127 protein-coding genes and 1 riboswitch (2 of these 128 cut by a window edge) are annotated in these 114,353 nt (G+C 42.0%); of the genes, 106 read left to right on the top strand and 21 right to left on the bottom strand.

Annotation, left to right across the window (positions count from 1 at the left end; translation table 11 throughout):
* The 8 genes from MP387_RS08605 to mnmG all read left to right on the top strand — a co-directional run.
* Nucleotides 1-688 carry the 3' portion of an ABC transporter substrate-binding protein gene (locus tag MP387_RS08605; protein ID WP_242746383.1) on the top strand. Its footprint begins 119 nt before the window's first position, so 688 of the gene's 807 nt are visible here — the last part of the coding sequence; the start codon falls outside the window, past its left edge; the stop codon is at nt 686-688.
* A 15-nt stretch (nt 689-703) separates the two neighbouring features.
* Entirely contained in the window at nt 704-1,900 is a 1,197-nt protein-coding gene (locus MP387_RS08600; RefSeq protein WP_242746381.1) for an argininosuccinate synthase, read from the top strand.
* A 27-nt stretch (nt 1,901-1,927) separates the two neighbouring features.
* Nucleotides 1,928-3,319 (top strand): argininosuccinate lyase, encoded by a 1,392-nt coding sequence (argH, locus tag MP387_RS08595; RefSeq protein WP_242746379.1) that lies wholly within the window; start codon nt 1,928-1,930, stop codon nt 3,317-3,319.
* A gap of 427 nt (nt 3,320-3,746) precedes the next feature.
* Complete coding sequence (gene mnmA, locus MP387_RS08590) at nt 3,747-4,868, top strand: tRNA 2-thiouridine(34) synthase MnmA (protein ID WP_001282939.1); 1,122 nt, start codon at nt 3,747-3,749, stop codon at nt 4,866-4,868.
* Nucleotides 4,869-4,889: 21 nt separating this feature from the next.
* Entirely contained in the window at nt 4,890-5,321 is a 432-nt protein-coding gene (locus tag MP387_RS08585) for an SseB family protein (protein WP_242746376.1), read from the top strand.
* A gap of 148 nt (nt 5,322-5,469) precedes the next feature.
* Nucleotides 5,470-5,925 carry an NUDIX hydrolase gene (locus MP387_RS08580; protein ID WP_242746373.1) on the top strand — a complete coding sequence of 152 codons (456 nt, stop codon included), beginning with the start codon at nt 5,470-5,472 and terminating at the stop codon, nt 5,923-5,925.
* A gap of 8 nt (nt 5,926-5,933) precedes the next feature.
* Nucleotides 5,934-6,365 carry an NUDIX hydrolase gene (locus MP387_RS08575; protein ID WP_000989471.1) on the top strand — a complete coding sequence of 144 codons (432 nt, stop codon included), beginning with the start codon at nt 5,934-5,936 and terminating at the stop codon, nt 6,363-6,365.
* Nucleotides 6,355-8,268, top strand: coding sequence for a tRNA uridine-5-carboxymethylaminomethyl(34) synthesis enzyme MnmG (gene mnmG / locus MP387_RS08570; protein ID WP_242746361.1), 1,914 nt, complete (start codon nt 6,355-6,357; stop codon nt 8,266-8,268). Before MP387_RS08575 ends, mnmG begins: the two co-directional genes overlap by 11 nt.
* A 138-nt stretch (nt 8,269-8,406) precedes the next feature.
* Here mnmG and rnjA read toward each other — a convergent pair whose 3' ends face one another.
* Nucleotides 8,407-10,089 (bottom strand): ribonuclease J1, encoded by a 1,683-nt coding sequence (rnjA, locus tag MP387_RS08565; protein ID WP_061428200.1) that lies wholly within the window; start codon nt 10,087-10,089, stop codon nt 8,407-8,409.
* A 1-nt stretch (nt 10,090) separates the two neighbouring features.
* Nucleotides 10,091-10,324: a DNA-dependent RNA polymerase subunit epsilon gene (locus MP387_RS08560; RefSeq protein WP_000639581.1), complete on the bottom strand. Its 234-nt coding sequence runs from the start codon at nt 10,322-10,324 to the stop codon at nt 10,091-10,093.
* Nucleotides 10,325-10,879: 555 nt separating this feature from the next.
* Here MP387_RS08560 and MP387_RS08555 point away from each other — a divergent pair.
* From MP387_RS08555 to MP387_RS08480, 16 genes are all read left to right on the top strand, one after another.
* Nucleotides 10,880-11,302: a hypothetical protein gene (locus MP387_RS08555; RefSeq protein ID WP_242746357.1), complete on the top strand. Its 423-nt coding sequence runs from the start codon at nt 10,880-10,882 to the stop codon at nt 11,300-11,302.
* A gap of 254 nt (nt 11,303-11,556) precedes the next feature.
* Entirely contained in the window at nt 11,557-11,772 is a 216-nt protein-coding gene (locus MP387_RS08550; protein WP_000492029.1) for a hypothetical protein, read from the top strand.
* Between the two features lie 340 nt (nt 11,773-12,112).
* Nucleotides 12,113-12,796: a tRNA (adenosine(37)-N6)-threonylcarbamoyltransferase complex dimerization subunit type 1 TsaB gene (gene tsaB, locus MP387_RS08545; protein WP_242746355.1), complete on the top strand. Its 684-nt coding sequence runs from the start codon at nt 12,113-12,115 to the stop codon at nt 12,794-12,796.
* Nucleotides 12,793-13,230 (top strand): ribosomal protein S18-alanine N-acetyltransferase, encoded by a 438-nt coding sequence (rimI, locus tag MP387_RS08540; protein WP_242746346.1) that lies wholly within the window; start codon nt 12,793-12,795, stop codon nt 13,228-13,230. Before tsaB ends, rimI begins: the two co-directional genes overlap by 4 nt.
* Nucleotides 13,220-14,230 (top strand): tRNA (adenosine(37)-N6)-threonylcarbamoyltransferase complex transferase subunit TsaD, encoded by a 1,011-nt coding sequence (gene tsaD, locus MP387_RS08535; RefSeq protein ID WP_242746343.1) that lies wholly within the window; start codon nt 13,220-13,222, stop codon nt 14,228-14,230. The genes rimI and tsaD overlap by 11 nt, the downstream gene beginning before the upstream one ends.
* Before the next feature lie 103 nt (nt 14,231-14,333).
* On the top strand, nt 14,334-15,197 hold the full coding sequence (locus MP387_RS08530) for an XRE/MutR family transcriptional regulator (protein WP_242746341.1): 864 nt from the start codon (nt 14,334-14,336) through the stop codon (nt 15,195-15,197).
* A gap of 115 nt (nt 15,198-15,312) precedes the next feature.
* Nucleotides 15,313-15,978, top strand: coding sequence for a CPBP family intramembrane glutamic endopeptidase (locus tag MP387_RS08525; RefSeq protein ID WP_242746339.1), 666 nt, complete (start codon nt 15,313-15,315; stop codon nt 15,976-15,978).
* A gap of 70 nt (nt 15,979-16,048) precedes the next feature.
* Entirely contained in the window at nt 16,049-17,275 is a 1,227-nt protein-coding gene (locus MP387_RS08520) for an MFS transporter (protein WP_242746337.1), read from the top strand.
* Nucleotides 17,276-17,457: 182 nt separating this feature from the next.
* Nucleotides 17,458-18,066 (top strand): hypothetical protein, encoded by a 609-nt coding sequence (locus MP387_RS08515; RefSeq protein WP_242746334.1) that lies wholly within the window; start codon nt 17,458-17,460, stop codon nt 18,064-18,066.
* Between the two features lie 140 nt (nt 18,067-18,206).
* Complete coding sequence (locus MP387_RS08510) at nt 18,207-18,902, top strand: AzlC family ABC transporter permease (RefSeq protein WP_242746332.1); 696 nt, start codon at nt 18,207-18,209, stop codon at nt 18,900-18,902.
* On the top strand, nt 18,892-19,215 hold the full coding sequence (locus tag MP387_RS08505; RefSeq protein WP_242746330.1) for an AzlD domain-containing protein: 324 nt from the start codon (nt 18,892-18,894) through the stop codon (nt 19,213-19,215). Before MP387_RS08510 ends, MP387_RS08505 begins: the two co-directional genes overlap by 11 nt.
* A 102-nt stretch (nt 19,216-19,317) precedes the next feature.
* Nucleotides 19,318-20,160 carry an amino acid ABC transporter substrate-binding protein gene (locus MP387_RS08500; protein ID WP_000724967.1) on the top strand — a complete coding sequence of 281 codons (843 nt, stop codon included), beginning with the start codon at nt 19,318-19,320 and terminating at the stop codon, nt 20,158-20,160.
* 154 nt (nt 20,161-20,314) lie between these two features.
* A complete protein-coding gene (locus tag MP387_RS08495; RefSeq protein WP_000694533.1) occupies nt 20,315-21,169 on the top strand; it encodes a MetQ/NlpA family ABC transporter substrate-binding protein in 855 nt (284 codons plus the stop codon).
* A 117-nt stretch (nt 21,170-21,286) separates the two neighbouring features.
* The gene (locus tag MP387_RS08490) at nt 21,287-22,660 is read left to right on the top strand and encodes a M20 family metallopeptidase (RefSeq protein ID WP_242746328.1); all 1,374 of its coding nucleotides are present in this window, start codon (nt 21,287-21,289) and stop codon (nt 22,658-22,660) included.
* Entirely contained in the window at nt 22,653-23,714 is a 1,062-nt protein-coding gene (locus MP387_RS08485) for a methionine ABC transporter ATP-binding protein (RefSeq protein WP_242746326.1), read from the top strand. Before MP387_RS08490 ends, MP387_RS08485 begins: the two co-directional genes overlap by 8 nt.
* Nucleotide 23,715: 1 nt before the next feature.
* Complete coding sequence (locus MP387_RS08480; protein WP_000444640.1) at nt 23,716-24,408, top strand: methionine ABC transporter permease; 693 nt, start codon at nt 23,716-23,718, stop codon at nt 24,406-24,408.
* Nucleotides 24,409-24,436: 28 nt separating this feature from the next.
* Here the strand turns inward: MP387_RS08480 and MP387_RS08475 are convergent, their stop codons facing one another.
* On the bottom strand, nt 24,437-25,006 hold the full coding sequence (locus MP387_RS08475; RefSeq protein WP_242746324.1) for an MptD family putative ECF transporter S component: 570 nt from the start codon (nt 25,004-25,006) through the stop codon (nt 24,437-24,439).
* Nucleotides 25,007-25,139: 133 nt separating this feature from the next.
* On the opposite strand from MP387_RS08475, the gene MP387_RS08470 reads away from it, so the two are divergent.
* From MP387_RS08470 to nrdI, 5 genes are all read left to right on the top strand, one after another.
* Complete coding sequence (locus MP387_RS08470) at nt 25,140-25,754, top strand: YesL family protein (RefSeq protein ID WP_049500068.1); 615 nt, start codon at nt 25,140-25,142, stop codon at nt 25,752-25,754.
* Nucleotides 25,732-27,402 (top strand): sensor histidine kinase, encoded by a 1,671-nt coding sequence (locus tag MP387_RS08465; protein WP_242746321.1) that lies wholly within the window; start codon nt 25,732-25,734, stop codon nt 27,400-27,402. Before MP387_RS08470 ends, MP387_RS08465 begins: the two co-directional genes overlap by 23 nt.
* 11 nt (nt 27,403-27,413) lie before the next feature.
* Nucleotides 27,414-28,700, top strand: coding sequence for a response regulator transcription factor (locus MP387_RS08460; protein ID WP_242746317.1), 1,287 nt, complete (start codon nt 27,414-27,416; stop codon nt 28,698-28,700).
* A 58-nt stretch (nt 28,701-28,758) separates the two neighbouring features.
* Nucleotides 28,759-29,292, top strand: a complete 534-nt coding sequence (locus tag MP387_RS08455; protein ID WP_000740041.1) for an ABC transporter permease — start codon at nt 28,759-28,761, stop codon at nt 29,290-29,292.
* A 77-nt stretch (nt 29,293-29,369) separates the two neighbouring features.
* Nucleotides 29,370-29,840 carry a class Ib ribonucleoside-diphosphate reductase assembly flavoprotein NrdI gene (gene nrdI / locus MP387_RS08450; RefSeq protein ID WP_242746314.1) on the top strand — a complete coding sequence of 157 codons (471 nt, stop codon included), beginning with the start codon at nt 29,370-29,372 and terminating at the stop codon, nt 29,838-29,840.
* Nucleotides 29,841-29,921: 81 nt separating this feature from the next.
* Here the strand turns inward: nrdI and MP387_RS08445 are convergent, their stop codons facing one another.
* From MP387_RS08445 to argS, 3 genes are all read right to left on the bottom strand, one after another.
* Complete coding sequence (locus tag MP387_RS08445; RefSeq protein ID WP_242746312.1) at nt 29,922-31,184, bottom strand: NRAMP family divalent metal transporter; 1,263 nt, start codon at nt 31,182-31,184, stop codon at nt 29,922-29,924.
* Between the two features lie 199 nt (nt 31,185-31,383).
* Complete coding sequence (locus MP387_RS08440) at nt 31,384-31,629, bottom strand: hypothetical protein (RefSeq protein WP_000084865.1); 246 nt, start codon at nt 31,627-31,629, stop codon at nt 31,384-31,386.
* A 337-nt stretch (nt 31,630-31,966) separates the two neighbouring features.
* Complete coding sequence (argS, locus tag MP387_RS08435; protein WP_242746310.1) at nt 31,967-33,658, bottom strand: arginine--tRNA ligase; 1,692 nt, start codon at nt 33,656-33,658, stop codon at nt 31,967-31,969.
* A 154-nt stretch (nt 33,659-33,812) separates the two neighbouring features.
* Between argS and argR the strand changes: the two genes are divergently transcribed.
* Together argR and mutS are read left to right on the top strand one after the other, a co-directional pair.
* The gene (gene argR, locus MP387_RS08430; protein ID WP_242746308.1) at nt 33,813-34,259 is read left to right on the top strand and encodes an arginine repressor; all 447 of its coding nucleotides are present in this window, start codon (nt 33,813-33,815) and stop codon (nt 34,257-34,259) included.
* Between the two features lie 50 nt (nt 34,260-34,309).
* Nucleotides 34,310-36,844 carry a DNA mismatch repair protein MutS gene (mutS, locus tag MP387_RS08425; protein ID WP_242746306.1) on the top strand — a complete coding sequence of 845 codons (2,535 nt, stop codon included), beginning with the start codon at nt 34,310-34,312 and terminating at the stop codon, nt 36,842-36,844.
* 40 nt (nt 36,845-36,884) lie between these two features.
* Here mutS and MP387_RS08420 read toward each other — a convergent pair whose 3' ends face one another.
* Together MP387_RS08420 and MP387_RS08415 are read right to left on the bottom strand one after the other, a co-directional pair.
* On the bottom strand, nt 36,885-37,343 hold the full coding sequence (locus MP387_RS08420; protein ID WP_242746304.1) for a DUF3021 domain-containing protein: 459 nt from the start codon (nt 37,341-37,343) through the stop codon (nt 36,885-36,887).
* Nucleotides 37,340-37,780: a LytTR family DNA-binding domain-containing protein gene (locus tag MP387_RS08415; RefSeq protein ID WP_242746292.1), complete on the bottom strand. Its 441-nt coding sequence runs from the start codon at nt 37,778-37,780 to the stop codon at nt 37,340-37,342. The genes MP387_RS08420 and MP387_RS08415 overlap by 4 nt, the downstream gene beginning before the upstream one ends.
* 313 nt (nt 37,781-38,093) lie before the next feature.
* On the opposite strand from MP387_RS08415, the gene mutL reads away from it, so the two are divergent.
* Nucleotides 38,094-40,043 carry a DNA mismatch repair endonuclease MutL gene (gene mutL, locus MP387_RS08410; RefSeq protein WP_242746288.1) on the top strand — a complete coding sequence of 650 codons (1,950 nt, stop codon included), beginning with the start codon at nt 38,094-38,096 and terminating at the stop codon, nt 40,041-40,043.
* Between the two features lie 140 nt (nt 40,044-40,183).
* On the opposite strand, the gene MP387_RS08405 is transcribed toward mutL, so the two are convergent.
* Entirely contained in the window at nt 40,184-40,681 is a 498-nt protein-coding gene (locus MP387_RS08405) for a helix-turn-helix domain-containing protein (protein WP_242748064.1), read from the bottom strand.
* Nucleotides 40,682-40,840: 159 nt separating this feature from the next.
* Here MP387_RS08405 and ruvA point away from each other — a divergent pair, with 159 nt between their 5' ends.
* The 3 genes from ruvA to MP387_RS08390 are packed head-to-tail and all read left to right on the top strand — an operon-like array spanning nt 40,841 to nt 42,679.
* Nucleotides 40,841-41,434, top strand: a complete 594-nt coding sequence (gene ruvA, locus MP387_RS08400) for a Holliday junction branch migration protein RuvA (protein ID WP_242746285.1) — start codon at nt 40,841-40,843, stop codon at nt 41,432-41,434.
* A 9-nt stretch (nt 41,435-41,443) separates the two neighbouring features.
* Entirely contained in the window at nt 41,444-42,004 is a 561-nt protein-coding gene (locus tag MP387_RS08395) for a DNA-3-methyladenine glycosylase I (RefSeq protein ID WP_242746283.1), read from the top strand.
* Nucleotides 42,005-42,679, top strand: a complete 675-nt coding sequence (locus tag MP387_RS08390) for a CPBP family intramembrane glutamic endopeptidase (protein ID WP_242746281.1) — start codon at nt 42,005-42,007, stop codon at nt 42,677-42,679.
* A 71-nt stretch (nt 42,680-42,750) separates the two neighbouring features.
* Here the strand turns inward: MP387_RS08390 and MP387_RS08385 are convergent, their stop codons facing one another.
* The 5 genes from MP387_RS08385 to MP387_RS08365 form a co-directional block, all read right to left on the bottom strand.
* Nucleotides 42,751-43,014, bottom strand: coding sequence for a SemiSWEET family transporter (locus MP387_RS08385; protein ID WP_000166112.1), 264 nt, complete (start codon nt 43,012-43,014; stop codon nt 42,751-42,753).
* A gap of 105 nt (nt 43,015-43,119) precedes the next feature.
* Nucleotides 43,120-44,154, bottom strand: a complete 1,035-nt coding sequence (locus MP387_RS08380; protein WP_242748062.1) for a S66 family peptidase — start codon at nt 44,152-44,154, stop codon at nt 43,120-43,122.
* Between the two features lie 267 nt (nt 44,155-44,421).
* Entirely contained in the window at nt 44,422-44,769 is a 348-nt protein-coding gene (locus MP387_RS08375; protein WP_007520826.1) for a TfoX/Sxy family protein, read from the bottom strand.
* A 15-nt stretch (nt 44,770-44,784) separates the two neighbouring features.
* A complete protein-coding gene (locus tag MP387_RS08370) occupies nt 44,785-45,462 on the bottom strand; it encodes a DUF1129 domain-containing protein (RefSeq protein ID WP_176553066.1) in 678 nt (225 codons plus the stop codon).
* Between the two features lie 11 nt (nt 45,463-45,473).
* The gene (locus MP387_RS08365) at nt 45,474-46,418 is read right to left on the bottom strand and encodes a magnesium transporter CorA family protein (RefSeq protein ID WP_000815620.1); all 945 of its coding nucleotides are present in this window, start codon (nt 46,416-46,418) and stop codon (nt 45,474-45,476) included.
* Nucleotides 46,419-46,554: 136 nt separating this feature from the next.
* Here MP387_RS08365 and uvrA point away from each other — a divergent pair, with 136 nt between their 5' ends.
* From uvrA to MP387_RS08110, 51 genes are all read left to right on the top strand, one after another.
* The gene (gene uvrA / locus MP387_RS08360) at nt 46,555-49,386 is read left to right on the top strand and encodes an excinuclease ABC subunit UvrA (RefSeq protein ID WP_242746279.1); all 2,832 of its coding nucleotides are present in this window, start codon (nt 46,555-46,557) and stop codon (nt 49,384-49,386) included.
* Nucleotides 49,379-50,440, top strand: coding sequence for a M24 family metallopeptidase (locus MP387_RS08355; protein ID WP_242746276.1), 1,062 nt, complete (start codon nt 49,379-49,381; stop codon nt 50,438-50,440). The genes uvrA and MP387_RS08355 overlap by 8 nt, the downstream gene beginning before the upstream one ends.
* 55 nt (nt 50,441-50,495) lie before the next feature.
* A riboswitch (M-box (ykoK) riboswitch) is annotated at nt 50,496-50,647 on the top strand.
* Between the two features lie 196 nt (nt 50,648-50,843).
* Nucleotides 50,844-53,504 carry a magnesium-translocating P-type ATPase gene (gene mgtA / locus MP387_RS08350; protein ID WP_242746273.1) on the top strand — a complete coding sequence of 887 codons (2,661 nt, stop codon included), beginning with the start codon at nt 50,844-50,846 and terminating at the stop codon, nt 53,502-53,504.
* Nucleotides 53,505-53,638: 134 nt separating this feature from the next.
* Nucleotides 53,639-54,037, top strand: coding sequence for a transcriptional regulator Spx (gene spx, locus MP387_RS08345; RefSeq protein WP_000591165.1), 399 nt, complete (start codon nt 53,639-53,641; stop codon nt 54,035-54,037).
* A 66-nt stretch (nt 54,038-54,103) separates the two neighbouring features.
* Nucleotides 54,104-54,673, top strand: a complete 570-nt coding sequence (locus MP387_RS08340; RefSeq protein ID WP_242746270.1) for an SP0191 family lipoprotein — start codon at nt 54,104-54,106, stop codon at nt 54,671-54,673.
* Between the two features lie 86 nt (nt 54,674-54,759).
* Nucleotides 54,760-55,026, top strand: coding sequence for an IreB family regulatory phosphoprotein (locus tag MP387_RS08335; protein ID WP_000507059.1), 267 nt, complete (start codon nt 54,760-54,762; stop codon nt 55,024-55,026).
* Between the two features lie 3 nt (nt 55,027-55,029).
* Entirely contained in the window at nt 55,030-55,449 is a 420-nt protein-coding gene (ruvX, locus tag MP387_RS08330) for a Holliday junction resolvase RuvX (protein ID WP_002876031.1), read from the top strand.
* A 15-nt stretch (nt 55,450-55,464) separates the two neighbouring features.
* The gene (locus tag MP387_RS08325; protein WP_000017624.1) at nt 55,465-55,770 is read left to right on the top strand and encodes a DUF1292 domain-containing protein; all 306 of its coding nucleotides are present in this window, start codon (nt 55,465-55,467) and stop codon (nt 55,768-55,770) included.
* A gap of 261 nt (nt 55,771-56,031) precedes the next feature.
* Nucleotides 56,032-57,282 carry a bifunctional folylpolyglutamate synthase/dihydrofolate synthase gene (locus tag MP387_RS08320; protein ID WP_242746268.1) on the top strand — a complete coding sequence of 417 codons (1,251 nt, stop codon included), beginning with the start codon at nt 56,032-56,034 and terminating at the stop codon, nt 57,280-57,282.
* A 90-nt stretch (nt 57,283-57,372) separates the two neighbouring features.
* Nucleotides 57,373-57,828, top strand: a complete 456-nt coding sequence (locus MP387_RS08315; RefSeq protein ID WP_242746265.1) for an SP_0198 family lipoprotein — start codon at nt 57,373-57,375, stop codon at nt 57,826-57,828.
* Nucleotides 57,829-58,014: 186 nt separating this feature from the next.
* The gene (locus MP387_RS08310; RefSeq protein WP_242746262.1) at nt 58,015-59,166 is read left to right on the top strand and encodes an iron-containing alcohol dehydrogenase; all 1,152 of its coding nucleotides are present in this window, start codon (nt 58,015-58,017) and stop codon (nt 59,164-59,166) included.
* A gap of 283 nt (nt 59,167-59,449) precedes the next feature.
* The gene (cls, locus tag MP387_RS08305; RefSeq protein WP_242746260.1) at nt 59,450-60,982 is read left to right on the top strand and encodes a cardiolipin synthase; all 1,533 of its coding nucleotides are present in this window, start codon (nt 59,450-59,452) and stop codon (nt 60,980-60,982) included.
* Between the two features lie 73 nt (nt 60,983-61,055).
* Nucleotides 61,056-61,199: a hypothetical protein gene (locus tag MP387_RS08300; protein ID WP_242746257.1), complete on the top strand. Its 144-nt coding sequence runs from the start codon at nt 61,056-61,058 to the stop codon at nt 61,197-61,199.
* Between the two features lie 35 nt (nt 61,200-61,234).
* Nucleotides 61,235-62,749: a damage-inducible protein CinA gene (locus tag MP387_RS08295; RefSeq protein WP_242746254.1), complete on the top strand. Its 1,515-nt coding sequence runs from the start codon at nt 61,235-61,237 to the stop codon at nt 62,747-62,749.
* A gap of 128 nt (nt 62,750-62,877) precedes the next feature.
* On the top strand, nt 62,878-65,085 hold the full coding sequence (gene nrdD / locus MP387_RS08290) for an anaerobic ribonucleoside-triphosphate reductase (protein ID WP_242746251.1): 2,208 nt from the start codon (nt 62,878-62,880) through the stop codon (nt 65,083-65,085).
* An 11-nt stretch (nt 65,086-65,096) separates the two neighbouring features.
* Nucleotides 65,097-65,237 carry a hypothetical protein gene (locus tag MP387_RS08285; protein ID WP_000521625.1) on the top strand — a complete coding sequence of 47 codons (141 nt, stop codon included), beginning with the start codon at nt 65,097-65,099 and terminating at the stop codon, nt 65,235-65,237.
* Between the two features lie 43 nt (nt 65,238-65,280).
* On the top strand, nt 65,281-65,781 hold the full coding sequence (locus MP387_RS08280) for a GNAT family N-acetyltransferase (protein WP_242746248.1): 501 nt from the start codon (nt 65,281-65,283) through the stop codon (nt 65,779-65,781).
* 4 nt (nt 65,782-65,785) lie between these two features.
* Complete coding sequence (gene nrdG / locus MP387_RS08275; RefSeq protein ID WP_000220159.1) at nt 65,786-66,382, top strand: anaerobic ribonucleoside-triphosphate reductase activating protein; 597 nt, start codon at nt 65,786-65,788, stop codon at nt 66,380-66,382.
* Nucleotides 66,379-67,005 (top strand): uridine kinase family protein, encoded by a 627-nt coding sequence (locus MP387_RS08270; protein ID WP_242746245.1) that lies wholly within the window; start codon nt 66,379-66,381, stop codon nt 67,003-67,005. Before nrdG ends, MP387_RS08270 begins: the two co-directional genes overlap by 4 nt.
* 265 nt (nt 67,006-67,270) lie before the next feature.
* A complete protein-coding gene (gene rpsJ / locus MP387_RS08265; protein ID WP_001284513.1) occupies nt 67,271-67,579 on the top strand; it encodes a 30S ribosomal protein S10 in 309 nt (102 codons plus the stop codon).
* An 82-nt stretch (nt 67,580-67,661) separates the two neighbouring features.
* Entirely contained in the window at nt 67,662-68,288 is a 627-nt protein-coding gene (gene rplC, locus MP387_RS08260) for a 50S ribosomal protein L3 (protein WP_000160197.1), read from the top strand.
* Nucleotides 68,289-68,312: 24 nt separating this feature from the next.
* Complete coding sequence (rplD, locus tag MP387_RS08255) at nt 68,313-68,936, top strand: 50S ribosomal protein L4 (protein ID WP_000024537.1); 624 nt, start codon at nt 68,313-68,315, stop codon at nt 68,934-68,936.
* Nucleotides 68,936-69,232 carry a 50S ribosomal protein L23 gene (locus MP387_RS08250; RefSeq protein WP_001055347.1) on the top strand — a complete coding sequence of 99 codons (297 nt, stop codon included), beginning with the start codon at nt 68,936-68,938 and terminating at the stop codon, nt 69,230-69,232. The genes rplD and MP387_RS08250 overlap by 1 nt, the downstream gene beginning before the upstream one ends.
* A 17-nt stretch (nt 69,233-69,249) precedes the next feature.
* Entirely contained in the window at nt 69,250-70,083 is an 834-nt protein-coding gene (rplB, locus tag MP387_RS08245) for a 50S ribosomal protein L2 (RefSeq protein ID WP_000512910.1), read from the top strand.
* A gap of 103 nt (nt 70,084-70,186) precedes the next feature.
* Nucleotides 70,187-70,468, top strand: coding sequence for a 30S ribosomal protein S19 (gene rpsS / locus MP387_RS08240; RefSeq protein ID WP_000533766.1), 282 nt, complete (start codon nt 70,187-70,189; stop codon nt 70,466-70,468).
* Between the two features lie 11 nt (nt 70,469-70,479).
* The gene (gene rplV / locus MP387_RS08235; protein ID WP_000818137.1) at nt 70,480-70,824 is read left to right on the top strand and encodes a 50S ribosomal protein L22; all 345 of its coding nucleotides are present in this window, start codon (nt 70,480-70,482) and stop codon (nt 70,822-70,824) included.
* 12 nt (nt 70,825-70,836) lie between these two features.
* Complete coding sequence (rpsC, locus tag MP387_RS08230) at nt 70,837-71,490, top strand: 30S ribosomal protein S3 (protein WP_000529936.1); 654 nt, start codon at nt 70,837-70,839, stop codon at nt 71,488-71,490.
* A 3-nt stretch (nt 71,491-71,493) separates the two neighbouring features.
* Nucleotides 71,494-71,907 (top strand): 50S ribosomal protein L16, encoded by a 414-nt coding sequence (gene rplP, locus MP387_RS08225; protein WP_000960946.1) that lies wholly within the window; start codon nt 71,494-71,496, stop codon nt 71,905-71,907.
* 9 nt (nt 71,908-71,916) lie between these two features.
* Nucleotides 71,917-72,123, top strand: a complete 207-nt coding sequence (gene rpmC, locus MP387_RS08220; protein WP_000772918.1) for a 50S ribosomal protein L29 — start codon at nt 71,917-71,919, stop codon at nt 72,121-72,123.
* 24 nt (nt 72,124-72,147) lie between these two features.
* On the top strand, nt 72,148-72,408 hold the full coding sequence (gene rpsQ / locus MP387_RS08215) for a 30S ribosomal protein S17 (RefSeq protein WP_000440801.1): 261 nt from the start codon (nt 72,148-72,150) through the stop codon (nt 72,406-72,408).
* Between the two features lie 25 nt (nt 72,409-72,433).
* Nucleotides 72,434-72,802: a 50S ribosomal protein L14 gene (rplN, locus tag MP387_RS08210; RefSeq protein ID WP_000616545.1), complete on the top strand. Its 369-nt coding sequence runs from the start codon at nt 72,434-72,436 to the stop codon at nt 72,800-72,802.
* A 78-nt stretch (nt 72,803-72,880) separates the two neighbouring features.
* A complete protein-coding gene (rplX, locus tag MP387_RS08205) occupies nt 72,881-73,186 on the top strand; it encodes a 50S ribosomal protein L24 (protein ID WP_000497691.1) in 306 nt (101 codons plus the stop codon).
* 23 nt (nt 73,187-73,209) lie between these two features.
* Entirely contained in the window at nt 73,210-73,752 is a 543-nt protein-coding gene (gene rplE, locus MP387_RS08200) for a 50S ribosomal protein L5 (protein WP_000013542.1), read from the top strand.
* Nucleotides 73,753-73,769: 17 nt separating this feature from the next.
* A complete protein-coding gene (locus MP387_RS08195) occupies nt 73,770-73,955 on the top strand; it encodes a type Z 30S ribosomal protein S14 (RefSeq protein ID WP_001085697.1) in 186 nt (61 codons plus the stop codon).
* Between the two features lie 284 nt (nt 73,956-74,239).
* Nucleotides 74,240-74,638, top strand: coding sequence for a 30S ribosomal protein S8 (gene rpsH, locus MP387_RS08190; RefSeq protein ID WP_000245504.1), 399 nt, complete (start codon nt 74,240-74,242; stop codon nt 74,636-74,638).
* A 189-nt stretch (nt 74,639-74,827) separates the two neighbouring features.
* Nucleotides 74,828-75,364, top strand: a complete 537-nt coding sequence (gene rplF / locus MP387_RS08185; protein ID WP_000086623.1) for a 50S ribosomal protein L6 — start codon at nt 74,828-74,830, stop codon at nt 75,362-75,364.
* 83 nt (nt 75,365-75,447) lie between these two features.
* Nucleotides 75,448-75,804, top strand: a complete 357-nt coding sequence (gene rplR / locus MP387_RS08180; protein WP_004244055.1) for a 50S ribosomal protein L18 — start codon at nt 75,448-75,450, stop codon at nt 75,802-75,804.
* A gap of 17 nt (nt 75,805-75,821) precedes the next feature.
* Nucleotides 75,822-76,316, top strand: coding sequence for a 30S ribosomal protein S5 (gene rpsE, locus MP387_RS08175; RefSeq protein ID WP_000874204.1), 495 nt, complete (start codon nt 75,822-75,824; stop codon nt 76,314-76,316).
* Between the two features lie 13 nt (nt 76,317-76,329).
* Nucleotides 76,330-76,512 (top strand): 50S ribosomal protein L30, encoded by a 183-nt coding sequence (rpmD, locus tag MP387_RS08170; protein ID WP_000057241.1) that lies wholly within the window; start codon nt 76,330-76,332, stop codon nt 76,510-76,512.
* Nucleotides 76,513-76,656: 144 nt separating this feature from the next.
* On the top strand, nt 76,657-77,097 hold the full coding sequence (rplO, locus tag MP387_RS08165; RefSeq protein ID WP_000766089.1) for a 50S ribosomal protein L15: 441 nt from the start codon (nt 76,657-76,659) through the stop codon (nt 77,095-77,097).
* Nucleotides 77,098-77,109: 12 nt separating this feature from the next.
* Nucleotides 77,110-78,420 (top strand): preprotein translocase subunit SecY, encoded by a 1,311-nt coding sequence (gene secY / locus MP387_RS08160; protein ID WP_000465389.1) that lies wholly within the window; start codon nt 77,110-77,112, stop codon nt 78,418-78,420.
* Between the two features lie 145 nt (nt 78,421-78,565).
* Nucleotides 78,566-79,204, top strand: a complete 639-nt coding sequence (locus tag MP387_RS08155) for an adenylate kinase (RefSeq protein ID WP_001050433.1) — start codon at nt 78,566-78,568, stop codon at nt 79,202-79,204.
* Nucleotides 79,205-79,320: 116 nt separating this feature from the next.
* Nucleotides 79,321-79,539, top strand: a complete 219-nt coding sequence (gene infA / locus MP387_RS08150) for a translation initiation factor IF-1 (RefSeq protein WP_001029883.1) — start codon at nt 79,321-79,323, stop codon at nt 79,537-79,539.
* A gap of 24 nt (nt 79,540-79,563) precedes the next feature.
* Nucleotides 79,564-79,680 carry a 50S ribosomal protein L36 gene (rpmJ, locus tag MP387_RS08145; RefSeq protein ID WP_001808836.1) on the top strand — a complete coding sequence of 39 codons (117 nt, stop codon included), beginning with the start codon at nt 79,564-79,566 and terminating at the stop codon, nt 79,678-79,680.
* Between the two features lie 17 nt (nt 79,681-79,697).
* Entirely contained in the window at nt 79,698-80,063 is a 366-nt protein-coding gene (rpsM, locus tag MP387_RS08140; protein ID WP_000090781.1) for a 30S ribosomal protein S13, read from the top strand.
* 17 nt (nt 80,064-80,080) lie between these two features.
* The gene (rpsK, locus tag MP387_RS08135) at nt 80,081-80,464 is read left to right on the top strand and encodes a 30S ribosomal protein S11 (RefSeq protein WP_001118385.1); all 384 of its coding nucleotides are present in this window, start codon (nt 80,081-80,083) and stop codon (nt 80,462-80,464) included.
* 42 nt (nt 80,465-80,506) lie between these two features.
* Entirely contained in the window at nt 80,507-81,442 is a 936-nt protein-coding gene (locus MP387_RS08130; protein WP_000568993.1) for a DNA-directed RNA polymerase subunit alpha, read from the top strand.
* A gap of 11 nt (nt 81,443-81,453) precedes the next feature.
* Nucleotides 81,454-81,840 (top strand): 50S ribosomal protein L17, encoded by a 387-nt coding sequence (gene rplQ, locus MP387_RS08125; protein ID WP_000331493.1) that lies wholly within the window; start codon nt 81,454-81,456, stop codon nt 81,838-81,840.
* Nucleotides 81,841-82,103: 263 nt separating this feature from the next.
* On the top strand, nt 82,104-82,370 hold the full coding sequence (locus MP387_RS08120; protein WP_000644111.1) for an ACT domain-containing protein: 267 nt from the start codon (nt 82,104-82,106) through the stop codon (nt 82,368-82,370).
* Nucleotides 82,371-82,379: 9 nt separating this feature from the next.
* Nucleotides 82,380-83,717 carry a PFL family protein gene (locus tag MP387_RS08115; protein WP_242746242.1) on the top strand — a complete coding sequence of 446 codons (1,338 nt, stop codon included), beginning with the start codon at nt 82,380-82,382 and terminating at the stop codon, nt 83,715-83,717.
* A 235-nt stretch (nt 83,718-83,952) separates the two neighbouring features.
* Nucleotides 83,953-84,645, top strand: a complete 693-nt coding sequence (locus MP387_RS08110) for a histidine phosphatase family protein (protein WP_242746240.1) — start codon at nt 83,953-83,955, stop codon at nt 84,643-84,645.
* A gap of 104 nt (nt 84,646-84,749) precedes the next feature.
* On the opposite strand, the gene MP387_RS08105 is transcribed toward MP387_RS08110, so the two are convergent.
* The 5 genes from MP387_RS08105 to MP387_RS08085 form a co-directional block, all read right to left on the bottom strand.
* The gene (locus tag MP387_RS08105) at nt 84,750-86,408 is read right to left on the bottom strand and encodes an ABC transporter permease (RefSeq protein WP_242746237.1); all 1,659 of its coding nucleotides are present in this window, start codon (nt 86,406-86,408) and stop codon (nt 84,750-84,752) included.
* A complete protein-coding gene (locus MP387_RS08100) occupies nt 86,398-87,489 on the bottom strand; it encodes an ABC transporter ATP-binding protein (RefSeq protein WP_242746234.1) in 1,092 nt (363 codons plus the stop codon). Before MP387_RS08100 ends, MP387_RS08105 begins: the two co-directional genes overlap by 11 nt.
* 12 nt (nt 87,490-87,501) lie before the next feature.
* Entirely contained in the window at nt 87,502-88,548 is a 1,047-nt protein-coding gene (locus tag MP387_RS08095; protein ID WP_045592949.1) for an ABC transporter substrate-binding protein, read from the bottom strand.
* A gap of 114 nt (nt 88,549-88,662) precedes the next feature.
* Nucleotides 88,663-89,433, bottom strand: a complete 771-nt coding sequence (locus tag MP387_RS08090) for a response regulator transcription factor (protein ID WP_242746231.1) — start codon at nt 89,431-89,433, stop codon at nt 88,663-88,665.
* Nucleotides 89,426-91,075, bottom strand: coding sequence for a sensor histidine kinase (locus tag MP387_RS08085; protein ID WP_242746228.1), 1,650 nt, complete (start codon nt 91,073-91,075; stop codon nt 89,426-89,428). Before MP387_RS08085 ends, MP387_RS08090 begins: the two co-directional genes overlap by 8 nt.
* Before the next feature lie 148 nt (nt 91,076-91,223).
* On the opposite strand from MP387_RS08085, the gene leuS reads away from it, so the two are divergent.
* The 14 genes from leuS (at nt 91,224) to bglA (ending at nt 106,355) form a co-directional block, all read left to right on the top strand.
* The gene (gene leuS, locus MP387_RS08080; protein WP_242746225.1) at nt 91,224-93,725 is read left to right on the top strand and encodes a leucine--tRNA ligase; all 2,502 of its coding nucleotides are present in this window, start codon (nt 91,224-91,226) and stop codon (nt 93,723-93,725) included.
* 250 nt (nt 93,726-93,975) lie between these two features.
* Nucleotides 93,976-94,842 carry an ABC transporter ATP-binding protein gene (locus MP387_RS08075; protein ID WP_084872443.1) on the top strand — a complete coding sequence of 289 codons (867 nt, stop codon included), beginning with the start codon at nt 93,976-93,978 and terminating at the stop codon, nt 94,840-94,842.
* A complete protein-coding gene (locus MP387_RS08070) occupies nt 94,842-95,684 on the top strand; it encodes an ABC transporter permease (protein ID WP_242746222.1) in 843 nt (280 codons plus the stop codon). The genes MP387_RS08075 and MP387_RS08070 overlap by 1 nt, the downstream gene beginning before the upstream one ends.
* 18 nt (nt 95,685-95,702) lie before the next feature.
* Nucleotides 95,703-96,158, top strand: coding sequence for a LytTR family DNA-binding domain-containing protein (locus MP387_RS08065; protein WP_242746220.1), 456 nt, complete (start codon nt 95,703-95,705; stop codon nt 96,156-96,158).
* A gap of 9 nt (nt 96,159-96,167) precedes the next feature.
* On the top strand, nt 96,168-96,587 hold the full coding sequence (locus MP387_RS08060) for a DUF3021 domain-containing protein (protein WP_242746217.1): 420 nt from the start codon (nt 96,168-96,170) through the stop codon (nt 96,585-96,587).
* Between the two features lie 93 nt (nt 96,588-96,680).
* A complete protein-coding gene (locus MP387_RS08055; RefSeq protein ID WP_242746215.1) occupies nt 96,681-97,376 on the top strand; it encodes a GNAT family N-acetyltransferase in 696 nt (231 codons plus the stop codon).
* Nucleotides 97,377-97,387: 11 nt separating this feature from the next.
* Nucleotides 97,388-97,804 (top strand): GNAT family N-acetyltransferase, encoded by a 417-nt coding sequence (locus tag MP387_RS08050; protein WP_242746212.1) that lies wholly within the window; start codon nt 97,388-97,390, stop codon nt 97,802-97,804.
* Between the two features lie 590 nt (nt 97,805-98,394).
* Nucleotides 98,395-99,393, top strand: coding sequence for a Holliday junction branch migration DNA helicase RuvB (gene ruvB, locus MP387_RS08045; RefSeq protein ID WP_278192508.1), 999 nt, complete (start codon nt 98,395-98,397; stop codon nt 99,391-99,393).
* Nucleotides 99,374-99,958, top strand: coding sequence for a nucleotidyltransferase family protein (locus tag MP387_RS08040; RefSeq protein WP_242746209.1), 585 nt, complete (start codon nt 99,374-99,376; stop codon nt 99,956-99,958). Before ruvB ends, MP387_RS08040 begins: the two co-directional genes overlap by 20 nt.
* Before the next feature lie 206 nt (nt 99,959-100,164).
* The gene (locus MP387_RS08035; RefSeq protein ID WP_242746207.1) at nt 100,165-100,923 is read left to right on the top strand and encodes an isoprenyl transferase; all 759 of its coding nucleotides are present in this window, start codon (nt 100,165-100,167) and stop codon (nt 100,921-100,923) included.
* Nucleotides 100,924-100,931: 8 nt separating this feature from the next.
* A complete protein-coding gene (locus MP387_RS08030; RefSeq protein ID WP_216732664.1) occupies nt 100,932-101,735 on the top strand; it encodes a phosphatidate cytidylyltransferase in 804 nt (267 codons plus the stop codon).
* A 15-nt stretch (nt 101,736-101,750) separates the two neighbouring features.
* Entirely contained in the window at nt 101,751-103,007 is a 1,257-nt protein-coding gene (rseP, locus tag MP387_RS08025) for an RIP metalloprotease RseP (RefSeq protein ID WP_242746205.1), read from the top strand.
* 16 nt (nt 103,008-103,023) lie between these two features.
* Entirely contained in the window at nt 103,024-104,877 is a 1,854-nt protein-coding gene (locus MP387_RS08020; RefSeq protein WP_242746195.1) for a proline--tRNA ligase, read from the top strand.
* A 98-nt stretch (nt 104,878-104,975) separates the two neighbouring features.
* Entirely contained in the window at nt 104,976-106,355 is a 1,380-nt protein-coding gene (gene bglA / locus MP387_RS08015; RefSeq protein ID WP_242746191.1) for a 6-phospho-beta-glucosidase, read from the top strand.
* 38 nt (nt 106,356-106,393) lie between these two features.
* On the opposite strand, the gene MP387_RS08010 is transcribed toward bglA, so the two are convergent.
* Complete coding sequence (locus MP387_RS08010; RefSeq protein WP_049505433.1) at nt 106,394-106,807, bottom strand: EamA family transporter; 414 nt, start codon at nt 106,805-106,807, stop codon at nt 106,394-106,396.
* Between the two features lie 215 nt (nt 106,808-107,022).
* On the opposite strand from MP387_RS08010, the gene glmS reads away from it, so the two are divergent.
* Both glmS and MP387_RS08000 read left to right on the top strand, forming a co-directional pair.
* Complete coding sequence (glmS, locus tag MP387_RS08005) at nt 107,023-108,831, top strand: glutamine--fructose-6-phosphate transaminase (isomerizing) (RefSeq protein WP_242746188.1); 1,809 nt, start codon at nt 107,023-107,025, stop codon at nt 108,829-108,831.
* A 110-nt stretch (nt 108,832-108,941) separates the two neighbouring features.
* The gene (locus tag MP387_RS08000) at nt 108,942-109,994 is read left to right on the top strand and encodes an LLM class flavin-dependent oxidoreductase (protein ID WP_242746186.1); all 1,053 of its coding nucleotides are present in this window, start codon (nt 108,942-108,944) and stop codon (nt 109,992-109,994) included.
* A 223-nt stretch (nt 109,995-110,217) separates the two neighbouring features.
* On the opposite strand, the gene MP387_RS07995 is transcribed toward MP387_RS08000, so the two are convergent.
* Nucleotides 110,218-111,075, bottom strand: a complete 858-nt coding sequence (locus MP387_RS07995; protein ID WP_061428308.1) for a 5'-nucleotidase, lipoprotein e(P4) family — start codon at nt 111,073-111,075, stop codon at nt 110,218-110,220.
* Between the two features lie 367 nt (nt 111,076-111,442).
* Here MP387_RS07995 and MP387_RS07990 point away from each other — a divergent pair, with 367 nt between their 5' ends.
* The 4 genes in view from MP387_RS07990 to MP387_RS07975 are tightly spaced (at most 11 nt apart) and all read left to right on the top strand, a layout consistent with a single transcriptional unit that may run on beyond the window.
* Complete coding sequence (locus tag MP387_RS07990) at nt 111,443-112,447, top strand: uroporphyrinogen decarboxylase family protein (RefSeq protein ID WP_242746183.1); 1,005 nt, start codon at nt 111,443-111,445, stop codon at nt 112,445-112,447.
* An 11-nt stretch (nt 112,448-112,458) separates the two neighbouring features.
* Nucleotides 112,459-112,662, top strand: a complete 204-nt coding sequence (locus tag MP387_RS07985) for a hypothetical protein (protein ID WP_125825661.1) — start codon at nt 112,459-112,461, stop codon at nt 112,660-112,662.
* A 2-nt stretch (nt 112,663-112,664) separates the two neighbouring features.
* Complete coding sequence (locus MP387_RS07980; protein ID WP_242746180.1) at nt 112,665-113,663, top strand: uroporphyrinogen decarboxylase family protein; 999 nt, start codon at nt 112,665-112,667, stop codon at nt 113,661-113,663.
* Between the two features lie 11 nt (nt 113,664-113,674).
* Nucleotides 113,675-114,353, top strand: the 5' portion of a protein-coding gene (locus MP387_RS07975; protein WP_000037009.1) for a transporter substrate-binding domain-containing protein. The gene runs 200 nt beyond the window's last position; only the first 679 of its 879 coding nucleotides appear in the window; the start codon lies at nt 113,675-113,677; the stop codon falls past the right edge of the window.

Here is a 114,353-nt window from a genome sequence, read left to right as displayed (position 1 = left end):
GGTGGTGGCCCTAAATCCAGAGTTTGCTCCATTTGAATACCAGAAATTGGTCGATGGGAAAAATCAGATTGTAGGTTCAGATGTTGAACTAGCCAAAGCCATCGCAAAGGAACTAGGTGTAGAAGTGGAGTTCTCTCCAATGAGTTTTGACAATGTACTAGCTAGTCTTGATTCAGGCAAGGCCGATCTTGCCATATCAGGTGTTTCTAAAACGGAGGAGAGAAGTCAAGTTTACGATTTTTCAATTCCCTACTACACTTCGAAAAATAAGGTTATCGTAAGAAAATCTGAATTAACGAATTACCAATCAGTCAAGGATTTGGCTCAGAAAAAGGTTGGAGCGCAGAAAGGTTCTATCCAGGAAACTCTGGCCAAAGAAACCTTGCAGAATTCTTCTCTCGTTTCACTTCCTAAAAATGGAAATTTGATAACAGATTTAAAATCAGGGCAACTGGATGCGGTTATCTTTGAGGAACCAGTGGCAAAAGGATTTGTAGAGAATAATCCAGACCTAGCCATCGCTGAGCTTGATTTTGACAATGACAAAGAAGATTCCTACGCTGTTGCGATGAAAAAAGACAGTAAAGAATTAAAAGATGCGGTTGACAAAACTATCCAGAAGTTGAAGGATTCTGGGGAGTTGGACAAATTGATTGACGATGCTTTTAAAGCCTCTATCGAAAAATAGAAAGAAGGAAGAGAAATGAGTAAGGAAAAAGTCATTTTAGCCTATTCAGGTGGATTGGATACATCAGTTGCTATTACATGGTTAAAAAAAGACTATGATGTGATTGCTGTTTGTATGGATGTGGGTGAAGGAAAGGATTTGGAGTTCATCCACGATAAAGCTCTCAAGGTTGGGGCTGTAGAGTCCTATGTCATTGATGTTAAGGAAGAATTTGCTAATGACTATGTTTTAGTGGCCCTTCAGGCACATGCCTACTATGAACAAAAGTATCCCTTGGTATCTGCTCTGAGTCGCCCTCTTATTTCAAAAAAACTTGTTGAAATAGCTCATCAGACGGGGGCAACCACAATTGCCCATGGTTGTACAGGTAAGGGAAACGACCAAGTTCGGTTTGAAGTCTCTATCGCAGCTTTGGATCCCAATCTAAAGGTAGTTGCGCCTGTTCGTGAGTGGAAATGGTCTCGTGAAGAAGAAATCCAATATGCCAAAGAAAATGGCGTCCCAGTTCCAGCTGACCTTGACAATCCTTACTCTGTCGATCAAAATCTTTGGGGACGCGCAAATGAATGTGGTGTCTTGGAAAACCCTTGGAACCAAGCACCAGAAGAAGCATTTGGAATCACATCTTCTCCGGAAGAGGCACCAGACAGTCCAGAATTTATTGACATTGAGTTTAGCTGCGGGGTGCCCATCTCCCTCAATGGTGAGAAGATGAAAGTAGCGGATTTGATTCAAAAACTCAATGAAATTGTGGGCAAACATGGTGTCGGTCGTATTGACCATGTGGAAAATCGCCTAGTCGGTATTAAGTCAAGAGAGATTTATGAGTGCCCAGGTGCTGTGACTTTATTGGCAGCTCATAAGGAGATTGAAGACTTGACTCTTGTGAGAGAAGTGGCTCATTTCAAACCTATTATCGAAAATGAGTTGTCCAATCTCATCTATAATGCCCTGTGGTTTAGCCCAGCAACTCAGGCTTTGATTGCCTATATCAAGGAGACACAGAAAGTTGTCAATGGAACTGCAAAAGTTAAACTTTATAAGGGGAACGCCCAGGTAGTGGCTCGGAAATCACCAAATTCTCTTTACGATGAAAATTTGGCGACTTATACTAGTGCGGATACCTTTGACCAAGATGCGGCTGTTGGTTTTATCAAGCTTTGGGGGCTTCCGACTAAGGTTTATTCAGAAGTTCAGAAAAATGTTGAGTAGTGACGCGATAGAAAGGGACGACAGGATATGCCGAAAAATACAAAATTATGGGGTGGTCGATTTGAAGGTACTGTGGAAGAGTGGGTAGAACAGTTCGGTGCGAGTATTTCCTTTGACCACCAGCTGGCAAAATTTGATTTGATGGGCTCCCTAGCTCATGTTCAAATGCTAGGACAGACTGGCATTTTGAGCTTGGAAGAGGCAGAGCAGATCCAAGATGGTCTGAAAGCTTTGTTGCGAGATTTAGAGGCAGGAGAGCTTCATTTTGATATTGCAAATGAAGATATTCATATGAATATGGAAGTGTTGCTGACAGAGAAAATCGGTCCTCTGGCTGGGAAATTGCACACGGCTCGTTCTCGGAATGACCAAGTCGCAACGGATATGCACTTATATCTAAAGGAGCAACTTGGCCATGTCTTGGATAAGTTGGCGAATCTGAACAGTGTTTTGCTGGATTTGGCTGAAAAACATGTGGAAACTATCATGCCAGGCTATACTCATTTGCAGCACGCCCAACCGATTAGCTTTGCCCACCATCTCATGGCTTATTACAATATGTTTCAAAGGGATAGCGAGCGATTTGCATTTAACTTGAAACATACGGACCTATCTCCCCTGGGTGCGACTGCTTTGGCGGGGACGACTTTCCCTATTGATCGCCAATTGTCTAGCGATTTGTTGAAGTTTAAGCAACCTTATACAAATTCTTTGGATGCTGTTAGTGACCGCGATTTTATCTTAGAATTTCTGTCAAATGCCAGCATTTTGATGATGCATATGAGTCGTTTTTGTGAGGAAATCATCAATTGGTGCAGTTTTGAGTATCAGTACATCAGCTTGTCTGATAGCTTTTCAACGGGTTCGTCTATCATGCCCCAGAAGAAAAATCCTGATATGGCCGAATTGATTCGAGGGAAGACAGGACGGGTTTACGGGCACTTGCTTGGGCTATTGACCGTCATGAAGTCTTTGCCTCTGGCCTATAATAAGGATTTGCAAGAGGACAAGGAAGGCATGTTTGATACAGTAGAAACGATTTTAAATTCTCTGGATGTGTTGGCAGGCATGCTATCGAGCATGCAGGTTAATAAGGCCAAAATGCAGCAATCTACAGAGAATGATTTTTCGAATGCGACCGAACTGGCAGATTATTTGGCTGAAAAAGGACTCCCTTTTAGAGAAGCGCATGAAATAGTAGGGAAATTGGTTCTAGACTCTATCAAGCATGGTAAAAACATCCAAGATTGGGATTTGGAGGAGTTGCAAGCCTACCATCCCTTGATTGAAGAGGATATTTATATCTACTTGCGTCCAGAAACTGCTGTTCAGAGACGGAATTCCTTAGGAGGAACTGGCTTTGAGCAAGTGAAATACCAGATAGAACAAGCGAAGAAAGAACTTAAAGGGGAAAATTGATTCGTTTGCAAAGTAAGAAAGAGAGGTTGAGATGATTTATCAGCCTCTTTCTTGTCTTCTCCAACCAAGCGTGTTATAATGAATACTGCTCAAGCGACCTTCAATCGTTGAAGCACACACGACCTTCAATCGTGAACTCGTCATTTCGTTTATCTTTTATTACGTCGTTAACTCGCAATGAGATGCAAGCTGAGCTTGTCTGATTTATAACCTCAATCAATCTCCCAGACTGATTGAGCGAACTCAAGTTATGCCTGCGACTCGTTGCCTATCATATTTTCATTTTAAGATGATAGGCTAAAATGGTCTCCCAGACCATTTTACTCCTAAAAGCAAACGAAAAGACTATACTCGAAGAAATTCTATTGAAAGTCTTAGTAAATAGAATTTTGAGGGTATGAATAAACGAATAGATGGGAGACTTACCATGAGTGATAACTCTAAAACACGTGTTGTCGTGGGGATGAGTGGTGGTGTTGATTCGTCAGTGACGGCTCTCTTGCTCAAGGAGCAGGGCTACGATGTGATCGGTATCTTCATGAAGAACTGGGATGACACAGATGAAAACGGCGTCTGTACGGCGACCGAAGATTACAAGGATGTGGCTGCGGTGGCAGACCAGATCGGCATTCCTTACTACTCTGTCAATTTTGAAAAAGAGTACTGGGACCGCGTTTTTGAGTATTTCCTAGCGGAATACCGTGCAGGACGCACGCCAAATCCAGACGTTATGTGTAACAAGGAAATCAAGTTCAAGGCCTTTTTGGATTATGCTATGACCTTGGGTGCAGACTATGTAGCGACTGGGCATTATGCTCGAGTGGCGCGTGATGAGGATGGCATCGTTCACATGCTTCGTGGCGTGGACAATGGCAAGGACCAGACCTATTTCCTCAGTCAACTTTCGCAAGAACAACTCCAAAAAACCATGTTCCCACTGGGGCATTTGGAAAAGCCTGAAGTACGAAAACTAGCAGAAGAAGCAGGACTTGCGACTGCTAAGAAGAAAGACTCGACAGGGATTTGCTTTATCGGAGAAAAGAACTTTAAAAACTTTCTCAGCAACTATCTGCCAGCCCAGCCTGGTCGCATGATGACTGTGGATGGTCGCGATATGGGTGAGCATGCAGGTCTGATGTACTATACGATTGGTCAGCGTGGCGGTCTCGGTATCGGTGGGCAACACGGTGGTGACAATGCCCCTTGGTTCGTTGTCGGAAAAGACCTAAGCAAGAATATCCTCTATGTCGGCCAAGGTTTCTATCATGATTCGCTCATGTCAACAAGCCTAGAGGCCAGTCAAGTTCACTTTACTCGTGAGATGCCAGAGGAATTTACACTAGAATGTACGGCTAAATTCCGCTACCGTCAGCCTGATTCTAAGGTGACAGTACATGTCAAAGGAGATAAGGCAGAAGTTATCTTTGCGGAACCGCAACGCGCCATCACACCAGGACAGGCAGTTGTCTTTTACGATGGCGAAGAGTGCCTAGGTGGTGGCCTGATTGACAATGCTTATCGAGATGGACAAGTTTGTCAGTACATTTAAGATTTTCTAAGAGGAAAGAGAATGTTTCAGTTTTTTAAGAAAAAAACGGCTAAAAAAGAGCAAACAATGAGCCTCTCTGACTATAAGAAAGAGTATTTGAGAGAGAAAACGACAGAGTCGATTGAATCCTTGTTCAAGGAATTGAAACAAGCTAAAGTCTGGGTCCCCTTCAATCCGAATCTTCTGGATGAGAGTGATGAACAAGAAGGGGTACGACTAAAACCGGATATTCTGCGAAAGGGAGACGACTACTTCTATCCTTGTTTCTTAACTGAACAAGATATTCCTAAGGACTATTATGACCGTTTTTCCTGGTTGCAATTACCTCTTACGGACTGTTTATCTGTTGCGGAAGAGATAGGGGAGTTTCCGGTGAGAGGGATTGTTCTGGATGCCTTCTCTGACCCAGTCGAGATTGACAAAGGAGCTTTTGAAGCGATTCGCCAATTATAGTACATTTAGATTGACAAATTTTCTCAATTTGCTACAATAATAAAAGCAATAGAAATGATGGTCAAAGCTCATGGATGTTGCAGGCTTTTTGTCCTGCACTTCTTTGGAGTTTTGACTGTTTTTGTGTCGTTTAAGGGAAAGGATAAAAATGACTCAACCAGACTTTCGGACAAAAGCAGGAAATACGGTTTTTGGCGTTCGAGCGACAGCCTTAATTCTCCAAAATGGCAAGCTCCTAGTTACCAAAGATAAGGGCAAGTATTACACTATTGGCGGTGCGATTCAAGTCAATGAAAGCACGGAAGACGCGGTAGTCCGTGAAGTGAGGGAAGAACTAGGTGTCAAAGCTCAAGCTGGGCGACTAGCCTTTGTAGTTGAGAATCGTTTTGAACAAGACGGTGTTTCCTATCACAACATCGAATTTCATTATTTGGTAGACTTGCTGGAGGATGCCCCGTTGACCATGCAGGAAGATGAGAAAAGGCAGCCCTGTAAGTGGATTGACTTGGATAGGCTTGAGGGGATTAATCTAGTTCCAGCCTTTTTAAAAACAGCTCTACCAGACTGGGACGGCCAACTAAGACACATTCATCTTGAGGAATAGGAGAGAAAATGATGGTTAAGCTTATTGCCCATGTACTTGTTCATAGTGGTGGTGATTATTTACTCATTCAGCGTTCGGAAATTAAAAGAGGAGAACCCAACGTTTATCCAACTTACTGGGATATTCCTGGTGGCGGGGTTGAAAAGGGTGAACTTCCGCGAGATGGTGCTCTTAGAGAATGCATTGAAGAAGCGGGAGTTAGGCTAGATAGCAGTTCGCTCAAACTTCTTCACGAAGATAGTCAACTGGATACCTCTAAGGATACGGTTTTTACTCGCTTAGTTTATAAAGCAGAGTGGGTTGGGGAGAAGCCAATTATCAGATTAGATCCTGAAGAGCATACACACTTTAAATGGGTTACTATGGATCAAGCTCTAGAGGAGGAGAAGTTAGTTCCTTATTTGCGAGAAATTTTTGAAAGGTTAAGAAATGACTTATAATTTTACGGAAGAATACGATATTATTGTAATTGGTGCGGGGCACGCGGGGGTAGAAGCATCTCTAGCAGCCAGCCGTATGGGCTGTAAGGTCTTGCTTGCGACCATCAACATTGAAATGCTGGCTTTCATGCCTTGTAACCCTTCGATCGGTGGTTCTGCCAAGGGGATTGTCGTGCGTGAAGTTGATGCCCTTGGTGGCGAGATGGCCAAAACCATTGACAAGACTTACATCCAGATGAAGATGCTCAACACTGGTAAGGGTCCAGCTGTCCGTGCTCTTCGTGCGCAGGCTGACAAGGAACTTTACTCTAAGGAGATGCGCAAGACAGTTGAAAATCAAGAGAATCTGACCCTTCGTCAAACCATGATTGATGAGATTTTGGTGGAAGATGGCAAAGTTGTCGGTGTGCGTACAGCTACCCATCAAGAGTATGCTGCCAAGGCTGTTATCGTGACGACAGGGACTGCCCTACGTGGGGAAATCATTATCGGAGACCTCAAGTATTCGTCAGGTCCTAACCACAGTCTGGCTTCTATTAACCTAGCTGATAATCTCAAGGAATTGGGCCTCGAAATCGGTCGTTTCAAGACAGGAACCCCTCCACGTGTCAAGGCTTCCTCTATCAACTACGATGTGACAGAGATTCAGCCAGGAGATGAAGCACCAAATCACTTCTCATATACTTCACGTGATGAGGACTATGTCAAGGATCAAGTGCCATGCTGGTTGACCTATACCAATGGTACCAGTCATGAAATTATCCAAAATAACCTCCATCGTGCGCCTATGTTTACAGGTGTGGTCAAGGGAGTGGGACCTCGTTACTGTCCGTCAATTGAGGACAAGATTGTGCGCTTTGCGGACAAGGAACGCCACCAACTTTTCCTTGAGCCAGAAGGGCGCAATACAGAGGAAGTTTATGTTCAAGGCCTATCAACCAGTCTGCCAGAGGATGTCCAACGTGACTTGGTTCATTCTATCAAAGGGTTGGAAAATGCTGAAATGATGCGTACTGGTTATGCCATTGAGTACGACATGGTCTTACCTCACCAGTTGCGTGCGACTCTGGAAACAAAGAAAATCTCAGGACTTTTCACAGCTGGTCAGACAAATGGAACGTCAGGTTACGAAGAAGCTGCTGGTCAAGGGATTATCGCTGGTATCAATGCGGCTCTGAAAATCCAAGGCAAACCTGAGTTGATTTTGAAGCGCAGCGACGGTTATATTGGGGTCATGATTGATGACTTGGTGACCAAGGGAACTATTGAACCCTATCGTCTCTTGACCAGCCGTGCTGAATACCGTCTCATCCTCCGTCATGATAATGCCGATATGCGTTTGACAGAGATGGGGCGCGAGATTGGACTTGTAGATGATGAACGCTGGGCTCGTTTTGAAATCAAGAAAAATCAATTTGACAATGAGATGAAGCGCCTAGACAGTATCAAACTCAAGCCAGTCAAAGAAACCAATGCTAAGGTTGAGGAGATGGGCTTCAAGCCGTTGACAGATGCGGTTACAGCCAAGGAATTCCTTCGCCGTCCAGAAGTTTCTTACCAAGATGTGGTGGCCTTCATCGGGCCAGCTGCAGAGAACTTGGATGACAAGATTATCGAATTGATTGAAACAGAAATCAAGTACGAAGGTTATATTTCCAAAGCCATGGACCAGGTTGCCAAGATGAAACGAATGGAAGAAAAACGCATTCCAGCCAATATCGACTGGGATGATATTGACTCGATTGCGACAGAAGCCCGTCAGAAGTTCAAACTTATCAATCCAGAAACCATCGGTCAAGCTAGCCGTATTTCGGGAGTAAACCCAGCAGATATTTCTATTTTGATGGTGTATCTTGAAGGTAAAAATCGTAGTATTTCTAAAACTCTTCAAAAATCAAAATGATACGTCGTCGGCTTCGGCTCACCTAACTCAAGTTATGCTTTCGCCTAGCCTTCTAGTCTGATTTCGATTTTTATTGAGTTTCAATCTCAAAAGAAAGCATAGAAAAAACAGCTCCGAAGACGGGGCTGTTTTGTTGATTTATTCTTCTTCATCTGGTGTGAGGATCATCGGGATGATAATCGGTTCACGTTCTGTATTTTCATAGAGGAAAGGACGAATGGCGTTGACAATAGCACCATTGACAGATTGGATACTAGCATCCTTGTTTTTTAATGCGATACGAATTGCATTGAAGAGGATGCGCTGGCTTTGGCGAATCAAGTCGCCAGACTCTCGCATGTAGACAAAGCCTCGGCTGAGGATGTCTGGACCAGACAAGATCATTTTAGACTTGAAGTCAACAGTTGCGACTGCTAGAACGACACCGTCTTCGGATAGATCACGACGGTCTTTGAGGACAGCAGCGCCGATTTCACCGATACGATTTCCATCGACATAGATGTCTTGGGCATTGAAATGACCTGCGATACGAGCTGAGTCAGCAGTAAGGGCAAGCACATCACCATTGCTCATGATAAAGATATTGTCCTTTTCGACACCTGTATCCACCGCTAGTCCAGCGTGGACTTTCTGCATACGATATTCACCGTGGACAGGCATGAAGTATTTCGGCTTAATCAAGCGGAGCATGAGTTTTTGCTCTTGCTGACCGCCGTGTCCAGAGGTGTGGATATTGTTAATCTTCCCGTGAATGACTTCGACACCAGCTTCAGAAATGATGTTAATCAGCTTGTTGACGCTAGTCGTGTTTCCAGGGATTGGGCTAGAAGAGAAGATAACGGTATCGCCGGGTTGAAGTTGCACCTGACGGTGGGTTCCGTTAGCGATACGAGAGAGGGCTGCCATCGGCTCGCCCTGACTACCTGTACAGAGGATAAGAACCTCGCCTGCAGGATAGTCTTTGATTTCATTTGGCTCGATAAAGGTTCCCTTAGGAGCTTTGATGTAGCCAAGCTCGATACCGTTGACAATGGCTTTTTCCATAGAACGACCAAAGACCGCAATCTTGCGTCCAGTCTTAACAGCGGCATCTGTTGCTTGCTGGAGACGGAAGATATTTGAAGCAAAGGATGCAAAGATGATGCGTCCTTCAATACCTTGAATGATCTTCATGATGGACTGGCCAACGACTTTTTCAGAGTTGGTAAAGGTTGGCACTTCTGCATTTGTCGAGTCAGAGAGGAGACAGAGCACGCCTTCTTCACCAAGGGCTGCCATACGGTGCAAGTCCGCTGGTTCCCCAACTGGAGTAAAGTCAAACTTAAAGTCACCCGTACAGACGATTTTCCCTTGAGGAGTATGAATGACAATCCCCAAAGGCTCTGGAATAGAGTGAGTGGTTCTAAAGAAAGTTGCCTTGAGATTTTTAAAGGTCAACTCAGTATTGTGGTTGATTTCGTAAAGTTTGGCGTTGCGCAAGAGACCGTGTTCTTCAAGTTTTCCACGGATCAAAGCCAGGGCAAGTGGTCCAGCATAGATAGGGACGTTTGCTTGCTTGAGCAGGAAAGGGATCCCACCGATGTGGTCCTCGTGTCCGTGTGTGATTAAGACAGCCTTGACGCGGTCGATATTGTCCACGATGTAAGAGTAATCAGGAATGACATAGTCGATACCCAGCAAGTCATCTTCTGGGAATTTAATCCCAGCATCGACGATAATAATCTCGTCTTGGTATTCAATTCCGTAAGTGTTTTTCCCGATTTCTCCCAGACCACCGATGGCAAAAACGCCGACTTCTTCAGGTTTAAGAGTGTAGGCCATATTAGAACTCCGTAATCTCGAAAGCGCCAGTTTCTTTTTCGTAATCTAGCAATTTGTCAGACAAGAGTTCGATAAATTCGATATTGTACTCTGGGCGGTTTTCTTCGACAAGTTGGCGAGCAGCGATACGTCCCTCAAGTTCTGAGTTGGCATCGATGTCTAGGTAAAGCGAGCGTGTTGTTTCACGACGTGGGCTACGTTCTTTTGTTTCTTGATAAAAAACTTTGTAAATCATATAGTTCCTTTCTATTTACAGGTCAGCTTATTCCAAACTTTTAGCAGAGATTTGCTTGATTTCATTCCATTTTTTGTCTAGATTGACCTTGATTCGTTACAATTATTTCAATTATACCACAAAATGAAAAATTAGTAAAAGAGGGAAAATGAGAAAGTAGGGAGGGGAAGAAGGAGCAAAAAGACAGGTAGGATTTGGTCAGAGAGCGCTTAGGTGTTATAATGAAAGGGGGAATATAAAGAGATAGTGGATTTAAGGAAGAATACAGTTCTAGTTTCATTAATCGTTGGAGTAGATGGTTGGGACAGGATGGTATCTTTGAAAAAAGAAAAAGCTCTTGAGAAATCTCAAGAGCAAATAAAAAGGCTAAGACAAAATTAAGGGATCTTTCTGAGCAAGCTCAAGGGGCAGCACCATTACCTGAAGTGATTGAATCACAACCTTTGAAAGACTTGTCACCAAGTCAGACCAAATCTCAACCTTTACCCTATTTTATCATCTATGAGGCTAAGAAGTCAATCTATAAGTATAACGATGTAGAAATAGCAAGATGGAGTGGAGTGCTTACTGAACAGGCAAGGAAAAGCCCTTGACCAAAGTCAAGAGCCTACTAATAACATTGGGGGCGAACTAATCAATCGCAATTCCGGTTATTTAGAAGGCGAACCTTCAAGGACAGCACCACAGCCTGAAGAGCCAAAGGCTCAACCTGATTTTCCTACCAATGTTCAATTATATTTTAACATTGACAAGTCAGTGAAGTCAAGTTATCGGTTGCGTGGTGGTTACAAATACCCTGAAGATGCGGACATAAGGACTTTAAATAAGTATGCGGATGCTTTGCAACGGTCAGCACAACAATATTTAGATAGATTTGCCAATCAAAAAATCATCTACGCTTTTAACGAAGATAACCAACTGAACGCTCTGTTACCAGTCGCCCTACGTTATCCTCTCGATATTTATACTTTACTATAACTTACTGAGGGAATCAACTTTAAAGGCATCAAAAAGCTCCTGACCGAAGTCAAGAGCAGTCAAACACTGGGGGCGAATTGTTCAATCGCAATTTCAGTTCTTTAGAAACCAAAGTTTCAGGGATAGCACTGCAACCCGAAGAGTCAACGACTCAACCTGATTTTCCAACCAGTGTTGAATTACATTTTAACATTGATAGACCAACATTGTCAACAGTTTATATAAAAATAGGAATACCAAAAGGAGGATTAAGAATGTTTAGTTTGTTTGAATTTGCAGTAGGGGTTCGCCTCTTGATGTTTGTAGTCTTTGTGGCTTGTGTCTATGGGGGGAATGCCCTGTTTGTGCATCTGGAACACCGCAAAACAAAGTTCCTTTGGAAGCTTGCTTTTGTGACGCTCTATTCAATTTTTCTCCTCCTGGTCACCTATGTTGTCTGGCTCGTTTTCTACTTTGGTTTAAATGCCTAAAGTCAATTATTCCTCTAGATATACAGAAAATCCACCTCGTCTTGGTAGAGGGGGCGGATTTTTCTATTTTCAGGTGATATCCTTATGTTTACGATGAACTTTCGTATCAAATATCGATCCAAAGCATATATGTTTTATCTAAACTTCTTATGGCTAACCTTTCAATCCCTTGTTTACTTTCCTATTGGAAAAGATAGAAAAAATCTACCGTTTTTTTGAATTTTTTGTGCAGAATTGCTTGTCCTAAGTGGCAAGCTCCTTTTGTTTTAAAACAAAGAAAATTCCCATGTGCTGGCTTTTGTAGTATAATAGTAAACAGACAAAAAGATAGGAATGTGTTATGAAAGTATTAGCTTTTGATACGTCCAGCAAGGCTCTTTCTCTAGCCATTTTAGAGGACAAGCAGGTTCTTGCCGAGACGACGATTAATATCAAGAAAAATCACAGTATTACCCTCATGCCTGCCATTGATTTTTTGATGGTAAGTTTGGATTGGACTCCAAAGGATTTGGATCGAATCGTGGTGGCTGAAGGACCAGGTAGCTACACAGGTTTGCGAATTGCAGTAGCGACTGCCAAGACCTTGGCTCATACCCTGAACATTGAGTTAGTTGGTATGTCGAGTCTTTTGTCTCTGGTACCAAGTCAGCAAGAAGGCTTGGTGGTTCCTATCATGGATGCACGCCGTAACAATGTTTATGCAGGATTTTATGAAAATGCCAAACCTGTCATGGCAGAAGCACATCTGTCCTTTGCGGAAGTGCTAGAAAAAGTCAAGGATGCTGACCAGGTGACTTTTGTCGGAGAAGTTGGAGCCTTTGTGGAGCAAATCCAAGAACAGCTACCACAAGCTAGTTACCAGGAAACCTTGCCAAATGCAGCTAATCTAGCTTTGTGGGCTTGGGACAAGAAAGCAGACTCCTTGCACGACTTTGTACCAAATTACCTCAAGCGTGTCGAAGCCGAGGAAAATTGGCTCAAGAACCACACCGAGTCTGGCGAGTCCTACATTAAACGCCTATGATAGAAATCAAAAGAATCCAAAGACAGCCTGACCTGGCTCAAGCCATCTACGCTGTCATGGCGGATGTTTACTCAGTTAGCCCTTGGATGCTGGAACAAATTCAAGCAGACCTGTCCCAAGACCAGACTTGGTACGCTCTAGCTTATGATGGGGCAGAAGTGATTGGCTTTCTAGCTGTTCAGGAGAATCTTTTTGAAGCAGAAGTCCTACAAATCGCTGTCAAACAAACCTATCAGGGTCAGGGGATTGCGTCAGCTTTGTTTGCTCAATTGCCGGTAGATAAGGAAATTTTCCTCGAAGTCAGAAAGTCAAACCAACGAGCGCAAGCATTTTACAAGAAAGAAAAGATGGCGGTCATCGCTGAGAGAAAGGCCTACTACCATGACCCAGCTGAGGACGCCATTATCATGAAGAGAGAAGTAGATGAAGGATAGATATATTTTAGCATTTGAGACATCCTGCGATGAGACCAGTGTCGCCGTACTGAAAAACGACGACCAGCTCTTATCCAATGTCATTGCTAGTCAAATTGAGAGTCACAAACGTTTTGGAGGCGTGGTGCCAGAAGTTGCCAGTCGTCACCATGTCGAGGTCATTACAGCCTGTATCGAGGAGGCTCTAGCAGAAGCAGGAATTACAGAAGAAGATGTGACAGCCGTTGCCGTTACCTATGGGCCAGGATTAGTTGGAGCTTTGCTAGTTGGTTTGTCAGCTGCCAAGGCCTTTGCTTGGGCGCATGGACTACCTCTAATTCCCGTTAATCACATGGCTGGCCACCTCATGGCAGCTCAGAGTGTGGAGCCTTTGGAGTTTCCTTTGTTGGCACTCTTGGTCAGTGGTGGGCACACAGAGTTAGTCTATGTTTCTGAGGCTGGGGATTATAAGATTGTTGGGGAAACTCGTGATGATGCGGTTGGGGAGGCCTATGACAAGGTCGGACGTGTCATGGGCTTGACCTATCCAGCTGGTCGCGAGATTGACGAGTTGGCCCATCAAGGTCAGGATGTTTATGATTTCCCACGTGCTATGATCAAGGAAGACAATCTGGAGTTTTCATTCTCTGGTTTGAAGTCTGCCTTTATAAATCTTCACCACAATGCCGAGCAAAAAGGAGAAAGCCTGTCTACAGAGGATTTGTGCGCTTCCTTCCAAGCAGCTGTCATGGATATTCTCATGGCTAAGACCAAGAAGGCTTTAGATAAATACCCTGTTAAAACCCTTGTTGTCGCAGGTGGTGTGGCGGCCAATAAAGGCCTCAGAGAACGCCTAGCAGCCGAAATCACTGACGTCAAGGTTATCATTCCTCCTCTGCGACTTTGCGGAGACAATGCGGGTATGATTGCTTATGCTAGTGTTAGCGAGTGGAACAAAGAAAACTTTGCAGGCTTGGAGCTAAATGCCAAACCAAGTCTCGCCTTTGATACTATGGAATAAAGAGTCAGCTTGAGGCTGGCTTTTTCACTTTTTAAAGTGTCAGAATATTTTGATAGAACTATGAAAATAATGATATAATATGCAAAAGCTAGGAGGTGGTAAGATGATTGAGAGAATGGAATTGGGAGAATTTTACAAGGAATTGCGATTGGCTAGGAAGCTTAAGCAGTCAGATGTGGCATGTGATGGCCTGACAGCATCCCAGCTATCTAAGTTTGAACTAGGGCAGTCTATGTTGTCTGCGGATAAGTTGATCCTAGCTATACAAGGGATAAATGTGACCTTCGACGAGTTTGGACACAAGCTTAATAATTACCAGGAATCCCCACATATGCGAATCGGTAGAAGGGTTGTGGATCGCTTTGCTCATCAAGATATAGCAGGATTAGAGCAACTGTTGGAGGAAATCGAGCAGGAACAGATAGCGCAGACCTATCGTTGTTTGAATGCTATTGTGATCAAAGATGCTATCCATTCCTTGGATAAAAACTATCCGTTAGAAGAGGAGGATAGCGAGTTTTTAACTACTTACCTCTATGCTATCGAGTCTTGGACCTGGTTTGAACTCTATATTTTTTGCAATACCATGCCCTTCTTGAGCAACCAAGATCTAATCTTTTTATCAACCTCTTTACTTGAAAAATCTAAGGAATTTAAAGAGTTAGTACACAATCGATTGTATATGAAACAAGGACTGTTAAATATCATCTCAGAGCTCATGGAGCGCAAACTTTTTTCTTATATCCCAATCTTTGAAGCCGAGCTGGAGAGTATGCTCCGCCCATACGATGTTTTTGAGAAATTATTGTGGCAGTTTTTAAAGAAAATGAGTGTTTTCCTTCAGACCAAGGGAAGCAATCAAAAAGAGATTGAACACTTTATCCAATCTCTGCAAATATTAGAGAATCCCCAATTAACAGCCCTTTTTGAATTACGCTTACAGCAATACAAAGACCTTATCGACTAACAAACAATCGCAAATCTGAAATTCCTATAAGAAAAAATGTCAAATATGCGATTTTCTAAAATAGGGCAGTTTTCGTGTTATACTGTCTTTATTTCATAGTATAGGAGAAAATAAAATGAAAAAGATAATCTCACGCTACTACTTGTTTATAGCTGTTCTACTTGTCATTGCTGACCAGTTCTTGATTCGTTTGCTTTTACATAGCGACCTTGCTGCGGTTCTATCCGACTTTGCCTATTATTTGTCGGATATGCTGTTGAATTTTCTTGTGGTTCTGCTTGCTTTTATTGTTATGGTTTGGTCAGGTAAATGGCAGAAAATTAACAGTCGAAAATTTAGAGGTTCTTATCTTTTCTATTCCTTTTTAGCTCTTCTTGCTTTTGTTGTTTGGAATTTCGTAACATTTTATCTTTTCCCACCTACCAAAAATGAAATTGCTTATCAACTGGATGTTCCTACTTTTACAGGAGCAACGGCATTTTTGATGTATTTTTTTTATCCTGTGATTGCAGGTCCCATTTTTGAAGAGATGATTTATCGTGGATTGGTGATGAACGCTCTGGAAAAAGGAAAGAAATGGGGACTGGATGTGCTCGGTTCGGCTGTTTTATTCGGGGTCTTGCATATTAGTAATCATGGTTGGGTCTTGACAGACTTTTTCGTATATATGGGTGGCGGTCTCATATTTGCAGTCTTATTTAGAGTGACAAAGTCCATTTATTGGCCTATTGGACTGCACATAGTCTACAATGGCATTGGTCAAATTTTACCGTTGCTGTAATTTTAGGTGTTCAGCAATATCGGTCTATCCTTGGGGAGAACTTCCCATTTGAACTCAAAAAGGAGTTGCGATGAAAGTATTTATTCAAAATAGAGATTTTAGGCAATTAACCATCAACCAGTGGATTTCAACGGTTGGGGATACGATTTTTTATCTTGCTTTTTTGAATTATGTGGCAGACGCTTCGTTTGCCCCCTTGGCGATTTTACTCATTACGATTTCAGAGACTGTTCCTCAAGTTCTGCAAATCTTTATGGGAGTTTTGGCTGACTTTCAACACAATCGTGTTCTAAAGTATACGGTTATTAGTTTTGTCAAATTTGTACTTTATTCTATAGTTGCACTTTCGCTTTCAGGGCAGTCCTTTTCCTTATGGCTCGTATTCTTTATTTGTTTAATGAATCTCTTGTCGGATACATTGAGTTACTTTTCAGGAGCCATGCTAACTCCTATTTTTATAAGAATCATTGGGAAGGAACATCTGACAGAAGCCATTGGCTTTAAACAATCCACAGTTAGTTTAGTTCGGACAATCAGTAATATTCTAGGAGGGATTTTACTAGGAATTCTTTCCATTCAGTTTATTTCTTTGCTAAACGCTCTGACGTTTCTGATAGCATTTGTAGGTATTCTTCTCATAAAAAATGATCTTTTGAAAGTTGAAAAAACAATTAGCTATCAAGAAGGTCTTTCTATAAAATCGTTTTGCCAGCATTTGTTCCAATCATCGAAATTGATCTGGAATATGGATAGAGTAATCTTCATTTTATTTATCGTCTCTATCAGCCAAGCTGTGATCAATGTCACTGTTCCTATTTCGACTCTTTTTTTAAGAAACCAACCGTTTTTGAATTTGCAAACTGGTCAATCTCTCGCTTTGTTATCAACACTAGAATTGTTAGCACTTATTGTTGGAAGTCTTGTAAGTGGCTATCTGAAAAATACGATTTCTATAAAAACAGCTCTATATGCCTCAGTTGTCATCCAGTTACTCCTTTTAGTAGGATTTGCCACAGTTCATTTTGGCTTGATTCTGCTTTTCAGCTCCTTGGATGCCTTCATCGCAGGGTTACTGTCTCCTAGATTGCAAGAACTCGTCTTTAAACAAATACCTGAGGAGTCAATGGGAGCGGTTCAATCCTCTATTGGTGCTATTACGGTTGTTTTACCAAGTCTATTCACAATCGTTTTTGTAATGATTGCTACAAGTTTTGGGGTCCTATCGGTCAGCTTTATTCTATTGCTATTACTCCTAACCGCATTTGTCATGCTCTTGAATATTCGTGAGAGCATTTAGTAGGGAACTTTGATTTAATTTCGATAAGGCTGGCTTCCCAGTCTTCTTTTATCTCCAATATCTAATAATAGTCCTTGCTCAATTCCTTGTTACCTTAAATGAAAAAGTAATTTTAAAATCAACCACGGAATCCGACTCTATCAAAGTTTGTCAATCATAGAGTTTTTTTGTATAGTAGATATATGAAAAATACAAAAATAATCAGTAGTTTGCTTGCTATTGGAGCTTTACTCATGCTTTTATCAGCTTGCCAGAATATCAAAAAAACACAACTGGTCTTGTTTGAATCCCTTTCGTTCGGTATGTCTCCTAAATCTGTTGAAGAAAGATTTGGAAAGGCAAGCGAGGTGGAGGAAGAAAAGGAAACGGCCTATCGCGATACCTGGCGTGCAGAAGACCCGTATTTCTATAAAACAGGTCGCCTTTTCTATCACTATGAGCAGATTACTTTGAAAGGCTATCCAGGCCGAGCGACTTTTACATTTTCAAAATCGCATCGTTTGGAAACAGTAGCGGCTTATTTTCCCGTTACCTCAAAAGCTGAGCAGCAAGCATTCCTCGATAACTTATCCCAGACTGTAAAAAAAGAGCTTGAAGAACTCCCAGATTACCAGTCCATGACAACTGAGACAGTAGGCATCTATGATGACGGTTATCGCTACAAGGTCAAGTTAAAAGGACAACAGTGGGAACTCTGGGTTGATGTCTATCCAACAGAAAATAAATATGCTACAGACACAGAAACCGATAAGTATACTATCCGAGTGGATCAATTTCTCATGTATCCATAAACAGGTAACATTTTTTACAATGTTTACTAGCTCCAAGTTTCAAACTCTAAACTTTTTTCTCTTTTATGAATGTGTTATAATAGTCCGTGCTGTGGCTGTGATGACGAACAGCCGCAATTGGAGAGAATATGAGGAGAAGGATGAAAGAAAAAGGATTTTGGGAAGGTGTTCAGGCAGCTATGCCGACTGCCCTCGGCTATGTTAGTATCGGTCTAGCTTGTGGGATTATCGGCGCTCCCTATGTGACACCTGTTGAGATGGGTTTGATGAGCCTCTTTGTTTATGCTGGGAGTGCCCAGTTTGCCATGTTGGCATTGATTGCGGTACAAGCACCTGTCGCAGCTATTGCTATGACGGTCTTTTTGATCAACTTGCGTCTCTTTTTGCTGAGTTTGCATGCGTCGACTTATTTCCGTCATACTAGTCTCTGGCAAAATATCGGTATGTCTAGCCTTTTGACAGATGAGACTTACGGGGTTTTGATGGGAGAATTAGCCCATACAGACAAGGTCAATCCTATGTGGATGCATGGGAACAATCTCAACAGTTATGTAGCCTGGTTTATTGGGACAGTGGCGGGGACGGCTTTAGGTGGGCTTCTTCCAAATCCTGAGGTCTTTGGCTTAGACTTTGCCCTTGTCGGAATGTTTATCGGGATTTTTACTTCGCAATTTCAGATTATGCAAAGACGGGTTCCTGTACGGAATCTGCTGCGGATCCTAGCCGTTGTTGCGGTGTCCTTCTTTTTGCTCTTGACAGTGGTGTCTCAGTCGCTAGCTGTTCTGTTTGCGACCTTGCTAGGTTGTACCATGGGGGTGGTCTTAGATGGTCAGTAAATATCTTTTGTTAGCCGTTATCTTTTCAGGCCTAGTGACTTGGATTCCCCGTATGATTCCCTTCATCTTGGTTAAGTACAAGGGGTTGCCAGCTATCGTTGAGCGATTTTTGAAGTTCTTGCCTGTTTCCATTATCTTTGCCTTGATCCTTTCAAGCGTAGTGACTGGCAAGGTTGGCAGCCTTCCTCAGATCAAATGGCTGGACTTTTTAGCAGTCTTTCCAACGGCTTGGGTAGCCTTTCGCTACCGCAATCTAGTTGCTACAGTTCTCTTTGGAGTGGTCTTGATTGCAGTCTTGCGTCTGGTCTTTTAGTCAGCCATAAAAAAAACCTATCACCGAGATAGATATCATATAATGGCGAAAAAAAATATTTTCTGTTAAGATAGTAAAGTATTCTATTTTGGAGGAAACGACATGAAAAAAATCGTCAAATATTCATCTCTTGCTGCTCTAGGACTTGTTGCCGCAGGTGTACTAGCAGCTTGTTCAGGTGGAGATAAAAAAGATACTGCAACTAGCGAAGCAGCATCTGGTAAGAAAGAAATTATCGTTGCAACCAATGCTTCACCAAAACCATTTAACTACGAAGAAAATGGCGAGTTGACTGGTTATGAGATTGAAGTAGTCCGTGCTATCTTTAAAGACTCTGACAAATACGATGTCAAGTTTGAAAAGACAGAGTGGTCAGGTGTCTTTGCAGGTCTTGATAGCGACCGTTACCAAATGGCTGTGAACAATATCAGCTATACCAAAGAACGTGCTGAAAAATACCTTTATGCAGCTCCAACTGCTAAAAACCCTAACGTTCTCGTTGTGAAGAAAGACGATGATAGCATCAAGTCGCTTGATGACATCGGAGGCAAGTCTACTGAGGTCGTTCAAGGGACAACATCAGCTAAACAGCTAGAAGATTATAACAAACAACACGCTGACAATCCAACGGTTCTTAACTACACTAAGGCTGATTTCCAACAAATCATGTCTCGTTTGAGCGATGGTCAGTTTGACTACAAGATCTTCGATAAAATTGGTGTTGAAACAGTTATCAAGAACCAAGGTTTGGACAACTTGAAAGTCATTGAACTTCCAAGCGACCAACAACCTTACGTTTACCCACTTCTTGCTAAAGGTCAAGATGAGTTGAAATCATTTGTAGACAAACGTATCCAAGAACTCTACAAAGACGGAACTCTTGAAAAATTGTCTAAACAGTTCTTCGGAGACACTTATCTCCCAGCAGAAGCTGATATTAAATAGTCGTATGAAATCATCCAGTCTGAGAAAGGCGGATGATTTCTCAATTTTTAGGCATATAGTTTCAAACTATACGTCTGCCTATCTAATAACAATTTGCTAAATCAAATAAAGTATGAGATACTATTACGGTATTATTTTTAAAGGAGATAGAATCATGAAAATTAAAAAATGGCTCGGTGTAGCAGCTCTTGCTACAGTCGCAGGTTTGACTCTTGCAGCTTGCGGAAATTCAGAAAAGAAAGCAGACAACGAAACAGTTGTCAAAATTGCAACAGTTAACCGTAGCGGTTCTGAAGAAGCACGTTGGGATAAAATCCAAGAATTGGTTGAAAAAGATGGTATTAAATTGGAATTCACAGAGTTCACAGACTATTCACAACCAAACAAGGCAACTGCTGATGGCGAAGTAGACTTGAATGCTTTCCAACACTACAACTTCTTGAACAACTGGAACAAAGAAAACGGGAAAGACCTTGTAGCGATTGCAGATACCTACATCTCACCAATCCGTCTTTACTCAGGTAAAAATGGGGAAGAAAACAAGTACACCAAAGTGGAAGAAATCCCAGATAACGGTGAAATCGCCGTACCAAACGATGCAACAAACGAAAGCCGTGCACTTTACTTGCTTCAATCAGCTGGTTTGATCAAATTGGATGTTTCTGGAACTGCCCTTGCAACAGTTGCTAACATCACAGAAAATCCAAAGAACTTGAAGATTACTGAATTAGACGCTAGCCAAACAGCTCGTTCATTGTCATCAGTTGATGCTGCCGTTGTAAACAATACCTTCGTTACAGAAGCAAAATTGGACTACAAGAAAGCACTCTTCAAAGAACAAGCTGATGAAAACTCAAAACAATGGTACAACATCATTGTTGCGAAAAAAGATTGGGAATCATCACCTAAGGCTGATGCCATCAAGAAAATTATCGCAGCTTACCACACTGATGAAGTGAAAAAAGTTATCGAAGAAACATCAGACGGTTTGGACCAACCAGTTTGGTAATAAGACACAGGGAGGTGGGAGAGAGTTTCCACCTCTTGCTTTTTATATAGAGTTGATTTTAAAGAGGCACTTGTGGTCGTTTTGAGGACGCAAGTACGTAGTAGAAAGAGAGAGAAAATGGTTTTTCCTAGCGAACAAGAGCAGATTGAAAAATTTGAGAAGGATCATGTGGCCCAACATTATTTTGAAGTCTTGCGCACCTTAATTTCCAAGAAATCAGTCTTTGCCCAGCAGGTTGGACTAAAGGAAGTCGCAAACTATCTGGGTGAGATTTTCAAGCGTGTAGGGGCTGAAGTAGAGATTGATGAGACTTATACGGCCCCTTTTGTCATGGCGCATTTCAAGAGTTCGCGTCCGGATGCCAAGACCTTGATTTTCTATAATCACTATGACACCGTGCCAGCAGATGGCGACCAGGTGTGGACAGAGAATCCTTTTACCCTTTCTGTGCGAAATGGCTTTATGTATGGGCGTGGGGTTGACGATGACAAGGGCCACATCACGGCTCGTTTGAGTGCTCTGAGAAAGTATATGCAGCACCATGATGACCTGCCTGTCAATATCAGCTTTATCATGGAAGGGGCAGAGGAATCTGCTTCTATGGATCTAGATAAGTATTTAGAGAAACACGCAGACAAACTTCGTGGGGCGGACTTGCTAGTCTGGGAGCAAGGGACCAAGAACGCCTTGGAACAGCTGGAAATCTCTGGCGGAAACAAGGGAATTGTAACCTTTGATGCTAAGGTAAAAAGTGCGGATGTGGATATTCACTCGAGTTATGGTGGTGTCGTGGAGTCAGCGCCGTGGTATCTTATCCAGGCCTTAAGTAGTCTGCGAGCTGCTGATGGACGTATCTTGGTAGAAGGCTTGTACGAGAATGTTCAAGAGCCAAATGAACGAGAACTAGCCTTGGTAGATACCTATGCCCAACGCAATCCTGAGGAAATCAGTCGCATTTATGGCTTGGAATTGCCTCTCTTACAAGAGGATCGTGCAGCCTTTCTAAAACGTTTCTTTTTCGAGCCAGCCCTTAATATCGAAGGGATTCAGTCAGGTTATCAAGGGCAAGGGGTTAAAACGATTTTGCCAGCAGAAGCCAGTGCTAAGCTAGAGGTTCGTTTGGTTCCTGGCCTAGAACCGCATGATGTTCTGGAAAAAATTCGGAAACAGCTAGACAAAAATGGCTTTGATAAGGTAGAATTATACTATACCTTGGGAGAGATGAGCTATCGAAGCGATATGAGCGCACCAGCCATTCTCAACGTAATCGAGTTGGCCAAGAAATTCTATCCACAGGGCGTTTCAGTCTTGCCGACAACAGCGGGGACAGGACCTATGCATACGGTCTTTGATGCCCTAGAGGTACCAATGGTGGCCTTCGGTCTAGGAAATGCCAATAGCCGAGACCATGGTGGAGATGAAAATGTGCGAATCGCCGATTACTACACCCATATTGAATTAGTAGAGGAGCTGATTAGAAGCTATGAGTAGAGATATTATCAAGTTAGATCAGATTGATGTGACTTTTCACCAAAAGAAGAGAACCATCACAGCGGTCAAGGATGTGACCATTCACATCCAAGAAGGGGATATCTACGGAATCGTTGGATATTCTGGAGCAGGGAAATCAACCCTTGTACGGGTGATTAACCTCTTGCAAAAACCATCTGCAGGGAAAATTACCATTGATGACGATGTGATTTTTGATGGTAAGGTCACTTTGACGGCGGAACAGTTACGTCGGAAACGTCAAGATATCGGGATGATTTTCCAACACTTTAATCTTATGAGCCAGAAAACGGCCGAGGAGAATGTGGCCTTTGCCCTTAAACATTCTGGACTCAGCAAGGAAGAAAAGAAAGCTAAAGTAGCCAAGTTGTTAGACTTGGTTGGCTTGGCGGATCGTGCTGAAAACTACCCTTCACAACTATCAGGAGGGCAAAAACAGCGTGTGGCCATTGCGCGTGCCTTGGCAAATGATCCAAAAATTTTGATTTCAGACGAGTCAACGTCTGCCCTCGACCCTAAGACAACTAAGCAGATTTTGGCCTTGTTGCAAGATTTGAACCAAAAATTAGGATTGACCGTTGTCTTGATTACGCATGAAATGCAGATTGTCAAAGATATTGCCAACCGTGTGGCAGTTATGCAGGATGGGCATTTGATTGAAGAGGGTAGTGTTCTTGAAATCTTCTCAGATCCTAAACAACCTTTGACCCAGGACTTTATCTCAACAGCTACAGGTATTGATGAAGCGATGGTCAAGATTGAGAAGCAAGAAATCGTAGAACACTTGTCTGAGAACAGTATCTTAGTGCAGCTCAAGTATGCAGGGGCTTCGACAGACGAGCCACTTTTGAATGAATTGTACAAGCGTTACCAAGTAACGGCCAATATCCTCTATGGGAATATTGAAATCCTCGATGGCACTCCAGTCGGAGAATTGGTTGTGGTCTTGTCAGGTGAAAAAGCAGCGCTAGTAGGTGCTCAAGAAGCCATCCGTCAGGCTGGTGTGCAGTTAAAAGTATTGAAGGGAGGACAGTAAGATGGAATCATTGATTCAAACCTATTTACCAAATGTCTATAAAATGGGCTGGGCTGGTCAGGCAGGCTGGGGAACAGCCATCTACCTAACTCTTTATATGACAGTTCTTTCCTTCATCATCGGAGGGTTCTTGGGGCTGGTGGCAGGTCTTTTCCTCGTCTTGACAGCGCCAGGTGGTGTCTTGGAAAATAAGGTTATCTTCTGGATTTTGGACAAGATTACCTCTATTTTCCGTGCGGTTCCTTTCATCATCCTCTTGGCAATCATGTCGCCACTCTCTCACTTGATCGTCAAGACGAGCATCGGGCCAAATGCAGCTCTTGTGCCACTTTCTTTTGCGGTTTTTGCCTTCTTTGCCCGTCAGGTGCAGGTGGTCTTGGCTGAACTAGATGGTGGTGTCATTGAGGCGGCTCAAGCGAGCGGAGCGACCTTCTGGGACATCGTGGGTGTTTACCTATCAGAAGGTCTTCCAGATTTGATTCGTGTGACGACTGTGACCTTGATTTCCCTTGTTGGGGAAACAGCTATGGCAGGAGCAGTTGGTGCTGGTGGTATCGGTAACGTAGCTATCGCTTATGGATTTAACCGTTACAATCACGATGTGACCATCTTGGCAACCATCATTATCATCTTGATTATCTTTACAATCCAGTTCTTGGGAGATTTCTTGACCAAGAAACTAAGTCATAAATAAAAAGAGCCGAAGGGCTCTTTTTTAGTGATTAGATCTTGTGTGTAAGCTTTTTACTAATGGCTTGCCCAACCACAGCCCCCATCAAGGCACCTAGGAGGATGCTTGAAACAAAGAGAAGGATTTTGTCCAACTCTGGAGCGACCATGATACGGTCAATGTATTCTTGGGATTTCCCACGCGCAAGTAAGGTGGCCACGTAAGTTTTGGGACGGATCCACATGAGGAAGATAGGGCCACTTGTGCTAAAAGCAAAGACGAGGAAGGAGAGGGTGTTTTTGATTCGATCTCTGTAGTTTCCGAGACGAGCGATGGCATCTGCTACAAGACCACAGGCGAGTCCTGGGAGAAAGGCACCAGCGCCATGCTTGCTGGCTAGGAAGAAAATTGCCATAAAAAGTCCTAGACTGGTGATAGCGCCAAAACGAGGGACCTTCGTCAAAAGAAGCATGTAGACACTGCCACCGACAAGGGCAGAAAAGGCCGGCGCGTAGAACATATTGCCTGTTTGATCGACCAGGTGTCCTAGGAAGACTCCAATCCCTACACAGAGAAAGTAGAGGACGGCGGCCAAGAGGGCGGTTAAGATATTTTTCTTCATGAGAATCTCCTTGATGCGAATTAACAAAACCAATTGTATCACGCTTTTTGAGGATTGTAAATGGGAGTTCTATATTTTTGAAAACGTTTGAAATATGATATAATAGTTACATCGTTAGTTTAAGGAGAGTAGCATGGGAAAATTTCTAGAATTCGTCTTTAATCGTATCTTTTTGGGAATGATTGCGACGGCTTATTTCTGGCTATTAACACTAGCAGGAGGAGTGGTATTTGGTTTGGCACCAGCTAGTGCAACTCTTATGAGTTTGTATGGGGAGCATGGTTATACCTATCGAGCCTACCATTTGAAGGAAGCTTGGGAATTGTATAAGAGCAATTTTGTCAAGAGCAATCTGGCTTTCTATAGTTTTGTGTTTGTGGATCTTGTCCTAGTTTATGGTTTGTATCTTCTAGTTCAATTGCCCCACCAGACGATTTTCCACCTCTTGGCGACCTTTCTCAACGTCCTTGTAGTTGCTCTTGTCTTTCTAGCCTATACTGTGTCCTTGAAACTTCAGGTGTACTTTGATTTATCCTACCAAAACACCTTAAAACTGTCCCTTATCGGGATTTTTATGAGCTTACCTGCGATTGCCAAGGTTTTACTCGGGTCCGCTCTCCTTGTAGGAGTTGGTTATTATATGCCTGCCTTGCTCTTTTTTGTAGGAATTGGGATGTGGCATTTCTTTATCAGTGATATGTTGGAACCTATTTATGAAAGTATCCATGAAAAATTGGCGACAAAATAGAATGAAGCAGTTTTGGCTTCACTCTCTTTTACGGATTTATAGTTTGGTTATGATCGTGGTCATTGCCAGTTTTGCGATTATGCTATCGTATGCTGACTGGGACTCGCGTGAGAAAGAGGCCCAACGGGTTGCAGAACGTGTGACCACTCGGACAGTGAGCGAAGTGGAATATTATCACAGAGAGTCAACTCAACTTGCTCAGTCTTTGGTTGAAAATCAGGCCCGCATCGAAGGAATTTACAAGTATTTCAGTCTCAGCACACCAGACTACTTCTACTGGCAATTAGAGCGTAAAACTTCACCTTATATATCGGTTTCCCTGTATGAAAATATTGATGACCTCTATGTTCGGAATGATTTTGTGACTGGAGTGGCCATTGTTCTTCAGGACTACAAGGAAGTGTATGTTTCGACTAGAGAAAAACGCAGTGGAGAGAAAATTCCTGCGGAGGATTTTAAGCCGACAGCTAATAGTTTTGCCATTCCTGTTTCCGATCCTGTGTCTGACAAGGATTTAGGAGTGATTTATATCTCCCTATCCCCAGATGTTTTACATGGAGCTATTGACAATACAAGGGGCCATATCCCAATGGCTGTAACAGTAACTTCGCCTTTTGAGACTGAGATGTTCCATATTGGGGAGAAGGTCTCAGCCGAGCGAGAAAACTGGTTTGTGGGTGTCACCTCTCACGGTTATCAGGTTCGAGTTGCTGTTCCTAAAAATTTTGTTCTTACAGGAACTTTGACGAGTTCTGCTGTTATTATTGGGCTAAGTATTCTCTTTATCATCATTTTGTACGTGACCCTTAGACAGACTTTTTCAAATTACCAAAAGCAGGTCGTAGATCTAGTAGATTCGATCGAGGTGATTGCTCAAGGGGAAGAAGGCCTTCGAATCGATACCTCTGAAAAAGACCAAGAGTTGCTTCTCATTGCAGAAACAACCAATGATATGTTGGATCGCCTGGAAAAAAATATCCATGATATCTATCAGCTAGAGCTCAGTCAAAAAGATGCCAATATGCGAGCCCTGCAAGCTCAAATCAATCCTCACTTTATGTACAATACTCTAGAGTTTTTACGGATGTATGCCGTCATGCAAAGTCAGGATGAACTGGCAGATATTATCTATGAATTTAGCAGCTTGTTACGCAACAATATCTCTGACGAGCGGGAAACGACCTTGAAGCAGGAGTTGGAATTTTGCCGAAAATATAGCTATCTCTGTATGGTACGTTATCCTAAATCCATTGCTTATGGTTTCAAGATTGAACCAGAATTGGAAGAAATGAGGATTCCAAAATTTACACTCCAACCATTAGTAGAAAACTACTTTGCCCATGGTGTGGACCATCGCAGAACGGATAATGTCATCAGTATTAAAGCCTTGAAGGGCCAAGGCTTCGTTGAAATCCTAGTGGAAGACAATGGTCGGGGAATGTCCGCTGAGAAACTAGCTAGCTTGCAAGAAAAATTAACTCAGAGAAGTTTTGAACACGAGGCAAGCTATAGTGGGGAGCGGCAATCAATTGGAATAGTAAATGTACACGAACGCTTTGTTCTCTACTTTGGGGATCGCTACCAAATCAGTGTAGAGTCAGCTGAGCAAGAAGGTGTTCGTTACCATATCATTATCCAGGATGAATAGAAAGGGTAGAAATGTATAAAGTTTTATTAGTAGACGATGAGTACATGGTGACAGAGGGGCTCAAGCGATTAATCCCCTTTGAAAAATGGGATATGCAAGTTGTCGCAACAGCTAATCACGCAGATGATGCTTTGGACTATATTAAGAAAAATCCAGTAGATGTGGTCATTTCCGATGTCAACATGCCAGATAAGACCGGACTTGAGATGATTAGGGAAATGAAAGAGCTACTTCCAGATACCTATTATATCTTGCTGTCTGGTTATCAGGAGTTTGAGTACGTTAAAAAAGCCATGAACCTTAGTGTCGTGGATTATCTGGTTAAGCCAGTAGACAAGGTGGAGTTGGGCAATTTATTAGAAAAGATTGCGCAACAGCTTCAGGAAAAGGTGGAACAAAGTCAGACCCTCAGTCAAGAATTGGATGAGACAGGATTTACGAACTACCTGTCAGGTAAAGACAGCTGGTGGATTGGTCTATCTAAGGAAAAGCAAGGTTCTTTTACCATTCCTTACTATGTTTTGGGACAAGACTGGCAGATTTTTATCTCTGATCAACCGCTCGATGGCATCGTCGTGACACCATTTGAAGCACCCTACCAGCAGTCCTTTGAGAATTGGAAGATCAACGCTGAAAAAGCCCTTTTCTACGGTTCAGTCAATCTAGAAAAATCCGAGAGTTTGTTTGCTTATTACGAGCCGATTTATCGGGTGATTATCCAAGGGAATATCAATCAAATCATCGAGGAATTAACCCTGCTAGAGAAGGTTGTTTTGGAGAATACTCCGCGCGTGGCCATCACGAAGCAGCTCTTCACCCAGTTTGTCATGGATGTCTTTAATTTGTTTGAACACCTAAAAGCAGATGATATGACCGAGATTGTCAAAGCTATCCATGCCATTAACACCTTTGAAGAATTGGTTGCCTATATCAAAGAAACCTTGACCAAGTTCTTTGGCCAGTACCGCATGAATGAAAATGTGGTGAGCGTTCTGGAGGTGATTGGGCGTGATTATCAGAAAGAGCTCTCACTTAAGGATATTAGCAAGGATCTCTTTATCAATCCTGTCTATCTCGGTCAGCTGATCAAGAGGGAAACCAACTCGACTTTTGCGGAATTGCTCAATAAACAGCGAATTAAGGCGGCGCAACAACTCTTGCTTTCGACCAGTGATAGTATCGAAGATATTTGCTATGCAGTTGGTTACAGTAATGTTGGATATTTCTACAAGGTTTTCCGTAAATTGTGCGGAAAATCACCGAAAGCTTATCGCAAACAAGTTGAAACCAGCTTGTAAAAGTTGTATTCCTGTACAAAAAATGCTATAATGTTCAAAATATCTTATGGAGGAAAACATGAAAAAGAATCCTATTTATCTTTGGGTCTTGTTAGTCCTATCAGCCCTTATTTCATCTATGTCATTATTTGGAATCTTGAGTCCATTGCCAAGTAAAGATGTGCTTCGTGCTAGTCTGGCGAATAGCGGGACGCTTACTGCTCAGCAATTAGAAGACACAGTCAACTATACTTACCAAGTAACAGCGTCATCGCACTCAATTTTTAATGTAGTTTTGATTGTTTTATCTGCTATTTTAGTTGTGGTAGCCTTTGTGTTCTTAGTTCGTAAAAACGTCCAATTTGCAAACTATGCTTATATTGGCTATGTTCTACTAGCTATTGTTGGTTTGGTTTATAGCTATATGAATGTTCAAGATGCAGTTCAATTAATCAAAGATACTACCCTCGGCTTAGGAATGGGAGCATTAGCACAAGGAACGAATATTTTGTTCATCATCATCAACGTCCTCTTTTTAGCCTTGGTATTCTACAAGATGTGGCGCCAGCAAAAAGATTTGGCTGAAGAAGCCGAAGCAGAAGAAGTTGCCTAAGTATTGACAAAAAAGAACTATCAAGTTACAATCTTGGTAGTTCTTTTTATATCGTAAACATAAAAATCGAGGTCAATATGAAAAAAATATCCTTAGTTTATATCAGTCTGAGTGGGAATACAGAGAGTTTTGTAACCCGACTCAAGGACTATCTCTTGTCTCAGTACGAAGAAATTGAGGTCCAAAAAATCCATATCAAGGATCTGGTCAAGGAAGGGAAAGATTTCTTTGAGATGGACCATCCTTATGTCGCCTTTTTACCAACCTATCTAGAAGGTGGAAATGGTGTCGATAATGGCGATGTTGAGATCCTGACGACTCCAGTGGGCGACTTTATCGCCTATGGGGACAATGCTAGTAAGTGTTTTGGGGTAGTGGGTTCTGGCAACCGCAATTTTAACAATCAATACTGCCTGACAGCTAAGCAGTACAGCCAGCGTTTTGGCTTCCCGGTCCTAGCAGACTTTGAAATGCGTGGGATGCTGGGAGATATTAAAAAAGTCGCAGCGATCATTGCAGATTTGTATGAGTTAGAAATAGAAAAATAAAGTAGTACTGAGGGGCAGTTGAGATTTTCAACTGCTTTTTGTGTATGCAAAAAGCACCCCGTAAGGGCGCCGTTTTATATACTATCCTGCTTTTCCGATGGCAAGTGCATAGATAAAGAAGATAGCGAAGCCAAAGAGGAAAATCAATCCTGCGATAGCGAGGAGTTTTAGCCAAGAAGGAAGATTTTTATTCTCACGTGTCACCAAAACATAGTTCAAGAGAGCGAAGAATGGTGTGGTCAGGAAAGAACCAATCATGGCAAAGCGAAGCATGGTGGAAACTTGACCAGCAAAGAATTTAATAATTACGATACCAATGATAGCGGTAATGGTCATCCAGATGTTCAAAGATTTACGAGTATCCTCTTTTTGACGAATCAAGAGTCGTAGCGATTCCTGATTGACACGAGAGTAACCATCGATAACGGTGATGACTGTTCCAAAGATACAGAGAAAGGCGATAAAGGTAATCAAATAACGGGACCATTCTCCAAGAACAGAGGCATACATACCAACAAATTGAGAAATGTACTTGGCTGAAGCAGCTTCAACTGCCTGCCCAGTAGGATACTGAATCAGTGCTCCTAGTGCCACGAAGAATACAGCTAGGATAGCAGTTCCAATGTAACCAACGTTAAAGTCGAAAAGTGCGTCCGCTGTATTAAAGTTGACGGTCTTTTTCTTTTCAGCAGACCAGAGTGAATTGATGGCTGAAATTTCAATAGGAGCAGGCATCCATCCTAAGAGGGAAACGATGAAAGGGAGGGCCGCCATTTGCCAGGGTGTCTTTTCGACAAAATCAGAGCTGTATTCTGGATGTTTAATTGCAGCAATGATAACTGCAAGAACAGTTGCAATGGTCAAAGCAGACATGATCCATTTTGCCATACCATCCAATAGTTTGTAACCACCAAAGAGTAGCATGGCCCAAATGACTGCAACAAGGATAAGAGACCATTGAGTGATGCTAAGACCGATCATTGGGAAGGCGCTAGCGATGATGGCAGAGCAAAGGATAGCGACTCCAGCTGTGTTGACCATGGCAGAGAAGACATTGAGGACAAAGAAAATCCAGAGATAGAGTCTCCCTTTTTCGGCGTAGCCTTCGACCAAGGTTTTACCAGTGTCAGCAGTATATTCAGCGCCAAAACGGAAAAATGGGTATTTAAAGACATTGGCCAAGATAACCAAGAGAAGTAGTGACCAACCATAAGAGCCACCAGCTTGAGTAGAGGATACAATGTGAGAACCTCCAACGGCAGCAGAAGCCATTAGGATTCCTGGCCCCATTGCCTTTAGTTTGCTTGCCCAGGTTGACTGGTTTGATAACGTAACTTGTGACATAATAAACGCTCCTATTTTTGAATTTTCAGAATAATCTGAATAGATAGCTACTATTCTACAAAAAACATAAAAGAAATGCAAGAATATTTTGAAAAAATATAGAAAATTACAGAAAAACTTACATGAATTAATGAAATTACCCTAAGGAGAATATGGTTAAGCCTAAAAAAATCCGAGAAGAAAACTTCTCGGATTTTGATTATTTCAATTGATCTGTGACGTCTTTTGAGAGCAACATTCCCAGATGGTAAGTTTTATTGATATGCGCAATGACATCATTGATATTTTCAGTCGTGTGAATTTTCTCTTTGATGTCAGATCTAAATGTCTCGTCCTTCAAGAGTTGCTCTTGGTAGAGCCTTTGAAGTCTTTCCTTCTCGTACTTATTGAGCAGAAAAAGGAAAACCAAGCTAAGTACAACGAGGATATAAGCATATTGGCTCATAAGGAATCTCCCAGTGTGATAAATAAATAGTAAAAGTGAATAAAGTGTTTCATTGAATAGCTGCAAGGCCGAACAAAATATAAATGTTATTTTGCCTCAATCTTTCAGACTGCTTTACAATCAAGTGATTAAAAGATTACGACATGAGCCTAACCAAATCGATATTATTTGGTTAGGTGAATTAGTGAAGCGCCAAGTCAAATCACTATAGTTACGACGTCATGGCCTCTAAATCGATTATATTTAGGGGCCATGACTAGTGAAGCAGTTAGCTAGTCCGCATATAGCGGCTAGCGTCTAACAATTAGGAACTTTAGTTCCAATTGTTAGTACTGAATCACATCTTCTCCGGCGCTTCTACTCCGAGCAAACGAAGGGCTTCTTTGAGGACCACTGCGGTTGCGTAGCTGAGTGCTAGACGACTGTCGCGCTCAGGACTTTCATCTAGGATACGTGTATGTGCATAATATTTGTTAAAGGCTTGAGCAAGACTAATCGCAAATTTCGCAATGATAGAAGGTTCAAAGTTATCTGCTGCACGATTGATAATACGTGGAAAGTCTTGGAGTAGTTTTATGATTTCCCAGCTTTCAGCATCATTCAGGCTGTAGTTGCCAACTGTATCTGGCTTGAAATCGGCTTTGCGCAAGATAGATTGGATACGAGCGTAGGCGTATTGAACGTAAGGTCCAGTTTCTCCTTCAAAGGATACCATAGCTTCAAGGTCGAAGTCATATCCATTTGTACGGTCGGTCTTAAGATCATAGAACTTGATAGCCCCAACTCCAACAGCGTGGGCAACTTGGTCTTTATTTTCTAACTCAGGATTTTTCGCCTCGATTTGGGCTTTGGCACGACTAACAGCCTCAGCGATAGTCGGTTCTAGCAAGATGACATTTCCTTTACGAGTAGAGAGTTTTTTCCCTTCTTTTGTTACCAATCCAAATGGAACATGGACAATGTCTTGGCTCCAATCGTAGCCCATCTCTTGTAGTACTGCCTTGAGTTGTTTGAAGTGGGCAGATTGCTCTTGACCAACAACATAGATGGATTTTGCAAATTGGTATTCGTTTTTACGGTAGAGGGCTGCAGCCAAGTCACGTGTGATATAGAGAGTTGCACCATCAGATTTTTTGATAAGGGCTGGATGTTCAATTCCATATTTCTCAAGATTCACAACTTGAGCCCCTTCTGACTCAACAAGAAGTCCTTTTTCAGCGAGAATGTCTACAACAGCATCCATCTTATCATTGTAGAAGGCTTCTCCGTTGTAGCTGTCAAAATCAACTTGCAATTCATTGTAAAGGCGGTTGAATTCCACTAAACTTTCATCACGGAACCATTGCCAGAGAGCGAGGGCTTCCTCATCTCCATTTTCCAGTTTGCGGAACCATTCGCGTGCTTCTTCATCCAAGCTAGGGTCTTTTTCAGCTTCAGCATTGATGCGAACGTAGAGTTTAAGAAGTTCATCGATTGGATGTGCTTTAACGGCTTCTTCATTTCCCCATTTCTTGTAGGCAACGATCAACATTCCAAACTGTTTGCCCCAGTCTCCTAGGTGGTTGACCTTGACCGTTTGATAACCGATTTTTTGGAAAATATGTGATAAGCTATCTCCGATAACTGTTGAACGCAAGTGCCCAATAGAGAATGGTTTTGCGATATTGGGACTAGACATATCGATAACGACATTTTCTTGCTTGCCAATGGTTTGGTCAGCATAGTGATCTTTTTCAGTGATAACATCCTGTAATACCTGAGCCGAAATAGCAGATTTATCAAGGAAAAAGTTAACGTAAGGTCCAGTAGCAACAACCTTTTCAAAGGCATGACTATTGATTTTTTCAGCAATATCTGCTGCGATCATTTGCGGAGCTTTACGCGCGACCTTTGCTAGAGAAAAGGCAGGGAAGGCGATGTCTCCCATTTCTGAGTTTTTAGGTGTTTCCAGTAAATTTAAAATAGCCTCTTGGTCCAGGCTATCAATGACGCTAGCCAACTCGCTAGCAATCAATTCTTTTGTATTCATAAGGGCTCCTTTTGGGCTTTTTTACTATTTTAACACAATTTACTACATTTTTTGAGAAAGAAAAGAATTTTTTTGAATTATCTAGTTTTTTTGGTATAATATAGTTATAAAATAAATGTAAAACTTGTTATAAATATTCACTTAAGAGGATAATATGAGAAAAAGAGAACGGCATCAATTGATTAAAAAGATGATCACCGAAGAAAAACTTGGGACACAAAAAGAGATTCAAGATCGTTTAGAAGCTCGTAATGTTTATGTGACACAAACGACTTTGTCACGTGATTTGCGTGAAATCGGCTTGACCAAGGTTAAGAAAAATGATATGGTGTATTATGTACTAGCAAATGAGACAGATAAGATTGATTTAGTTGAGTTTTTGTCTCATCACTTAGAAGGTGTTGCAAGAGCAGAGTTCACCTTGGTACTTCATACCAAACTTGGGGAAGCTGCAGTCTTAGCAAACATTGTAGATGCAAACAAGGATGAATGGATTTTAGGAACGGTTGCTGGTGCTAATACCTTATTGATTATTTGTCGAGACCAGCACGTTGCCAAGCTGATGGAAGATCGTTTGCTAGATTTGATGAAAGATAAATAAGGTCTTGGGAGTTGCTCTCAAGACTTATTTTTAGCAAGGAGAGACGGAAAATGGCAACAGAAAAGCTATCACCCGGCATGCAACAGTATGTGGATATTAAAAAACAATACCCAGATGCTTTTTTGCTTTTTCGAATGGGTGATTTTTACGAGTTGTTCTATGAAGATGCAATTAATGCAGCGCAAATTTTAGAAATTTCCTTAACAAGTCGGAATAAAAATGCAGAAAATCCGATACCCATGGCGGGTGTCCCCTATCATTCTGCCCAGCAGTATATCGACGTATTGATCGAGCAGGGCTATAAGGTAGCCATAGCCGAGCAGATGGAAGATCCCAAACAAGCAGTTGGTGTTGTCAAGCGAGAGGTGGTCCAGGTCATCACACCTGGGACGGTCGTCGATAGCAGTAAGCCGGATAGTCAGAATAATTTCTTGGTTGCCGTAGATCGCGATGGCAATCAATTTGGTCTGGCTTATATGGATCTAGTGACGGGTGACTTTTATGTGACGGGGCTATTGGATTTCACGTTGGTTTGTGGGGAAATCCGTAACCTCAAGGCTCGTGAAGTGGTGCTGGGTTATGACTTGTCTGAGGAAGAAGAACAAATTTTCAGCTGTCAGATGAATTTGGTGCTTTCTTATGAGAAAGAAGGTTTTGAGGATATTCATTTACTGGATCCACGATTGGCAGCTGTGGAGCAAGCAGCAGCTAGTAAGCTCCTCCAGTATGTTCATCGGACCCAGATGCGGGAATTGAACCATCTTAAACCAGTTATCCGCTATGAAATCAAAGATTTCTTGCAGATGGATTATGCGACCAAGGCTAGTCTGGATTTGGTTGAGAATGCCCGTTCAGGCAAGAAGCAGGGGAGTCTTTTCTGGCTTTTGGATGAAACCAAGACGGCTATGGGCATGCGGCTCTTGCGTTCTTGGATTCATCGTCCTTTGATTGATAAGGAGCGAATCGTCCAGCGTCAAGAGGTGGTGCAGGTATTTCTTGACCACTTCTTTGAGCGTAGTGATTTAACGGACAGTCTCAAGGGTGTTTATGATATCGAACGCTTGGCTAGTCGGGTTTCGTTTGGCAAGACCAATCCCAAGGATCTCTTGCAGTTGGCGACTACCTTATCTAGTGTGCCAAGGATTCGGGCGATTTTAGAGGGAATGGAGCAGCCTGCTTTAGCCTATCTCATCGCACAGTTGGATGCCATTCCAGAGTTAGAGAGCTTGATTAGCGCAGCGATAGCCCCTGAAGCCCCTCACGTGATTACGGAAGGTGGCATTATCCGGACGGGATTTGATGAGACCTTGGATAAATACCGTCGTGTACTCAGAGAAGGGACTAGCTGGATTGCTGAGATTGAGGCTAAGGAGAGAGAAAACTCTGGCATCAGCACGCTTAAGATTGACTACAATAAAAAGGACGGCTACTATTTCCATGTGACCAATTCGCAACTGGGAAATGTGCCAGCCCACTTTTTCCGCAAGGCAACGCTGAAAAACTCGGAACGCTTTGGTACCGAAGAATTGGCCCGTATCGAGGGAGATATGCTGGAGGCGCGTGAGAAGTCAGCCAACCTAGAATATGAAATCTTTATGCGCATCCGTGAGGAAGTCAGCAAGTACATCCAGCGTTTGCAGGCTTTAGCCCAAGGAATTGCGACGGTTGATGTTTTGCAAAGTCTGGCAGTTGTGGCTGAAACCCAGCATTTGATTCGACCTGAGTTTGGAGAGGATTCACAAATCGCTATCCAGAAAGGTCGCCATGCTGTCGTCGAAAAGGTTATGGGAGCGCAGACCTACATTCCAAACAGTATCCAGATGTCAGAAGATACCAGCATTCAACTGATTACGGGACCCAACATGAGCGGGAAGTCAACCTACATGCGCCAGCTAGCCATGACGGCGGTTATGGCCCAGCTGGGTTCTTATGTGCCGGCAGAAAGCGCCCATTTGCCGATCTTCGATGCCATCTTTACCCGTATCGGAGCAGCAGATGACTTGGTTTCAGGTCAATCAACCTTCATGGTGGAGATGATGGAGGCCAACAATGCCATTTCGCATGCGACCAAGGACTCCTTGATTCTCTTCGATGAATTGGGACGGGGAACGGCAACTTATGACGGGATGGCTCTCGCCCAGTCCATCATCGAATACATCCATAAACATATCGGAGCTAAAACCCTCTTTGCGACCCACTATCATGAGTTGACTAGTCTGGAGTCCAGTTTGGAACACTTGGTCAATGTCCACGTGGCAACCTTGGAGCAGGATGGACAGGTTACCTTCCTTCACAAGATTGAACCAGGGCCAGCTGACAAATCCTATGGTATCCACGTTGCTAAGATTGCTGGTTTACCAGCAGAACTTTTAGCAAGGGCGGATAAGATTTTGACCCAACTGGAGAATCAAGGGACGGAAAGTCCTGTTCCCATTAGAGAAACAAGTGCTGTCACAGAGCAGATGTCACTCTTTGATGCGCCTGAAGAACATCCTATCCTAGCAGAATTAGCTAAACTGGATGTGTACAATATGACACCTATGCAGGCTATGAATGTCTTAGTTGAGTTCAAACAAAAATTATAAAAAGAATCCCACTCGCGCCTTTGTGAGTGGGATTTCTCTATTACTTTTTATGAGCCAAGAGTTGATTGATGTGGTCTACTTTTTTAGCTTCTCTTTTATAGAGAATAGTCCAGATGATAAGGTAGACAATCGCAAACTCTGGAATGAGCTGGAGATAGAAAGTCCAGTGGAAGGGGAACCAACCAGCCAGAGTTGCTAGTGGGACAAAGCCCGCCAGCATGAGGAAAAAATGGGAAAGTGTGGCACGGAGCAAGCTCCAGTCACGGCTGAATAAGCGACTGCCAAAGCTAAAGAGAACTCCGATAGCTGACCAGATGATCATACAGTAGAGCAAGACGAGGGCACCGTGAACCTGATGTTGCACCATCACTTGTCCGACTAGAGAATCGGGACTAAGTGGGGCATAGCTATTTGGTGCATAAATGAGTGAAAAGAGGATAGAGAGGATGAGGCCGATAAGAACACCAGCGGCTGCATCGTGAAAGATTTGTTTTTTCATAGTTCTAATTTCTCCTTGATAGTTTTTAGGTAACGGCGTGAAGAGTAGGTGAAGCTTTCATTTTTTAAGAAAATTTCAACCAGACCATTGGGAGTGAGTTTGAGATGAGAGATGGAATCGATATTGACGATTTCAGATTGGGAAATTTGGATAAAAGTGGTCGGCAGCATTTCAAGAACCTGATAGAGTCGCAAATCAATACTGTAGGTCTGACTAGCAGTTTCTGCTAGAACCTTGCGATTCTCGATATAGAAGCGTTGAATCTTGCCAATCTTAACTAGATAAACCTGATCATCAATCTTTCCTTTGATTGTTTCTTTTTGGTCAAGATTTTCTGCGAACTCGATGACTTTCTGGACTTTTTCGGTCGGCTGAGGAGTTTGGACAATCAGCTTTTCCTCCTCGTAAGTCTCCTTAATCTGTAGTTCTACTTTCATAAATTTCCCTCCTTTTCAGTTATACAAGGTTAATCTCACTTCTTGTACACCTTTATTAATACTCTTCAAAAATCAAATTCAAACCACGTCAGCGTCGTCTTGCCGTACTAAAGTACTGTCTGCGCCTAGCTTTCTAGTTTGCTCTTTGATTTTTATTGAGTATACCACTATTTTACGACCCATGGCAAGAGCTTTTGTCTATGTGGAGAGATTTGGAGTCTATGTGGTATTTGCTTTTTCTGGTAACATCTGAAATATGGTATAATAGCACTAATCAATTTCTAGGAAAATAGATACAGAAAGGGGCTGAAAGATGTCTCATATTATTGAATTGCCAGAGGTGCTGGCAAACCAGATCGCGGCAGGGGAGGTTATCGAACGTCCTGCCAGTGTAGTCAAAGAGTTGGTAGAAAATGCCATTGACGCGGGTTCTAGCCAGATTATCATTGAGATTGAGGAATCAGGTCTAAAGAAGATTCAAATCACAGATAATGGCCATGGAATTGCCCACGATGAGGTGGAATTGGCCTTGCGTCGTCATGCAACCAGTAAGATAAAAAATCAAGCAGACCTCTTTCGGATTCGGACGCTCGGATTTCGAGGTGAAGCCCTGCCCTCTATCGCTTCTGTCAGTGTTCTGACTCTGTTGACGGCGGTGGATGGTGCGAGTCATGGGACCAAGCTCGTTGCGCGTGGGGGTGAAGTCGAAGCAATCACTCCTGCGACAAGTCCAGTGGGGACCAAGGTTTGTGTAGAGGACCTCTTTTTCAACACGCCTGCACGTCTCAAGTATATGAAGAGCCAGCAGGCGGAGCTGTCTCATATCATTGATATTGTCAACCGTCTGGGTTTGGCCCATCCAGAGATTTCTTTTAGTTTGATTAGTGATGGCAAGGAAATGACACGAACAGCTGGTACGGGTCAACTACGCCAAGCTATTGCTGGAATTTATGGTTTGGTCAGTGCCAAGAAGATGATAGCCATTGAGAATTCGGATCTAGACTTTGAAATTACAGGTTTTGTGTCTCTGCCTGAGTTGACTCGAGCTAATCGCAACTATATCAGCCTCTTCATCAATGGCCGTTATATCAAGAATTTCCTGCTCAATCGTGCAATTTTGGATGGTTATGGCAGCAAGCTCATGGTGGGACGCTTTCCGCTGGCTGTTATTCATATCCATATTGACCCTTATCTAGCGGATGTCAATGTGCATCCAACCAAGCAAGAGGTGCGAATTTCTAAGGAAAGAGAGCTGATGGCACTTGTCTCAGAAGCTATCGCAAAGAGTCTTAAGGAACAGACCTTGATACCGGATGCCTTGGAAAATCTTGCCAAGTCGACCGTGCGCAATCGTCAAAAGGTGGAGCAGACTATTCTCCCACTCAAAGAAAATACGCTCTACTATGAAAAAACAGAACTCTCAAAACCCAGTCAAGCTGAGGTGGCTGATCATCAGGTTGAATTAACTGAGGAAGGGCAGGATTTAACCCTGTTTGCCAAGGAAACCTTGGATCAGCTAACCAAGCCCGCAAAACTGCATTTTGCAGAGAGAAAGCCTGCTAACTATGACCAACTAGACCATCCAGAGTTAGACCTTGCTAGTCTCGATAAGGCCTATGACAAGTTGGAGCGGGAAGAATCTTCAAGCTTCCCAGAGTTGGAATTTTTCGGGCAAATGCACGGGACTTATCTCTTTGCCCAGGGGCGAGATGGACTCTATATCATTGACCAGCATGCAGCTCAGGAGCGGGTTAAGTACGAGGAGTATCGTGAAAGCATCGGCAATGTTGACCAGAGCCAGCAACAACTCCTAGTACCCTATATCTTTGAATTTCCTGCGGATGATGCCCTTCGTCTTAGGGAAAGAATGCCTCTCTTAGAGGAAGTGGGCGTCTTTCTAGCAGAGTACGGAGAAAATCAATTTATCCTACGTGAACATCCTATTTGGATGGCAGAAGAAGAGATTGAGTCAGGTATCTATGAAATGTGCGACATGCTGCTCTTGACTAAGGAAGTTTCTATCAAAAAATACCGAGCAGAGCTAGCCATCATGATGTCCTGCAAGCGGTCTATCAAGGCCAACCATCGTATCGATGACCATTCAGCTCGACAGCTCCTTTATCAGCTTTCTCAATGTGACAATCCATATAACTGTCCCCATGGACGTCCTGTTTTGGTGCATTTTACCAAGTCAGACATGGAAAAGATGTTCCGACGCATTCAGGAAAATCACACCAGTCTCCGTGAGTTGGGGAAATATTAAGAACACAAAAAGCCTTTGTTCCTTTTGAACAAGGCTTTTTAGCTTTTCTATGGTGGGAATTTTGAATGGACATGGCAACTTGCCATGAGGTTTACACTTGCTTGACAAGAAAAAGTAATGAGAAATATGATTCAATTGACTCAAGGTTTCATAGAGTCGTCTTGGTTTGAGGGATTCTCAAGACCAATCACTTTATCAAGATAACGTTGTTTGGTTTTGAGAGTCTTGTTGATCGCAATTGCTGAAGCAATCAAAAGAACGAAGATCAGCCAAATCCAGGCGGTGAATTCGGCTGGGAAACTAGAACCAGCTAAAAAGAGATAGATAGCCAGAGCCAAGACGAAAATATAAATCACTTGCCAGAGACCATAGGATTTAACCTCTTTATAGTATTTGTCCTTATCTTCCTCCAAGATCACTTCCGAGGAATCTTTTTCAGAGTTTTCATCCAGTAGTAGATAGTCAGTTGTCACTTGAAAAATCTTGCTTAATTCAATGATTTTTTCGATTTCTGGAAGGACTTGTCCGGACTCCCATTTGGAGATGCTTTGCCGAGAAACATTGATTTGTTCAGCTAGCTTTTCCTGGGACCAACCTTTTTCCTTGCGAAGCTCAAATAGTTTTTCTGCGAGTTTCATCATTCTATCCTCCTTTTTCTACCTCTATCCTAACAATTTTTACATATAATGAGAATACAATCTCCTGTACTTTTTGTCAACCAGAGGTTGCACCTTTTGTTGCAGTTTGTCTCGGGGAAATATGGTATACTAGATAGGCAAAATAATGGAGAAAAAACTATGTACGAATATTTAAAAGGAATCATTACCAAAATCACTGCTAAATACATCGTCCTTGAGGCAAATGGTATCGGTTATATCTTGCATGTAGCCAATCCCTATGCTTACTCAGGTCAGGTTAATCAAGAAACTCAGATTTATGTGCACCAAGTTGTCCGCGAGGATGCCCAACTGCTTTACGGCTTTCGCTCAGAAGATGAGAAAAAACTCTTCCTCAGCTTGATTTCGGTCTCAGGGATTGGTCCTGTGTCAGCTCTTGCTATTATTGCTGCCGATGACAATGCTGGCTTGGTTCAGGCGATTGAAACTAAGAACATCACCTACTTGACCAAGTTCCCTAAAATTGGCAAGAAAACAGCTCAGCAGATGGTGCTGGACTTGGAAGGCAAGGTAGTTGTGGCTAGTGATGACCTTCCTGCTAAGGTCGCAGTGCAAACCAGCGCTGAGAACCAAGAATTGGAAGAAGCTATGGAAGCCATGTTGGCATTGGGCTACAAGGCAACCGAGCTTAAGAAGATCAAGAAATTCTTTGAAGGAACGACAGATACAGCTGAGAACTATATCAAGTCGGCCCTTAAGATGTTGGTCAAATAGGAGATTTTTATGACAAAACGCTGTGGTTGGGTTAAAATGAACAACCCATTATATGTGGCCTATCATGATGAAGAGTGGGGCCAACCCCTTCATGATGACCGTGCTCTTTTTGAGTTGCTTTGTTTGGAAACTTACCAGTCGGGTCTATCTTGGGAAACGGTACTAAACAAACGCCAAGGATTCCGAGAAGTATTTCATGGCTATCAAATTCAAGCGGTCGCGGAAATGACAGATGGGGAGTTGGAAGCCTTGTTAGAGAATCCAGCCATTATCCGAAATCGTGCCAAGCTCTTTGCGACGCGTGCCAACGCCCAAGCATTTTTACAAATCCAGAAAACCTTTGGCTCTTTTGACGCTTATCTCTGGTCCTTTGTTGAGGGAAAAACGATCGTGAATGATGTTCCTGACTATCACCTAGCACCTGCTAAAACAGCCTTGTCTGAAAAATTAGCTAAAGATCTAAAAAAACAAGGTTTCAAGTTCACAGGCCCAGTTGCCGTTTTATCTTTTCTACAAGCAGCAGGTTTGATTGACGACCACGAGAATGATTGTGAATGGAAGGGGAATTAAATGATGTCTAACAAAAATAAGGGAATTCTGATTTTTGCGATTCTCTATACAGTTCTCTTTGTATTTGATGGAGTTAAATTGCTGGCTTTCTTGATGCCATCTGCTATTGCAAATTATCTAGTTTATGTAGTACTAGCTCTATATGGCTCTTTCTTGTTTAAGGATAGATTGATCAAACAATGGAATGAGATTAGAAAGACTAAAAGGAAATTCTTCTTTGGCGTCTTAACAGGATGGCTCTTTCTCTTTCTGATGACTTTTGTCTTTGAATTTGTATCAGAGATGTTGAAGCAGTTTTTTGGGCTAGTCGGACAAGGTCTAAACCAGTCGAATATTCAAAGTACCTTTCAAGAACAACCAATACTGATAGCAGTTTTCGCCTGTATCATAGGACCTTTTGTGGAAGAACTCTTTTTCCGTCAGCTCTTGTTACATCACTTGCAGAAACGTCTGCCAAGTTGGTTAAGCATTCTTCTGGTAGGACTTGTTTTTGCTCTGACTCATATGCACAGTTTGGCTTTATCAGAGTGGGTCAGTGCAGTCGGTTATCTAGGTGGAGGCATTGCCTTTTCTATCATCTATGTGAAAGAAAAAGAGAATATTTATTATCCTCTAGTTGTTCATATGTTAGGCAACAGCTTTCCCTTGATTATTTTAGTTATCAGTAGTATGTGACGTTTTAGTAGTTATACAAGAGAAAAAGCTGAGAATCTCCTCTCAGCTTTTTGATTATATGCTAGTAACTTTTATAGTGCAGTAAGAAATGTCAGTCCACCTAAGACAACGCCAGCTGAGTTTGGAATAATTAGTATCCAATCCTTCTTAGGTTCTTTTGTCCACCCGTAAATAACCCAAATTAAACAAGATACTGCTGCGGATAAAGGCTGGAATGGTTGAGCTTTGTTGCCTTGTAAATTGGCAAAAATTTGTGGGATGTAGGCGATAAATACAATAATCCCGATAAAGGCCCCGATTGAACCGACAATTTGATTTATTTTTTGTTTAGTCATATACACCTCCTTTAAAAAGATATCATAGAAATAAGCAAAATGCAATAAATTCAGACACAAATTGTAACGAAAATCAATACCAAAGCACAAAAATGGAGAAATTGTTTATTTTTTGTTATCGTCAAAGCGAATGACTTGCTCCTGTGCATCTACATAGGCGTGAACGCCAAAGGGAACAATGGCTCTTGGTGTGGCGTGCCCAACGTTTAGATTATAGACAATTGGGATATTGCTGTCAACGATGCTCATTAGTGCCTCTTTATAGTCGTCATAGAAGGCTTCATCCATTGGCTTTCCGACCAAGAGTCCACTGATGACCTCAAATACCCCAGTTTCTTTCAAAGCCAGCACCATCTTTTTGAAGTTTTCCGGCTCAGGCTTCTCTTCGCTTGTTTCTAACAAAAGAATCTTTCCTTCCCAGTCGGATAAGTCAGGGAAGAGTTTGTACTTTTGGCAGAGGTCTGTGCTATCTGCGTGTAGAGAGTTGTCAAAGATATCATAGAGGGACTCGATGCAGCCACCGAGGATTTTTCCCTCGAATTGGGCATTTCCTTGTAACAAATCAAAACCTGTATTTACATGGCTTATACGAGCTGTTCCCAGAGCATTGTGACTAAAGTCAGTCCGTTCCTCATACCAAAGGTCGCTAGGGCGGATTTCTGAAATTTTTCCTGTTTCGATCAGTTCTTTAAAGTAGTGGAGGCTATAGGGCAACATCTCCTTGTCCAATTCACAAATATCTGCTAAAAAGGATTGGCCATAAAAAGTTTTGACCCCTAGTTTATGCAACATAAGGTGGTTCATAGTAGTATCCGAGAAGCCAAGAAAAATCTTTGGCTTGATAACCTTTTGAAGCTGGTCGTTTTCAAAAAGATAAGGTAGCAAGCGATAGGTATCATCCCCACCGATGGCGCATAGGATCATGTCGATGCTATCGTCCGAAAAGGCCTGCATCAAATCTTCTGCACGTGCCTCAGGATGGTCCTTGATAAAGTCTAAACCCTTTAGCGAATGGGGCAAGAAGACAGAATTAAGTCCCAAATCCTTGAGACGTTGAATACCCAAGTCGACTTCGTGTTTGACAAAATTCTCTCCGATAATGCCACTAGACAAACTAACAATACCAATAGTAGAAACTATATCTCATCCTCCTAGAAATAGATTGATACTCTTCGAAAATCAAATTCAAACCACGTCAGCTTTGCCTTGCCGTACTTAAGTACAGCCTGCGGCTAGCTTCCTAGTTTGCTCTTTGATTTTCATTGAGTATGAGCCTATTTTATCACAAAAGATGAAAGAAAACTATAAGAATCAGACTCAGAAGTTCTATTGAATTTCAAGAAAGCAAGTGAAAAAGCAACCGCCTGTGCAGTTGCTTTTCGTTTTTCTAATCTCGCTAGATATGAGTTACTTGGTCAACTCTTGATTATAGGAGAGAGCTAAATCAATCCAGTAAGGAAGTTCTTTTTGACCTTCGATATCTAGGTCTATATAGCCATGATAAGGTCGCCCTCTCATCAATGTAGTACGAGCTCCTGTTCGGGGTAGAACTTGCTTTTCCATTTCTTTGCCAATTCTCACCATAACCAGCTCGTCTTTTCTGGAACTGACTGTAAGGACCATTTTCCCACGAATCATAAAGGCAAGGCCACCAAACAGTTTCTTTTCTTCTAACTCTTCTTCGAAAATTTGGGGAGGAAGTTTGAGCGCTAGAATTTTTCGAATCTGCTGAGCTAAGGATTGACTATATGCCATAGCTTTTCACTTTTCTTAATAACGTGATGGGCCCGCGCTTGCACTTCGGATGTTGAAACGTTTCTTGAGATAGAAGCGAAGGGCGAGAAGGGCAGCTCCCAGGATAGCCAAAGGCAATGGAGCAAGGACTGGATTGAGGCTGGTTGGTAGGAAGCTTGTTGCAAAGAAGACAACCAACCAAAGGACCATAGAGGCCAGGATAACGAGGATTGATTTCCAGAATGGAGGACGTTGGCTACGGTCTGTGTCTGGTCCATAATACTGGTAGACAAAGTAGTACATCAAGTAGAAGGCAAGTCCTCCTACAAGTCCAACCAACAAGAGGGTAATCAACCCATAGCCAATAGCCTGATCTGTAGAGAAGAAGGTAGTCAGAGCGCTAACTAATGCAAAGAGACTAGTGATAAAAAGGGCTGAGTCCATAATCATGAGTTTTGGATCGTCATTTTCTTTTGGATGCTCTTTTTCATATTGCTCCTTGACAGTGAAGCTATGGGCCCAGTGAGTTGGAGCGCCGTAGAGGGAACGAGCTGTCGTTCCTTTGGCTTGCTCTTCAAGGATTTTAGGAATGACTTCCTCAAAGACGGCCTTGATTTCAGCGTCTGTTTTACCATCTTTGATAAATTGTTGGGTAGCGATGTGGATAAACTCTTGGTTTTTCTTAGTTAATTTTTGTAGATCAATCTGAGACATAGGGATTCCTCTTAGAACCATTTTTTATGGATGAGATAGAGAGTGAGCGAAACACTCATAGCAAAGGCGATAAAGACGATTAACCAGAAGGCGTGCGGCTCACCGTTCAGAGGGATTTCATTATCCTTGAAGTTCATCCCATAGGCTGAGAAGATCATGGTTGGGACAGACATGACAATGGTCACGAGAGCCAGGGTTTTCATGATATTGTTCTGGTTGTTGGAAATGATAGAGGCAAAGGTCTCTGTCATAGAGTGAAGGACATTTCCATAGATATCTGCCATCTCGATGGCCTGTTGGGTTTCAATAAGGGTGTCTTCGAGCAGGTCTTCGTCTTCTAGGTATTTCTTGATATTGCTGGTTGCGCTGGTCAATTTCTTAATCACGCGCTCGTTCGTCTTCAGTGAGGCCTTGAAATAGACGATGGTCTTTTCCAATTCCATGAGCTCAATCAGCTCTTCGTTTCGAGTAGACTTGTGAAGTTGACTTTCGATTTGTTCACTCTTACGGTCAATCGAACGAAGGGCCGTAAGGTAAAGTTCGGCGTTGCGATAGAGAATCTGGAAGATAAAGCGTGAACGCATGAAGGTGTAAAAGTTGCGCAGTCTACGGTTGATAAAGACATCGAGAACGGGGAGGGATTCCAAGCAGGTGGTGATAATGGTTTCCTCGGTGATAATAATCCCCAGCGGAATCGTAACGTAGTAGGTACGATTGTTTCTTTCCTCTGTGATGGGAACGTCCACGATAATCAAAGTGTACTCATCTTCGATGGTAATACGGGACATTTCTTCCGCATCGAGTGGTGCTCGAAGGTCGGCAATGTCAATATCAAAGGCGTTGGCGATTTCCAGTGATTCATTTTGTGTAGGATTGACGAGATTGATCCAAGTACCCGGTTCAAGCGTGTCGATCTCTTTAAATTCAGTTGTTGTTGAGAGAAAAACTTGTTTCATATCCCCTATCCTTTCCTACTATTCAGTGATTCATTTTTTGCACCGTACTATTATACTATAAAAACAGCTTTTTGGGTAATAGAATTTCACATTTTTTGGTATAATGGAAAGCAATAATGGACTAGAAAGAACAAAGATGCAAGATAAAATTGTGATTCATGGGGCGCGTGCCCATAACTTAAAAAATATTGATGTGGAGATTCCGCGAGACAAGCTGGTTGTTGTGACTGGTTTGTCAGGGTCTGGGAAATCCAGCCTGGCCTTTGATACTCTCTATGCTGAGGGCCAACGTCGCTATGTAGAGAGTCTATCAGCCTATGCTCGCCAGTTTTTGGGCAACATGGAAAAACCAGATGTAGATGCCATTGATGGCCTCAGCCCAGCTATTTCCATCGACCAGAAAACGACTAGTAAAAACCCTCGTTCGACCGTTGGAACAACGACTGAAATCAATGACTATCTGCGTCTCCTCTACGCACGTGTGGGGACGCCTTACTGTATCAACGGGCACGGGGCTATCAAGGCTTCTTCTGTAGAGCAAATTGTGGATAAGATTTTGGAGTTGCCAGAACGCCAACGTCTGCAAATTTTAGCTCCTGTCATTCGTAAGAAAAAAGGGCAACATAAGAGTGTCATTGAAAAGGTTCAGAAAGACGGGTATGTCCGCGTCCGAGTGGATGGGGAAGTTTATGATGTGACCGAAGCGCCAGAGTTGTCTAAGAGCAAGCAACACAATATCGATGTTGTGGTGGACCGTATTGTTATCAAGGAGGGTATCCGTAGCCGTCTCTTTGACTCAATCGAGGCTTCCCTTCGTATCGCAGAAGGCTATGTGATTATCGACACTATGGACGATTCGGAGTTGCTCTTCTCTGAGCATTATGCCTGTCCAGTTTGTGGCTTTACTGTTCCAGAGTTAGAGCCACGCCTCTTCTCCTTCAATGCTCCTTTTGGCTCTTGTAGTGAGTGTGACGGTTTGGGCATCAAGCTGGAGGTGGATGTTGACTTAGTGGTTCCTGATGCCAGCAAAACTTTGCGTGAGGGAGCCTTGGCACCTTGGAATCCTATCTCATCCAACTACTATCCAAATATGCTGGAACAAGCCATGACAGCCTTTGGAGTAGATATGGATAAGCCCTTTGAGGACTTGTCAGAAGAAGATAAAAACTTGATTCTCTACGGGTCTGATGGCAAGGAATTCCATTTCCACTATGAGAATGAATTTGGCGGTGTGCGCGATATTGACATTCCTTTTGAGGGGGTTGTCAATAATATCAAGCGTCGTTACCATGAGACTAACAGTGATTACACACGCACCCAAATGCGTCTCTACATGAATGAACTAACCTGCGGAACTTGCCATGGCTACCGTCTCAATGACCAGGCCTTGTCTGTCCGTGTGGGTGGGGAGCAAGGACCACATATCGGTGAAATCTCAGACCTGTCTATCGCAGACCACTTGGCTTTGGTGAGCCAGCTGACCTTGTCTGAAAATGAAGCCATTATTGCTCGTCCTATTCTCAAGGAAATTAAGGACCGTTTGACCTTCCTCAATAACGTTGGGCTCAACTATCTGACCCTATCTCGTTCGGCAGGAACCCTTTCAGGCGGGGAGAGCCAGCGTATTCGCTTAGCAACCCAGATTGGGTCCAACCTATCAGGTGTCCTATATATCCTGGATGAGCCGTCCATCGGTCTCCACCAGAGGGATAATGACCGCCTGATTGCTAGTCTGAAAAAGATGCGTGACTTGGGCAATACTCTCATCGTGGTGGAACACGATGAAGATACCATGCGCGAGGCGGATTACCTGATTGACGTTGGTCCGGGTGCCGGTGTTTTTGGTGGAGAGATTGTTGCTGCAGGAACACCCAAGCAGGTGGCCCGTAACAGTAAGTCTATTACAGGCCAGTACTTGTCAGGTAAACGTGCCATTCCAGTACCAGAAGAGCGCCGTGCTGGAAATGGTCGCTTTATCGAAGTGACAGGAGCGCGTGAGAACAACTTGAAAAATATTACCGCTCGCTTCCCATTAGGAAAATTCATCGCAGTGACAGGGGTGTCAGGTTCAGGGAAGTCGACCTTAATCAACAGCATCCTCAAAAAAGCCATTGCCCAGAAGCTCAATCGCAATTCAGACAAGCCTGGTAAGTTTAAAACTATCACAGGGATTGAGCATGTAGACCGCTTGATTGACATTGACCAGAGCCCTATCGGACGGACTCCAAGATCTAACCCTGCTACCTATACGGGAGTTTTTGACGATATACGTGACCTCTTTGCCCAGACAAATGAAGCTAAGATACGAGGCTACAAAAAGGGCCGTTTCAGTTTCAACGTCAAGGGTGGCCGCTGTGAAGCCTGCTCAGGTGACGGGATTATCAAGATTGAGATGCACTTCTTGCCAGATGTTTACGTGGCTTGTGAAGTCTGTCATGGAACACGCTACAACAGTGAAACCTTAGAAGTTCACTACAAGGAAAAAAATATCTCGCAGGTTTTGGACATGACGGTTAATGACGCAGTCGAATTTTTTCAACACATTCCCAAGATTCAACGAAAACTTCAGACTATCAAGGATGTAGGGCTGGGCTATGTGACCTTAGGACAACCAGCTACAACCCTTTCAGGGGGAGAAGCCCAGCGTATGAAGTTGGCTAGTGAACTCCACAAACGCTCGACAGGTAAGTCCTTCTATATTCTGGATGAGCCGACTACAGGACTTCATACGGAGGACATCGCCCGTCTGCTCAAGGTTTTAGCACGTTTTGTAGACGATGGCAATACAGTTCTCGTCATCGAGCACAATCTAGATGTGATCAAGACTGCAGACCATATTATTGATTTGGGACCTGAGGGCGGTGTCGGTGGTGGAACCATCATCGCAACAGGAACTCCAGAAGAAGTAGCGGCCAATGAAGCCAGCTACACAGGACACTATTTGAAAGGAAAGTTACATCATGAATAAACGCGTACAAGCATTTTTAACTAAAATGCAAGAAAAAGAACTGGATGGTATCATCATCAACAACCTTAAAAACGTCTACTACCTGACTGGTTTTTGGGGCTCGAACGGAACCGTTTTTATCAGCCGTGACCGTCAAGTTTTGGTGACAGACTCTCGCTATATCATTGCAGCTAAGCAAGAAGTGACAGGTTTTAAGATTGTGGCTGACCGCGATGAATTGGCTGTTATTGCAGGCATTGTTAAGGATATGGGCTTGTCTCGCGTCGGTTTTGAAGACGAGATTTCGGTCTCTTATTACCACCGTATGCAGGCTGCTTTTGCAGGGATCGACTTGCTTCCGCAGACTCAGTTTGTTGAAGCGCTTCGTATGATTAAGGATGAGAAAGAGATTGCGACTATTCGCAAGGCATGTTCAATCTCAGACCAAGCTTTCCACGATGCACTTGACTTTATCAAACCAGGAAAAACTGAAATTGAGATTGCCAACTTCCTTGATTTCCGCATGCGGGAGCTAGGAGCGGCAGGCTTGTCTTTTGATACCATTTTAGCAAGTGGAATCAACTCTTCCAAACCCCATGCCCATCCAATGCACAAACCGGTTGAAGCGGGAGAAGCCATTACCATGGACTTCGGCTGTCTCTACGACCACTATGTGAGTGATATGACACGGACTATCTACCTCGGTCATGTCAGTGACGAGCAGGCAGAAATTTACAATACTGTCCTGAAAGCCAACCAAGCTCTGATTGATCAAGCTAAGGCAGGATTAGGTTTCCGTGACTTTGACAAAATCCCTCGTGATATTATCATCGAGGCAGGCTATGGCGACTACTTTACTCACGGTATTGGACATGGTATCGGACTGGATATCCACGAAGAACCCTACTTTAGCCAAACTTCCAAAGAAGTCATTAAATCTGGTATGGTCTTGACTGATGAACCAGGTATTTATATTGAAGGTAAATACGGCGTTCGTATTGAAGATGATATCTTAATTACAGATAACGGTTGCGAATTGTTGACTCTAGCGCCGAAGGAATTAATTGTTATTTAAGAAAATTAAGATAAATCGTTGACTTTTATATTTTAAAGGTTTATACTGATAAACGAAAACGGTAGGTGAGGCTACCATAGGGATACGGATGACTACCGCAAAGCAGTGGAGACACTACTCGTTGGTCAACAGTCCTGGTCGCGAAGGCTAAGACTAAGCTCATTACATCGCCCTATGGAGTTAAAGCTTGAACGAAAAAACAGATAATTAGTTTTTTAATCCTGCCATTTTTATGGTAGGATTTTCTGCTGTTTTAAGAAAAAGAAAGGAGACAAACGATGCAAATTGACGATCATCCAGAACCGCACATACACAGCCAATCGCTGATTTGTGTCGTTCTGCCCTTATAAAGTGATTGGTCTCTGTGTATGAAACACCTCATTCATACAGATAGGAGAAACCAATGAAAACTACAAAAGAAAGATTAGCAACAGCTATTCACACACCCTTAAACGAAACTCTATCTTTTTATAAGACAAGTCTAACAGGCTTGACTGAGGAGCAGGTGGAGAAAAATCGTGACCTATATGGCGAAAACACCATCACCAAGGGTCAAGAAGACAGTATCCTCAAAAAGATTTACGAATCCATTATCAATCCATTTACAATTATCCTGCTTGTCATCGCTATGATTTCCATGGTGACCAATGTCTGGCTGGCGAAGCCTGGACAAGAAGATCCGACGACCTCTATCATCATCGTCGTTCTCGTTCTAATCTCTGGTGGCATACGCTTTGTCCAAGAATTGCGAAGTGACAAGGCTGCGACCAATCTATCAAAAATGATTGTGAATACAGCCACAGTTATCCGCGAAGGCCAGAGTTTAGAGGTCGCAATTGAAGATTTGGTAGTTGGAGATATAGTCAAATTAAGTGCTGGGGATATGATTCCGGCAGACCTCCTTTTGATTGAATCACGTGATTTCTTTGTCCAACAGTCTGGTTTGACAGGTGAAAGTGACTCGGTTGAAAAACTAGCCTTGTCAAAAATGAGTCAGTCAAACTTTGATAGTCTACTAGAAGCAGAAGCGCTCGCCTTTATGGGAACCAATGTGATATCAGGAAGTGCCAAGGCTTTGATTCTAGCGGTCGGTGATGACACCATGATGGGAGAAATCGAGCAGACTCTCAATACCTATGACGAACCGACCTCTTTTGAACGGGAGATGAACAGCATCTCTTGGCTCTTGATCCGTTTGATGTTAGTCATGGTTCCCATCGTGTTTCTCTCCAATGGCTTGACAGATGGCGACTGGCTGGAAGCAGGTGTGTTTGCACTGAGTGTTGGTGTTGGATTGACACCTGAGATGCTTCCTATGATCATCACGGCCAGTCTAGCAAAAGGCTCCATTATCATGGCCAAGGAAAAAGTCGTCATCAAAAAACTCAATGCCATACAGGACCTAGGTGCTATTGATATCCTGTGTACGGATAAAACAGGAACCCTTACCCAAGACGAAATTGTCCTTGAATATCCTTTGGATATACATGGAGATTTGGATTTGTCTGTGTTGAGACGGGCCTACCTCAATTCCTATTTTCAAACGGGTTTGAAAAACTTGATGGACCGTGCCATTATCAGTAGAACTGAAAAAGAAGCTAAAGAACACGCCATTCTACAAAATTTGGATACTAGCTTCCAAAAAATAGATGAATTACCCTTTGATTTTGAACGCAGACGGATGAGTGTCATCGTCAAGGATGAGAACGAAGTTGTTAGTTTGGTAACAAAGGGTGCTCTAGAGGAAATGCTTGCGATTTCAACCCATGTGGAATATCAAGGTCAGATTAGTCCTTTGACGGATGATATCCGAGTGGAAATCTTAAAAGAAGTAGATCAACTTAATCAACAGGGATTGCGAGTCTTGGGAGTCGCCTATAAAACAGGCCTAAAAGAAGGTTTTGCTTACTCCGTTGAAGATGAAAATGAGATGATTCTAACAGGATATCTTGCCTTTCTAGATCCACCAAAACCATCAGCAGCACCTGCTATCCAAGCTTTGTTAGAACACGGTGTTCAAACAAAGATCTTGACGGGGGACAATGAGAAGGTAACCCAAGCAGTTTGCGAAAAAGTTGGTCTAGACGTTGATCAAATCTTGTTGGGTTCTGATATTGACGCCATGACGGACGAAGAATTGGCCCAAGCAGTTGAGAAAGTGACTGTCTTTGCCAAACTCTCTCCGGATCAAAAAGCACGAATCATTTTACAAATCAAATCGAATGGACATTGTGTCGGCTATATGGGAGATGGGATCAATGATGCCCCTTCTATGAAAGTGGCCGATGTGGGGATTTCTGTTGATACAGCAGTAGATATTGCCAAAGAAACGGCTGATGTCATTTTGTTAGATAAGGATTTGATGGTGCTTGAAAAAGGGCTGGTTGAAGGGCGTAAGGTCTACGCTAATATGACCAAATATATCAAGATGACGGTCAGCTCTAATTTCGGGAACATTTTCTCTCTGTTAGTGTCTGGTATCTTTTTACCTTTCCTTCCTATGGCTCCGATTCACTTGATTGTGTTAAACCTCGTCTACGACCTTTCTTGCATTGCCTTGCCATTTGATAATGTAGATGAAGACTTTTTGAAGCATCCCCATAAGTGGGAAGCTAAGTCTATTACTCGTTTTATGATTTGGATGGGTCCGATTTCTTCTGCCTTTGATATTTTGACCTTTATCTTGCTCTATTTTGTCATTGTCCCAATGGCGACAGGTCAAGCCTATGCTCACGGAGCAGAGTCTGCAACGGGCTTTATTATTTTGTTCCAGACAGGTTGGTTCATTGAATCCATGTGGTCCCAAACCATGGTTATCCATATGCTTCGTTCAGCAAAACTTCCTTTCTTACAAAGTCGTCCATCATGGTTTGTTCTTGGGACAACTTTGCTAGCAGCTAGTTTTGTGACCTTCCTTCCCTACTCTTCAATTGCTAGCCTGCTTCATTTAACCCCTTTGGAACCAATTTATTTCCTCTTTTTGCTTTTGATTATCGTTCTCTATATGATAAGTGTTACAGTTGTAAAACGATTGTATATCAAAAAATTTAAAAGTTGGTTATAAATTGATTTTGTCAAGAAAAAAGTACGAAAATCGCGAAAAAAGTTAATTTTTTTTAAAAATAGGTCGCAAGTCGGATGTTTTTTATGGTATAATAGACTAAACTGATAGTAACATGTAGCGAAAGGGGTAGGTACATGATCAAAATTTATACAGTCTCAAGTTGTACTAGCTGTAAAAAAGCGAAAACCTGGCTCAATGCCCACCAGTTAAGTTATAAAGAACAAAATCTCGGTAAAGAAGGAATTACAAGAGAAGAGTTATTAGATATTCTAACGAAAACAGATAATGGAATCGCCAGTATCGTTTCGTCAAAAAACCGCTATGCTAAGGCACTTGGAGTTGACATCGAGGATTTGAGTGTCAATGAAGTGCTCAACTTAATCATGGAAACACCACGGATCTTAAAGAGTCCGATTCTCGTTGATGAGAAGCGCCTGCAAGTCGGCTATAAAGAAGATGATATCCGTGCCTTCTTGCCACGCTCTGTCCGTAATGTAGAAAATGCAGAAGCACGTCTACGTGCAGCTCTATAAAACATCAAGGCTGGGAGTGACTCCTGGCCTTGTTTGCTCTTTTGTTTTAAAATCAAGTGAGGAATTATGAAAAAGTTACTAATTGCTAGTTTTACTCTCCTCTTTTTGCTTGCGGGATGTGGGCAAAAAAAGGAAACTCCTGCTGCTTCTACAACAGCATCTGAACCTCTCCAATCCAACCTTCCCGTTTTGGACAATGCCGAAAAGAATACGGTTGTCACCAAGACCTTGCTGATGCCGAAGTCAGAAAATGGGACGCAACAGATTCAGACCATTACTTATAAAGGCAGTCAGTTTTTGACCTTGACCATCCAGCAAAAACGACCTGTCGGGGATGAACTCAAGACCTTTATCTCTGAAAATGGCCTAGAGGAAACGCAAAAAGCGCTTCTAGAAGCTGAAGAGAAGGATGAGACTATCCAAGAGGCACGCAAACTAGCAGGATTCAAACTGGAAACCAAGCTACTCAGCGAGACAGAAATCCAGACGACAACGACTTATGATTTTCAAGTGCTGGATGTCAAAAAGGCATCTCAGCTGGAATATTTAAAAAATATCGGTCTTGAAAATCTCTTAAAAAACGAACCTAGCCAATATATTGCAGATAGAGTGGCAAATGGGGCGACAGAACAATAGAAAATCCAAATTAATAGACTGACTTATTTGTAGAACGTCAGGGAATGTGCTATAATAGTACTATTCTAAGGAAAGAGGGTGTTAGAATGGGATTTACTGAAGAAACTGTACGGTTTAAATTGGATGATTCCAATAAGAAAGAAATTAGCGAAACGTTGACAGACGTCTATGCTTCTTTGAACGACAAGGGCTACAATCCGATTAACCAGATCGTCGGTTATGTACTGAGTGGTGACCCTGCCTACGTTCCTCGTTATAACAATGCACGAAATCAAATCCGTAAGTATGAGCGTGATGAAATTGTTGAAGAACTGGTACGCTACTACCTTAAGGGACAAGGAGTCGATCTATAATCTATGAGAATTATGGGATTGGACGTCGGTTCAAAAACAGTAGGGGTGGCTATTAGCGATCCGCTCGGCTTCACCGCTCAGGGACTTGAAATCATCCAGATCAATGAGGATCAGGGCCAGTTTGGTTTTGACCGTATCAAGGAATTGGTTGACAGCTATAAGGTAGAACGCTTTGTAGTAGGTTTGCCAAAGAATATGAACAATACCAGCGGTCCGCGAGTAGAAGCTAGTCAAGCCTATGGTGCCAAGCTAGAAGAACTCTTTGGTTTGCCAGTAGACTATCAGGATGAGCGTTTGACAACGGTCGCTGCGGAACGTATGTTGATTGAACAAGCAGATATCAGCCGTAACAAACGCAAGAAAGTTATTGATAAGTTGGCTGCTCAGCTGATTTTGCAAAATTATTTAGATAGAAAATTTTAAGACAGAGGAGAAACTATGTCACACGATCACAACCATGACCACGAAGAACGTGAATTGATTACACTAGTAGACGAGCAAGGAAATGAAACCTTGTTTGAAATTCTTTTGACCATCGATGGGAAAGAAGAATTTGGTAAAAACTATGTTCTGCTAGTGCCAGTTAACGCAGAAGAAGATGAAAATGGTGAAGTTGAAATCCAAGCTTACTCATTCATCGAAAATGAAGACGGAACAGAAGGCGAATTGCAACCAATCCCAGAAGACTCAGAAGACGAATGGAACATGATTGAAGAAGTCTTCAACAGCTTTATGGAGGAGTAAAAACGTTCGGGGGACGTTTTTAGCCCTGCGCCAGAAATTAGAAATTAGAAACGCAGGAACGTCCGGGGGATATTTTACCCTTACGCTAAAAATAAAGACCGTAAGTAAGTCCGGTGGACGTTTTTAGCCCACGTTGAAATTCATTGTAGCTAGTGATTAGCTAACCAGGTAAGAGGTTGGGATTTTAGTCCTGACCTCACTTTTTATTTGTAATCATACTTTGATGCGGTAGTTGATTGGACTTTTGTTAAGGAGACATGTATGTTTGAAGTAGAAGAATGGCTTCATAGTCGGATTGGTTTAAACTTTAGATCTGGACTTGGACGAATGCAACGAGCGGTGGATTTGTTGGGGAATCCTGAGAAGACATATCCTATTATCCATGTAACAGGGACTAATGGTAAAGGGTCAACTATTGCCTTCATGAGGGAGTTGTTTGTTACTCATGGTAAAAAAGTTGGTACTTTTACCTCTCCTCATATCATCAGTATCCATGATCGAATCTGTATTAATGGACAGCCGATCGCGGAGGAAGACTTTGTCCGTATAGCTAACCAAGTCAAGGAAATGGAGAAAATTCTCTTAGAAACACATGATCAATTGTCTTTCTTTGAGTTGTTGACCCTGATTGCCTTGCTTTACTTTAAAGAGCAGGGAGTCGATCTAGTCCTGCTAGAAGTGGGGATTGGTGGTTTGCTTGATACCACTAATGTCGTAACAGGAGAGATTGCAGTTATTACTTCGATTGGGCTAGATCATCAGGAGACCTTGGGCGATAGTCTGGAGGAAATAGCCGTGCAGAAAGCTGGTATTTTCAAGGCTGGCAAGAAGGCGGTCATTGCCAAGCTTACTCCAGAAGCGGAGCTTGTCTGTCAAAAAAGAGCAAGAGAGTTAGCTGTTGAACTTTATCAAGCTGGGCAAGACTTCACCTTGAATGCTAGGGATTTTTCAAGTAGCCTAGCGAGTTTTTCACAACTTGAAATCAGTTTGGAAGGTGTTTATCAGCAAGAAAATGCTGCCTTGGCTTTGGAAACTTTTCTTTTGTTTATGGCGTCAAGAGGTGAAAGGGTCGAAGAAGTGCTTGTCAGACGGGCCTTGCAAGAGACCCACTGGGCAGGTCGATTGGAACGGATTCGTCCGCAAATCTACCTAGATGGGGCTCACAATCTGCCAGCCTTGACTCGTCTAGTCGAGTTTATCCAGGGGAAAATCCAGCAAGGCTATCAAGCCTGCATCCTTTTTGGAGCACTTAAACGCAAGGATTATCAGGGGATGCTAGGCTATCTATCTAAGCAGTTGCCTCAGGTGGAACTTAAGGTAACAGGCTTTGACTACCAAGGCTCTCTGGATGAAAAGGATGTGGCGGGTTACGATTTGATTCTTTCCTATGGCGACTTTATCAGAGAATTTGAAGATAAGGCCAATGACCAGGACTTGCTTTTCGTGACGGGATCCCTCTACTTTATCTCGGAAGTCCGAGGGAGTTTGGTTGGAAGCGATGAGATTAGTTGACCTTATAGGTTTATGTTGTTATACTGTAGGTAGGAGGTATATCTGGAAACGATTCCAGCAAAACATTGGCACAAAAGAAAGGAAATCGCTATGAAAACGAAAACATTCACACTTTCTATTGCTTCCCTAGCAATTCTTAGTCTTTTAGCAGCTTGTGGACCTAAGGCACAAGCCCCTACCCAGCAATCGGCTCAGCAATCATCTTCTCAACAAGAATCATCTTCTAGCGCTGCTACAAGTGCTAGTCAACCACAGGCGTCTTCAAGTCAGGACACTACTGTAGCTCAACCTATGAATATCGATGGTACCTATATTGGAAAAGATGAGAATGACCAAATCACTCTTGTTGTAACAGGTAAAACTGGTACATGGACTGAGGTCGAGCCAGATGGAGATAAGGAAATCAAGCAAGTCAGCTTTGAGCCAGAAAATCAACGCGTCATTATCGGTGATGATGTCAAAATTTACACGGTTAATGGTAATCAATTGATTATCGATGATATGGACCGAGAGGCATCTGACCGAGTGATATTAACTAAGCAATAATGATTAAGTAAAAGTTCCAATGAGATGAAATCCATCTTTTTGGAGCTTTTTTGTTTAAAAACGTGACCAGTGGTTCTTTACCGTTTTTTTTACTTAAAGCGCTTACAAATATTTGTAAAATGAAGGATAAGGTCGTATACTTAAGGTAAATAATCAATTAGCGCAGAGGCGCAGGAGGAAAAGCATATGGCTACATTTTACGTTCCATCAGTTAACCTTATTGGTAAAGGTGTTGTAAATGAAGTAGGTCCGTATATCAAGGAATTGGGGTATAAGAAGGCTCTTTTGGTGACAGATAAGTTCATCGAGGGAAGTGATATTTTACCTAAGGTCCTAAAACCATTAGATGCTGAAGGGATCGAATATGTCATCTTTAGCGATGTGGAGCCAAATCCGACTTGCAAGAACGTCACAGACGGAGTGGCTGCCCTGAAAGAGCATGGATGCGACTTCATCATCAGTCTTGGAGGAGGATCTCCTCAGGATGCGGCTAGTTGTATCTCTATCATCGCTACAAATGGTGGAAAACCACAGGACTACGAAGGTCTCCACAAGTCTGCTAAAAAAGGCTTGCCAGTGGTTGCGATCAATACAACAGCTGGAACTTCTGCAGAAATTACCATTAACTATGTTATTACTGACGAAGAACGCAAGGTCAAGATGGTAATGGTTGATAAGAACAGCCTCGCCCTCATCTCTGTCAATGATCCAGAACTCATGCTTTCAAAACCGAAAGGATTGACAGCGGCGACAGGTATGGATGCTCTTACTCACGCTGTCGAGGCTTTAGTAACACCAGGTGCTTATAATGTGACCAAGAAACTCTCTATCGGAGCGATTGAACTCATCAAGGAGTATCTTCCTCGTGCTGTGGCAAATGGCCAAGATATCGAAGCGCGTGAGGCTATGGTCAATGCCATCTTCCTCGGTGGTATGAGCTTTAACAATGCTGGTTTGGGCTATGTTCATTCTATGGCTCACCAACTTGGTGCGGTATATAACTTGCCACATGGTGTCTGCTGTGCCATGCTTCTTCCAGTTGTAGAGCGTGAAAATGCCAAACGTGTACCAGAAGCTTTCCGCAATGTAGCCAAGGCTTTGGGACTCCATGTTGAGGGGAAAACAGACCAAGAATGTGCTGACTATGCTATTGCTGAAATTGAAAAACTGTCTGAAACAGTAGGTATTCCGAAGAAACTCACTGAACTCGGTATCCAAGAAAAAGACTTTGACTTTGACCACCTTTCTAAGAATGCTTTGATTGACGCCTGTGCACCTGGAAATCCATTTATGCCAACTTTAGAAGAAACCATTGCTCTCTACAAAGAACTTTTTTAAAGACTAAGTAGAGTGGAAGGAACTTATTCTTCAAAATATAAATAATATTGGAAAGAACTATCATTTTGGTAGTTCTTTTTAAGCCTCTTAATACCCTAGTTAAAAATATAAAAAGGGATAGCACGTCATATAGTGAAGGAGTAGTTTAAGAATCTTGCAGTTCTTGGAATAGTTTGAATAGAAAAAGGCAAAAGGTTGCCATCTACCCCTGAACTGAGGTATACTAGTAGAAACAATAGTTTATCAAGCAGTTAAGGAGAATGTTAGAAAAGAAAGGGGATGTATGACAGCTAGAAAAATGCAGCTACTCATGTCCAAATATGGTTTTAGTATTACCATCATGTTGGCAGAGTTGTTTATCGTCTTTGGTTTATTTCTCTATCTAGGCCAGATGGCTCCAATTGTCTGGATTATCCTAGTCATTTTAGTGAGCTTGGCGACCATTGTATCGATTGTCAATCGATCTATGAATCCCGAGAGTAAGGTAACATGGTTGTTAGTAGCCTTTGTGCCAGTTTTTGGCCCTTTGCTCTATATCATGTTTGGAGAACGTCGTTTATCTAAAAAAGAAATGAAGCAACTAAAGCAGCTCCAATCAATGGTTGACCGAGAGGACAATAGCAGAGCTCTCCGTTTGGAGTTAAAAGAGCAGGACAAGTCAGCTTACGGAGTTATCAAATCTCTCCTCAGCATGGACACGAATGCTGATGTCTATGATCGAACGGATACACAATTTTTTGCATCTGGTGAAAGTATGTGGCACCAGATGCTAGAGGATCTCAGGAAAGCGGAGAAGTTTATCTTTCTCGAATACTATATCATCGAAGAAGGTTTGATGTGGAATAGTATTTTGGAGATTTTGGAAGAAAAGGCAGCTCAAGGAGTAGAGGTGAAGCTTCTCTATGATGATATTGGTTGTATGGCAACCTTGCCTGGAGATTACACCATCCAGCTTCGTGGTCGAGGGATTGAAGCCCATAAATTTAACAAGGTGATTCCACGTTTGACTGTTGCTTATAACAACCGTGATCACCGTAAAATCATGATTATCGATGGTCAAATTGCCTATACAGGTGGTATCAATCTGGCCGATGAATATATCAACCATATCGAACGCTTTGGTTATTGGAAGGATAGCGGTATTCGTCTGGATGGGCCGGCAGTTAAGGCTTTTACCAGACTCTTTTTATCTGCCTGGTATATCAACCGTGGAGAGATTAGTGATTTTGACCAATACCATCTTGAAAATCAACCCAAAGACGGGATGGGGCTCTGTATTCCCTATAGTAGTGGACCAAAGCCCATCTACCGATCTCAGGTTGGGAAAACGGTCTATCAAAATCTTATCAATCAAGCTACAGACTATGTTTATATCACGACACCCTATCTGATTGCGGACTACGATCTAACTGAAAGTATCAAAAATGCAGCTCTGAGAGGGGTAGATGTGCGAATTGTGACGCCGTGTATCCCAGATAAGAAGGTTATTCAGTTAGTTACTCGAGGAGCCTATCCAGACTTGTTATCTGCAGGGGTTCGTATTTATGAGTACAGTCCGGGATTCCTTCATAGTAAGCAAATGCTGGTTGATGGAGAAGCAGCAACAGTGGGAACCATCAATTTTGACTATCGTAGCTTGCTCCACCACTATGAAAATGCCGTCTTACTTTATAGAACGCAGTCCATCATCGATATTGAAAGGGACTTCGAAGAGATTTTTAAAGTTTCTCAAGAAATTTATCCTCACACTATCAAAACCAGCTGGTATCAAAGCCTAATCAAGGAAATTGTCCAGTTGTTTGCACCTATGCTCTAATTATCGACCAAGATCTAGCCCAAGGCTGGGTCTTTTTTGTCTTCTTACGAATAGATAAGTAAAGGAGAAAACCATGCTTAATTTAGAAGATGATGATTTTATCAGAGAGTATAGAGATAGTCGATTTCACCGTTTTCGTGAAATCGAACGCTTTGTGCTATTGGATAAGAAATTCAGCAAATATCAATCCCAAGCTGACATTCCTGTAAGATTTTGATATACTAAAACAGATAAACTTAGAGGAGAAATTGAATGAACGTATACGGGAAAATAGATGAGAAACAAGAAGAATCTCATTACCAAGACTGGTCAGTGCCAGAGAAACGAGAAGGAGCTCCGATTCCCTTTTTTAGTATCATGCTTTGGAGTTTAGTGGCCACAGCCATTTCGGTTGCCCTGCCTTTTATTTTTGGTTTAGTCAGTCCGCAACAAACTCAGGATCTTTATACCGGTTGGGCCTTGCATCAAAATGGTCAAATGTATACAGATTATTTTGGGACGGAGGGATTGCTCTATTATGTGCTAACCTACCTTTTTCAAGGCAGTGTTTTGATTGCTTTGGTTGAGTGGTTGGCCTTGTTTGGAGCAGGAGTTTTTCTTTTTAAATCTGCAGATGCTCTTACTAGTCAAGCAGAAGAAGCCAAGAAGCTGGTATTTGTGTTCTATTTGTTAGTGGCAGGCCTCGCTTTTGGTGGTGGCTATGCTCTCTTGCTAGCCTTGCCTTTCCTATTTTATGCCCTGAGCGTCGTTACAAATTATCTCGCTTTTCCAAAGGATGACAAAGGGTTTGTACGAGTGGGGATGAGCCTTGCTCTCGCTTTCTTCCTTGCACCGCTTCCTACAACCTTGTTTGCGGCTGTACTGGCTCTAGGCATCATTGGTTTTAATCTAGGCAAAGGCCGCTTTGTTCACGGGTTATATCAGTTCTTTGCGTCAGCCTTAGGATTCTCACTCTTATTCTATCCTTTGGGCTACTATACAGTATGGACAGGAAGTTTTGGGGATGCTATTAGCCAGACCTTATATCCAGTAAATACTCTTAGCCTTTTTTCAAATTCGCATTTACTTGAAAATGTAGCCTTCTATGGTTTGCTTGCAGTGGGGCAGGGTTCCCTTAGTTTGCTCTTTACTGGTTTATTCCAGTCAAAACCAGCCAAGCAATATGCCTTATCGATTGCTGCTAGCTTGGGATTGTTGGTTTCTTTGGGAATCTTAATTCTCTCAAATGAACCTGTCAACGGTACTCGTCTCGTTATCCTCCTTCCTTTCTTAGTCTTGCTCCTTCTGACAGGAATCAAGGATGATGTTTCGGAGGGAGGAAGTCGTCGTAGAAGACGTGAGAAAAAAGCCTCTTTTATTAAAGGGAATTTCTATCTACCACTGATTGCCCTTGCCTACCTTATTGCACTTCCTATCCTGAGTCGCTACCTTTCGCATCCAGCGACTTATCAGGAGAGAGAACGTCTTGCCAGCGTGGTCAAACAACAAACGAGTTCTGAGGATCGTGTCTATGCTTGGGATGATCGTCCAGATTTCTACCGTGCAAGTGAACGCTTGGCGCCGACTTCTCTATCAACTCCAACACTCTATACTGCAAACGATGAAAATAAAACCAAACTGATGAATGACCTGAAAGAGAATCAGCCGAAGATGATTGTGGTCAATCAAAAAGTTGCCTTGTGGTCAGATGTAGAGAGCTGGCTCAGTGAAAACTATGAGCTTGTTCAGACAGATACTAGCGAGTTCAAACTTTATAAATCAAAATAACAAAAAACAATATCTTGTGGAATTTTAAAAAATTTAGGATTTTTAACACAAGATATTGATTTTTATTTTTAGAGTGGTATAATACTGAATATAAACAATTCAACAACATTTTAGAAAAGAGCATGGATATGATTGTATTAGAAGAAAAGCTTGCAACCGTTCCCACCTTGTTCGTTGAAAAACGAGATGGTAGACGTGTGGTGTTTGATGTAGACAAGATTGACAAGGCTCTCCACAAGGCGGCGGAAAAGGTTATGGACGTTACGCCTCTAGTAGAAAAACGCCTAAATGGTCTAGTTGAAAGAATCGTGACTGAAATTCACAGCCGCTTCCCTCAAGGTGTCAAGATTTACGAAATTCAAAACGTCGTAGAACATGAACTCCTTGAAGCCAAAGAGTATGCGCTGGCTGAGGAGTATATTACTTATCGGACACAAAGGGATTTTGAGCGCTCAAAAGCGACAGATATCAACTTTAGTATCCATAAACTTCTCAATAAAGATCAAGCAGTTGTCAATGAAAATGCCAATAAAGACAGCGATGTCTTCAACACCCAACGTGATTTGACAGCAGGGATTGTTGGGAAATCAATCGGACTGCAAATGCTTCCTAAGCACGTAGCTAATGCTCACCAAAAAGGGGATATCCACTATCATGACTTGGACTACAGCCCCTACACTCCGATGACCAACTGCTGTTTGATTGATTTTAAAGGCATGCTGGAAAATGGTTTTAAGATTGGAAATGCAGAGGTAGAGAGTCCCAAGTCTATCCAGACTGCGACCGCTCAGATTTCACAAATCATTGCTAACGTTGCTTCTAGCCAGTACGGGGGCTGTTCAGCTGACCGTATCGATGAAGTCTTGGCGCCTTATGCGGAGAAGAATTATCAAAAACACCTCAAGGATGCGGAAGAGTGGGTCTTGCCCGAAAAACGGGAAGATTACGCTTGGAAAAAAACGCAAAAGGACATCTACGATGCCATGCAATCTCTTGAGTATGAAATCAACACCCTCTTCACTTCAAATGGACAAACACCTTTTACTTCACTAGGTTTTGGTCTAGGAACTAGTCGTTTTGAGCGTGAAATTCAAAAAGCTATTTTGACCATTCGTATCAAGGGTCTTGGTTCAGAACATCGAACAGCCATCTTCCCTAAACTCATCTTTACGTTAAAAAGAGGACTCAACTTAGAGGAAGGTTCACCTAACTACGACATCAAACAGTTGGCTCTTGAGTGCGCAACCAAGCGGATGTACCCAGATGTCTTGTCCTATGATAAGATTATCGAACTGACTGGCTCTTTCAAGGTTCCTATGGGATGCCGTTCTTTCCTTCAAGGATGGAAGGATGAGAATGGTGTTGAGGTCAATTCAGGTCGTATGAATCTAGGTGTTGTGACGGTAAATCTGCCTCGTATCGCCCTCGAGTCTGAAGGGGATCTGAATAAGTTTTGGGAAATCTTCAATGAGCGGATGAATATCGCAGAAGATGCTCTGGTTTACCGTGTTGAACGGACCAAGGAAGCAACACCAGCGAATGCCCCTATCCTTTATCAGTACGGAGCCTTCGGTCGCCGTCTCGAAAAAGAAGAAAGTGTAGATCAACTCTTTAAGAATCGCCGCGCGACAGTTTCGCTGGGCTACATCGGTTTGTACGAAGTGGCTACAGTCTTCTTTGGAAATAGCTGGGAAAGCAATCCTGAAGCCAAGGAATTCACATTGGATATCATTCGCGATATGAAACGTCGTGTGGAAGAGTGGTCTGACCAATATGGTTACCATTTCTCTATCTACTCCACACCGTCTGAAAGTCTGACAGACCGCTTCTGTCGCTTGGATACAGAGAAGTTCGGCTCTATTCCGGACATCACGGACAAGGAATACTACACCAACTCTTTCCACTACGATGTTCGTAAAAATCCAACACCGTTTGAAAAATTAGACTTTGAGAAAGTTTATCCAGAAGCAGGTGCGTCAGGTGGTTTCATCCATTATTGTGAGTATCCAGTTCTTCAACAAAACCCTAAAGCCTTGGAAGCTGTTTGGGACTATGCCTATGATCGTGTCGGCTATCTAGGGACCAATACTCCGATTGATCGTTGCTACAAGTGTGATTTTGAAGGGGATTTTGAACCAACTGAGCGAGGATTTGCTTGTCCCAACTGTGGCAATAGCGACCCTAAAACAGTAGATGTTGTCAAACGTACGTGTGGTTATCTGGGAAATCCTCAAGCGCGTCCGATGGTTAATGGACGCCACAAGGAAATCGCTGCGCGTGTTAAACACATGAATGGTTCAACCATTAAAACAGCCGGACATGAAGTAACAAATTAGAAGGAAATGGAATGGGGAAATACCAATTAGACGATAAGGGACGCGCACAAGTGACCCGTTATCACGAGAAACACTCGAAAGGTGGAACAGGTAAAAAAGAACGCTTGCTTAACCTCAGAGAACAGTTTTTAAACAAGAACAAGAAAAAATAAAAGTGAGAGTCTGCTCTCACTTTTCTCTTAGCGGGAGGTAAGGATGGAATTACGTAGACCAAGATTAGCAGATAAAGAAACAGTTTTAGAGATGATGGCAGAGTTTGAACAGACTCAATCAGCCCACGATGGAGGATTTTGGGATGCTGAGAATTTTGTTTATGAAGAGTGGCTAGAAGAAAATCTTCAAGCGGAAGCGGGACTCAATATTCCTGAAAACTGGGTTCCTGCTATCCAGCTGGTTAGTTTTGACGTAGCAGGCCAGGCTCTTGGCTTTCTCAACCTTCGTCTCCGATTAAATGACTACTTACTAGGAAATGGGGGCCATATTGGCTACTCCATTCGTCCATCTGAAAGAGGTAAGGGTTATGCCAAAGAATCCCTCCGACAAGGTCTACAAGTTGCTAAGGAGAAGAACATCAAAAAAGCACTTGTGACCTGTAGTACGGAAAATCCTGCTAGTAGGGCGGTGATTGTGGCAAATAGTGGGGTGTTTGAGGATGTTCGCAATGGCGTAGAACGTTACTGGATAGATTTGGAGTAAAAGGATGACATGGAATACACCAAAACCAGGTGAATGGAAAAGTGAGGAACTTAGTAAAGGGCGGATCATTGATTATAAGGCCTTTAACTTTGTCGATGGAGAAGGTGTGCGCAACTCTCTCTATGTATCAGGTTGCATGTTTCACTGCGAGGGCTGCTATAATGTTGCGACTTGGTCTTTCAATGCAGGCATTCCTTATACAGCAGAGTTAGAAGAACAGATTATGGAAGACCTTGCCCAGCCCTATGTTCAAGGCTTGACCCTGCTAGGAGGAGAACCTTTTCTTAATACAGGAATTCTCTTGCCTCTCGTTAAACGCATTCGAAAGGAATTGCCAGATAAAGACATCTGGTCCTGGACGGGCTACACTTGGGAAGAAATGATGCTGGAAACTCCAGATAAACTGGAACTCTTATCACTGATTGACATCCTTGTCGATGGACGGTATGATAAAAGCAAGCGCAATCTCATGCTCCAGTTTCGAGGTTCCTCTAATCAACGAATTATCGATGTGCAAAAATCCCTCAAAAGTGGGCAGGTGGTGATTTGGGACAAGCTTAATGACGGAAAAGAAAGCTATGAACAGGTGAAGAGAGAATGAAGAAAAAAGACCTGATAGAACAACTGGTTTCAGAGATTGAAACGGGAAGAATTAGGACGCTAGGGATCTACGGTCATGGGGCTTCAGGCAAGTCAACCTTCGCTCAGGAATTATATCAAGCCCTAGATTCTACTACAGTAAATTTACTAGAAACAGATCCCTATATCACTTCAGAACGTCACCTGGTAATACCAAAGCAAGCACCAGATCAAAAAGTGACAGCTTGTCTCCCAGTGGCGCATGAATTGGCAAGTTTAGAAAGAGATATTGTAGCTTTAAAGGCAGGCATGGACATCTTGACGATTGATGAACCGTGGAAGGCTAGCGAGGTCTTGTCTGGAGCCAAGCCGATTCTGATTGTTGAAGGGATGTCTGTGGGCTTTCTACCTAAGGAACTCTTTGAAAAAACTGTCTGTTTCTACACGGATGAGGAGACCGAATTAAAGAGGCGCTTAGCTCGAGATACGACTATGAGAAATCGGGATGCATCTTTTGTATTGGCTAGCCATCAGATGAGACGGGAACAGTATCTGCGATACTATAGAGAAAACGAGTCTAAAGCGGACATTTTAGTGGATCAATCGCAAGACAAATTCAAAGTCAAAATGACACACATTATATAGAAGAAAAGACGCTTTTTTATAGATATAAATCCGTAATTTTGGAAAGTTAAAAAGAGAAAACAGTTTCATCTTAAAAAAACGAAAAAAAGCTTACAAATCCCTTGCAATCGCAGGGGCTTTGTGTTATTCTATTATGGTGCTGTAAATTACAGCCTTAGCTTTGATGCAAGAGGTTGCGACACGCTCGGTTGCATTGCCACGCAACGCGCGTCGGTTTTCTTGTGGAGCTAGCCTATTATCTTAAATAGACGAAAAGGAGAAAAAGATGGCAAACAAAAAAATCCGTATCCGTTTGAAAGCTTACGAACACCGTACGCTTGACACAGCGGCTGCAAAAATCGTAGAATCAGCTACTCGTACAGGTGCACAAGTTGCGGGTCCAATCCCACTTCCAACTGAGCGTAGCCTCTACACAATCATTCGTGCGACTCACAAATACAAAGACTCTCGCGAACAATTTGAAATGCGTACACACAAACGTTTGATTGATATCGTTAACCCAACTCAAAAAACAGTTGATGCGTTGATGAAATTGGATCTTCCAAGTGGTGTAAACGTAGAAATCAAACTTTAATTTAAAGCTTGATACCTTGAGCATAAAAAACGCTCGTTAAAAACTTTTTGAATAAAAAATATAGAAAAGGAACTATTTTCTCATGACAAAAGGAATCTTAGGGAAAAAAGTGGGAATGACTCAAATCTTCACTGAAGCTGGCGAATTGATCCCTGTAACAGTTATTGAAGCAACTCCAAACGTTGTTCTTCAAGTTAAAACTGTTGAAACAGACGGATACAACGCTATCCAAGTTGGTTTCGATGACAAACGCGAAGTATTGAGCAACAAACCTGCTAAAGGACATGTAGCGAAAGCTAACACGGCTCCTAAGCGCTTCATTCGTGAATTCAAAAACGTTGAAGGCTTGGAAGTTGGTGCTGAAATCACAGTTGAAACATTCGCAGCTGGAGACGTTGTTGACGTAACTGGTACTTCTAAAGGTAAAGGTTTCCAAGGTGTTATCAAACGCCACGGACAATCACGTGGACCAATGGCTCACGGTTCTCGTTACCACCGTCGTCCAGGTTCTATGGGACCTGTTGCACCTAACCGCGTATTTAAAGGTAAAAACCTTGCAGGACGTATGGGTGGCGACCGCGTAACAATTCAAAACCTTGAAGTTGTACAAGTTGTTCCAGAAAAGAACGTTATCCTTATCAAAGGTAACGTACCAGGTGCTAAGAAATCTCTTATCACTATCAAATCAGCAGTTAAAGCTGGTAAATAATAAAGAAAGGGGAAATCAGTCACAATGGCAAACGTAACATTATTTGACCAAACTGGTAAAGAAGCTGGCCAAGTTGTTCTTAACGATGCAGTATTTGGTATTGAACCAAATGAATCAGTTGTGTTTGATGTGATCATCAGCCAACGCGCAAGCCTTCGTCAAGGAACACACGCTGTTAAAAACCGCTCTGCAGTATCAGGTGGTGGACGCAAACCATGGCGTCAAAAAGGAACTGGACGTGCTCGTCAAGGTTCTATCCGCTCACCACAATGGCGTGGTGGTGGCGTTGTCTTCGGACCAACTCCACGTTCATACGGCTACAAACTTCCACAAAAAGTTCGTCGCCTAGCTCTTAAATCAGTTTATTCTGAAAAAGTTGCTGAAAACAAATTCGTAGCTGTAGACGCTCTTTCATTTACAGCTCCAAAAACTGCTGAATTTGCAAAAGTTCTTGCAGCATTGAGCATCGATTCTAAAGTTCTTGTTATCCTTGAAGAAGGAAATGAATTCGCAGCTCTTTCAGCTCGTAACCTTCCAAATGTGAAAGTTGCAACAGCTACAACTGCAAGTGTTCTTGACATCGCAAATAGCGACAAACTTCTTGTCACACAAGCAGCTATCTCTAAAATCGAGGAGGTTCTTGCATAATGAATTTGTATGATGTTATCAAAAAACCTGTTATCACTGAAAGCTCAATGGCTCAACTTGAAGCAGGAAAATATGTATTTGAAGTTGACACCCGTGCACACAAACTTTTGATCAAGCAAGCTGTTGAAGCTGCTTTCGAAGGTGTTAAAGTTGCCAACGTTAACACAATCAACGTAAAACCAAAAGCAAAACGTGTTGGACGTTACACTGGTTTTACTAACAAAACTAAAAAAGCTATCATCACACTTACAGCTGATTCAAAAGCAATCGAGTTGTTCGCTGCTGAAGCTGAATAATCTAAGGAGGAAATATCGTGGGAATTCGTGTTTATAAACCAACAACAAACGGTCGCCGTAATATGACTTCTTTGGATTTCGCTGAAATCACAACAAGCACTCCTGAAAAATCATTGCTTGTTGCTTTGAAGAGCAAGGCTGGTCGTAACAACAACGGTCGTATCACTGTTCGTCACCAAGGTGGTGGACACAAACGTTTCTACCGTTTGGTTGACTTCAAACGTAACAAAGACAACGTTGAAGCAGTTGTTAAAACTATCGAGTACGATCCAAACCGTTCTGCAAACATCGCTCTTGTACACTACACTGACGGTGTGAAAGCATACATCATCGCTCCAAAAGGTCTTGAAGTTGGTCAACGTATCGTTTCAGGTCCTGAAGCAGATATCAAAGTCGGAAACGCTCTTCCACTTGCTAACATCCCAGTTGGTACTTTGATCCACAACATCGAATTGAAACCAGGTCGTGGTGGAGAATTGGTACGTGCTGCTGGTGCTTCTGCTCAAGTATTGGGTCAAGAAGGTAAATACGTTCTTGTTCGTCTTCAATCTGGCGAAGTTCGTATGATTCTTGGAACTTGTCGTGCTACAGTTGGTGTTGTCGGAAACGAACAACATGGACTTGTAAACCTTGGTAAAGCAGGACGTAGCCGTTGGAAAGGTATCCGCCCAACAGTTCGTGGTTCTGTAATGAACCCTAACGATCACCCACACGGTGGTGGTGAAGGTAAAGCACCAGTTGGTCGTAAAGCGCCATCTACTCCATGGGGCAAACCTGCTCTTGGTCTTAAAACTCGTAACAAGAAAGCGAAATCTGACAAACTTATCGTTCGTCGTCGCAACGAGAAATAATAGTAAACTAGTCGCCTAAGCAACTAGGAAATCCGCCAGCTCGGTAGCGTTCCATGTGAGCGCAAGCCGCTGTGGTACAACATTTAAAGGAGAAAAAATAAAAATGGGACGCAGTCTTAAAAAAGGACCTTTCGTCGATGAGCATTTGATGAAAAAAGTTGAAGCTCAAGCTAACGACGAAAAGAAAAAAGTTATCAAAACTTGGTCACGTCGTTCAACGATCTTCCCAAGTTTCATTGGTTACACTATTGCAGTTTATGACGGACGTAAACACGTACCTGTTTACATCCAAGAAGACATGGTAGGTCACAAACTTGGTGAATTTGCACCAACTCGTACTTACAAAGGTCACGCTGCAGACGACAAGAAAACACGTAGAAAATAAGGAGAACATAAATGGCAGAAATTACTTCAGCTAAAGCAATGGCTCGTACAGTACGTGTTTCACCTCGTAAATCACGTCTTGTTCTTGACAACATCCGTGGTAAAAGCGTAGCCGATGCTATTGCAATCTTGACATTCACACCAAACAAAGCTGCTGAAATCATCTTGAAAGTTTTGAATTCAGCTGTAGCTAACGCTGAAAACAACTTTGGTTTGGATAAAGCTAACTTGGTAGTATCTGAAGCATTCGCAAACGAAGGACCAACTATGAAACGTTTCCGTCCACGTGCGAAAGGTTCAGCTTCACCAATCAACAAACGTACAGCTCACATCACTGTGGCTGTTGCAGAAAAATAAGGAGGTAACATCGTGGGTCAAAAAGTACATCCAATTGGTATGCGTGTCGGCATCATCCGTGATTGGGATGCCAAATGGTATGCTGAAAAAGAATACGCGGATTACCTTCATGAAGATCTTGCAATCCGTAAATTCGTTCAAAAAGAACTTGCTGACGCAGCAGTTTCAACTATCGAAATCGAACGCGCAGTAAACAAAGTTAACGTTTCACTTCACACTGCTAAACCAGGTATGGTTATCGGTAAAGGTGGTGCTAACGTTGATGCACTCCGTGCAAAACTTAACAAATTGACTGGAAAACAAGTACACATCAATATCATCGAAATCAAACAACCTGATTTGGATGCTCACCTTGTAGGTGAAGGAATTGCTCGTCAATTGGAGCAACGTGTTGCTTTCCGTCGTGCACAAAAACAAGCAATCCAACGTGCAATGCGTGCTGGAGCTAAAGGGATCAAAACTCAAGTATCAGGTCGTTTGAACGGTGCAGATATCGCCCGTGCTGAAGGATACTCTGAAGGAACTGTTCCACTTCACACACTTCGTGCAGATATCGATTACGCTTGGGAAGAAGCAGATACTACATACGGTAAACTTGGTGTTAAAGTATGGATCTACCGTGGTGAAGTTCTTCCAGCTCGTAAGAACACTAAAGGAGGTAAATAACCAATGTTAGTACCTAAACGTGTTAAACACCGTCGTGAATTCCGTGGAAAAATGCGCGGTGAAGCAAAAGGTGGAAAAGAAGTAGCATTCGGTGAATACGGTCTTCAAGCTACAACTAGCCACTGGATCACTAACCGCCAAATCGAAGCTGCTCGTATCGCCATGACTCGTTACATGAAACGTGGTGGTAAAGTTTGGATTAAAATCTTCCCACACAAATCATACACTGCTAAAGCTATCGGTGTGCGTATGGGATCTGGTAAAGGGGCACCTGAAGGTTGGGTAGCACCAGTTAAACGTGGTAAAGTGATGTTTGAAATCGCTGGTGTATCTGAAGAAATCGCTCGCGAAGCGCTTCGTCTTGCAAGCCACAAATTGCCAGTTAAATGTAAATTCGTAAAACGTGAAGCAGAATAAGGAGAAGGCATGAAACTTAATGAAGTAAAAGAATTTGTTAAAGAACTTCGTGGTCTTTCTCAAGAAGAACTCGCGAAGCGCGAAAACGAATTGAAAAAAGAATTGTTTGAACTTCGTTTCCAAGCTGCGACTGGTCAATTGGAACAAACAGCTCGCTTGAAAGAAGTTAAAAAACAAATCGCTCGTATCAAAACAGTTCAATCTGAAGCGAAATAATAGACTAGGGAAGGAGAAATTTCAATGGAACGCAATAATCGTAAAGTTCTTGTTGGACGTGTTGTATCTGACAAAATGGACAAGACAATCACAGTTGTAGTTGAAACAAAACGTAACCACCCAGTCTATGGTAAACGTATTAACTACTCTAAAAAATACAAAGCACATGATGAAAACAATGTTGCCAAAGAAGGCGATATCGTACGTATCATGGAAACTCGTCCGCTTTCAGCTACAAAACGTTTCCGTCTTGTAGAAGTTGTTGAAGAAGCGGTCATCATCTAATCAAACCTGAAAGGAGAAAACTGAAATGATTCAAACAGAAACTCGTTTGAAAGTCGCAGACAACAGCGGTGCGCGCGAAATCTTGACTATCAAAGTTCTTGGTGGTTCAGGACGTAAATTTGCAAACATCGGTGATGTTATCGTGGCATCTGTAAAACAAGCTACTCCTGGTGGTGCGGTTAAAAAAGGTGACGTTGTAAAAGCTGTTATCGTTCGTACTAAATCAGGTGCTCGTCGTGCTGATGGTTCATACATCAAATTTGACGAAAATGCAGCAGTTATCATCCGTGAAGACAAAACTCCTCGCGGAACACGTATCTTTGGCCCAGTTGCACGTGAATTGCGTGAAGGTGGCTTCATGAAGATCGTGTCACTTGCTCCAGAAGTACTTTAATATTAAAAAAACAAACTAGTCCCCTAGCTTCAAGCTAGGGTGCCCTTATGGGCGTAAGAAAAATCAAGGAGAAACCTAATGTTTGTAAAAAAAGGCGACAAAGTTCGCGTAATCGCTGGTAAAGATAAGGGAACAGAAGCTGTTGTCCTTACTGCCCTTCCAAAAGTAAACAAAGTTATCGTTGAAGGTGTTAACATCGTTAAGAAACACCAACGTCCAACTAACGAGCTTCCTCAAGGTGGTATCATCGAGAAAGAAGCAGCTATCCACGTATCAAACGTTCAAGTATTGGATAAAAATGGTGTAGCTGGTCGTGTTGGTTACAAATTTGTAGACGGTAAAAAAGTTCGCTACAACAAAAAATCAGGCGAAGTGCTTGATTAATCACGAAGGAAAGGAGAAGTATAATGGCAAATCGTTTAAAAGAAAAATATCTTAATGAAGTAGTTCCTGCTTTGACAGAACAATTCAACTACTCATCAGTGATGGCTGTGCCTAAAGTAGATAAGATCGTTTTGAACATGGGTGTTGGTGAAGCTGTATCAAACGCTAAAAGTCTTGAAAAAGCTGCTGAAGAATTGGCACTTATCTCAGGTCAAAAACCACTTATCACTAAAGCTAAAAAATCAATCGCCGGCTTCCGTCTTCGTGAAGGTGTAGCGATCGGTGCAAAAGTTACCCTTCGTGGTGAACGTATGTATGAATTCTTGGACAAATTGGTTTCAGTTTCACTTCCACGTGTGCGTGACTTCCACGGTGTTCCAACAAAATCATTTGATGGACGCGGAAACTACACTCTTGGTGTGAAAGAACAATTGATCTTCCCAGAAATTAACTTTGATGACGTTGACAAAACTCGTGGTCTTGACATCGTTATCGTAACAACTGCTAACACTGACGAAGAGTCACGTGCATTGCTTACAGGCCTTGGAATGCCTTTTGCAAAATAATATAGGAGGTAAATCTAATGGCTAAAAAATCAATGATTGCTAAGAACAAACGTCCAGCGAAGTTCTCTACTCAAGCTTATACTCGTTGTGAAAAATGTGGTCGTCCACATTCAGTTTACCGCAAATTTAAACTTTGCCGTGTTTGCTTCCGTGAATTAGCTTACAAAGGACAAATTCCTGGTGTAACAAAAGCATCTTGGTAATTTAAGATATCAAGGGCGTCAAAACTCCAGGTGAAAATAGGAAACTTGACGAAGAAACTGAAGTTTCTAGGAAAGTTTATCTTTTTCACGCAGAGTTTAGCCCGGGTTCAGTTGGGATTGCCAATTTGAACACGAGCTACAGCTTTGGCAAAAAAGACCAATTTGCTTTGGAGCATCGCTCCTGCATCAAATTGCCTATTTTTACTCTTGCTGTTACGCTCTTTGTATCATGTGTTAACTAGCAAGTGCAACTTGCAAACTACTAGTAAGAGGAGAAAAACAAAATGGTTATGACTGACCCAATCGCAGACTTCCTAACTCGTATTCGTAACGCTAACCAAGCGAAACACGAAGTACTTGAAGTACCTGCATCAAACATCAAAAAAGGGATTGCTGAAATCCTTAAACGCGAAGGTTTTGTTAAGAACGTAGAAATCATCGAAGATGACAAACAAGGCATCATCCGTGTATTCCTTAAGTACGGACCAAACGGTGAAAAAGTTATCACTAACTTGAAACGTGTTTCTAAACCAGGACTTCGTGTCTACAAAAAACGTGAAGATCTTCCAAAAGTTCTTAACGGACTTGGAATTGCTATCCTTTCAACTTCTGAAGGTTTGCTTACTGATAAAGAAGCTCGCCAAAAGAATGTTGGTGGTGAGGTTATCGCTTACGTTTGGTAATATTTAGCTCCCAATTTCTTTGCGACACGTCGTTATCGTCTCTTGCCTAACCCAAAGTTATGCCGGCGAGACGCTGCCTAGATTCACTTTGGAATTGAAACCTAAATGTTCCTTTAAATCGAGAAATCGATTTAAGCCCCCGTGAAAACTGGCCATTCTGGCCTGACAATTTAACAGGAGAAAATAAACATGTCACGTATTGGTAATAAAGTTATCGTGTTGCCTGCTGGTGTTGAAATCACTAACAATGACAACGTTGTAACTGTAAAAGGACCTAAAGGAGAGCTTACTCGTGAGTTCTCAAAAGATATTGAAATTCGTGTGGAAGGTACTGAAGTAACTCTTCACCGTCCAAACGATTCAAAAGAAATGAAAACAATCCATGGAACTACTCGTGCCCTTTTGAACAACATGGTAATTGGTGTATCAGAAGGATTCAAGAAAGAACTTGAAATGCGTGGGGTTGGTTACCGTGCACAACTTCAAGGTAAAAAACTTGTTTTGGCTGTTGGTAAATCTCATCCAGACGAAGTTGAAGCTCCAGAAGGAATTACTTTTGAACTTCCAAACCCAACAACAATCGTTGTTAGCGGAATTTCAAAAGAAGTAGTTGGTCAAACAGCTGCTTACGTACGTAGCCTTCGTTCACCAGAACCATATAAAGGTAAAGGTATCCGTTACGTTGGTGAATTCGTTCGCCGTAAAGAAGGTAAAACAGGTAAATAATGTTGAGTGGTTGATTTTCAACCACCAACCTATTTTCCAACTTAGTGCATAGCACATGATTTAAAACTAAAGAGGTGAAAACTGTGATTTCTAAACCAGATAAAAACAAACTCCGCCAAAAACGCCACCGTCGCGTTCGCGGAAAACTCTCTGGAACTGCTGATCGCCCACGTTTGAACGTATTCCGTTCTAATACAGGCATCTACGCTCAAGTGATTGATGACGTAGCGGGTGTAACGCTCGCAAGTGCTTCAACTCTTGACAAAGAAGTTTCAAAAGGAACTAAAACTGAACAAGCCGTTACTGTCGGTAAACTCGTTGCAGAACGTGCAAACGCTAAAGGTATTTCAGAAGTGGTGTTCGACCGCGGTGGATATCTATATCACGGACGTGTGAAAGCTTTGGCTGATGCAGCTCGTGAAAACGGATTGAAATTCTAATAGGAGGACACTAGAAAATGGCATTTAAAGACAATGCAGTTGAATTAGAAGAACGCGTAGTTGCTGTCAACCGTGTTACAAAAGTTGTTAAAGGTGGACGTCGTCTTCGTTTCGCAGCTCTTGTTGTTGTTGGTGACCACAACGGTCGCGTAGGATTTGGTACTGGTAAAGCTCAAGAAGTTCCAGAAGCAATCCGCAAAGCAGTAGAAGATGCTAAGAAAAACTTGATTGAGGTTCCTATGGTTGGAACAACAATCCCACACGAAGTTCTTTCAGAATTCGGTGGAGCTAAAGTATTGTTGAAACCTGCTGTAGAAGGTTCTGGAGTTGCCGCTGGTGGTGCAGTTCGTGCCGTTGTGGAATTGGCAGGTGTGGCAGATATTACATCTAAATCACTTGGCTCTAACACTCCAATCAACATTGTTCGCGCAACTGTTGAAGGTTTGAAACAATTGAAACGCGCTGAAGAAGTTGCTGCCCTTCGTGGTATTTCAGTTTCTGATTTGGCATAAGAAAGGGGATAAAATGGCTCAAATTAAAATTACTTTGACTAAGTCTCCAATCGGACGCATTCCATCACAACGTAAAACTGTTGTAGCACTTGGACTTGGCAAATTGAACAGCTCTGTTATCAAAGAAGACAACGCTGCTATTCGTGGTATGATCACTGCAGTATCTCACTTGGTAACAGTTGAAGAAGTAAACTAATGAATTTTTAGGGGATGTGGCAATACTCATCCCCTAAAACTAGGTATAGTCATCTAAGATGACAATGTATAGGCGAGTTGATAAGGGAGACAACCTTTTCTCTCTTATCGGCGCTAGCATTTTACAAAAGAGGAGAAAATAATAATGAAACTTCATGAATTGAAACCTGCAGAAGGTTCTCGTAAAGTACGTAACCGTGTTGGTCGTGGTACTTCATCAGGTAACGGTAAAACATCTGGTCGCGGTCAAAAAGGTCAAAAAGCTCGTAGCGGTGGCGGAGTTCGCCTTGGTTTTGAAGGTGGACAAACTCCATTGTTCCGTCGTCTTCCAAAACGTGGATTCACTAACATCAACGCTAAAGAATACGCAATTGTAAACCTTGACCAATTGAACGTCTTTGAAGACGGTGCAGAAGTAACTCCAGTTGTACTTATCGAAGCAGGAATTGTGAAAGCTGAAAAATCAGGAGTTAAAATTCTTGGTAACGGTGAGTTGACTAAGAAATTGACTGTGAAAGCAGCTAAATTCTCTAAATCAGCTGAGGAAGCTATCACTGCTAAAGGTGGTTCTGTAGAAGTCATCTAAGAGAGGTGACCCATGTTTTTTAAATTACTAAAAGAAGCGCTCAAGGTTAAACAAGTTCGATCAAAAATTCTCTTTACGATTTTTATCATTCTTGTTTTCCGTATTGGGACAAGTATCACTGTTCCAGGTGTGAATGCAAAAAGTTTGGAAGCTCTCAGTGGTTTATCTTTCTTGAACATGCTTAGTCTTGTTTCAGGGAATGCCATGAAGAACTTCTCCGTTTTTGCACTCGGAGTAAGTCCGTATATCACTGCTTCAATCGTTGTTCAATTGCTACAAATGGATATTTTACCGAAGTTTGTAGAATGGGGCAAACAAGGGGAAGTAGGACGGAGAAAACTAAATCAGGCTACCCGTTATATTGCACTTGTACTTGCATTTGTTCAATCTATCGGGATTACAGCAGGATTTAATACTCTATCTGGAGCGAAATTATTAACGACAGCTTTAACTCCACAAGTTTTTGTTACTATTGGTATTATCCTCACAGCAGGTAGTATGATTGTAACTTGGCTCGGGGAACAAATTACAGATAAGGGATACGGAAATGGTGTTTCTATGATTATCTTTGCAGGTATTGTTGCTTCAATTCCTGAGATGATTAAGGGTATCTATGTTGACTACTTCGTCAATATTCCAAGTAGCCGTTTGACTTCATCTATTATCTTTGTCGTTATTTTGACTATCGCTGTCTTGTTGATTGTTTACTTTACAACCTATGTTCAACAGGCAGAATATAAAATTCCAATCCAATATACAAAAGTTGCTCAAGGAGCCCCATCAAGCTCATACCTTCCTTTGAAGGTGAACCCAGCGGGGGTTATCCCAGTTATCTTTGCAAGTTCCATTACAGCAGCACCTGCAGCCATTCTTCAATTTCTGAGTGCTACAGGTCATGATTGGGCTTGGGTACGTACAGCACAGGAAATGTTATCTACAACATCTCCGACAGGTGTTGCTATGTATGCCTTGTTAATCATTCTCTTTACATTCTTCTATACATTTGTACAGATCAATCCAGAGAAAGCAGCAGAAAACTTACAAAAGAGTGGAGCCTACATTCATGGTGTCCGTCCTGGTAAGGGAACTGAAGAATTCATGTCGAAACTTCTTCGTCGCCTTGCGACTGTCGGATCGATCTTCCTAGGTGTGATTTCAATCTTGCCGATTGTGGCAAAAGATGTCTTTGGTCTTTCAGAAGCTGTTGCTTTTGGGGGAACTAGTCTTTTGATCATTATCTCAACAGGTATTGAAGGAATCAAACAGCTAGAAGGTTACCTATTGAAACGTAAGTATGTTGGTTTCATGGATAAAACAGAATAAAAGCAAAATTACTTTTGCTTAGAGAGTGGAGTATGAAGATCTATCTATCAGAAAGATTTTCGTCTCCCCTCTTCTATTTTGTTTTTAAATAGGGGTTGAAACAAATTTCTACTTCTATTTAAATACAAAATAAGGAGATCCTATCATGAATCTTTTGATTATGGGCTTACCTGGAGCAGGTAAGGGAACGCAAGCAGCTAAAATTGTGGAGCAATTCCACGTGGCACACATTTCAACTGGAGATATGTTCCGTGCTGCTATGGCAAATCAAACTGAAATGGGTGTACTTGCGAAGTCATATATTGACAAAGGTGAGTTGGTTCCAGATGAAGTTACAAATGGAATCGTTAAAGAACGCCTTTCACAGGACGACATCAAGGAAACAGGTTTCTTGTTGGATGGTTACCCACGTACGATTGAACAAGCCCATGCCTTGGACAAAACATTGGCGGAACTTGGTATCGAACTAGAAGGCGTGATCAATATCGAAGTGAATCCAGATTGTCTCTTGGAACGTTTGAGTGGTCGTATCATCCACCGCGAAACAGGTGAAACCTTCCATAAAGTTTTCAACCCACCAGTTGACTATAAAGAGGAAGATTACTACCAACGTGAAGATGATAAACCTGAGACAGTGAAGCGTCGTTTGGATGTGAATATCGCCCAAGGTGAACCAATCATTGCTCACTACCGTGCCAAAGGTTTGGTCCACGATATCGAAGGAAATCAAGATATCAATGATGTGTTCAAAGACATCGAAAAAGTATTGACAAATTTGAAATAAAGCGTTTTTCATACTTGCAAAAAATCGCTACAAATGTTATACTGAGATAGTCTGACTTATAATTGTTGTCTCTGTTTTCAGAGGCATCGAATCGAAATTTATGGAGGTGCTTTTGCGTGGCAAAAGACGATGTGATTGAAGTTGAAGGCAAAGTAGTCGATACAATGCCTAACGCAATGTTTACGGTTGAACTTGAAAATGGACATCAGATTTTAGCAACAGTTTCTGGTAAAATTCGTAAAAACTATATTCGTATTTTAGCGGGAGATCGTGTTACTGTCGAGATGAGTCCATATGACTTGACACGTGGACGTATCACTTACCGCTTTAAATAATCGAAAAACTTGGAGGGATAAGAAATGAAAGTAAGACCATCGGTCAAACCAATTTGCGAATACTGTAAAGTAATTCGTCGTAATGGTCGTGTTATGGTAATTTGCCCAGCAAATCCAAAACACAAACAACGTCAAGGATAAGATAGAAAGGAGAAAACATGGCTCGTATTGCTGGAGTTGACATTCCAAATGACAAACGCGTAGTAATCTCATTGACTTATGTTTATGGTATCGGACTTGCAACATCTAAGAAAATTTTGGCTGCTGCTGGAATCTCAGAAGATGTTCGTGTACGTGACCTTACATCAGACCAAGAAGATGCTATCCGTCGTGAAGTGGATGCAATCAAAGTTGAAGGTGACCTTCGTCGTGAAGTAAACTTGAACATCAAACGTTTGATGGAAATCGGTTCATACCGTGGTATTCGTCACCGTCGTGGACTTCCTGTCCGTGGACAAAACACTAAAAACAACGCTCGCACTCGTAAAGGTAAAGCTGTTGCGATTGCTGGTAAGAAAAAATAATATAGGAGGTAAAAGTCTTGGCTAAACCAACACGTAAACGTCGTGTGAAAAAGAATATCGAATCTGGTATTGCTCATATTCACGCTACATTTAATAACACTATTGTTATGATTACTGATGTGCATGGTAATGCAATTGCTTGGTCATCAGCTGGTGCTCTTGGTTTCAAAGGTTCTCGTAAATCTACACCATTCGCTGCTCAAATGGCTTCTGAAGCTGCTGCTAAATCTGCACAAGAACACGGTCTTAAATCAGTTGAAGTTACTGTAAAAGGTCCAGGTTCTGGTCGTGAGTCAGCTATTCGTGCGCTTGCTGCCGCTGGTCTTGAAGTAACAGCAATTCGTGATGTGACTCCAGTGCCACACAATGGTGCTCGTCCTCCAAAACGTCGCCGTGTATAATCATCGCATTACACTGCTTTTCGTTTAAGAGGGAGTAACTAAATGATTGAGTTTGAAAAACCAAATATAACAAAAATTGATGAAAATAAAGATTATGGCAAGTTTGTAATCGAACCACTTGAACGTGGCTACGGTACAACTCTTGGTAACTCTCTTCGTCGTGTACTACTAGCTTCTCTACCAGGAGCAGCAGTGACATCTATCAACATTGAAGGTGTCTTGCATGAGTTTGACACAGTTCCAGGTGTTCGTGAAGACGTGATGCAAATCATTCTGAACATTAAAGGGATTGCAGTGAAATCATACGTTGAAGACGAAAAAATCATTGAACTTGACGTTGAAGGTCCTGCTGAAATTACAGCTGGAGACATTTTGACTGATAGTGATATTGAAATTGTAAATCCAGATCATTATCTCTTTACAATCGGTGAAGGTTCTTCTCTAAAAGCGACAATGACTGTTAACAGTGGTCGTGGATATGTACCTGCTGATGAAAACAAAAAAGATAATGCACCAGTTGGAACACTTGCTGTAGATTCTATTTATACACCAGTTACAAAAGTCAACTATCAAGTAGAGCCTGCTCGTGTAGGTAGCAATGATGGATTTGACAAATTAACCCTTGAAATCTTGACTAATGGAACAATTATTCCAGAAGATGCTTTAGGGCTTTCAGCACGTATCTTGACAGAACATCTTGATTTGTTTACAAATCTTACTGAGATTGCTAAGTCAACTGAAGTGATGAAAGAAGCTGATACTGAATCTGACGATCGTATTTTGGATCGTACGATTGAGGAACTGGACTTGTCTGTGCGTTCATACAACTGTTTGAAACGTGCCGGTATCAATACTGTGCATGATTTGACAGAAAAATCTGAAGCAGAGATGATGAAAGTACGAAATCTTGGACGCAAGAGTTTGGAAGAAGTGAAACTCAAACTCATTGACTTGGGTCTTGGATTAAAAGATAAATAAAGGAGGAATACATGGCTTACCGTAAACTAGGACGCACTAGCTCACAACGTAAAGCAATGCTTCGCGATTTGACAACTGACCTTTTGATCAACGAATCAATCGTTACAACTGAAGCTCGTGCTAAAGAAATCCGTAAAACTGTTGAAAAAATGATTACTCTAGGTAAACGTGGTGATTTGCATGCACGTCGTCAAGCAGCTGCTTTCGTACGTAATGAAATCGCATCTGAAAACTATGATGAAGCAACTGATAAGTACACTTCAACTACAGCACTTCAAAAATTGTTCTCAGAAATCGCACCTCGTTATGCTGAACGTAACGGTGGATACACTCGTATCCTTAAAACTGAACCACGTCGTGGTGATGCTGCGCCAATGGCGATCATCGAATTAGTATAAAATCATCAATTTTGTTGAGTGTTATGATGATGGAGTCTTGTGCTCTTAGTCTAGCTCTGGTCTACCGCTGGGACTTCGGTCCTAGCGGGAACACTCATCATCATTTGATAGGGTAGACGCTTGTTTACGAAATTGTTTTTTTCTTAAGAACAATTTCGTAAGCAGGCGTTTTTTAGTATTATCTATGGAAATATGCTATACTAGGAAAAAAGAAAATCAAAAACGTTCAGGTTTTCTAAAAATCGTAGAAATGGGGTATAAGAATGAAGGCTATTATTACAGTGGTTGGTAAGGACAAGGCTGGGATCGTTGCAGGCGTGTCTACTAAGATTGCAGAGTTGGGTTTGAATATTGACGATATTTCTCAGACGGTGTTGGATGAATACTTTACTATGATGGCGGTCGTTTCTAGTGACGAAAAACAGGATTTCACTTATCTGCGAAATGAGTTTGAAACTTTCGGTCAGACCTTGAATGTCAAAATCAATATTCAAAGTGCGGCGATTTTTGACGCTATGTATAATATCTAGGAGCTTATCATGGATATTAGACAAGTTACAGAAACCATTGCCATGATCGAGGAGCAGAACTTCGATATCAGAACCATCACCATGGGGATTTCCCTTTTGGACTGTATTGATCCAGATATCAATCGTGCTGCTGAAAAGATTTACCAAAAAATCACCACTAAAGCTGCAAATCTAGTGGCTGTAGGAGATGAAATTGCTGCAGAACTTGGGATTCCTATTGTTAATAAACGGGTATCGGTGACTCCGATTTCATTGATTGGTGCTGCGACTGATGCGACAGACTATCTTGTTTTGGCAAAGGCACTTGACAAGGCTGCCAAGGAGATTGGTGTTGACTTTATCGGTGGATTCTCTGCCTTGGTACAAAAAGGCTACCAAAAAGGAGATGAAATTCTCATCAATTCTATCCCGCGCGCTCTAGCTGAGACAGACAAGGTTTGTTCGTCTGTTAACATTGGCTCGACCAAGTCAGGTATCAACATGACTGCGGTCGCTGATATGGGACGTATCATCAAGGAAACAGCTGCGATGTCAGATATGGGTGCGGCCAAGTTGGTCGTATTTGCTAATGCTGTTGAGGACAATCCTTTTATGGCAGGGGCTTTCCATGGTGTTGGCGAAGCAGATGTTATCATCAATGTCGGGGTTTCGGGTCCTGGTGTGGTCAAGCGTGCCTTGGAAAAGGTTCGTGGAGAGAGCTTTGATGTAGTAGCGGAAACAGTCAAGAAAACAGCATTCAAGATTACTCGTATCGGTCAGCTGGTTGGACAAATGGCGAGTGAACGCCTTGGTGTTGACTTTGGAATTGTCGACCTAAGCTTGGCACCTACTCCTGCAGTTGGTGATTCTGTGGCTCGTGTCCTTGAGGAAATGGGCCTAGAAACAGTTGGTACGCATGGGACAACGGCTGCCCTCGCTCTTTTGAATGACCAAGTTAAGAAGGGCGGAGTGATGGCTTGTAACCAAGTCGGTGGCTTGTCAGGTGCTTTTATCCCCGTTTCTGAAGATGAGGGGATGATTGCTGCGGTGCAAGATGGCTCTCTGAATTTAGAGAAACTAGAAGCCATGACTGCTATCTGTTCAGTTGGACTGGATATGATTGCCATTCCGGAAGATACGCCTGCTGAAACCATTGCAGCTATGATTGCGGATGAGTCGGCAATCGGTGTTATTAACATGAAAACGACAGCTGTTCGTATTATTCCAAAGGGCAAAGAAGGCGATATGATTGAGTTTGGTGGCTTGCTAGGGACAGCTCCAGTGATGAAAGTCAACGGGGCTTCGTCTGTTGATTTCATCTCTCGCGGTGGGCAAATCCCAGCTCCAATCCATAGTTTTAAAAATTGAGAAAAAGTGAGATGATTTAAGTTGTTTTTAAGGATGGATGTGTATACTATAATCATTAAATGAAGACCTCCTAACTTTGTTTAATAGAAATCCTAAACTTTTTCATAATAATCTCCTAGGGAAGCTACCATGAGGGTAGCTTTTCTTTTGGATAATTTACAAATGTTGGCTTTGCTTTTGAAAGCCGAATATTTCTTTGATCCATGATATAATAGAAGAAAATGGAGGATAGAAAATGTCTAAAGTAAGATTGTATTTGGTCCGTCATGGGAAAACGATGTTTAACACCATTGGACGTGCTCAAGGATGGAGTGATACACCTCTGACTGCAGAAGGTGAGTTGGGAATCCATGAACTGGGAATTGGCTTGAGAGAGTCTGGCTTGCAGTTTGACCGCGCTTATTCCAGTGATTCAGGTCGCACTATTCAAACCATGGGAATTATCCTAGAAGAACTTGGACTACAGGGGAAAATCCCTTACCGCATGGACAAGCGCATCAGAGAGTGGTGCTTTGGTAGTTTTGATGGGGCCTATGATGGGGACCTCTTTATGGGATTGATTCCGAGAATTTTCAATGTAGACCATGTTCATCAGTTGTCCTATGCAGAACTAGCAGAAGGTTTGGTAGAGGTTGATACTGCAGGCTGGGCTGAAGGTTGGGAAAAACTCAGTGGTCGAATCAAGGAAGGCTTTGAAGCGATTGCTAAAGAAATGGAAGAACAAGGTGGGGGTAATGCCCTCGTTGTGAGCCATGGAATGACGATTGGTACCATTGTTTATCTGATCAATGGCATGCATCCGCATGGTCTGGATAATGGTAGCGTGACGATTCTTGAATATGAGGACGGTCAGTTTAGCGTAGAAGTTGTTGGTGACCGTAGCTATCGAGAGCTCGGACGTGAGAAGATGGAAGAGCCCTCTATTTAGTCAAAATAGAACTGCTTGCCATAAACTAGAGATTTGGTAACCATATAAACATAAGAAAAAAACAGCCGAGGGATATCCTTTTGGCTGTTTTTGATAGGGGAAAACTAGAGGGTAATGCTATTGTTTTTAGAAATTTTCATAAATAGTAATAATGAAGTAACTGTCAAGACAGTGAGGATAGTTGACAAAGCAGCTGCCACACCATAATTTCCACGAAGTACTTCAGTGTAGATAGCTACAGTCATTGTTCTAGTCTTAACATTGTATAAGAGAATTGAAGTAGAAAGTTCTGAAATCATTGTTACCCATGATAGGATTGCACCTGAGATGATACCTGAAAGCATCATTGGGGTGGTGATTTTAGTAAAGGTATTAAGACGACTACTTCCTAAACTTTCTGCAGCTTCTTCAATGCTCGGAGAAATCTGTTGCAAGCTAGCTACTGAAGATCGAATAGTATATGGGAGTCTTCTAACAGATAAGGACATGATTAGGATAAAGGCTGTTCCTGTAATCATAAGGAAGCCACTTCCGAAGATTCCTGTATTGAATGAAGAGATAAATGCAATACCGAGAACAGTTCCTGGTACGATATAAGGTACCATACTAAGACTATCGATTAAATTCGTAAATAGGTTACGTTTACGAACAGCAAGGTATGAGATGAAGGTTGCAAATAAAACAACGAGAATCAAGGCAAGTAGAGGGATGCGAATGGTATTGAAAATAGCAGACCCCATACGGTTGAAGGCTGTTTTATAGCTATTTAATGAGTATCCATTAACAAATACCATACCTGATGTTTTAAGGAAGGATGTATAAATCAAGTAAACTTGAGGTAAGACAGAGAATAAAATAATACCATAAACAGTTACATAAATAGCAGCCATCTTTCCTTTTGTCGTTTTCTTAGGTTCGATTGGATGAAGCGAGTTCATACTGAAGCTGAAACGATTTGAAATATACTTTTGGACGAGGAAGATAGCAAGGGCGATTGTAATGGCCATGATTGCTAAGGCAGATGCGAAAGCCGAGTTGCCTCCAACTTCACTGATAAACTGAGTATAGATTAATACTGGGAAAGTACGATATCCCTCACCAATCAGCATCGGAGTACCGAAGTCTGAGAAAGCTCTCATAAACACTAGGAGCGCTGCTGCTAGTAAAGTTGGGACTAGAAGAGGTAAAACGACTGTTACAATTCGTTTAAAGCCGAAAGATCCCATGCTTTCAGCAGCTTCCAAGAGGGAGTTGTCAATACTCTTCATGGTTCCAGCTACGTAAAGGAAAACGAGTGGGAAAAGTTGGAGTGTAAAGACAAGTACAATACCTTTAAAACCATAGATATCAAAAGCAGGCAAATGGAGTGTGTTGGTTAGAAATTTTGTAATAACTCCGTTTCTACCAAGAAGTAGAATCCAAGAATAGGCACCCACAAAGGGAGCTGACATGGATGCGATGATAATCAAGATTTGCAAAAATTTCTTTCCCTTGAAGTCATACATTGAAAATAGATAAGCTAGCAAGGTACCAACAACGACAGAAGTAATTGTTGCAGTTACAGAAACTTTAAAACTATTAATGAGTGTCTCAGAATAATAAGATTTACTAAAGAATGTAACAAAATTTTCTAAAGAGAAGCTACCTTCGTGTACCAGTGCTTGCTTTAATACAGTCACAATTGGGTAGACCAAGAAAACCAAGTAGGTAAGGAAGATGAAGAAGGAAGATGCAGTCCAGATGTTTAGTTTTTTACGCTCCATGGCTGACTCCTTTTATGAGATTACGCGAACCGTCTTCAGAGAAGACATTGAGTTTTTGAGCATTGATTCTCAAACGAACATAATCTCCTTTTTCTAAATCCTCTTCGAATGTTGATTCTTCACTTACTTGAAGTTTTGGAGCAAATCCAGTTTCAATGAAGTATTCAGTGTTAAGCCCAAGGTAAACACTGTCGGTGATTGTTCCATTGATTGGACCATTTTCATCACGGATGAATTCTTCAGGGCGAATGCTGACACGGATGTTTTGTTCCTTGACTTGGTCAAGAGCTGGCATACGAAGAGAATAACCATCTTCAAAGACTATGTAAGATCCATCAGCTTGTTTTTCTAAACGAGCAGGAATTATGTTTGTTCTACCAATAAAGGTGGCGACAAATTCATTCGCTGGTTTGTGGTAAAGTTCTTTTGGACGACCAATTTGTTGAATAACACCATCTTTCATAACGGCAATTTGGTCAGAAATAGCCATGGCTTCTTCTTGGTCATGAGTTACGTAGACAGTTGTAATACCAACTTCGTGTTGGATTTCTCGAATAGCTTGACGCATATCTAAGCGAAGTTTTGCATCTAGGTTACTGAGGGGTTCATCCATGAGGAGAACGTTAGGATTAACAGCTAAGGCACGTGCTAAGGCAACCCGTTGTTGCTGACCACCACTAAGTTTATCTGGTCTACGATCAGCGTATTGGGAGATCTGCATTAACTCAAGGTATTTGTTAGTTTGTTTTATGAGCTCCTCTTTTGGAACTTTTTTCTGCTTGAGTCCAAACGCTACGTTATCACGCACTGTCAAATGTGGGAAAATCGCATAGTTTTGGAATACCATTCCGATGTTACGCTTGCTAGGTTCCATGTTATTAATTTTGGTATCATCGAAGTAGAATTCTCCTCCTTCGATGCTGTTGAACCCAGCAATCATACGAAGCAAAGTTGTTTTCCCACATCCTGAAGGCCCAAGGAGAGTGAAAAGGCTCCCCTTAGGAATTGTAACATTTAAATTTTCGATAACGGGCACATCATTGTAAATTTTCTTAGCATTAATAATTTTAATCTCGCTCATAGTCAACCCCTATTACTGTTTAGATTGGATATCTGTAAAGATTTCGTTGTATTTCTTAACAATTTCTGATTTGTTTTTGATGACATAGTCATAATCTTCAGTTAGTGTTTTAATTTGTTCAATTGGTTTCATGTTTTCGCTAGTTTTAGCATTTTTACGAACTGGACGGTTAGTAGTTGTTGTACCAAGGGTATCTTGAACTTCTTGAGAAATGATAAAATCGATAAATTTCTTAGCGTTTTCTTTATTTTTCGCGTTTTTAATAATGGCAGCACTTGCTGGTAAGAAGACAGTTCCTTCTTTTGGATAAACAACTTTAATGTTGGCACCATCGTTTAGAAGTTTAACTGCAGGATCTTCATATGAAAGACCAACAGCCATTTCTCCATCTGCCACTGCTTTATAAACACCAGATGAACTTGAACCGATTTTACCATTAATTAATGTGAAGAGATCTTTTACATAAGTCCAAGCCTTGTCATCTGTATAGCCCCCCTCAGCTTGTAACATGTTTGTTAGTTGAGCAAAAGCACTAGAAGAGTTAGCAGGGTCAGCTGTTGCAATTTTTCCTTTGAGCTCAGGTTTGATAAGATCGCTATATCCTTCAATATTCATACCCTTAGTCAAGTCAGGATTTACAATCAATACACTACCGTCTAATGTGTAAGGAGTTGAGTAACCGGTTGTATTTTGATATTCTTTGATTACATTTTCGTTTTCTGGAGAAACGTAATTTTCAAAGAGTTCTCCGTGAGTGGCATATTGAGTATAGGAACCACCAAATATGACATCTGCTACAGGTGCTTCTTTTTCAGACTCTAGCTTTTTAAAGAGCTCACCAGTTCCTGCTTGAATGAGTTCAACTTTAATACCATATTTTTCTTCAAAAGCAGGAATTGTTGCACCAATTAAACCTTCTGAGTTTGGTGAATAGACTACAAGAGTGTCGCTTCCACCATTTTCGGTTGCCTTATCTCCTGAAGTGTCGTCAGAAGAGCAGGCAGTCAGCCCTAGAATAGCAAGTCCACAAGCAGCAAAATACATCCATTTCTTTTTCATGATGGATACCTCCAAAGTTTTTGTTATATCTATTGTAAAAGAATGTAAGCGTTTTTAAAACTCAAAATTCTATCCTAATAGTGGAAAATTCTCTACAAAAAAGAAGAATAATTTCTATACTATTCTTCCAATGTTTTTTAACTCTTTTGGAGAGATATGAAAGTATTTCTTAAAAACTTTCCCGAAATACTTATAGTCTGAGAACCCCACTTGTTCAGCAATTTGGCTAAGTGGATAGTCAGGATGTTGAATTATTTTTTCAACCGCTTGTTTTAATCTATACTGTAGGATATATTCATTCAAGGTAATTGGAAAATTTTCTTTGATAACTTTATATAGATAACTTTCGCTATAGCCTAAATTTTCTGCAATGGTAGAAATAGTAAAGTGTTCGGAGTAGTGTTGGTGTATAAATTCGAGAATTTGTTGAATCAGTTGGTTTTGAGGATTGATTTTTTGAAGAGAGGCGACAAAAATCTGATAATCTTGTAAAAATGGCTTGTTTTGATGTTGATCCATTTGAAGACGAAGAATTATTTTCTCTAGACATTCTGTTAATTCTATAATATTTATGGGTTTTGATAGAAAATCTACAGCTCCAAATTGCATAGCTTTTTTTGCATTTTGGAAATCATCATAGCCAGATAGGATTACTTTTTCATAGGAAATAGACTGTGTGGCTTCAAACATCATGAAGGCATCCATGATAGGCATAGTGATATCTGTCAGTACAATATGTGGTTTTAGTTTTTGAATTAGTTCCATTCCTTCTTGTCCATGACTAGCGGTTCCTACGACTTGAATACCTAAGGTAGAGTAGTCTACAGCAATCTCAAGCCATTTTCGAATTAAGTGCTCGTCTTCGACAATGATTAGCTTAAACATGTGTTCTTCCTTTCGTGACAAATTTAACAAATGTTTCACCTTTAGGGTTTACTCCTAAATCCAATTCGACATTATCAAAGAAGTTATTCAATCGTTTGTAACTATTGACAATACCGTGTTGAGTATGTGGACTGTTCAGGGATTCTAGGATATGTAGGCGTTCTTGTTTAGTTAAACCACCGGCATTATCCATAATGATAAAGGTTAGCTCTTCCTGATTTTGAGTGATTTTGATAGAGATGGAAAGATCTATACGATACTGCCTTCCGTATTTTAGAGCATTTTCTACAAGAGGTAATAGGAAAAGTTTTGGAATGGCTTGGAAATACAGATTTTTAGAACAGTCAATTTGGTAAGAAAATTGTTCAAAGCGAATTTGGTGAATTTTTAGATAAGCTTCGATAATTTCTAAGTCCTTCCCAAGAGTCGTTTCTTTCTCTAATTCAGTTACACTATATCGCAGGATACGTGTGAGATTTTGAATAAGGTCTTGAGTAATACTAGCATCAATCATACTCGTGATTTTAATGGTTTCCAAGGTATTGTATAGGAAGTGAGGATTAAACTGAGCTTCTAGCATTTTTCTTTCAAAAACCCATTTTTCCTTTTCAATGGTCAACATCTTTTGATGAAGCTCATCTAACTCCTGTAGCATATTGTTAATTTTCTCAGCTATCAGTTCAAATTCATCCCCCGTATGGAGCCTGAGTTTCTTTTCTTTTTTCTTAGGAATCGCATGTAATTGAAAGACTAAACTTTCAATAGGATCAGCATTATGAGTTGCGATTTTATGGGCGATTCTCCTAGCCTGCCAAAAATATAATAGAAAGATACAAAGTGTTAGTATGGAAGCAAGGCTAAGTAAACTAGGAATAGGAAAGAATGATTGGAAAGTGTAAATTGAAAAAATTGAATCAACTTTATATTTTTTGATCAATAGTGGATTTTCAATGAACCAATGTGTTTTTGAACGGAGCGATTTCTCATCAAATTTTTCCAGAGTTGATTGTGTAAATTGATTAGTATTACTAGAGTATATATTACCAAAGGTATCTGTGATGACGTATTTTGAATTAATTAAAGGGATACTTGATACGAAGTCATTCTCATTAACAAAAGAAATACTGTAAGCTATTGCTCGTTGATTTTGAATTATGGGCATAATAAAGACAGCATAATGCTGCTTATCCATAGATAGAGCAACTTTCTCTGAAATGGACCCTTGGGTAGTATTTTGAATTAATAATTTTAAATAATAGGGAGCTAAAAGAGTTTCTTTATGATTGCGATTAGTGCTAAATAAAAGTTCGCCAGTATCATCGAGAATGACAAAATCAGAACTGAGTTTTAGTTGAGCTTTAGTTTCATAAAATAGACTAAACAATTCTCTGTCAGTGTGTTTACCTTCTATAAATTCTGGAACCATCTTTTTATTCATAGTTTCCAACAATTCATAATTCGCTTGTTTCATGTCATGAACATGTTGAGCAATTTGTTGAGTATCTTTAGCTAGTTGTTGTTTTTGTAAAAAATAGGAAAACCCAAAAAGAAAAATTAGTAATAAAAGAGAGGATATAAAAGCTGCTATAGAACTTCTATGGAGAATTTCTTTTTGAAGAGATCTTTTAAAGGAATGAGACATCCGTTACCTCCTTTGGAAGGGGTTTCTGTTATAAGTATAGCAGTTTAAAAATTCTAGAGCAAGGTAAAATAGAAAAGTGTAGAATAGAACGAGGCCAAATTCCCTCAAAAATGGTATAATAGTAACATCACAAAATTGGAGAGAGACCATGAGTTTTTACAATCATAAAGAAATTGAGCCTAAGTGGCAGGGCTACTGGGCGAAACATCATACATTTAAGACAGGAACAGATGCGTCAAAACCGAAGTTTTATGCTCTCGACATGTTCCCATATCCTTCAGGAGCCGGATTGCACGTAGGACACCCAGAAGGTTACACAGCAACGGACATTCTCAGCCGTTACAAACGTGCGCAAGGCTACAATGTCCTTCACCCAATGGGATGGGATGCCTTTGGTTTGCCTGCAGAGCAATACGCTATGGATACGGGGAATGACCCAGCAGAATTTACAGCGGAAAACATTGCTAACTTCAAACGCCAAATCAATGCGCTTGGATTCTCTTACGACTGGGATCGTGAAGTTAACACAACAGATCCAAATTACTACAAGTGGACACAATGGATTTTCACTAAGCTTTACGAAAAAGGCTTGGCCTATGAAGCGGAAGTGCCAGTAAACTGGGTTGAAGAGTTGGGAACAGCCATCGCTAACGAAGAAGTCCTTCCTGACGGAACTTCTGAACGTGGAGGCTATCCAGTTGTCCGTAAACCAATGCGCCAATGGATGCTTAAAATCACGGCCTATGCAGAGCGCTTGCTTAATGACTTGGATGAGTTGGATTGGCCAGAGTCTATCAAGGATATGCAACGCAACTGGATTGGGAAATCAACTGGTGCCAATGTAACCTTTAAAGTAAAAGGAACAGATAAGGAATTCACTGTCTTTACCACTCGTCCGGATACCCTTTTCGGTGCGACCTTCACTGTATTGGCGCCTGAGCATGAGCTAGTAGATGCCATCACAAGTCCAGGACAAGCAGAGGCTGTTGCTGACTACAAACACCAAGCTAGCCTCAAGTCAGACTTGGCTCGTACAGACCTTGCCAAGGAAAAAACAGGGGTTTGGACTGGTGCTTATGCTATCAACCCTGTAAATGGCAAAGAAATTCCGATCTGGATTGCCGACTATGTTCTTGTTAGTTATGGAACAGGTGCTGTCATGGCTGTGCCTGCCCATGACCAACGTGACTGGGAATTTGCTAAACAGTTTGACCTTCCAATCGTAGAAGTGCTTGAAGGTGGAAATGTAGAAGAAGCTGCCTATACTGAAGATGGTCTTCATGTCAATTCAAACTTTCTAGATGGCCTTAACAAAGAAGAAGCGATTGCTAAAATTGTAGCTTGGTTGGAAGAAAAAGGTTGTGGTCAAGAGAAGGTTACCTACCGTCTCCGCGACTGGCTCTTTAGTCGTCAACGTTACTGGGGTGAGCCAATCCCAATCATTCATTGGGAAAATGGAACTTCAACAGCTGTTCCAGAAAGTGAATTGCCACTTATCTTGCCAGTAACCAAGGATATCCGCCCTTCAGGTACTGGGGAAAGCCCATTGGCTAACTTGACCGACTGGCTTGAAGTGACTCGTGAAGATGGTGTCAAAGGTCGTCGTGAAACAAACACTATGCCACAATGGGCTGGTTCAAGCTGGTACTACCTCCGCTATATCGACCCACACAACACAGAAAAATTAGCTGACGAGGATCTCCTCAAACAATGGTTGCCAGTCGATATCTACGTAGGTGGGGCAGAACACGCTGTACTCCACTTGCTTTACGCTCGTTTCTGGCACAAATTCCTCTATGATATCGGTGTTGTTCCAACTAAAGAACCATTCCAAAAACTCTTTAACCAAGGGATGATTTTGGGAACGAGTTACCGTGACCACCGTGGGGCTCTTGTGGCAACTGACAAGGTTGAAAAACGCGACGGATCCTTCTTCCATGTGGAAACAGGAGAAGAGTTGGAGCAAGCACCAGCCAAGATGTCTAAATCCCTCAAGAACGTTGTCAACCCAGATGATGTGGTGGAACAATACGGTGCGGATACCCTTCGTGTCTATGAAATGTTCATGGGACCACTCGATGCTTCCATCGCTTGGTCTGAGGAAGGCTTGGAAGGAAGCCGTAAATTCCTAGACCGTGTGTACCGTTTGATTACAAGTAAAGAAATCGTTGCGGAAAACAATGGCGCTCTTGACAAGGTTTACAACGAAACAGTCAAATCTGTCACTGAGCAAATTGAGTCTATGAAATTCAACACAGCCATTGCTCAACTCATGGTCTTTGTCAATGCGGCGAACAAGGAAGATAAACTTTATGTAGACTACGCTAAAGGTTTTATCCAAATGATCGCTCCATTTGCGCCTCACTTGGCAGAAGAACTCTGGCAAACAGTCGCAGCAACAGACGATTCTATCTCTTACGTAGCTTGGCCGAAATGGGACGAAAGCAAATTGGTTGAAGACGAAATCGAAATCGTCGTCCAAATCAAAGGTAAAGTTCGTGCCAAACTCATGGTCGCTAAAGACCTGTCACGCGAAGAATTGCAAGAAATCGCTCTAGCGGATGAAAAAGTTAAAGCAGAAATTGACGGTAAGGAAATCGTGAAGGTGATTGCAGTTCCGAATAAACTCGTTAATATCGTCGTTAAATAACGAGTTTATTAGCCCTATCTGCCACCTTCAATAGTCCACTGGACTATTGAAGCCAACCAAACTTGTTAATATCGTTATTAAATAAGAAATGAATCTTTCAGAGTAGAATCTGGAGGATTTTTTGATTGAAAAATATAATTCTGTTTCCATCATCTCACCACTTAACCTCTCATTTTAACCACTTATCTCAAAAGTCGATTTTTCTTTCATTCTTTTTGTTAAACTAGTGTGGTAAAGAGGAGGAAAAAAGATGATTTTACAAGCTAAACATTTGACTAAACGGTATGGCAATCATATGGCTGTTGACGATATTCAGTTAGAGTTTGAAAAAGGCAGTTTCAATGCTATTTTGGGACCCAATGGTGCAGGGAAATCAACCACTATTTCCATGTTAATCGGTTTGAAAAAGCCGACACAAGGTCAGATTCGATATGCGCCAAATACGAAAATCGGAGTTGTTTTTCAAGCTAGTGTACTGGATGAGATGTTGACGGTTAGGGAAAATCTCACGATTCGCGCTCAACAGTATAAGGAGATTGCGGCAAGTCGTGTGGATGATTTGATTCATCAACTGGGTTTGACGGCTTTCCAGAAACAACTATATGGGACTTTGTCAGGTGGGCAAAAACGTCGGGTTGATATTGCGCGTGCTCTTCTTTCGCGACCAGATATTCTTTTCTTGGATGAACCAACGACAGGTCTTGATATTCAGACTCGCAAATCCATCTGGGATCTACTGTATCGACTACAAAAGGATGAAGGGATGACTATTATCTTAACGACTCATTATCTGGATGAAGCAGATGAAGCGGATCAGATCTATATCGTTGATCATGGGAAAGTGATTGCGCAAGGTTCTGCGACTGCTATTAAAAGCCAGTATGCATCTAATATCCTAAAAATTCGTTTTAAGGAAATGAAGGATCTAGAAAAATTGCTACAGACTGGAATGACAGTAGAGGAAGAAAATGAGTTGGAATATCTTTTTTATCCAAGGACGTCACAGGAAGCCATTGAATATTTGGCAAAAGTTCGAGAAGAAATTGATTCTTTTGAGTTTCGCCCAGGTACTATGGATGATGCCTTTATTGCACTTACAGGAAGAGAGGTTCGCTAATGCTAGCTTTATTGAAACGGAATTTTATCTTATATTTTCGTAATCGTTCGGGAGTATTTTTCTCATTATTGGGGGCATTGATTTCCTTCCTCCTTTATATCATTTTTTTGCAGAAGAACTTGACGGATGCTTGGTCCCAACTCCCTGATAATACGAACCTTTTAAATAACTGGCTGATGGGTGGGACCTTGGCTGTGACTGGGATGACAACTAGTTTTACGGCTCTTACACAAATGGTACAGGACCGCGAAAATCAAGTGGATCAAGATCTCTTCTTGACAGATTTAGGTAACTGGGGCTTACAGACGTCCTATCTAATCAGTAGTATTGTCATTTCTTTTATCATGCAGGTGTTTATGTATGCTGTTATGAGTTTTTATTTTAAAGAGAGCCCAGTTATCAGTCATTTACCGGAAATCGCTTTGATTATGTTGTTAAGCAGTCTGCTTTCAAGTTTGGTAAATGTTCTCTTGATTTACCGTTTTCAATCTGTAGATAGCCTTGGGAAACTGGCAACGATAGTGGGAACTGCTTCTGGATTTTTAGTAGGAACTTATATCCCCATTGGAGTATTACCTGATTCTGCACAGCTTTTCATGAAATGTACCCCTGCAACTTATATTGCTTCTCTTTATCGACAAGTCTTGATGAAAGATCGGTTAGAGACCGCATTTTCAGGAAACAACAGTCTGTTACAGGAATTTCAAGAAAAAATGGGAATCCAAATCAACTGTCAAGAACTATTGACAAAGGAAGAAACATACTTTATAGTGGTTATTATCAGTCTCGTCGCTATTCTTCTTTGGATGTTATTTGTTAAAGTGTTTAGCAAGAGAAAATAAAGATGTATTGGAGAGAAAATGAAGATTCGTTTTGAAATGAAGACAGAGTTTTCAGAAAAAGACCCACACATTTTAATTCAGGCAGCTCAGTTAACCGACCAAGCAAGAGAAGTCATGGAGTATTTAGAACAATTTTCAACGACTAATCAGGTGGTCATTCCTATTCGAACGGATGATCATCTGGTTATGGTGAAAATTGAGGATCTTATTCTAGCAGATATCGATAAGAATTTGTTGACCATTTATACGGTAGATGGGATTTATAAAACTAAGGAAACATTGACAAACTTTCAGCATCGAATTAATCGACGTAACTTTATACAAATATCGCGTCATTCAGTTATAAACATTGACCATTTAGAGTCATTATCGGATAGCTTTTCAGGGAACATGATGGCTAAGATGACTCGGGGTCTCAAATCGAGTGTGAGTCGGAAATACGTTAAGTCCTTAATGGATTATCTAGGTTTATAGGAGAAAATCATGAAGCGATTGATTGCTTATTTTGTATCGGGAATGCGGACGGCCTCCTTTGTTTATTTGAGTTTGGTGTTATTGGCTCAGTTTTATTCAGGTATTACCTATCCCGCACCAACGACAAAAAATATTCTAGCTTTGTTTTTGATGAGTGGAATTATGGGAGTATTGACCTTAATCCTTGAAAGGCTAGAATTTCTTGCTTATAGTATGCGTGTAGGAGTTCATTTGTTAGCGACAGCTACTATTTTAGTATTGACCTACCTATTTTTTGGCTGGGGTTCAGCATTGTTGAGTCCCTTGCTGTGGTTCTTTTTCTTGTTAATTTATGGACTGATATGGTTGTACCAGATCTGGCAAACTCACAAACTCACCCAACGAATTAATCAAGCCTTAGAAGAGAAAAGAAAGAAAATGAATCACTAATGTAGTGTTGAGAATGAAGTTTGGGGAGAGTGCTAGTTTCCATATAGAGAAAATTATGATATAGTATTTTCAGCGTAAAACAAGGAGAAAACGATGCCAGTAAACGAATATGGTCAGATGATTGGTGAGTCAATGGAAGGTTATACACCAGGTGAATTGCCTTCCATTGATTTCTTAGAAGGGCGCTACGCTCGGATAGAGGCTCTTTCGGTGGAAAAGCATGCTGAGGATTTGCTAGCTGTTTATGGTCCAAATACACCTCGGGAGATGTGGACCTACCTCTTTCAGGAACCAGTGGCAGATATGGAGGAACTGGTTACCGTCTTAAATCAGATGTTGGCTCGTAAGGACCGTTTTTACTACGTGATTATAGATAAGGCAACTGGTAAGGCTTTGGGAACTTTTTCTCTCATGCGCATTGACCAGAATAACCGAGTAATAGAAGTGGGAGCTGTCACTTTTTCTCCAGAGCTCAGGGGAACACGTATAGGGACAGAGGCTCAATATCTACTGGCACGGTATGTTTTTGAGGAGATTAACTATCGTCGCTACGAATGGAAATGTGATTCTCTTAATCTGCCATCCAGACGAGCTGCGGAGCGTTTGGGCTTTGTCTATGAAGGAACCTTCCGCCAGGCAGTCGTTTATAAGGGGCGTACGAGAGATACGGATTGGTTGTCTATGATTGATAAGGACTGGCCTCAAGTCAAAGCTCGTTTAGAAACATGGTTGGCTCCTGAAAATTTTGATAAAAATGGACGACAGTACAAGAGCTTGAGAGAATTCTGAGAGGTATTGAGATGATGACTATTAGAAGGCAAGAAATTGTCAAGCTAGAGGATGTTTTGCATCTCTATCAGGCAGTTGGATGGACAAATTATACACATCAACCTCAGATGTTGAAGAAAGCCTTGTCTCACTCATTAGCGATTTATATAGCACTTGATGGCGATGCCGTGGTGGGCTTGGTCCGTTTGGTTGGAGATGGTTTTTCATCGATTTTTGTCCAGGATTTGATCGTTTTGCCTAGCTATCAGCGCCAAGGGATTGGCAGTGCCTTAATGAAAGAGGCTTTAGGTGATTACAAAGATGCCTATCAAGTCCAACTAGTGACCGAACAGACAGAAAAAACCTTGGAATTCTATCGTTCTCTGGGATTTGAAATCTTATCTACTTATGATTGTACAGGGATGATTTGGGTGGATCGAAAAAGATAAAAAAATCATTTTTTCTTAAGTAAAGTTTAAGTCTCCTTGTGTAATATATAGTTATTAAATAAAGACCTCCTAATACTCTTCGAAAATCTCATCAACCTTCGTTAGAGTCGACTTAGCTAACTATCGTTATGCTTGCGCCTATCTGCCTGGTGTGATTTCGATTTTCATTGAGTGCCCTTTATTTAATGAAATCCCAAACTTTTCTTTTTCATCATAATCTCCTAAAGAAGTCACCCAATCAGGTGGCTTTTTTATGACTTGGAGAGGAAAAATCCATTTGGAAAAAAATTTTTAAAAAATGATAAATCAAAGAAAAAGTTAAGTTAGCTTTAAGATTCCTCTTGTATTATATAACCATTAAATAAAGACCTCCTAATACTCTTCGAAAATCTCACCATACTTCGTTAGAGTCGACTTAGCTAACTATAGTTATGCTTGCGTCTATCTGCCTAGTCTGATTTCGATTTTCATTGAGTACCCTTTATTTAATGAAATCCTAAACTTTTCTTTTTCATAATAATCTCCCTAAAGAGGTCACCCAATCAGGTGGCTTTTTTGTTTGTAGGCTGGATTTTTGATATAATAGAGCCATGAGTAGAATTTTAGACAATGAAATCATGGGGGATGAGGAGTTGGTAGAACGTACCCTCCGTCCTCAGTATTTACGTGAATATATTGGACAGGATAAGGTCAAGGACCAGCTTCAAATCTTTATTGAGGCTGCCAAAATGCGGGATGAGGCACTGGACCATGTTCTTTTATTTGGTCCTCCAGGTCTCGGGAAAACAACCATGGCCTTTGTTATTGCCAATGAACTGGGAGTCAATCTCAAGCAAACGTCTGGTCCTGTCATTGAAAAAGCGGGTGATCTGGTAGCGATTTTGAATGATTTGGAGCCTGGAGACGTTCTCTTTATTGACGAGATTCATCGCTTGCCCATGCCGGTGGAAGAGGTGCTTTATAGTGCCATGGAAGACTTCTACATTGATATCATGATTGGGGCTGGTGAAGGCAGTCGCAGTGTTCATTTGGACTTGCCACCATTCACCTTGATTGGTGCAACGACACGTGCGGGGATGCTCTCAAATCCTCTGCGGGCACGTTTTGGGATTACAGGTCATATGGAATACTATGCCCACGCTGACTTGACAGAGATTGTTGAGCGGACAGCAGATATTTTTGAGATGGAAATCACCCATGAAGCAGCTTCGGAGTTGGCCTTACGTAGTCGAGGAACTCCTCGTATCGCCAATCGTCTTCTCAAGCGCGTGCGCGACTTTGCCCAGATTATGGGGAATGGGGTTATCGATGATGTTATTACCGATAAGGCTTTGACCATGTTAGATATAGACCATGAAGGTTTGGACTATGTGGACCAGAAAATCCTTCGCACCATGATTGAGATGTACGGTGGTGGTCCTGTCGGATTAGGAACTCTCTCCGTTAATATTGCTGAGGAGCGCGAGACGGTCGAAGATATGTACGAACCTTACCTGATTCAAAAAGGTTTTATCATGCGGACAAGGTCTGGACGGGTGGCAACTGCTAAGGCATATGAGCATTTGGGCTATGAATACAGTGAAAAATGAACAAGAAATTCTAGATGCTTTCAGAGAAAATCTGGATATGATGACCATTCTGACCATCATTCGTGACCTTGGTCTGAAAGACTCGTGGTTGGCAGCTGGTTCAGTTCGAAATTTTATCTGGAATCTCTTGTCAGACAAATCGCCTTTTGACCGTGAAACAGATGTGGATGTGATTTTCTTTGATCCAGATGTTTCTTATGAGGAAACAGTATCCCTAGAGAACAAGCTGAGAGAGGATTTTCCTCAGTACCAGTGGGAGTTGAAAAATCAGGTCTATATGCATCTGCACAGTCCTCACACTGCGCCCTATACCAGTTCTCGTGATGCTATGAGTAAGTATCCAGAACGTTGTACGGCTATAGGACTCCGCTTGCATGCTGACGCAACTTTAGATCTCTTTGCGCCTTATGGTTTAGAGGATATTTTGAATTTTCAGGTATCTCCAACTCCTCACTTCATAGAGAATAGAGACCGAATGAAACTCTATCAAGAACGGATGTCCAAGAAAAAGTGGCAAGAAAAATGGGAAAATCTGACTTTCTCAAAAAACTTAAGAAAAATTTAAGTTAGGGACGGTATACTAGACTCATAAGTTAAGAGAAACTTAACTTAAACTCCTAAAACTTTTTCATAATAATCTCCCTATAAAATTAAGTCGCCCAATCAGGCGGCTTATTTTTTGTCCGTACGGAGAGCTAATAACTTAGCAATAGAAGAAAATAGGGAAATATGGTATAATGAAACGATAGATTTTTGAATAGGAATAAGAACATGTTTGGATTTTTTAAGAAAGATAAAGCTGTAGAAGTTGAGGTTCCAACACAGGTTCCTGCTCATATTGGCATCATCATGGATGGGAATGGTCGTTGGGCTAAAAAACGGATGCAACCACGGGTTTTTGGTCATAAGGCGGGGATGGAAGCCCTCCAAAAAGTGACCAAGGCAGCTAACAAGATGGGAGTTAAGGTCATCACGGTTTATGCCTTTTCAACGGAAAATTGGACACGCCCAGATCAAGAAGTCAAGTTTATCATGAATTTGCCAGTCGAATTTTATGATAACTACGTCCCTGAATTGCACGCAAATAACGTTAAGATTCAGATGATTGGGGAGACAGACCGTCTGCCTAAGACGACTTTTGAAGCTTTGAAAAAAGCAGAGGAGTTGACCAAGAACAATACGGGCTTGATTCTCAATTTTGCGCTTAACTACGGTGGTCGTGCTGAAATTACGCAGGCGCTTAAGAGCTTGGCTCAAGATGTTTTAGATGCTAAAATCAACCCTGGTGACATCACAGAAGATATGATTGGGGACTATCTTTTTACGCAACACCTGCCAAAGGATTTGCGGGATCCTGATTTGATTATCCGTACGAGTGGTGAGTTGCGTTTAAGTAATTTCTTGCCATGGCAAGCAGCCTATAGTGAGCTTTACTTTACGGATACCTTGTGGCCTGATTTTGATGAAGCCGCCTTGCAGGAAGCTATTGCTGCTTTTAACCATCGCAATCGCCGTTTTGGAGGAGTTTAGGAGAAGATATGACCAAGGATTTACAAAAGAGAACATTGTTTGCGGTATTGGCCCTGGCGATTTTCCTTCCAGTCTTGTTTGCGGGTGGGCTCTTGTTGCAGATAGGGATTGGCTTGTTAGCGATGCTAGGCGTCCATGAACTCTTGCACATGAAGGGGCTAAAGACTATGACCATTGAGGGCGCTTTGACTCTTTTTGCGACCTTCGCTCTAACAGTTCCTTTAGAAAATTACCTAACATTTTTGCCTGTTGATGGGAATGTGGTTGCCTACAGTGTTTTGATTACCATAATGCTAGGGACGACCGTCTTCAGTAAAAACTATACGATTGAAGATGCCGCTTTTCCAATTGCTGTGAGCTTTTATGTTGGTTTTGGCTTCAATGCCTTACTAGATGCTCGGGTGGCAGGTTTTGACAAGGTACTTTTGGCCCTTTTTATCGTTTGGGCGACAGATAGCGCAGCCTACCTGACAGGGATGAATTTTGGTAAACATAAGTTGGCTCCGAGAGTTTCTCCTAATAAGAGTATTGAGGGATTTGTCGGGGGTATTCTAGGTGCGGTACTGATAACAGTGATTTTCATGTTAGTGGACAGCACAGTTGCTCTTCCTTATGGGATTTATAGAATGAGTCTCTTTGCTGCCTTCTTCAGTGTGGCAGGTCAGTTTGGTGACTTGATTGAGAGTGCTGCGAAACGCCATTTCGGTGTTAAGGATTCTGGAAAATTTATCCCTGGACATGGCGGTGTGTTGGATCGCTTTGACAGCATGCTGATTGTTTTTCCAATGATGCACTTATTTGGCCTGTTTTAAAGAAAGGAATATTGAATGATTGGATTGCTAACCTTTATCCTCGTTTTTGGGATTATTGTGGTGGTGCATGAGTTTGGACATTTTTATTTTGCCAAGAAATCAGGCATTCTAGTTCGTGAATTTGCCATTGGTATGGGGCCCAAGATTTTTTCCCATATCGGTAAGGATGGCACTGCTTATACCATTCGAATCCTTCCTCTAGGAGGCTATGTTCGTATGGCAGGCTGGGGTGATGATGCGACAGAAATCAAGACAGGAACTCCAGTCAGTTTAACACTTGCTGATGATGGTAAGGTCAAACGGATTAACCTCTCAGGGAAGAAGTTGGATCAAACGGCTCTTCCTATGCAGGTAACCCAGTTTGACTTTGAAGACAAGCTCTTTATCAAGGGTTTGGTCCTGGAAGAAGAAAAGACTTTTACAGTGGATCATGATGCAACGGTTATTGAAGAAGATGGAACCGAAGTGCGCATCGCTCCTCTGGATGTACAGTATCAAAATGCTTCTATCTGGGGCAAGCTCATCACCAACTTTGCAGGTCCCATGAATAACTTTATCTTAGGTGTTGTTGTTTTTTGGATTTTGATCTTTTTGCAGGGCGGTGTTAGAGATACTCAGACCAATCTCTTTCATGTCATGCCAGAGGGAGCTTTGGCTAAGGTAGGCGTAGCTGAGACCGCTCAAATTACCAAGGTCGGCTCGCACGAGGTTAAGAATTGGCAAGATTTGACCCAGGCTGTGGAAGCAGATACCAAGGATAAGACTGCCCCGACCTTGGATGTGACCATTTCTGAAAATGGTAGCGAAAAACAAGTCACTGTGACGCCAGAAGAGAATCAAGGACGTTATATTCTTGGGGTTCAACCAGGGGTCAAGTCAGACTTTCTATCCATGTTTGTTGGTGGATTTACAACTGCTGCCGACTCAGGACTTCGCATCCTTTCGGCTCTGAAAAACTTGATTTTCCATCCAGATTTGAACAAACTCGGTGGTCCCGTTGCCATTTTTAAGGCAAGTAGCGATGCTGCTAAAAATGGAATTGAGAATGTCCTCTACTTCCTAGCTATGATTTCCATCAATATCGGAATTTTTAATTTGATTCCGATTCCGGCTTTGGATGGTGGAAAGATTGTGCTCAATATCCTAGAGGCTGTCCGCCGGAAACCCCTTAAACAAGAAATTGAAACCTATGTCACCATGGCTGGTGTAGTTATCATGGTTGTCTTGATGCTAGCTGTGACATGGAATGACATTATGCGACTCTTCTTTTAGATAATCGAGGAATATTATGAAACAAAGTAAAATGCTAATCCCAACGCTTCGCGAAATGCCAAGCGATGCTCAAGTTATCAGCCACGCCCTTATGTTGCGTGCTGGTTATGTTCGTCAAGTTTCTGCTGGTGTTTATTCTTACCTACCACTCGCTAACCGTGTGATTGAAAAGGCTAAGAATATCATGCGCCAAGAGTTTGATAAGATTGGTGCGGTGGAGATGTTGGCTCCTGCCCTTCTCAGTGCCGATCTTTGGCGCGAATCAGGTCGTTACGAAACCTATGGTGAAGACCTTTATAAACTGAAAAATCGTGAAAAGTCAGACTTTATCCTAGGTCCGACACACGAAGAAACTTTTACGGCTATTGTTCGTGACTCTGTGAAATCTTACAAGCAATTGCCACTCAACCTTTACCAAATCCAACCGAAATACCGTGATGAAAAACGTCCACGTAACGGACTTCTCCGTACGCGTGAATTTATCATGAAAGATGGATATAGTTTCCATGCTAATTACGATAGTTTGGATGTGACTTATGACGAGTACAAGGCGGCCTATGAACGAATTTTCACTCGTAGTGGTTTGGATTTCAAGGCTATCATCGGTGACGGTGGTGCCATGGGTGGTAAGGATAGCCAAGAATTTATGGCCATTACACCAGCCCGTACAGACCTTGACCGCTGGGTTGTCTTGGACAAGTCAGTTGCCTCATTTGATGAAATTCCTGCAGAAGTGCAAGAAGAAATCAAGGCAGAATTGCTCAAATGGATGGTTTCTGGTGAAGACACCATTGCCTACTCAAGTGAGTCTGGCTATGCAGCTAACTTGGAAATGGCAACAAACGAATACAAACCAAGTAACCGTGTCGTTGCGGAAGAAGAAGTGACTCGCGTGGAAACACCAGGTGTTAAATCCATCGATGAAGTGGCAGCCTTCCTTAACGTTCCAGAAGAGCAAACCATTAAAACCCTCTTCTACATGGCAGATGGTGAGCTTGTCGCAGCCCTTCTAGTTGGAAATGACCAACTCAATGAAGTCAAGTTGAAAAACCACTTGGGTGCAGATTTCTTTGATGTTGCGAGCGAGGAAGAAGTAGCAAATGTTATCTCAGCTGGCTTTGGTTCGCTTGGCCCAGTTGGTTTGCCAGAAAATGTGAAAATCATTGCAGACCGTAAGGTACAAGATGTTCGCAATGCTGTTGTGGGGGCCAACGAAGATGGTTACCACTTGACGGGTGTGAACCCAGGTCGTGATTTCACTGCAGAATACGTGGATATCCGCGAAGTTCGTGAGGGTGAAATTTCACCAGACGGACAAGGCGTTCTTAACTTTGCCCGTGGTATTGAAATCGGTCATATTTTCAAACTCGGAACTCGCTACTCAGCAAGCATGGGTGCAGATGTCTTGGATGAAAATGGTCGTGCTGTGCCAATTATCATGGGTTGTTACGGTATCGGTGTTAGCCGTCTCCTCTCAGCAGTGATGGAGCAACACGCTCGCCTCTTTGTCAATAAAACACCAAAAGGTGAATACCGCTACGCTTGGGGAGTTAATTTCCCTAAAGAATTGGCACCATTTGATGTGCATTTGATTCCAGTTAATGTCAAGGATGAAGAAAGTCTTTCATTGACAAATAGTATCGAAGAAGCTTTGGTAAATAAAGGTTACGAAGTCTTGACAGATGACCGTAACGAACGTGTCGGGGTTAAATTCAGCGATAGCGACTTGATTGGTCTGCCAATCCGTATCACTGTTGGGAAGAAAGCAGCTGATGGTATCGTAGAAGTTAAGATCAAGGCGACTGGTGACACCATTGAAGTTCACGCAGACAACTTGCTCGAAACCCTTGAAATCCTAAGCAAGAAATAAAAACTATAATCAGAAGAAAAACAAGGCAAAAATGTAACTAGTTTTTACCTTGTTTTTTCTATATAATGGGGAAAATGAGTAAACGAAGAGGTAAAGCTATGCTAAAATTTCCAAAGGATTTTGTCTGGGGTTCCTCAACTTCTGGACCACAGACAGAAGGACGAGTTCCTGGTGACGGCAAGGGAGACAATCTCTGGGATTATTGGTTCCAAGTAGAACCAAATCGCTACTATAATGGAATTGGACCTGACAAAACATCGACTTTTTACGAAAACTGGGAAAAGGATATTGAGCTTTTGGTAGAGACTGGGCATACAGCCTTCCGAACTTCTATTCAGTGGTCTCGTATTTTCCCGCAAGGTCGTGGAGAGGTCAATCCGCAAGGTGTGGCTTTCTACCGTCAGGTATTTGAAGCCATTAAGGCCAAAGGCATTCGTCTCTTAGTCAATCTCTATCACTTTGACCTGCCATTTGCCTTGCAAGAAGATGGGGATGGTTGGGAAAATAAGGCGACCGTCTCAGCCTATGAAGACTATGCTCGTTTTTGTTTTGAGACTTACGGTGACTTGGTGGACCAATGGATTACCTTCAATGAACCCATCGTACCTGTAGAGTTTGGCTATTTCTATGACGCCCACTATCCTCACAAGGTGGATGCCAAAGCAGCGGTTAAGGTAGCCTATCACACACAACTGGCTAGTAGTCTTGCGGTTAAGGCCTGTCATGAAGTTTTACCTGATTCCAAGATTGGAATTGTCCTTAACTTGACACCAGCTTATCCACGTAGCCAGCATCCTGCGGATGTCAAGGCTGCTCGCATTGCCGACCTCTTTCAAGCTCAATCTTTCCTAGACCCATCTGTCTTGGGAGCTTATCCAGAGGAACTGGTGGAAATTTTAGCTGAGCATGATTTGCTACCAGAGTACACTGTTGAAGAGTTAGAACTCATTCGCGAGAATACAGTTGATTTTCTTGGAGTCAACTACTACCAACCTTTGCGCGTTATGGCACCTCGATTTGCTAAGCATCCAGAGAGTCCACTCTTGCCAGAACATTTTTACGAGCCGTATGTAATGCCTGGACGTAAAATCAATCCTCACCGTGGATGGGAAATTTATGAGCAAGGGATTTATGATATTGCCCAAAATATCAAGGAAAATTATGGTAATATTGAGTGGATGTTGACAGAGAATGGTATGGGTGTTGAAGGGGAAGACAAGTTCCGTGAGAATGGCATGATTCAGGACGATTATCGAATTGACTTTGTCAAAGGGCATCTTCGTGAACTGCACCGTGCCATTGAAGATGGGGCCAACTGTAAGGGCTACTTGATTTGGACCTTTATTGACTGCTGGTCATGGCTCAATAGCTACAAGAACCGCTATGGTTTGATTGAGCTAGATTTGGAAACGCAGGAACGCCGCCTTAAGAAATCTGGCCACTGGTTCAAAGAACTCAGTGACAATAATGGATTTTAAGAATAAAAAGAGTGAGATGGTGTTCATCTCACTTTTTATTACAATATCATCACCAAGGTCCCAATCGTAATCAGGATACAGCCAATAATTGTTTTAAACGTCAGGATATCTTGTAGAAAGAAAAAGGCTAGAACGAGGGTAATGACGAGACTGAATTTATCGACAGCAGATACCTCGGTCGCATTGCCCATCTGTAGAGCCTTATAGTAGCAGAGCCAGGAGGCGCCAGTGGCTAGACCAGATAAGATGAGAAAGAGCCAACTTTTTTTACTGATGTTGACAATTTCGGTCTGACTATTGGTCAAGAAAACCATGGCCCAGGCCATAAGAATGACGACGACTGTACGAATAGCGGTTGCTAGATTGGATGGAACTCCTTCAATCCCAATCTTGGCTAAAATTGACGTTAAGGCTGCAAAGATAGCTGATAAAAGTGCGAAGAAAAACCACATGGCAAATACCTCCTCCCCTTATTATAAGTAATTGATGGTGACTTGTCAGGTATCAAGTGAAATCTTGATAAAATACCAGATAGAAAAACTATACCAATTTTTATTCTTGACAAGTGAGAAAAACAAGTATATACTGTTTTTGCTGATTCCGTAAAGCGAGAATTAGACTATACCAATTTAAGGAGAAAGCACAGCTTACCTGTGTCGTATATACTATGTGTGGAATTGTTGGTGTTGTTGGAAACACAAATGCAACTGATATTTTGATTCAAGGGCTTGAAAAGCTCGAATACCGTGGTTATGATTCTGCGGGGATTTTTGTCCTAGGTGGTGCTGAAAACCATCTAGTTAAGGCTGTTGGTCGTATTGCAGAATTGTCTGCTAAGACAACTGGTGTTGAGGGAACGACTGGTATCGGACATACTCGTTGGGCGACTCATGGGAAACCAACTGAGGACAATGCTCACCCACACCGCTCTGAGACAGAACGTTTTGTCTTGGTTCACAATGGTGTGATTGAGAACTACCTTGAAATCAAGGAAGAACACCTTGCAGGTCACCACTTCAAGGGGCAAACAGATACGGAAATCGCTGTTCACTTGATTGGAAAATTTGCGGAAGAAGATGGTTTGTCAGTTCTTGAAGCCTTCAAAAAAGCTCTTCACATCATCCGTGGTTCTTATGCCTTTGCCTTGGTCGATTCACAAGACCCTGAAGTCATCTATGTGGCTAAGAATAAATCACCACTTTTGATTGGTCTTGGGGAAGGTTACAACATGGTCTGCTCAGATGCTATGGCTATGATTCGTGAGACTAACCAATACATGGAAATTCATGACCAAGAGCTGGTCATCGTCAAGGCTGATAGTGTGGAAGTTCAAGACTATGATGGCAATAGTCGTGAGCGTGCTAGTTACACTGCTGAACTTGACTTGTCAGATATCGGTAAGGGAACTTATCCTTACTACATGCTCAAGGAAATCGACGAGCAACCAACGGTTATGCGTAAACTCATCCAAGCCTACACAGATGAGGCTGGTCAAGTTGTCGTAGACCCAGCTATCATCAAGGCTGTTCAAGACGCAGACCGTATCTACATCCTTGCAGCTGGGACATCTTACCATGCAGGATTTGCTTCTAAGAAGATGCTGGAAGAATTGACAGATACACCAGTTGAACTTGGAATCTCTTCTGAGTGGGGCTACGGTATGCCACTTCTCAGCAAAAAACCACTTTTCATCTTTATCAGCCAGTCTGGTGAAACAGCGGATAGCCGTCAGGTTTTGGTCAAGGCTAATGAAATGGGAATCCCAAGCCTGACTGTGACAAACGTGCCAGGTTCAACCCTTTCACGTGAAGCCAACCATACCATGCTGCTTCATGCAGGTCCTGAAATTGCCGTGGCATCAACTAAAGCCTATACAGCACAAATCGCAGCCCTTGCCTTCCTGGCAAAAGCAGTTGGAGAAGCAAATGGCAATGCTAAAGCGCAAGCCTTTGATTTGGTTCATGAGTTGTCAATCGTAGCTCAGTCTATCGAATCAACTCTTTCAGAGAAAGAAACCATTGAAGCCAAGGTTCGTGAGCTTCTTGAGACAACTCGCAACGCCTTTTACATCGGACGTGGTCAAGATTATTATGTAGCCATGGAAGCCAGTCTTAAGCTAAAAGAGATTTCTTACATCCAATGTGAAGGCTTTGCGGCAGGAGAACTCAAGCACGGGACCATTGCCTTGATTGAAGAAGGGACGCCTGTCTTGGCCCTCTTGTCAGATCCAGTCCTTGCCAACCATACTCGTGGAAATATCCAAGAGGTCGCAGCCCGTGGTGCCAAGGTTCTCACTATCGCAGAAGAAAATGTTGCTAAAGACACAGACGATATCGTCCTTACGACCGTACACCCTTACCTCTCACCAATCTCAATGGTCGTACCAACGCAATTGGTCGCTTACTTTGCAACACTCCACCGTGGCCTTGATGTGGACAAACCACGTAACCTTGCTAAGTCAGTAACAGTAGAATAAACCAAGAAAGTCTAGTTGATCTAGGCTTTTTCTAATGAGCAAATTTATTGAAAATAAAACTAATTAGTGATAAAATACCCTAAAACTAAAAGAGATAGCGAGGAAACAGGATGGTAGAATTAGGAATTTCAACATTTGGTGAAACAACAGCTCTAGAAGCGACTGGGCAGATTTACAGTCATGATGAACGCATTCGTCAGTTGGTGGCAGAAATTGAGCTGGCTGATAAGGTTGGTTTGGATGTGTACGGGATTGGGGAGCATCATCGGGAGGACTTTGCGGTATCGGCGCCAGAGATTGTTCTTGCAGCTGGGGCAGTCAATACCAAGAAGATTCGTTTGACCAGTGCGGTCAGCATTCTCTCGAGTATGGATCCGATTCGCTTGTTCCAACAATATGCCACTATTGATGCCTTGTCAAATGGCCGTGCAGAGATTATGGCTGGGCGTGGATCATTTACCGAGTCTTTCCCACTGTTTGGCTATGACTTGAAAGACTACGAAGCTCTCTTTGATGAAAAGTTAGATCTGCTTCAGTTGGCAAATGAAAGCACCAAAGTGAATTGGCAGGGGCAATTGACCCAAAGCATTGCTGGAAAAGAAGTTTATCCTCGTCCAGTTCAGGACAAATTGCCATTGTGGGTGGCGACAGGTGGTCATGTCGAATCAACAGTGAAGATTGCTCAGGCGGGGTTGCCGATTGTCTATGCTATTATCGGTGGCAATCCGCGTTATTTTAAAAAGCTGATTCAAGCTTATCGTAAGATTGGAAGGGATGCCGGTCATGCGGATAAAGACCTGAAAGTGGGTGCTCATTCTTGGGGCTGGATTGCTGAGGATGGCGAACAGGCTGTAAAAGATTATTTCCATCCGACTAAGCAAGTGGTAGATGCGATTTCCAAGGACCGTCCACACTGGCAGGAGTTGACCTATGAGCAATATTTGGAGCAAGTTGGTCCAAATGGTGCCATGTTTGTGGGAAATCCAGATCAGGTAGCAGAAAAATTGATTCGCATGATTGAGGATTTAGACTTGGACCGTTTCATGCTCCATCTACCGCTTGGTTCTATGCCACATGATCAAGTTTTGAGAGCTATTGAACTCTTCGGCACACAAGTGGCCCCCAAAGTACGAGCTTACTTTGCCATGAAAGAGAGGATATAAAAAAATTCAATTGATTGAGTCGATTGGTGAGGAATACCCATGGATTCAGCAACAGGTGGAAGTGGTACAAGCGATAGAGCATACTATCTAGTGGAATATATACTAGTTTATACCAAGTACAAGATAAAATATCAAAAAAGACGATTTCCGCTTGGAAGTCGTCTTTTTTGATATTCTCGCAAATACGATATCTTGTGGTTTGTGTAAACTGGTAGATCTTATTTTATTTATCAAAACCTTGTAAGTTTTTTTGGCGCTCTTCAGTTTGACCCTTGGCATCCAATTTATTACCATTGTAAACAGTGCTTTCCCATGATCCGTACATTGGGTTAGGGAAAATGATGAATTTCTCACCAAACTCTTTTTGTAATTCCTCTAATTTTTGGTTGCGCTCAGTTTCAGAGGTCTTTGAAAACTCTGCAAAGTCCACAAGATTGTCTCCTAGTAGCATGACTAAGTTGGTTTTTTCTTGGACTGCTTGTCTACGACCTTCTTTAGATTTGACGCCTTTTTCTAAGAACATGAGATGATCGCGGCTTTGTACAGGAATTCCTTCATTTTCTAGGTTTTTGATCGTATCATCTACCTGATCTATCGTGCGGTCAGATACATAGTAAATTTGGACACCGTTTTGGTCTGCAAATTGGAGAAAGTCTTTAGCACCTGGTACAGCCTTGGCTGCGGCTTTTTTTACCCAGACATCCCAGTTTTCTGGGGTAAATGCTGTTCCGTCTTTGACATTTTGAGCTTGATAAGGACTGTTGTCTAATACGGTTTCGTCTAAGTCCAAAACGATAGAGTAGGGTTTATCTGTCTGTGTTTTTAGTAGTTCTTTCAAACGATCAGTAGCGACATTGTAACCTTGTAGATAGAGTGCCTTGGTCTCAGCTGCTTTTTGATACCAAAGAGTTGACATAGTGTTCTCTCTTGAACGCAACTGATCATAGGTCATTGTAACCTGATTATCAGATGTACTACTTTGTGTTGTCTGTGAATTTGCCGAATTTGTGCCACAGCCAGTCAGTAAAATGACGGAAGCAAGTGTAGAAGCAATTGTAATGGTAACTTTGGATATTTTCATAATCCCATCCTCCTAATAATAGTCTACTAATATTGTAGCGTTTTCACGGGATTTGTGCAAGGGAATATCGGGAGAAAATAAATTTTTCAGTAGTAATTTGGTATTAGGATAAAATTATGTACTTAATTTTGGAATGAAGATGGATATAAAAAAATCCAATCGAGTTGATAGAAAATCTATATCAGCTCCTTTTTGAAAAATAGATGAAAATAAAGAGAATCTTTGAAAGGCTAGTAACATCAAGCTTTTCAGGGATTTTTTTCTTTATAGATATAAAAATTTCCAATCGAGTTGATAGTCAATATATATTGGGAAAAGGGGAAAAGGAGTGGTAAGATGGTTTCAATCCAAATGGAAGGAGAGAGGTATGGCAAGTAAAAGAGATCTAGTCTTTAGAGCGATTCGAGGCGATGAAGTGGAAAGAGTTCCTGTGGGATTTTGGTTTCATTTTGTAACACTCGAAGAAAAGGGGCAGGGATTAAATAATCCACGTATCTTTCAAAAAAGTGTTGATGGGCATCGCAACTATGTGGAAAGGATTCGCCCTGATTTTGTCAAAATTATGAGCGACGGTTTTTTCCTTTATCCAAGTAATGTCTATAGTCCTAAGGTTACAAGCATTCAGGAGCTGTCTTCTATTGAGTCGATTAGTGAGGAACACCCATGGATTCAGCAACAGGTGGAAGTGGTACAAGCGATTCGAGAGACCTTTACAGAAGAGATTGCTTCTTTCTACAATATCTTTTCCCCTATCTCCTACCTCAAGCGCTGGTTCCGTACAGAAACTTCACGAGGAGATAGGGAAGTGGCTGATCTATTGCTTGAAAATCCTGAGCAATTTAGAGCGATTCTAGATGTGATTGCAGGAGATATTGCTATCCTAACTCAGAAAATCATCCAGGAAGGTGGAGTTGACGGGATTTACCTCAGCACCCAGGAAATTCAAGATGAGCGCATCACACCAGCACTCTACCAAACCTATATCGAACCGAGCAATATAGCGATTTTAGAGGCTGCCAATCAGGTGGGTGGGACCAATATCCTCCATATCTGTGGTTTTGAAGGTGCGAGCAACGATGTGACGATATTTAAGGACTATCCAGCTCAAGTGGTCAACTGGGCAACCCACCATGAGGATGTTAGTTTGACACAGGGGCAAGAGTTGTTTCCAGGCAAGGCTGTTTTAGGTGGATTTGAAAATGGCAAGAAAAGCTTGCTGTATCAAGGTTCCAAGGCGGAATTGCAAAATGAAACAAGACGGTTGCTGGCTGAAGCTGGTAGTAAAGGAGTTCTTCTGGGAGCTGACTGTACTGTTCCAGATGACTTTGACTTAGAGAGGTTGGACTGGATTCGGCAGGCAGCTGTTCTCTAAAAGGAGGAGCTATGAAAAGTAAAAGATGGGGCATCTTCATTGCAGTTGTCGGTTTGCTGGCCTTGGTTGCCATAAGCGTCGTAAAAAATGGTCACTGCCAAAATGGAGAGAGATGTCGTGGAGTTCAGGATTTTTCCAAGTCCAGTCTCCCCTTTCTACGCTCGAATGATATCGCCAGCAGTTTATTAGTTGAAAAAGTAAGAAATGGAGAATAAGAATGTCAGAAAAAAAAGAATGGGTTTTAAAAGCATTTAGAGGTGAAAAGGTTGATCGTGTGCCAGTTGGCTTTTGGCACCATTTCACATCCGAAGACGAATGGCTACACGGTTTCTCAAATCCAGCCATTATCGAGAAGAATATCGAGGGCCACAAGCGCTTTATCCGAGAAGTTCAGCCAGACTTTATCAAACTCATGAGTGATGGCTACTTTGCTTATCCAAATCCAGCGATTGCCAAAGGGAAATCACTTCAAGAGTTGGCGAGCATTCAAGCACTTGGATCAGACCACGCTTGGATAAAAGAGCAGGTGGACTTGGTTAAGAAAATCAAGCAAGAGTTCACAGAAGATATCGTTGCGATTTACAATATTTTTGCTCCTGTGACCTACCTCAAGTGGCTGCTTGGGGCAGTGTCTGGTGGCGATGACCTCATTGCAGACTTTCTGGCGGAAGATCCTAAAGCCCTTAAAAAGGTGCTGGATGTGATTGCAGAGGATATTGCGAGTCTCAGCCGAGCTGTTATCGAAGAGGCTGGTGCTGATGGAATCTACCTCAGCGTGCAGAGTATCCAAGATCAACGAGTGTCGGCAGCAGATTATCAAGCCGTCATTGCACCTAGCGAGATAACTGTTCTGGAAGCAGCTAGTGCTGTTGGTGGCGTCACAGTTCTTCATATCTGTGGATACGAGGGAGCGCGAAATGATATTCACCTTTTTGCAGACTATCCAGCCCAAGTCTTTAACTGGGCTGTAGGACCAGAAGGAATCACTCTCAAGGAAGGTCGTGAGATTTTTAAGGGACGTACGGTTCTTGGAGGATTCGAAAATGGCAAGACAGGCTTGCTGTATACTGGTAGCAAGGATGCCATTCAGGCTGAGGCAAAGAAACTAGTTGCAGAAGCTGGGGAACAGAGCTTGGTACTTGGGGCAGATTGTACCATTCCAAGTGATATCGCAGTTGAACGTATCCAGTGGGTGAGAGAAGCGCTTGAAAACTAAAGGAGAAAAAGATGAGTAAAAAAGCATGGATTATCGGTGGTGTAGCAGTGGTTGCAGTAATTGGGGCAACGATTATCGGGAGAAGTTTAGCTGGTGCTCCAACCAAGGATGGAGAAACGGCTTCGTCTGCTGAAGTCATAACCTTGAAGGTTGCCCATACACAAAACTATGTGCCTTATGACTTTGTCAATGAAAAAGGGGAATCAGATGGTTATGAGGTAGCTGTTTTGAAGGCTGTTGATGAGAAGTTGGCAAACTATCAATTTGAATATACGGGCACCAGTGATGACGACCTCTTGATTGGTCTGGAATCAGGCAAGTATGACATCGGAACCAAGGGAGCTTGGTACACAGATGAACGAGCTAAAAAGTTTGTCATTCCATCTGAACCAGTCGGAGCGAGCATCATCGGATTTACTGTCAGAAAAGAAGATGAACAGAAATACAAAACCATTGATGACTTTGCTAAGAATAAAGGGAAATTGGTTCCCATCTCTCCACAGAATGCTCAATGGAATGTTATCACCAGCTACAATGAAAAACATCAGGATGCACCGATTGAGCTAACAGCAGCTGAATCCTTTAAAGTAGCAGATGCCTATGCCTGGGTCTTAGAAGGACGTTATGACGCCTTCTTTGATATCAAACTGTCCTTTGAAAAAGCAGTTACCGCAGAAGATGGCCCTTACC

The organism is Streptococcus oralis (assembly GCF_022749195.1).
GTDB lineage: Bacteria > Bacillota > Bacilli > Lactobacillales > Streptococcaceae > Streptococcus > Streptococcus oralis_CI.
This window is presented reverse-complemented; position numbering and strand designations above follow the sequence as displayed.

Bases quoted from the DNA above. Each gene is read 5' to 3' on its own strand.
- ruvX (WP_002876031.1), top strand. From the start codon at position 55,030: ATGAGAATTATGGGATTGGACGTCGGTTCAAAAACAGTAGGGGTGGCT.
- MP387_RS08315 (WP_242746265.1), top strand. From the start codon at position 57,373: ATGAAAACGAAAACATTCACACTTTCTATTGCTTCCCTAGCAATTCTT.
- rplF (WP_000086623.1), top strand. From the start codon at position 74,828: ATGTCACGTATTGGTAATAAAGTTATCGTGTTGCCTGCTGGTGTTGAA.
- MP387_RS08250 (WP_001055347.1), top strand. From the start codon at position 68,936: ATGAATTTGTATGATGTTATCAAAAAACCTGTTATCACTGAAAGCTCA.
- rplP (WP_000960946.1), top strand. From the start codon at position 71,494: ATGTTAGTACCTAAACGTGTTAAACACCGTCGTGAATTCCGTGGAAAA.
- MP387_RS08455 (WP_000740041.1), top strand. From the start codon at position 28,759: ATGAAAAAGAATCCTATTTATCTTTGGGTCTTGTTAGTCCTATCAGCC.
- MP387_RS08495 (WP_000694533.1), top strand. From the start codon at position 20,315: ATGAAAATTAAAAAATGGCTCGGTGTAGCAGCTCTTGCTACAGTCGCA.
- rpsS (WP_000533766.1), top strand. From the start codon at position 70,187: ATGGGACGCAGTCTTAAAAAAGGACCTTTCGTCGATGAGCATTTGATG.
- MP387_RS08075 (WP_084872443.1), top strand. From the start codon at position 93,976: ATGATTTTACAAGCTAAACATTTGACTAAACGGTATGGCAATCATATG.
- MP387_RS08090 (WP_242746231.1), bottom strand. From the start codon at position 89,433: ATGTTTAAGCTAATCATTGTCGAAGACGAGCACTTAATTCGAAAATGG.
- rplN (WP_000616545.1), top strand. From the start codon at position 72,434: ATGATTCAAACAGAAACTCGTTTGAAAGTCGCAGACAACAGCGGTGCG.
- rpmC (WP_000772918.1), top strand. From the start codon at position 71,917: ATGAAACTTAATGAAGTAAAAGAATTTGTTAAAGAACTTCGTGGTCTT.
- argH (WP_242746379.1), top strand. From the start codon at position 1,928: ATGCCGAAAAATACAAAATTATGGGGTGGTCGATTTGAAGGTACTGTG.
- MP387_RS08030 (WP_216732664.1), top strand. From the start codon at position 100,932: ATGACCAAGGATTTACAAAAGAGAACATTGTTTGCGGTATTGGCCCTG.
- MP387_RS08115 (WP_242746242.1), top strand. From the start codon at position 82,380: ATGGATATTAGACAAGTTACAGAAACCATTGCCATGATCGAGGAGCAG.
- MP387_RS08130 (WP_000568993.1), top strand. From the start codon at position 80,507: ATGATTGAGTTTGAAAAACCAAATATAACAAAAATTGATGAAAATAAA.
- MP387_RS08035 (WP_242746207.1), top strand. From the start codon at position 100,165: ATGTTTGGATTTTTTAAGAAAGATAAAGCTGTAGAAGTTGAGGTTCCA.
- mutL (WP_242746288.1), top strand. From the start codon at position 38,094: ATGTCTCATATTATTGAATTGCCAGAGGTGCTGGCAAACCAGATCGCG.
- MP387_RS08065 (WP_242746220.1), top strand. From the start codon at position 95,703: ATGAAGATTCGTTTTGAAATGAAGACAGAGTTTTCAGAAAAAGACCCA.
- MP387_RS08470 (WP_049500068.1), top strand. From the start codon at position 25,140: ATGGGAAAATTTCTAGAATTCGTCTTTAATCGTATCTTTTTGGGAATG.
- rimI (WP_242746346.1), top strand. From the start codon at position 12,793: ATGATAGAAATCAAAAGAATCCAAAGACAGCCTGACCTGGCTCAAGCC.
- MP387_RS08510 (WP_242746332.1), top strand. From the start codon at position 18,207: ATGAAAGAAAAAGGATTTTGGGAAGGTGTTCAGGCAGCTATGCCGACT.
- MP387_RS08105 (WP_242746237.1), bottom strand. From the start codon at position 86,408: ATGGAGCGTAAAAAACTAAACATCTGGACTGCATCTTCCTTCTTCATC.
- MP387_RS08485 (WP_242746326.1), top strand. From the start codon at position 22,653: ATGAGTAGAGATATTATCAAGTTAGATCAGATTGATGTGACTTTTCAC.
- rplV (WP_000818137.1), top strand. From the start codon at position 70,480: ATGGCAGAAATTACTTCAGCTAAAGCAATGGCTCGTACAGTACGTGTT.
- MP387_RS08515 (WP_242746334.1), top strand. From the start codon at position 17,458: ATGAAAAATACAAAAATAATCAGTAGTTTGCTTGCTATTGGAGCTTTA.
- MP387_RS08370 (WP_176553066.1), bottom strand. From the start codon at position 45,462: ATGTCTCAGATTGATCTACAAAAATTAACTAAGAAAAACCAAGAGTTT.
- ruvB (WP_278192508.1), top strand. From the start codon at position 98,395: ATGAGTAGAATTTTAGACAATGAAATCATGGGGGATGAGGAGTTGGTA.
- rpsQ (WP_000440801.1), top strand. From the start codon at position 72,148: ATGGAACGCAATAATCGTAAAGTTCTTGTTGGACGTGTTGTATCTGAC.
- MP387_RS08355 (WP_242746276.1), top strand. From the start codon at position 49,379: ATGAATAAACGCGTACAAGCATTTTTAACTAAAATGCAAGAAAAAGAA.
- MP387_RS08445 (WP_242746312.1), bottom strand. From the start codon at position 31,184: ATGTCACAAGTTACGTTATCAAACCAGTCAACCTGGGCAAGCAAACTA.
- MP387_RS08505 (WP_242746330.1), top strand. From the start codon at position 18,892: ATGGTCAGTAAATATCTTTTGTTAGCCGTTATCTTTTCAGGCCTAGTG.
- MP387_RS08285 (WP_000521625.1), top strand. From the start codon at position 65,097: ATGGGGAAATACCAATTAGACGATAAGGGACGCGCACAAGTGACCCGT.
- MP387_RS07990 (WP_242746183.1), top strand. From the start codon at position 111,443: ATGGCAAGTAAAAGAGATCTAGTCTTTAGAGCGATTCGAGGCGATGAA.
- MP387_RS08395 (WP_242746283.1), top strand. From the start codon at position 41,444: ATGACAAAACGCTGTGGTTGGGTTAAAATGAACAACCCATTATATGTG.
- MP387_RS08375 (WP_007520826.1), bottom strand. From the start codon at position 44,769: ATGGCATATAGTCAATCCTTAGCTCAGCAGATTCGAAAAATTCTAGCG.
- MP387_RS08560 (WP_000639581.1), bottom strand. From the start codon at position 10,324: ATGATTTACAAAGTTTTTTATCAAGAAACAAAAGAACGTAGCCCACGT.
- MP387_RS08155 (WP_001050433.1), top strand. From the start codon at position 78,566: ATGAATCTTTTGATTATGGGCTTACCTGGAGCAGGTAAGGGAACGCAA.
- MP387_RS08120 (WP_000644111.1), top strand. From the start codon at position 82,104: ATGAAGGCTATTATTACAGTGGTTGGTAAGGACAAGGCTGGGATCGTT.
- MP387_RS08390 (WP_242746281.1), top strand. From the start codon at position 42,005: ATGATGTCTAACAAAAATAAGGGAATTCTGATTTTTGCGATTCTCTAT.
- MP387_RS08310 (WP_242746262.1), top strand. From the start codon at position 58,015: ATGGCTACATTTTACGTTCCATCAGTTAACCTTATTGGTAAAGGTGTT.
- MP387_RS08520 (WP_242746337.1), top strand. From the start codon at position 16,049: ATGAAAGTATTTATTCAAAATAGAGATTTTAGGCAATTAACCATCAAC.
- uvrA (WP_242746279.1), top strand. From the start codon at position 46,555: ATGCAAGATAAAATTGTGATTCATGGGGCGCGTGCCCATAACTTAAAA.
- mnmG (WP_242746361.1), top strand. From the start codon at position 6,355: ATGACTTATAATTTTACGGAAGAATACGATATTATTGTAATTGGTGCG.
- bglA (WP_242746191.1), top strand. From the start codon at position 104,976: ATGCTAAAATTTCCAAAGGATTTTGTCTGGGGTTCCTCAACTTCTGGA.
- MP387_RS08550 (WP_000492029.1), top strand. From the start codon at position 11,557: ATGTTTAGTTTGTTTGAATTTGCAGTAGGGGTTCGCCTCTTGATGTTT.
- MP387_RS08475 (WP_242746324.1), bottom strand. From the start codon at position 25,006: ATGAAGAAAAATATCTTAACCGCCCTCTTGGCCGCCGTCCTCTACTTT.
- mutS (WP_242746306.1), top strand. From the start codon at position 34,310: ATGGCAACAGAAAAGCTATCACCCGGCATGCAACAGTATGTGGATATT.
- rseP (WP_242746205.1), top strand. From the start codon at position 101,751: ATGATTGGATTGCTAACCTTTATCCTCGTTTTTGGGATTATTGTGGTG.
- nrdD (WP_242746251.1), top strand. From the start codon at position 62,878: ATGATTGTATTAGAAGAAAAGCTTGCAACCGTTCCCACCTTGTTCGTT.
- rpsE (WP_000874204.1), top strand. From the start codon at position 75,822: ATGGCATTTAAAGACAATGCAGTTGAATTAGAAGAACGCGTAGTTGCT.
- MP387_RS08415 (WP_242746292.1), bottom strand. From the start codon at position 37,780: ATGAAAGTAGAACTACAGATTAAGGAGACTTACGAGGAGGAAAAGCTG.
- MP387_RS07980 (WP_242746180.1), top strand. From the start codon at position 112,665: ATGTCAGAAAAAAAAGAATGGGTTTTAAAAGCATTTAGAGGTGAAAAG.
- MP387_RS08050 (WP_242746212.1), top strand. From the start codon at position 97,388: ATGATGACTATTAGAAGGCAAGAAATTGTCAAGCTAGAGGATGTTTTG.
- rplD (WP_000024537.1), top strand. From the start codon at position 68,313: ATGGCAAACGTAACATTATTTGACCAAACTGGTAAAGAAGCTGGCCAA.
- MP387_RS08320 (WP_242746268.1), top strand. From the start codon at position 56,032: ATGTTTGAAGTAGAAGAATGGCTTCATAGTCGGATTGGTTTAAACTTT.
- MP387_RS08490 (WP_242746328.1), top strand. From the start codon at position 21,287: ATGGTTTTTCCTAGCGAACAAGAGCAGATTGAAAAATTTGAGAAGGAT.
- MP387_RS08340 (WP_242746270.1), top strand. From the start codon at position 54,104: ATGAAAAAGTTACTAATTGCTAGTTTTACTCTCCTCTTTTTGCTTGCG.
- MP387_RS08095 (WP_045592949.1), bottom strand. From the start codon at position 88,548: ATGAAAAAGAAATGGATGTATTTTGCTGCTTGTGGACTTGCTATTCTA.
- MP387_RS08325 (WP_000017624.1), top strand. From the start codon at position 55,465: ATGTCACACGATCACAACCATGACCACGAAGAACGTGAATTGATTACA.
- argS (WP_242746310.1), bottom strand. From the start codon at position 33,658: ATGAATACAAAAGAATTGATTGCTAGCGAGTTGGCTAGCGTCATTGAT.
- MP387_RS08335 (WP_000507059.1), top strand. From the start codon at position 54,760: ATGGGATTTACTGAAGAAACTGTACGGTTTAAATTGGATGATTCCAAT.
- MP387_RS08000 (WP_242746186.1), top strand. From the start codon at position 108,942: ATGGTAGAATTAGGAATTTCAACATTTGGTGAAACAACAGCTCTAGAA.
- nrdG (WP_000220159.1), top strand. From the start codon at position 65,786: ATGACATGGAATACACCAAAACCAGGTGAATGGAAAAGTGAGGAACTT.
- rpsH (WP_000245504.1), top strand. From the start codon at position 74,240: ATGGTTATGACTGACCCAATCGCAGACTTCCTAACTCGTATTCGTAAC.
- MP387_RS08060 (WP_242746217.1), top strand. From the start codon at position 96,168: ATGAAGCGATTGATTGCTTATTTTGTATCGGGAATGCGGACGGCCTCC.
- MP387_RS08580 (WP_242746373.1), top strand. From the start codon at position 5,470: ATGACTCAACCAGACTTTCGGACAAAAGCAGGAAATACGGTTTTTGGC.
- rplX (WP_000497691.1), top strand. From the start codon at position 72,881: ATGTTTGTAAAAAAAGGCGACAAAGTTCGCGTAATCGCTGGTAAAGAT.
- MP387_RS08270 (WP_242746245.1), top strand. From the start codon at position 66,379: ATGAAGAAAAAAGACCTGATAGAACAACTGGTTTCAGAGATTGAAACG.
- rnjA (WP_061428200.1), bottom strand. From the start codon at position 10,089: ATGGCCTACACTCTTAAACCTGAAGAAGTCGGCGTTTTTGCCATCGGT.
- MP387_RS08385 (WP_000166112.1), bottom strand. From the start codon at position 43,014: ATGACTAAACAAAAAATAAATCAAATTGTCGGTTCAATCGGGGCCTTT.
- MP387_RS08100 (WP_242746234.1), bottom strand. From the start codon at position 87,489: ATGAGCGAGATTAAAATTATTAATGCTAAGAAAATTTACAATGATGTG.
- MP387_RS08465 (WP_242746321.1), top strand. From the start codon at position 25,732: ATGAAAAATTGGCGACAAAATAGAATGAAGCAGTTTTGGCTTCACTCT.
- MP387_RS08460 (WP_242746317.1), top strand. From the start codon at position 27,414: ATGTATAAAGTTTTATTAGTAGACGATGAGTACATGGTGACAGAGGGG.
- MP387_RS08420 (WP_242746304.1), bottom strand. From the start codon at position 37,343: ATGAAAAAACAAATCTTTCACGATGCAGCCGCTGGTGTTCTTATCGGC.
- MP387_RS08525 (WP_242746339.1), top strand. From the start codon at position 15,313: ATGAAAAAGATAATCTCACGCTACTACTTGTTTATAGCTGTTCTACTT.
- tsaD (WP_242746343.1), top strand. From the start codon at position 13,220: ATGAAGGATAGATATATTTTAGCATTTGAGACATCCTGCGATGAGACC.
- cls (WP_242746260.1), top strand. From the start codon at position 59,450: ATGACAGCTAGAAAAATGCAGCTACTCATGTCCAAATATGGTTTTAGT.
- MP387_RS08365 (WP_000815620.1), bottom strand. From the start codon at position 46,418: ATGAAACAAGTTTTTCTCTCAACAACAACTGAATTTAAAGAGATCGAC.
- MP387_RS08600 (WP_242746381.1), top strand. From the start codon at position 704: ATGAGTAAGGAAAAAGTCATTTTAGCCTATTCAGGTGGATTGGATACA.
- MP387_RS08440 (WP_000084865.1), bottom strand. From the start codon at position 31,629: ATGAGCCAATATGCTTATATCCTCGTTGTACTTAGCTTGGTTTTCCTT.
- MP387_RS08585 (WP_242746376.1), top strand. From the start codon at position 4,890: ATGTTTCAGTTTTTTAAGAAAAAAACGGCTAAAAAAGAGCAAACAATG.
- tsaB (WP_242746355.1), top strand. From the start codon at position 12,113: ATGAAAGTATTAGCTTTTGATACGTCCAGCAAGGCTCTTTCTCTAGCC.
- MP387_RS08110 (WP_242746240.1), top strand. From the start codon at position 83,953: ATGTCTAAAGTAAGATTGTATTTGGTCCGTCATGGGAAAACGATGTTT.
- MP387_RS08040 (WP_242746209.1), top strand. From the start codon at position 99,374: ATGAATACAGTGAAAAATGAACAAGAAATTCTAGATGCTTTCAGAGAA.
- rpsJ (WP_001284513.1), top strand. From the start codon at position 67,271: ATGGCAAACAAAAAAATCCGTATCCGTTTGAAAGCTTACGAACACCGT.
- rplE (WP_000013542.1), top strand. From the start codon at position 73,210: ATGGCAAATCGTTTAAAAGAAAAATATCTTAATGAAGTAGTTCCTGCT.
- MP387_RS08295 (WP_242746254.1), top strand. From the start codon at position 61,235: ATGAACGTATACGGGAAAATAGATGAGAAACAAGAAGAATCTCATTAC.
- MP387_RS08280 (WP_242746248.1), top strand. From the start codon at position 65,281: ATGGAATTACGTAGACCAAGATTAGCAGATAAAGAAACAGTTTTAGAG.
- MP387_RS08020 (WP_242746195.1), top strand. From the start codon at position 103,024: ATGAAACAAAGTAAAATGCTAATCCCAACGCTTCGCGAAATGCCAAGC.
- MP387_RS08480 (WP_000444640.1), top strand. From the start codon at position 23,716: ATGGAATCATTGATTCAAACCTATTTACCAAATGTCTATAAAATGGGC.
- rpmJ (WP_001808836.1), top strand. From the start codon at position 79,564: ATGAAAGTAAGACCATCGGTCAAACCAATTTGCGAATACTGTAAAGTA.
- secY (WP_000465389.1), top strand. From the start codon at position 77,110: ATGTTTTTTAAATTACTAAAAGAAGCGCTCAAGGTTAAACAAGTTCGA.
- MP387_RS08530 (WP_242746341.1), top strand. From the start codon at position 14,334: ATGATTGAGAGAATGGAATTGGGAGAATTTTACAAGGAATTGCGATTG.
- mnmA (WP_001282939.1), top strand. From the start codon at position 3,747: ATGAGTGATAACTCTAAAACACGTGTTGTCGTGGGGATGAGTGGTGGT.
- rplC (WP_000160197.1), top strand. From the start codon at position 67,662: ATGACAAAAGGAATCTTAGGGAAAAAAGTGGGAATGACTCAAATCTTC.
- ruvA (WP_242746285.1), top strand. From the start codon at position 40,841: ATGTACGAATATTTAAAAGGAATCATTACCAAAATCACTGCTAAATAC.
- rpmD (WP_000057241.1), top strand. From the start codon at position 76,330: ATGGCTCAAATTAAAATTACTTTGACTAAGTCTCCAATCGGACGCATT.
- MP387_RS08300 (WP_242746257.1), top strand. From the start codon at position 61,056: ATGCTTAATTTAGAAGATGATGATTTTATCAGAGAGTATAGAGATAGT.
- MP387_RS08055 (WP_242746215.1), top strand. From the start codon at position 96,681: ATGCCAGTAAACGAATATGGTCAGATGATTGGTGAGTCAATGGAAGGT.
- rplQ (WP_000331493.1), top strand. From the start codon at position 81,454: ATGGCTTACCGTAAACTAGGACGCACTAGCTCACAACGTAAAGCAATG.
- leuS (WP_242746225.1), top strand. From the start codon at position 91,224: ATGAGTTTTTACAATCATAAAGAAATTGAGCCTAAGTGGCAGGGCTAC.
- MP387_RS08070 (WP_242746222.1), top strand. From the start codon at position 94,842: ATGCTAGCTTTATTGAAACGGAATTTTATCTTATATTTTCGTAATCGT.
- glmS (WP_242746188.1), top strand. From the start codon at position 107,023: ATGTGTGGAATTGTTGGTGTTGTTGGAAACACAAATGCAACTGATATT.
- MP387_RS08405 (WP_242748064.1), bottom strand. From the start codon at position 40,681: ATGAAACTCGCAGAAAAACTATTTGAGCTTCGCAAGGAAAAAGGTTGG.
- MP387_RS08195 (WP_001085697.1), top strand. From the start codon at position 73,770: ATGGCTAAAAAATCAATGATTGCTAAGAACAAACGTCCAGCGAAGTTC.
- MP387_RS08010 (WP_049505433.1), bottom strand. From the start codon at position 106,807: ATGTGGTTTTTCTTCGCACTTTTATCAGCTATCTTTGCAGCCTTAACG.
- spx (WP_000591165.1), top strand. From the start codon at position 53,639: ATGATCAAAATTTATACAGTCTCAAGTTGTACTAGCTGTAAAAAAGCG.
- MP387_RS07985 (WP_125825661.1), top strand. From the start codon at position 112,459: ATGAAAAGTAAAAGATGGGGCATCTTCATTGCAGTTGTCGGTTTGCTG.
- MP387_RS07995 (WP_061428308.1), bottom strand. From the start codon at position 111,075: ATGAAAATATCCAAAGTTACCATTACAATTGCTTCTACACTTGCTTCC.
- argR (WP_242746308.1), top strand. From the start codon at position 33,813: ATGAGAAAAAGAGAACGGCATCAATTGATTAAAAAGATGATCACCGAA.
- MP387_RS08575 (WP_000989471.1), top strand. From the start codon at position 5,934: ATGATGGTTAAGCTTATTGCCCATGTACTTGTTCATAGTGGTGGTGAT.
- MP387_RS08500 (WP_000724967.1), top strand. From the start codon at position 19,318: ATGAAAAAAATCGTCAAATATTCATCTCTTGCTGCTCTAGGACTTGTT.
- nrdI (WP_242746314.1), top strand. From the start codon at position 29,370: ATGAAAAAAATATCCTTAGTTTATATCAGTCTGAGTGGGAATACAGAG.
- MP387_RS08085 (WP_242746228.1), bottom strand. From the start codon at position 91,075: ATGTCTCATTCCTTTAAAAGATCTCTTCAAAAAGAAATTCTCCATAGA.
- mgtA (WP_242746273.1), top strand. From the start codon at position 50,844: ATGAAAACTACAAAAGAAAGATTAGCAACAGCTATTCACACACCCTTA.
- rplO (WP_000766089.1), top strand. From the start codon at position 76,657: ATGAAACTTCATGAATTGAAACCTGCAGAAGGTTCTCGTAAAGTACGT.
- rpsM (WP_000090781.1), top strand. From the start codon at position 79,698: ATGGCTCGTATTGCTGGAGTTGACATTCCAAATGACAAACGCGTAGTA.